Annotated in this window: 92 protein-coding genes, 1 tRNA gene and 2 pseudogenes (2 of these 95 only partly in view); 44 read left to right on the top strand and 51 right to left on the bottom strand. The window is 48.5% G+C overall.

Annotation, left to right across the window (positions count from 1 at the left end; genetic code table 11):
- From argH to RGU75_RS01980, 6 genes are all read left to right on the top strand, one after another.
- Positions 1 to 869, top strand: the 3' portion of a protein-coding gene (gene argH, locus RGU75_RS01955) for an argininosuccinate lyase (protein ID WP_322232569.1). The gene continues 526 nt to the left of window position 1, outside the view; the window shows 869 of its 1,395 coding nt (coding positions 527-1,395); the start codon falls outside the window, past its left edge; its stop codon occupies positions 867 to 869.
- 334 nt (positions 870 to 1,203) lie between these two features.
- Positions 1,204 to 2,361 carry an ABC transporter substrate-binding protein gene (locus RGU75_RS01960; protein ID WP_322232570.1) on the top strand — a complete coding sequence of 386 codons (1,158 nt, stop codon included), beginning with the start codon at positions 1,204 to 1,206 and terminating at the stop codon, positions 2,359 to 2,361.
- A 290-nt stretch (positions 2,362 to 2,651) separates the two neighbouring features.
- Entirely contained in the window at positions 2,652 to 3,533 is an 882-nt protein-coding gene (locus RGU75_RS01965) for a branched-chain amino acid ABC transporter permease (RefSeq protein WP_322232571.1), read from the top strand.
- Positions 3,534 to 3,536: 3 nt separating this feature from the next.
- Positions 3,537 to 4,427 carry a branched-chain amino acid ABC transporter permease gene (locus RGU75_RS01970; RefSeq protein ID WP_416186773.1) on the top strand — a complete coding sequence of 297 codons (891 nt, stop codon included), beginning with the start codon at positions 3,537 to 3,539 and terminating at the stop codon, positions 4,425 to 4,427.
- Positions 4,427 to 5,188 carry an ABC transporter ATP-binding protein gene (locus RGU75_RS01975; RefSeq protein ID WP_322232572.1) on the top strand — a complete coding sequence of 254 codons (762 nt, stop codon included), beginning with the start codon at positions 4,427 to 4,429 and terminating at the stop codon, positions 5,186 to 5,188. The genes RGU75_RS01970 and RGU75_RS01975 overlap by 1 nt, the downstream gene beginning before the upstream one ends.
- The gene (locus tag RGU75_RS01980) at positions 5,185 to 5,898 is read left to right on the top strand and encodes an ABC transporter ATP-binding protein (RefSeq protein WP_322232573.1); all 714 of its coding nucleotides are present in this window, start codon (positions 5,185 to 5,187) and stop codon (positions 5,896 to 5,898) included. The genes RGU75_RS01975 and RGU75_RS01980 overlap by 4 nt, the downstream gene beginning before the upstream one ends.
- Before the next feature lie 100 nt (positions 5,899 to 5,998).
- On the opposite strand, the gene lpdA is transcribed toward RGU75_RS01980, so the two are convergent.
- From lpdA to RGU75_RS02030, 10 genes are all read right to left on the bottom strand, one after another.
- A complete protein-coding gene (lpdA, locus tag RGU75_RS01985; RefSeq protein ID WP_322232574.1) occupies positions 5,999 to 7,810 on the bottom strand; it encodes a dihydrolipoyl dehydrogenase in 1,812 nt (603 codons plus the stop codon).
- A 257-nt stretch (positions 7,811 to 8,067) separates the two neighbouring features.
- Positions 8,068 to 8,637 carry an MFS transporter gene (locus RGU75_RS01990; RefSeq protein WP_322232575.1) on the bottom strand — a complete coding sequence of 190 codons (570 nt, stop codon included), beginning with the start codon at positions 8,635 to 8,637 and terminating at the stop codon, positions 8,068 to 8,070.
- A 198-nt stretch (positions 8,638 to 8,835) separates the two neighbouring features.
- The gene (gene aceF, locus RGU75_RS01995; protein WP_322232576.1) at positions 8,836 to 10,479 is read right to left on the bottom strand and encodes a dihydrolipoyllysine-residue acetyltransferase; all 1,644 of its coding nucleotides are present in this window, start codon (positions 10,477 to 10,479) and stop codon (positions 8,836 to 8,838) included.
- A gap of 203 nt (positions 10,480 to 10,682) precedes the next feature.
- Complete coding sequence (aceE, locus tag RGU75_RS02000; RefSeq protein WP_322232577.1) at positions 10,683 to 13,379, bottom strand: pyruvate dehydrogenase (acetyl-transferring), homodimeric type; 2,697 nt, start codon at positions 13,377 to 13,379, stop codon at positions 10,683 to 10,685.
- A gap of 409 nt (positions 13,380 to 13,788) precedes the next feature.
- Positions 13,789 to 14,415 carry a glycerol-3-phosphate 1-O-acyltransferase PlsY gene (gene plsY, locus RGU75_RS02005; protein ID WP_322232578.1) on the bottom strand — a complete coding sequence of 209 codons (627 nt, stop codon included), beginning with the start codon at positions 14,413 to 14,415 and terminating at the stop codon, positions 13,789 to 13,791.
- Between the two features lie 123 nt (positions 14,416 to 14,538).
- A complete protein-coding gene (locus tag RGU75_RS02010; RefSeq protein WP_322232579.1) occupies positions 14,539 to 15,078 on the bottom strand; it encodes an aminoacyl-tRNA deacylase in 540 nt (179 codons plus the stop codon).
- 337 nt (positions 15,079 to 15,415) lie between these two features.
- Positions 15,416 to 15,625: a hypothetical protein gene (locus tag RGU75_RS02015; protein ID WP_322232580.1), complete on the bottom strand. Its 210-nt coding sequence runs from the start codon at positions 15,623 to 15,625 to the stop codon at positions 15,416 to 15,418.
- A gap of 180 nt (positions 15,626 to 15,805) precedes the next feature.
- Entirely contained in the window at positions 15,806 to 16,732 is a 927-nt protein-coding gene (gene xerD, locus RGU75_RS02020; RefSeq protein WP_322240169.1) for a site-specific tyrosine recombinase XerD, read from the bottom strand.
- A gap of 5 nt (positions 16,733 to 16,737) precedes the next feature.
- A complete protein-coding gene (locus RGU75_RS02025) occupies positions 16,738 to 17,259 on the bottom strand; it encodes a methylated-DNA--[protein]-cysteine S-methyltransferase (RefSeq protein ID WP_322232581.1) in 522 nt (173 codons plus the stop codon).
- 758 nt (positions 17,260 to 18,017) lie between these two features.
- Positions 18,018 to 19,043, bottom strand: coding sequence for a TRAP transporter substrate-binding protein (locus RGU75_RS02030; protein WP_322232582.1), 1,026 nt, complete (start codon positions 19,041 to 19,043; stop codon positions 18,018 to 18,020).
- 226 nt (positions 19,044 to 19,269) lie between these two features.
- On the opposite strand from RGU75_RS02030, the gene RGU75_RS02035 reads away from it, so the two are divergent.
- The 4 genes from RGU75_RS02035 to RGU75_RS02050 all read left to right on the top strand — a co-directional run bounded on the left by RGU75_RS02035 (position 19,270) and on the right by RGU75_RS02050 (position 22,801).
- Positions 19,270 to 21,279 (top strand): PAS domain S-box protein, encoded by a 2,010-nt coding sequence (locus RGU75_RS02035; protein WP_322232583.1) that lies wholly within the window; start codon positions 19,270 to 19,272, stop codon positions 21,277 to 21,279.
- A gap of 169 nt (positions 21,280 to 21,448) precedes the next feature.
- Positions 21,449 to 21,727: a type II toxin-antitoxin system RelE/ParE family toxin gene (locus RGU75_RS02040; protein ID WP_322232584.1), complete on the top strand. Its 279-nt coding sequence runs from the start codon at positions 21,449 to 21,451 to the stop codon at positions 21,725 to 21,727.
- A gap of 17 nt (positions 21,728 to 21,744) precedes the next feature.
- Positions 21,745 to 22,020: a HigA family addiction module antitoxin gene (locus RGU75_RS02045; RefSeq protein ID WP_322232585.1), complete on the top strand. Its 276-nt coding sequence runs from the start codon at positions 21,745 to 21,747 to the stop codon at positions 22,018 to 22,020.
- Positions 22,021 to 22,129: 109 nt separating this feature from the next.
- Positions 22,130 to 22,801, top strand: a complete 672-nt coding sequence (locus RGU75_RS02050; RefSeq protein ID WP_322232586.1) for a response regulator transcription factor — start codon at positions 22,130 to 22,132, stop codon at positions 22,799 to 22,801.
- A gap of 62 nt (positions 22,802 to 22,863) precedes the next feature.
- On the opposite strand, the gene RGU75_RS02055 is transcribed toward RGU75_RS02050, so the two are convergent.
- The 5 genes from RGU75_RS02055 to RGU75_RS02075 all read right to left on the bottom strand — a co-directional run bounded on the left by RGU75_RS02055 (position 22,864) and on the right by RGU75_RS02075 (position 34,502).
- Entirely contained in the window at positions 22,864 to 26,682 is a 3,819-nt protein-coding gene (locus tag RGU75_RS02055; RefSeq protein WP_322232587.1) for a calcium-binding protein, read from the bottom strand.
- 525 nt (positions 26,683 to 27,207) lie between these two features.
- Positions 27,208 to 28,932 (bottom strand): hypothetical protein, encoded by a 1,725-nt coding sequence (locus tag RGU75_RS02060; RefSeq protein ID WP_322232588.1) that lies wholly within the window; start codon positions 28,930 to 28,932, stop codon positions 27,208 to 27,210.
- Positions 28,933 to 29,586: 654 nt separating this feature from the next.
- Positions 29,587 to 30,237, bottom strand: a complete 651-nt coding sequence (locus tag RGU75_RS02065; protein WP_322232589.1) for a hypothetical protein — start codon at positions 30,235 to 30,237, stop codon at positions 29,587 to 29,589.
- A 429-nt stretch (positions 30,238 to 30,666) separates the two neighbouring features.
- A complete protein-coding gene (locus RGU75_RS02070; protein ID WP_322232590.1) occupies positions 30,667 to 32,187 on the bottom strand; it encodes an HlyD family type I secretion periplasmic adaptor subunit in 1,521 nt (506 codons plus the stop codon).
- Positions 32,187 to 34,502, bottom strand: a complete 2,316-nt coding sequence (locus RGU75_RS02075) for a peptidase domain-containing ABC transporter (RefSeq protein WP_322232591.1) — start codon at positions 34,500 to 34,502, stop codon at positions 32,187 to 32,189. Before RGU75_RS02075 ends, RGU75_RS02070 begins: the two co-directional genes overlap by 1 nt.
- A 729-nt stretch (positions 34,503 to 35,231) precedes the next feature.
- On the opposite strand from RGU75_RS02075, the gene RGU75_RS02080 reads away from it, so the two are divergent.
- Entirely contained in the window at positions 35,232 to 36,128 is an 897-nt protein-coding gene (locus RGU75_RS02080) for an AEC family transporter (protein WP_322232592.1), read from the top strand.
- Positions 36,129 to 36,149: 21 nt separating this feature from the next.
- Here RGU75_RS02080 and queG read toward each other — a convergent pair whose 3' ends face one another.
- Positions 36,150 to 37,232 (bottom strand): tRNA epoxyqueuosine(34) reductase QueG, encoded by a 1,083-nt coding sequence (gene queG / locus RGU75_RS02085; protein ID WP_322240171.1) that lies wholly within the window; start codon positions 37,230 to 37,232, stop codon positions 36,150 to 36,152.
- A 170-nt stretch (positions 37,233 to 37,402) separates the two neighbouring features.
- Here queG and tsaE point away from each other — a divergent pair, with 170 nt between their 5' ends.
- Complete coding sequence (gene tsaE / locus RGU75_RS02090; RefSeq protein WP_322232593.1) at positions 37,403 to 37,888, top strand: tRNA (adenosine(37)-N6)-threonylcarbamoyltransferase complex ATPase subunit type 1 TsaE; 486 nt, start codon at positions 37,403 to 37,405, stop codon at positions 37,886 to 37,888.
- The gene (locus tag RGU75_RS02095) at positions 37,852 to 39,204 is read left to right on the top strand and encodes an N-acetylmuramoyl-L-alanine amidase (RefSeq protein ID WP_322232594.1); all 1,353 of its coding nucleotides are present in this window, start codon (positions 37,852 to 37,854) and stop codon (positions 39,202 to 39,204) included. The genes tsaE and RGU75_RS02095 overlap by 37 nt, the downstream gene beginning before the upstream one ends.
- Positions 39,205 to 39,381: 177 nt before the next feature.
- Here the strand turns inward: RGU75_RS02095 and RGU75_RS02100 are convergent, their stop codons facing one another.
- Entirely contained in the window at positions 39,382 to 40,032 is a 651-nt protein-coding gene (locus tag RGU75_RS02100; RefSeq protein ID WP_322232595.1) for a VTT domain-containing protein, read from the bottom strand.
- 331 nt (positions 40,033 to 40,363) lie between these two features.
- On the opposite strand from RGU75_RS02100, the gene mutL reads away from it, so the two are divergent.
- From mutL to RGU75_RS02115, 3 genes are all read left to right on the top strand, one after another.
- Positions 40,364 to 42,220 carry a DNA mismatch repair endonuclease MutL gene (mutL, locus tag RGU75_RS02105; RefSeq protein WP_322232596.1) on the top strand — a complete coding sequence of 619 codons (1,857 nt, stop codon included), beginning with the start codon at positions 40,364 to 40,366 and terminating at the stop codon, positions 42,218 to 42,220.
- Between the two features lie 281 nt (positions 42,221 to 42,501).
- Positions 42,502 to 43,473, top strand: coding sequence for a tRNA (adenosine(37)-N6)-dimethylallyltransferase MiaA (gene miaA, locus RGU75_RS02110; protein WP_322232597.1), 972 nt, complete (start codon positions 42,502 to 42,504; stop codon positions 43,471 to 43,473).
- 76 nt (positions 43,474 to 43,549) lie between these two features.
- Positions 43,550 to 43,626, top strand: a tRNA-Met gene (locus RGU75_RS02115).
- Between the two features lie 47 nt (positions 43,627 to 43,673).
- Here the strand turns inward: RGU75_RS02115 and RGU75_RS02120 are convergent.
- Positions 43,674 to 44,687 (bottom strand): site-specific integrase, encoded by a 1,014-nt coding sequence (locus RGU75_RS02120; RefSeq protein WP_322232598.1) that lies wholly within the window; start codon positions 44,685 to 44,687, stop codon positions 43,674 to 43,676.
- Positions 44,688 to 44,871: 184 nt separating this feature from the next.
- On the opposite strand from RGU75_RS02120, the gene RGU75_RS02125 reads away from it, so the two are divergent.
- Positions 44,872 to 45,135 carry a hypothetical protein gene (locus RGU75_RS02125; protein WP_322232599.1) on the top strand — a complete coding sequence of 88 codons (264 nt, stop codon included), beginning with the start codon at positions 44,872 to 44,874 and terminating at the stop codon, positions 45,133 to 45,135.
- Between the two features lie 226 nt (positions 45,136 to 45,361).
- Here the strand turns inward: RGU75_RS02125 and RGU75_RS02130 are convergent, their stop codons facing one another.
- The gene (locus RGU75_RS02130; RefSeq protein WP_322232600.1) at positions 45,362 to 46,285 is read right to left on the bottom strand and encodes a hypothetical protein; all 924 of its coding nucleotides are present in this window, start codon (positions 46,283 to 46,285) and stop codon (positions 45,362 to 45,364) included.
- Between the two features lie 153 nt (positions 46,286 to 46,438).
- Between RGU75_RS02130 and RGU75_RS02135 the strand changes: the two genes are divergently transcribed.
- From RGU75_RS02135 to RGU75_RS02145, 3 genes are all read left to right on the top strand, one after another.
- Positions 46,439 to 46,783 carry a helix-turn-helix transcriptional regulator gene (locus RGU75_RS02135; protein ID WP_322232601.1) on the top strand — a complete coding sequence of 115 codons (345 nt, stop codon included), beginning with the start codon at positions 46,439 to 46,441 and terminating at the stop codon, positions 46,781 to 46,783.
- An 11-nt stretch (positions 46,784 to 46,794) separates the two neighbouring features.
- Entirely contained in the window at positions 46,795 to 47,619 is an 825-nt protein-coding gene (locus RGU75_RS02140; protein ID WP_322232602.1) for an ImmA/IrrE family metallo-endopeptidase, read from the top strand.
- Between the two features lie 261 nt (positions 47,620 to 47,880).
- Positions 47,881 to 49,740 carry a hypothetical protein gene (locus RGU75_RS02145; protein ID WP_322232603.1) on the top strand — a complete coding sequence of 620 codons (1,860 nt, stop codon included), beginning with the start codon at positions 47,881 to 47,883 and terminating at the stop codon, positions 49,738 to 49,740.
- 200 nt (positions 49,741 to 49,940) lie between these two features.
- Here RGU75_RS02145 and istB (RGU75_RS02150) read toward each other — a convergent pair whose 3' ends face one another.
- The 3 genes from istB (RGU75_RS02150) to RGU75_RS02160 form a co-directional block, all read right to left on the bottom strand.
- Positions 49,941 to 50,729, bottom strand: coding sequence for an IS21-like element helper ATPase IstB (istB, locus tag RGU75_RS02150; protein ID WP_322232604.1), 789 nt, complete (start codon positions 50,727 to 50,729; stop codon positions 49,941 to 49,943).
- Complete coding sequence (gene istA / locus RGU75_RS02155; RefSeq protein ID WP_322232605.1) at positions 50,713 to 52,071, bottom strand: IS21 family transposase; 1,359 nt, start codon at positions 52,069 to 52,071, stop codon at positions 50,713 to 50,715. Before istA (RGU75_RS02155) ends, istB (RGU75_RS02150) begins: the two co-directional genes overlap by 17 nt.
- Positions 52,072 to 52,189: 118 nt before the next feature.
- On the bottom strand, positions 52,190 to 53,125 hold the full coding sequence (locus RGU75_RS02160) for a hypothetical protein (protein WP_322232606.1): 936 nt from the start codon (positions 53,123 to 53,125) through the stop codon (positions 52,190 to 52,192).
- 345 nt (positions 53,126 to 53,470) lie between these two features.
- On the opposite strand from RGU75_RS02160, the gene RGU75_RS02165 reads away from it, so the two are divergent.
- The 7 genes from RGU75_RS02165 to RGU75_RS02195 all read left to right on the top strand — a co-directional run bounded on the left by RGU75_RS02165 (position 53,471) and on the right by RGU75_RS02195 (position 59,676).
- Positions 53,471 to 54,313, top strand: a complete 843-nt coding sequence (locus tag RGU75_RS02165; protein WP_322232607.1) for a glycosyltransferase family 2 protein — start codon at positions 53,471 to 53,473, stop codon at positions 54,311 to 54,313.
- Positions 54,314 to 54,411: 98 nt separating this feature from the next.
- Positions 54,412 to 55,194 carry a lysylphosphatidylglycerol synthase domain-containing protein gene (locus RGU75_RS02170; RefSeq protein WP_322232608.1) on the top strand — a complete coding sequence of 261 codons (783 nt, stop codon included), beginning with the start codon at positions 54,412 to 54,414 and terminating at the stop codon, positions 55,192 to 55,194.
- 3 nt (positions 55,195 to 55,197) lie between these two features.
- Positions 55,198 to 56,676: a capsular biosynthesis protein gene (locus RGU75_RS02175; RefSeq protein WP_322232609.1), complete on the top strand. Its 1,479-nt coding sequence runs from the start codon at positions 55,198 to 55,200 to the stop codon at positions 56,674 to 56,676.
- A gap of 10 nt (positions 56,677 to 56,686) precedes the next feature.
- A complete protein-coding gene (locus RGU75_RS02180; RefSeq protein WP_322232610.1) occupies positions 56,687 to 57,085 on the top strand; it encodes a capsular biosynthesis protein in 399 nt (132 codons plus the stop codon).
- On the top strand, positions 57,086 to 57,850 hold the full coding sequence (locus RGU75_RS02185; protein WP_322232611.1) for a glycosyltransferase family 2 protein: 765 nt from the start codon (positions 57,086 to 57,088) through the stop codon (positions 57,848 to 57,850).
- A gap of 237 nt (positions 57,851 to 58,087) precedes the next feature.
- Positions 58,088 to 58,891 carry an ABC transporter permease gene (locus tag RGU75_RS02190; protein WP_322232612.1) on the top strand — a complete coding sequence of 268 codons (804 nt, stop codon included), beginning with the start codon at positions 58,088 to 58,090 and terminating at the stop codon, positions 58,889 to 58,891.
- A 23-nt stretch (positions 58,892 to 58,914) separates the two neighbouring features.
- Positions 58,915 to 59,676, top strand: a complete 762-nt coding sequence (locus tag RGU75_RS02195; protein WP_322232613.1) for an ABC transporter ATP-binding protein — start codon at positions 58,915 to 58,917, stop codon at positions 59,674 to 59,676.
- Positions 59,677 to 59,702: 26 nt separating this feature from the next.
- Here the strand turns inward: RGU75_RS02195 and RGU75_RS02200 are convergent, their stop codons facing one another.
- The 11 genes and pseudogenes from RGU75_RS02200 to RGU75_RS02245 form a co-directional block, all read right to left on the bottom strand.
- A complete protein-coding gene (locus RGU75_RS02200; RefSeq protein ID WP_322232614.1) occupies positions 59,703 to 61,319 on the bottom strand; it encodes a hypothetical protein in 1,617 nt (538 codons plus the stop codon).
- A 258-nt stretch (positions 61,320 to 61,577) separates the two neighbouring features.
- Complete coding sequence (locus RGU75_RS23915) at positions 61,578 to 62,024, bottom strand: GtrA family protein (RefSeq protein WP_416186774.1); 447 nt, start codon at positions 62,022 to 62,024, stop codon at positions 61,578 to 61,580.
- A gap of 190 nt (positions 62,025 to 62,214) precedes the next feature.
- A complete protein-coding gene (locus tag RGU75_RS02205) occupies positions 62,215 to 63,390 on the bottom strand; it encodes a class I SAM-dependent methyltransferase (protein WP_322232615.1) in 1,176 nt (391 codons plus the stop codon).
- Positions 63,387 to 65,492, bottom strand: a complete 2,106-nt coding sequence (locus RGU75_RS02210) for a glycosyltransferase (RefSeq protein ID WP_322232616.1) — start codon at positions 65,490 to 65,492, stop codon at positions 63,387 to 63,389. The genes RGU75_RS02205 and RGU75_RS02210 overlap by 4 nt, the downstream gene beginning before the upstream one ends.
- Before the next feature lie 254 nt (positions 65,493 to 65,746).
- Positions 65,747 to 69,154: a glycosyltransferase gene (locus RGU75_RS02215; protein ID WP_322232617.1), complete on the bottom strand. Its 3,408-nt coding sequence runs from the start codon at positions 69,152 to 69,154 to the stop codon at positions 65,747 to 65,749.
- A 47-nt stretch (positions 69,155 to 69,201) separates the two neighbouring features.
- Positions 69,202 to 70,212: a UDP-glucose 4-epimerase GalE gene (gene galE / locus RGU75_RS02220; protein ID WP_322232618.1), complete on the bottom strand. Its 1,011-nt coding sequence runs from the start codon at positions 70,210 to 70,212 to the stop codon at positions 69,202 to 69,204.
- Positions 70,209 to 70,754 (bottom strand): dTDP-4-dehydrorhamnose 3,5-epimerase, encoded by a 546-nt coding sequence (rfbC, locus tag RGU75_RS02225; protein WP_322232619.1) that lies wholly within the window; start codon positions 70,752 to 70,754, stop codon positions 70,209 to 70,211. Before rfbC ends, galE begins: the two co-directional genes overlap by 4 nt.
- Complete coding sequence (gene rfbA / locus RGU75_RS02230) at positions 70,745 to 71,638, bottom strand: glucose-1-phosphate thymidylyltransferase RfbA (RefSeq protein WP_322232620.1); 894 nt, start codon at positions 71,636 to 71,638, stop codon at positions 70,745 to 70,747. The genes rfbC and rfbA overlap by 10 nt, the downstream gene beginning before the upstream one ends.
- Complete coding sequence (gene rfbD / locus RGU75_RS02235) at positions 71,638 to 72,537, bottom strand: dTDP-4-dehydrorhamnose reductase (RefSeq protein WP_322232621.1); 900 nt, start codon at positions 72,535 to 72,537, stop codon at positions 71,638 to 71,640. The genes rfbA and rfbD overlap by 1 nt, the downstream gene beginning before the upstream one ends.
- A complete protein-coding gene (rfbB, locus tag RGU75_RS02240) occupies positions 72,534 to 73,601 on the bottom strand; it encodes a dTDP-glucose 4,6-dehydratase (RefSeq protein WP_322232622.1) in 1,068 nt (355 codons plus the stop codon). The genes rfbD and rfbB overlap by 4 nt, the downstream gene beginning before the upstream one ends.
- Before the next feature lie 569 nt (positions 73,602 to 74,170).
- A pseudogene (locus RGU75_RS02245) lies at positions 74,171 to 74,626 on the bottom strand (IS110 family transposase); the annotation flags it as partial.
- 364 nt (positions 74,627 to 74,990) lie between these two features.
- Here RGU75_RS02245 and RGU75_RS02250 point away from each other — a divergent pair.
- Positions 74,991 to 75,140 (top strand): annotated as a pseudogene (locus tag RGU75_RS02250) (EamA family transporter); the annotation flags it as partial.
- 53 nt (positions 75,141 to 75,193) lie between these two features.
- Here the strand turns inward: RGU75_RS02250 and RGU75_RS02255 are convergent.
- On the bottom strand, positions 75,194 to 75,535 hold the full coding sequence (locus RGU75_RS02255; RefSeq protein ID WP_416186775.1) for a hypothetical protein: 342 nt from the start codon (positions 75,533 to 75,535) through the stop codon (positions 75,194 to 75,196).
- Between the two features lie 1,201 nt (positions 75,536 to 76,736).
- Between RGU75_RS02255 and RGU75_RS02260 the strand changes: the two genes are divergently transcribed.
- The 3 genes from RGU75_RS02260 (at position 76,737) to istB (RGU75_RS02270) (ending at position 79,921) form a co-directional block, all read left to right on the top strand.
- Positions 76,737 to 77,672: a hypothetical protein gene (locus tag RGU75_RS02260; protein ID WP_322232606.1), complete on the top strand. Its 936-nt coding sequence runs from the start codon at positions 76,737 to 76,739 to the stop codon at positions 77,670 to 77,672.
- A gap of 118 nt (positions 77,673 to 77,790) precedes the next feature.
- Complete coding sequence (gene istA, locus RGU75_RS02265) at positions 77,791 to 79,149, top strand: IS21 family transposase (protein WP_322232605.1); 1,359 nt, start codon at positions 77,791 to 77,793, stop codon at positions 79,147 to 79,149.
- Positions 79,133 to 79,921, top strand: a complete 789-nt coding sequence (gene istB, locus RGU75_RS02270) for an IS21-like element helper ATPase IstB (RefSeq protein WP_322232604.1) — start codon at positions 79,133 to 79,135, stop codon at positions 79,919 to 79,921. Before istA (RGU75_RS02265) ends, istB (RGU75_RS02270) begins: the two co-directional genes overlap by 17 nt.
- 370 nt (positions 79,922 to 80,291) lie before the next feature.
- Here istB (RGU75_RS02270) and RGU75_RS02275 read toward each other — a convergent pair whose 3' ends face one another.
- From RGU75_RS02275 to RGU75_RS02285, 3 genes are all read right to left on the bottom strand, one after another.
- The gene (locus RGU75_RS02275; protein ID WP_322232623.1) at positions 80,292 to 80,531 is read right to left on the bottom strand and encodes a helix-turn-helix domain-containing protein; all 240 of its coding nucleotides are present in this window, start codon (positions 80,529 to 80,531) and stop codon (positions 80,292 to 80,294) included.
- Between the two features lie 51 nt (positions 80,532 to 80,582).
- Positions 80,583 to 80,909 (bottom strand): hypothetical protein, encoded by a 327-nt coding sequence (locus tag RGU75_RS02280; protein ID WP_322232624.1) that lies wholly within the window; start codon positions 80,907 to 80,909, stop codon positions 80,583 to 80,585.
- Positions 80,910 to 81,015: 106 nt separating this feature from the next.
- Positions 81,016 to 82,059, bottom strand: coding sequence for an AAA family ATPase (locus RGU75_RS02285; protein ID WP_322232625.1), 1,044 nt, complete (start codon positions 82,057 to 82,059; stop codon positions 81,016 to 81,018).
- A gap of 317 nt (positions 82,060 to 82,376) precedes the next feature.
- On the opposite strand from RGU75_RS02285, the gene istA (RGU75_RS02290) reads away from it, so the two are divergent.
- The gene (gene istA / locus RGU75_RS02290; RefSeq protein WP_322240175.1) at positions 82,377 to 83,900 is read left to right on the top strand and encodes an IS21 family transposase; all 1,524 of its coding nucleotides are present in this window, start codon (positions 82,377 to 82,379) and stop codon (positions 83,898 to 83,900) included.
- An 11-nt stretch (positions 83,901 to 83,911) separates the two neighbouring features.
- On the top strand, positions 83,912 to 84,682 hold the full coding sequence (istB, locus tag RGU75_RS02295; protein WP_322232626.1) for an IS21-like element helper ATPase IstB: 771 nt from the start codon (positions 83,912 to 83,914) through the stop codon (positions 84,680 to 84,682).
- Positions 84,683 to 84,730: 48 nt separating this feature from the next.
- Here istB (RGU75_RS02295) and RGU75_RS02300 read toward each other — a convergent pair whose 3' ends face one another.
- The 5 genes from RGU75_RS02300 to RGU75_RS02320 all read right to left on the bottom strand — a co-directional run bounded on the left by RGU75_RS02300 (position 84,731) and on the right by RGU75_RS02320 (position 89,327).
- Positions 84,731 to 85,249: a hypothetical protein gene (locus RGU75_RS02300; protein ID WP_322232627.1), complete on the bottom strand. Its 519-nt coding sequence runs from the start codon at positions 85,247 to 85,249 to the stop codon at positions 84,731 to 84,733.
- Between the two features lie 76 nt (positions 85,250 to 85,325).
- The gene (locus RGU75_RS02305) at positions 85,326 to 85,688 is read right to left on the bottom strand and encodes a PIN domain-containing protein (RefSeq protein ID WP_322232628.1); all 363 of its coding nucleotides are present in this window, start codon (positions 85,686 to 85,688) and stop codon (positions 85,326 to 85,328) included.
- The gene (locus RGU75_RS02310) at positions 85,682 to 85,894 is read right to left on the bottom strand and encodes a ribbon-helix-helix protein, CopG family (RefSeq protein WP_322232629.1); all 213 of its coding nucleotides are present in this window, start codon (positions 85,892 to 85,894) and stop codon (positions 85,682 to 85,684) included. The genes RGU75_RS02305 and RGU75_RS02310 overlap by 7 nt, the downstream gene beginning before the upstream one ends.
- A gap of 114 nt (positions 85,895 to 86,008) precedes the next feature.
- Entirely contained in the window at positions 86,009 to 88,972 is a 2,964-nt protein-coding gene (locus tag RGU75_RS02315; protein ID WP_322232630.1) for an LPD7 domain-containing protein, read from the bottom strand.
- Positions 88,962 to 89,327, bottom strand: coding sequence for a plasmid mobilization protein (locus RGU75_RS02320; RefSeq protein WP_322232631.1), 366 nt, complete (start codon positions 89,325 to 89,327; stop codon positions 88,962 to 88,964). The genes RGU75_RS02315 and RGU75_RS02320 overlap by 11 nt, the downstream gene beginning before the upstream one ends.
- 607 nt (positions 89,328 to 89,934) lie before the next feature.
- On the opposite strand from RGU75_RS02320, the gene RGU75_RS02325 reads away from it, so the two are divergent.
- The 6 genes from RGU75_RS02325 (at position 89,935) to RGU75_RS02345 (ending at position 93,589) form a co-directional block, all read left to right on the top strand.
- The gene (locus tag RGU75_RS02325) at positions 89,935 to 90,336 is read left to right on the top strand and encodes a hypothetical protein (RefSeq protein ID WP_322232632.1); all 402 of its coding nucleotides are present in this window, start codon (positions 89,935 to 89,937) and stop codon (positions 90,334 to 90,336) included.
- Positions 90,337 to 90,475: 139 nt separating this feature from the next.
- Positions 90,476 to 91,225 (top strand): hypothetical protein, encoded by a 750-nt coding sequence (locus RGU75_RS02330; RefSeq protein ID WP_322232633.1) that lies wholly within the window; start codon positions 90,476 to 90,478, stop codon positions 91,223 to 91,225.
- A complete protein-coding gene (locus RGU75_RS02335) occupies positions 91,212 to 91,970 on the top strand; it encodes a hypothetical protein (RefSeq protein WP_322232634.1) in 759 nt (252 codons plus the stop codon). Before RGU75_RS02330 ends, RGU75_RS02335 begins: the two co-directional genes overlap by 14 nt.
- Positions 91,971 to 92,015: 45 nt before the next feature.
- Positions 92,016 to 92,363 (top strand): hypothetical protein, encoded by a 348-nt coding sequence (locus RGU75_RS02340; RefSeq protein ID WP_322232635.1) that lies wholly within the window; start codon positions 92,016 to 92,018, stop codon positions 92,361 to 92,363.
- Between the two features lie 6 nt (positions 92,364 to 92,369).
- Positions 92,370 to 92,699: a helix-turn-helix domain-containing protein gene (locus RGU75_RS23920; RefSeq protein ID WP_416186776.1), complete on the top strand. Its 330-nt coding sequence runs from the start codon at positions 92,370 to 92,372 to the stop codon at positions 92,697 to 92,699.
- Positions 92,609 to 93,589 carry a tyrosine-type recombinase/integrase gene (locus RGU75_RS02345; protein WP_416186844.1) on the top strand — a complete coding sequence of 327 codons (981 nt, stop codon included), beginning with the start codon at positions 92,609 to 92,611 and terminating at the stop codon, positions 93,587 to 93,589. Before RGU75_RS23920 ends, RGU75_RS02345 begins: the two co-directional genes overlap by 91 nt.
- A gap of 66 nt (positions 93,590 to 93,655) precedes the next feature.
- Here the strand turns inward: RGU75_RS02345 and RGU75_RS02350 are convergent, their stop codons facing one another.
- Positions 93,656 to 94,141 (bottom strand): hypothetical protein, encoded by a 486-nt coding sequence (locus RGU75_RS02350; RefSeq protein ID WP_322232637.1) that lies wholly within the window; start codon positions 94,139 to 94,141, stop codon positions 93,656 to 93,658.
- A 336-nt stretch (positions 94,142 to 94,477) separates the two neighbouring features.
- Between RGU75_RS02350 and RGU75_RS02355 the strand changes: the two genes are divergently transcribed.
- The 5 genes from RGU75_RS02355 (at position 94,478) to RGU75_RS02370 (ending at position 99,213) form a co-directional block, all read left to right on the top strand.
- The gene (locus RGU75_RS02355; protein WP_322232638.1) at positions 94,478 to 95,296 is read left to right on the top strand and encodes a DUF2971 domain-containing protein; all 819 of its coding nucleotides are present in this window, start codon (positions 94,478 to 94,480) and stop codon (positions 95,294 to 95,296) included.
- A gap of 210 nt (positions 95,297 to 95,506) precedes the next feature.
- Positions 95,507 to 97,201, top strand: a complete 1,695-nt coding sequence (locus RGU75_RS02360) for a hypothetical protein (RefSeq protein WP_322232639.1) — start codon at positions 95,507 to 95,509, stop codon at positions 97,199 to 97,201.
- A gap of 829 nt (positions 97,202 to 98,030) precedes the next feature.
- Positions 98,031 to 98,144 carry a phage integrase central domain-containing protein gene (locus RGU75_RS23925; protein ID WP_416186845.1) on the top strand — a complete coding sequence of 38 codons (114 nt, stop codon included), beginning with the start codon at positions 98,031 to 98,033 and terminating at the stop codon, positions 98,142 to 98,144.
- A gap of 301 nt (positions 98,145 to 98,445) precedes the next feature.
- Complete coding sequence (locus RGU75_RS02365; protein ID WP_322232640.1) at positions 98,446 to 98,832, top strand: hypothetical protein; 387 nt, start codon at positions 98,446 to 98,448, stop codon at positions 98,830 to 98,832.
- Positions 98,833 to 99,090: 258 nt separating this feature from the next.
- Positions 99,091 to 99,213 (top strand): hypothetical protein, encoded by a 123-nt coding sequence (locus tag RGU75_RS02370; RefSeq protein ID WP_322232641.1) that lies wholly within the window; start codon positions 99,091 to 99,093, stop codon positions 99,211 to 99,213.
- A 13-nt stretch (positions 99,214 to 99,226) separates the two neighbouring features.
- Here the strand turns inward: RGU75_RS02370 and RGU75_RS02375 are convergent, their stop codons facing one another.
- The 8 genes from RGU75_RS02375 to RGU75_RS02410 form a co-directional block, all read right to left on the bottom strand.
- Complete coding sequence (locus tag RGU75_RS02375; protein ID WP_322232642.1) at positions 99,227 to 99,835, bottom strand: PEP-CTERM sorting domain-containing protein; 609 nt, start codon at positions 99,833 to 99,835, stop codon at positions 99,227 to 99,229.
- A gap of 800 nt (positions 99,836 to 100,635) precedes the next feature.
- Positions 100,636 to 101,766 carry an ATP-binding protein gene (locus tag RGU75_RS02380; RefSeq protein WP_322232643.1) on the bottom strand — a complete coding sequence of 377 codons (1,131 nt, stop codon included), beginning with the start codon at positions 101,764 to 101,766 and terminating at the stop codon, positions 100,636 to 100,638.
- Between the two features lie 488 nt (positions 101,767 to 102,254).
- The gene (locus tag RGU75_RS02385; RefSeq protein WP_322232644.1) at positions 102,255 to 103,217 is read right to left on the bottom strand and encodes an outer membrane lipoprotein-sorting protein; all 963 of its coding nucleotides are present in this window, start codon (positions 103,215 to 103,217) and stop codon (positions 102,255 to 102,257) included.
- Positions 103,218 to 103,322: 105 nt separating this feature from the next.
- Positions 103,323 to 104,192 (bottom strand): outer membrane lipoprotein-sorting protein, encoded by an 870-nt coding sequence (locus tag RGU75_RS02390; RefSeq protein ID WP_322232645.1) that lies wholly within the window; start codon positions 104,190 to 104,192, stop codon positions 103,323 to 103,325.
- A gap of 40 nt (positions 104,193 to 104,232) precedes the next feature.
- Positions 104,233 to 104,805, bottom strand: a complete 573-nt coding sequence (locus tag RGU75_RS02395) for a hypothetical protein (RefSeq protein ID WP_322232646.1) — start codon at positions 104,803 to 104,805, stop codon at positions 104,233 to 104,235.
- 50 nt (positions 104,806 to 104,855) lie between these two features.
- Entirely contained in the window at positions 104,856 to 113,336 is an 8,481-nt protein-coding gene (locus RGU75_RS02400) for a hypothetical protein (RefSeq protein WP_322232648.1), read from the bottom strand.
- 77 nt (positions 113,337 to 113,413) lie between these two features.
- Positions 113,414 to 115,009: a multicopper oxidase domain-containing protein gene (locus RGU75_RS02405; RefSeq protein ID WP_322232650.1), complete on the bottom strand. Its 1,596-nt coding sequence runs from the start codon at positions 115,007 to 115,009 to the stop codon at positions 113,414 to 113,416.
- A gap of 56 nt (positions 115,010 to 115,065) precedes the next feature.
- On the bottom strand, positions 115,066 to 115,343 hold the end of the coding sequence (locus RGU75_RS02410; protein WP_322232652.1) for a multicopper oxidase domain-containing protein. Its footprint extends 1,285 nt past the window's final position; 278 of the gene's 1,563 nt are visible here — the last part of the coding sequence; its start codon lies off the right edge, out of view — the gene reads right to left on this strand; the stop codon is at positions 115,066 to 115,068.

The following is a 115,343-nucleotide window of genomic DNA, read 5'->3' on the forward strand; positions in this document are numbered from 1 at the left end:
TTCTGGCTTATGTAGAAATGTTTGGTCGCGACACTGAGCGTATGCAAGACTGCCGCAAACGTGTTAATCGGTTACCGCTTGGCGCAGCGGCGCTCGCTGGCACTACTTTCCCGATTGACCGTCATCGTGTGGCCGCAACGCTAGGCTTTGACGACGTGTGCCGCAACTCTCTGGATGCGGTCTCGGACCGTGATTTCGCCATTGAATTTTGCGCTGCTGCTGCGCTGGTGATGACGCACATCTCGCGCATGTCAGAAGAATTGGTCATCTGGATGAGCCCAAGAGTCGGCTTTATCGATATTGCTGACCGATTTTGTACTGGTTCGTCGATCATGCCGCAAAAGAAAAATCCGGACGTTCCAGAACTGGCCCGCGGCAAAACCGGTCGCGTAAATGGACATCTGATCGCTCTATTGACTTTGATGAAAGGCCAGCCGCTGGCCTATAACAAGGATAATCAGGAAGATAAAGAACCATTGTTCGATACCGTCGATACCCTGACAGATACGCTGCGCATCTTCGCTGATATGGCCGGCGGCATCACCGTCAAGCCCGATGCGATGCGTGCCGCTGCGTTGCAAGGTTATGCCACAGCAACGGATTTGGCCGATTACCTGGTCAAAAAGGGCCTGCCGTTCCGCGATGCACACGAAGCGGTCGCCTTGACGGTACGCCATTGCGTCGATCAGGGATACGATTTGAGCGACATGTCATTAGAGCAACTACAAGCATTCTCCAGCTTGATTCAAGCGGACGTGTTTGATGTGTTGACGCTAGAAGGATCAGTCGCAGCACGGGATCATATCGGCGGCACAGCACCTCGCCAGGTACGTTTAGCAATTGCGCATTTGCGTGAGCAATTGGGCTAAAACCTGCCGTAAAGTCCTTTATACTTCTTGCACAGTTGATACGCCCAATTTACGCGTATCAACTTAACGAATGAGTAAAAATACAAAATGAGACGTTGGCTAAACAACATTAGATACACATTAAAAAAATACTAGCAATGCCAAACAACAATAATCGTGACTGAATGGCTAGACCGAATCACCAAAATCGCCAATTTGCTATTCTATTCCGTTAATTAAGCGCCAACTGAATGAATGCATGGCCAAACACGTGATTGGCGTCAAATACGTCCATAACAGCCATTACATTGTTTGCGTGTCATCGCTACAAAAATTAACCCCGGAGAGTTCACCTATGAAACTGAATACTTTTTTAAAAACACTGACCGTGCTGGTACTCGGCGCGACATTGGCACAATCTGCACTAGCCGCTGAAGTCAAACTTGGTTTGGCTGCTGCATTAACAGGTCCGGCAGCAAAATATGGCGTCGCCATCAGAAACGGTTTCACGCTGGCTACAGAAGAAGTCAATGCCAAGGGCGGCGTTAACGGCAATAAACTGCTATTGGTCATAGAAGATGAGCAAGGCAAAAAAGAAGACGCTATCAACGCGTTCAAAAAACTGATTTTCCAAGACAAGGCGTTGCTGGTATTCGGCCCAACTCTGTCCAACTCGGCTTTCGCTGCTGATCCGATCGCCAATGCTGCAAAGGTCGTCGCCTTCGGTACCAGCAATACCGCAGATGGCATCACGGCAATGGGCCCTTTCACATTTCGTAACTCAGTCATGGAAGCCGACGTATTGCCAGTGACAACACGCGCCGCGGTCAAGCATTTCGGCATCAAAAAAGTGGCAGTCATTTATGGCAACGACGACGCATTCACCAAAAGTGGTTACGACGTTTTCAAAGCAACCCTGGCCGAGCAAAAAATTCCTGTCACGACGACTGAATCGTATGCCAAAGGCGACGTTGACTTCAAAGCGCAATTAACCAAAATCAAAGCATCGAATCCCGACGCTATTGTTTGCTCTTGCCTGACTGAAGAAGCCGCCAATATCATCTTGCAAACCCGTACACTCGGCATGAAGCAACCGTTCATCGGCGGCAATGGGTTGAACTCTCCAAAGCTTTTTGAAATTGCCAAGGGTGCAGGCGACGGCACTATTATGGGTAGTCCGTGGTCGGCAGAAAATATGACGCCAGCCAACAAAGCATTCATGGCCGCGTACAAAGCTAAATTTGGTACTGAGCCGGATCAATTTGCGGCACAAGCTTACGATGCGCTGTATATCGTCGCGGCGGCACTAAAAAATGTCAAATTGACTGGCGCACTGCCAGCGGACCGCATCGCTTTGCGTGATGCGCTGCCAGCGGTCAAGATCGCAGGCGCAACCGGCAACTTTGCGTTCCGCAAAGCACCGGAAGCCGGTGGCAAAGCTGTCGGCTATGACGCGCAACAGGAAGCAATTGTGAATATTGCTGAAGGTGGAAAATTCGTCCTAATGAAGTGATCCGTTATTGCAGAACCGGTGTGGCAGCGATCAGATTGACATGAAGGTCTGATGAAGATTTATCCGGTTTTGCCATAGCAACAGGAAATAGAATTGGGTCTCAAAGAATCACCGCAATATCGAAGCAATACCAATCAATTGAATTAACGACAGGGCACACCGATAAAGCATCGGCGTGCCTTTCGCTTTAGATTTTAGATTTTAGATTTTAGATTTTAGATTTTAGATTTCCATTTTACTTTGCATTAATTTTGGTTTTTTGGCTGTCCGGTTTATAAAGAGTTTCCCCTATGCTTGAACAACAACTTATTAACGCCCTGTCACTCGGCAGTGTCTATGCGCTGTTTGCGCTCGGTTTCACGCTGGTCTTTGGCGTGCTCGGTGTCATCAATTTGTCGCATGGCGCGATTTTTATGTTGGGTAGCTATGTCGCGTTAATGCTGGTCGAACAGCTCGCGCTACCGCTATGGCTGGCAATGTTATTGGCGATGCTGGCTTCGGGCCTGATCGGCCTGATCGTCGACTATATCGTGCTGCGACCACTGCGCAAACGTAATGCACCCCATTTAGCGCCCATGATTGCGACGATTGGCGTCGCCATTATTCTGACCAATCTGGCGCAAGGCTTATTCGGCGCCGAAAATAAGCGCTTCCCAATGGGGATTATCCCCGAAGACAGTTTTACCTTCGGTAGCGTGCATGTCACTGCGGTGCAAATTGGTATCGTCGTTGTTTCGTTTGTGTTGATGCTGGTTTTACTGGGCGTCATGCGTCGCACTCAGTTGGGACGCGCATTGCGTGCGATTGCCGAATCGCCAAAGGCCGCCTATTTGCTCGGCATCAATGTCGAAGGTTTGTTCTATCTGACCTCATTCGCGGCAGCGGCGCTGGGTGGCGCGGCAGGCGTATTGGTCGGCTTATCGTTCAATGCGATTACACCATTCATGGGCCAACCGATGCTACACAAAGGCATCGCCGTCATCATTTTGGGTGGCATGGGTGATATTCGCGGCGCAATGATCGCTGGCCTGTTTCTCGGATTTGCAGAAGTGTTGACGGTAGCGTACTTATCAAGCGATTTCCGCGATGCAGTCGGATTTGGTTTACTGTTTTTGATCTTGCTCGTCAGGCCGTCAGGCATGTTTGGCAAAGTGTTGGAAAGAAAGGCGTAACAGATGGGATTCATGGAATGGTGGGACGGATTTTGGGCAACCTATAACACCGTCGTCTTCAGCATCGGCGTCAACGCGATGTTGGCCTTATCAATTTACGTCACGCTGTCATGCGGATTACTATCGCTGGCGAACGCCGCGTTCATGGGCATCGGCGCGTATTCTGCGGCCCTGATCAGCATGAACACCGGACTACCATTTCCGGTAGCGCTTGCCGTCGGCGGCGCATTACCAGCGTTGGTAGCACTCATTATTGGCATCCCGACTCTGCGCTTATCTGGCGTTTATCTGGCGATGGCGACTCTCGGCTTCGGCGAAGTGGTGCGAGTCGTCGTGTTAAATATGAATATCACCGGCGGTCCGATGGGGCTCAACGGCATTCCGCCAACCACTGAATGGTGGCATATCGTATTGCTGCTCGGGATTACTTTGTACGTGCTGGCGCGCATCAGACGCTCTAAGATCGGCCGAGCGTTTGAAGCGATTAAAGAAGATGAAATCGCAGCCCGTCTGATGGGCGTCAATGTGGCTGGATACAAGTTGCTTGCGTTTGTCATCGGCGCGACCATCGCCGGTGTGGCGGGTGCCCTGAACGCGCATTACACCTTTACGATCGGACCGGGAAATTATGCTTTTGAAAATGCCGTCGACATCCTCACAATGGCAGTTTTCGGTGGCACTAGCAGTCTGATCGGCCCGACTATCGGCGCAACATTATTGACCTTGTTGCCGGAAGTTCTGCGCCACTTTAAGGACTTCCGATTAGCGGCCAATGGCGTCATTCTAGTGTTGGTGATTTTGTATCTACCAAAAGGCATTTGGGATCCACGCCGGATGCGTCACTTATTCTCTAAACCGGATAAAAAAACCCAGCCGACAGGAAAGGTGAGCTGATGCTTCAACTCAACAATATCAGCAAAAACTTTGGCGGTTTGCAAGTTTTACAAGACGTTAATTTGAACGTTCCGCAAGGCGGCATTTTCGGTTTAATTGGCCCCAATGGCGCAGGAAAAACCACCGTTTTCAATTTAATCACCGGTCTATTGCGTGCTTCCGGTGGTGACATCGCATTTGATGGTCAGGATATCGGTAAAGTAGCACCGCATAAAATCACTGAACGGGGCATCGCCCGCACCTTTCAGAATATCCGCGTGTTCAAGGAAATGACGCTGCTGGAAAACGTCGTCGTCGGCATGCATGATCATATGGATTACGGCTTCGCCGGTTTGCTATTAAATCTGCCTGGCTATCGCAAAACTGAAGCAAAAGCACGTGAAAGAGCGCTGGAATTATTGTCTTGGGTGCGCCTCGATCACAAAGCGCAATTGCTGGCAGATAGCTTGTCATACGGCGAGCAACGCAAGCTGGAATTCGCCCGTGCGCTCGCCACCAAGCCAAAATTATTATTGCTTGATGAACCGGTCGCTGGCATGAATCCCTCCGAAAAAACGGAACTGATGCGAGAGATTCTGAACATCAAGGAACGCGGTTTCAGTATCTTCATGATCGAGCATGACATGCGTTTTGTGATGGGCTTGTGCGACCGAATAGCGGTTCTCAATTTCGGCCGCATCATCGCCGAAGGCACACCGGATCAGATCAAGAATAACCAGGAAGTCATTGAGGCTTATCTGGGCAAGGAAGAAGCAGAATGAAGCCAATCTTAAGTGTTCGGGACCTGGCGGTTTCTTACGGTCATATCGAAGCTGTAAAAGGGATTAATCTCACCCTCAATGAGGGTGAGATTACGGCCCTGGTCGGTGCAAACGGCGCTGGAAAAAGCACTGCCCTATTAGCGATATCGGGCTTGTTAAAACCAACGCGGGGACAGGTATTACTGGAAGACCGCGACCTTACTCGACTATCTCCTCACAAGATCGTCCAAAGTGGCGTGGTGCAAGTGGCAGAAGGCCGCGCCATTTTAACCACGCTCACCATCGCAGAAAACTTGGCTTTAGGTGCCTACACCCGCAACGACAAGACGCAGGTTGCGACAGATCTGGAATGGATTTATTCCCTATTCCCTGTCCTGCAAAAACGCAAAGAAGGTCTCGCTGGCAATCTCTCCGGCGGTGAACAGCAAATGCTGGCCATTGGCCGCGCATTGATGGCAAAGCCCCGCGTGCTGCTACTGGACGAACCATCGATGGGACTAGCACCGCTGATGATTCAAGAAATTTTCCGCATCGTTAAGGAAATCAACCGCACCGGCCTCACCATCCTGTTGGTGGAACAAAACGTGCGGCAAGCGCTACGCATTGCGCAACGTGGTTACGTGCTGGAAACCGGACAGATTGTATTGGCCGATAGCGGCGTCAACTTGCTGAACAACCCGAAGGTACTAGAAGCGTATTTAGGCGGCTGACCGTCAATGACCAAAACCGCTCGCCCAATGCAAAACGTGACACCTTATCCTTCGATAAGATGTCACGCCATGTTCAACCAAACTCAACCAAACCAGCTAATTACTTCTTCTTTGGCGGAATAAACAAATCCGTAATCGTACCCAGACCCATCTCAGCAGCAAACATCGGCGTCTCAGATAAAGTCGGATGCGCATGAATCGTCAGTGCCAGATCTTCCAGATCGGCTCCCATTTCCATTGCCAGCACCGTCTCGGCCAATAATTCACCAGCATTCACGCCAACAATCCCGGCGCCAATAATGCGTTTCGTTTTTGGGTCCCATAACAATTTAGTCATCCCATCATCACGCCCCATCGCCAATGCGCGGCCGCTTGCTGCCCATGGGAAATTGGCTTTTTCGAACGGAATGCCTTTGGCTTTGGCCTCTGTTTCCGTCAACCCCATCCATGCAATTTCTGGATCGGTGTAGGCGACCGATGGAATTGTCATAGCGTCAAATGCGACTTTATGGCCGCCAATGACTTCGGCCGCCACTTTCGCTTCGTTGGTCGCTTTATGTGCCAGCATAGGTTCGCCACACACATCGCCGATTGCAAAGATATGGGCAACGTTGGTACGTTGTTGCTTGTCTGCAGGAATATAACCACGGTCAGTGACAATAACGCCCGCTTTTTCGGCGGCAATTTCTCTGCCGTTAGGACGACGGCCGACTGCCACCAGCACCATGTCAAACAATTGTGGCTCAGGTGGCGCGCTGGCGTTGCCGTCAGCGCCTTCAAACGTAGCGCGTAAACCTTCTGGCAACGCTTCCAGTTTGGTGACTTTGGTTTTTAGGTAAATCGCTTCATAGCGTTTTTCGATACGCTTTTGCAACGGTTTCACGAGGTCGCGATCAGCGGCAGGAATCAAACCGTCAGCAAACTCAACGACCGTCACTTTGGAACCTAGCGCATCGTATACACAGGCCATTTCCAACCCGATAATACCGCCACCAATGACCAGCAATGTCTTCGGAATTTGACTTAGTTGAAGCGCACCGGTCGAGTCGATCAGTCGTGGATCATCGTAAGGAAAACCAGGAATTTTGGCAACCGATGATCCCGCTGCAATGATTGCACTTTTAAATGCGACAACTTTTGGACCTTCCGCCGTTTGCACAACGATGGTATTGGCTGAACTGAACTCGCCCTTACCCGTAACAACCTGGACTTTGCGTGCTTTGGACAAACCGCTAAGACCGCCCGTCAGTTTTTTAATGATACTTTCTTTCCAGCCGCGCAATGCATCGATATCGATCTCAGGAGCTGACATCTTGACGCCAAAATGCGCCATTTCTTCTGCTTCAGTAATCACCTTGGCAGCATGCAGCAAAGCCTTTGACGGAATACAACCGACGTTCAGGCAAACACCGCCAAGATCAGCATAGCGCTCAATCAGCACGACTTTTTGACCAAGATCGGCAGCGCGAAAAGCTGCTGTATAACCACCAGGCCCAGCACCCAACACCACGGTATCGCATGCAATATCAGCATTACCGGAGAAGCTAGCAGCCGCAGGCGCATTAGTAGGAGATGCTGTGGCAGCCGTTGCTGTGGCAGCCGTTGCTGCGGCAGCCGGCGCTGCGGCAGCCGGCGCTGCAGCAGATGCAGCCGAGGCTGGTTCAGCACCTGCGCCACTTGCTTCTACGCTCAAAATGACCGAACCTTCGGCAATTTTTTCGCCGACCTTAACTTTGATCTCCTTGACGACACCGGCGTGGCTCGATGGAATTTCCATACTGGCCTTGTCCGACTCAACCGTAATCAGCGACTGATCAACTTTAACGGTGTCGCCGACTTTGACCAATAATTCAATGATTTCGACTTCCTTGAAGTCGCCGATATCCGGGACCTTGACTTCGACCATACTCATAGGGTTTGCTCCGTTTTATCTTCCCACATAGGGATTGGGTGGTGTCGCTCCGCTGCTTTTATAGCCGAGCATGTTCGCTACTATTGGTCCGTTGCCATAACCCGCAACGTGACGCCTTATGCTATTTTCGTGACATCATCGGGCGGCCTCAGCGGATAACAAACATCATTTATCCGCCCATTTTTCTTGAGTCCCGCATATTGATCCAGCATCTTGCATTTTTTAAAAGACACGCCGTAGAAGCTTTTTCAAGACCGCTATGGCATCATCAAAAAACTATGAATTCTCAACGGAGCGGCTGAACTTTTATCGAACTCAACGCCAGCCTGTACGCCAATCTCGGCAATTTGGTGAGCGCTGAGATCCTGATCATAGACTGCATACATTCCGCCGAGCGCAAAATTTCGCCCGCTGCCGATACCCCAGAAACGTTCAAAACTAAACACTTCACGATACGAATAGATGCCGAAAATCCCATGAGGATTAGCGACCAGCGCGGTGATTTGCGATGACTCATACGGATCGTCGTCGTCTTCTTTGGTATTTAAAAAATACTGATCTTTAAGAATCGTATGGATGCTGGAAAACGTTTCAAAAATATCTTCTCTGGTATCCAGCTTGCATCCGTCGCCCATCCCTAGCATCAGCTTTCGCATCACTGGAAAATGGGCCGCAGTACCGGCCAAAGTGATAAAGGAACTGCCGACCTGAAAAATCTTATTGTTGGCTTCATAGGCATGTGACAAGCGGGTATCGCCGAAGGTAACGAGCGAATCCGACGCAATCGCGATCTGGTTATTTTTTTTAACCACAACACAGGTAGTCATGACTATTCTCCGACATATCAACGCGCAGGATGAACGTTTAGTAACAAATACCAGCCCGCACTATTAGACCGCAGGTGACCGGACGATGAGGAAACGTCTCCGCTCCTCACCCCGCTTTTACATCGTCCTAAAAAACCCCAATCCCAGCACAGTAAATGCCTGAAACATACCTTCAATGCGCCAAAATTCGACTGCACTTTACAGCAATGTTTTACGCATATCTGCCAACACTTCGCCTAGATACACGCTAAACCGTGCACCCATCGCACCGTCAACGACACGATGATCGTAAGACAGCGACATAGGCATCATCAGACGCGGCACAAATTGTTTACCATCCCAGACCGGCTTGATGGCCGCCTTGGATAGACCAAGAATCGCCACTTCAGGGGCGTTGATGATCGGCGTAAATGCTGTGCCGCCGATACCACCCAATGAAGAGATGGTGAAGCTGGCACCTTGCATATCGGGGCCTTTTAATTTGCCATCACGGGCCAGCGCCGACAGATCGCCCATTTCCTGCGCGATTTGTGCGATACCTTTTTGATCGGCATTTTTGATAACCGGCACAACCAGACCATTCGGCGTGTCAGCGGCAAAACCGATGTTGTAATATTGTTTCAGAATCAGATTTTCACCGGCGGCATCCAACGATGCATTGAAAGCTGGAAATTTCTTCAGAGCCGCGATGCTGGCCTTGATCACAAACGCCAACATGGTCAATTTAACGGTCGACTTCGATTTCGCGTAAGCCGCGTTAGCGTCTTTGCGGAACTCTTCCAAATCCGTCACATCGGCTTCGTCGAATTGTGTCACATGCGGAATCATGACCCAGTTGCGGTGCAGATTTGGACCACTGATTTTCTTGATACGCGACAACGGCAATAATTCGGTGGTGCCGAATTTGGCGAAGTCAAGCGATGGCCATGGCAACAAATCGAGTCCGACGCCCATGCCTTTGCCGGCTGCGCCTGATGCGCCGCCCGGATTGGCAACAGCGTTAGCAACAACGCCCTTGACGTAGTTCTGCACGTCTTCTTGCACAATACGTGCCTTCGGACCAGTACCATTCACGCGGCTCAAATCTACACCGAGTTCACGTGCAAATTTACGTACTGATGGAGATGCATGTGGCAATACGCCATTTGCCGCTACTGGAGCGGCAGCGACTGGGGTTGGCGCGGGCGCAAATGCGACTGTCGCCGCTGGTGCGGCCGTAGCGGCCGGTACACTCGCTGGCGCAGATACCGCAGGAGCCGTCCCGCCAGCGGTTTCCACCACCAGAATCAACGTGCCTTGGCTAACTTTGTCGCCGACCTTTATTTTGACTTCCTTAACGACGCCAGCCTGAGTCGAAGGAATCTCCATGCTTGCTTTGTCGGTTTCCAGCGTCGCCAAAGACTGATCGATCGTGATCGTATCGCCGACCTTAACCATTACTTCAATGACTTCAACGTCTTTCACATCGCCGATGTCCGGCACGTTGACCTCTACCAATCCGGCGGGCGCAGCGCTTGCGGCTGGAGCAGCGGCAGCCGGTGCTGCGGCAGCCGATGCTGCGGCAGCCGATGCGGGCGCGGCTGGAGCCGGTGCTGCGCCAGCACCTTCAGCTTCCAATATCAAAATCAGCGTGCCTTCACTGACCTTATCACCCACCTTGATTTTCAATTCTTTTACTACTCCCGCCTGCGTGGACGGAATTTCCATACTGGCTTTATCGGTTTCCAGAGTCGCAAGCGACTGGTCGACCTTGATTGTATCGCCGACCTTTACCATCACCTCAATGACCTCAACGTCTTTGACGTCGCCAATATCAGGGACTTTAATTTCCACCATACTCATCGCTTAGCTCCATTCGTTCTACTCGCTACGCATCGCATCGCCATTCACAAAGGGTGACGACTACGATGCATGCAAGGTGTTTTAGTTTGTCTGGTATTTCCAGAGCGCCTGCAAAAGACAACTCTTAGCAAGGTCAAGGGGGTTGCATGCGTGCCACCGGGACCTTGCTATGACGTTATCGCCCGCAGGCACAACGGAAGTGCTTATTGTGTGACCGGATTAAGCTTTTCTGGATTAATACCATACTTGGTAATGGCTTCAGCGACAACTGCTGGTTTAATCTTGCCTTCATCAGCCAACGCCTTCAAAGCAGAAATCACGACAAAATAGCGATTTACTTCGAAGAACTCACGCAACTTGGCGCGGGTGTCGGAACGACCAAAACCATCAGTACCCAAAACCTTGTAAGTACGACCGTTTGGAACAAACGCCCGCACTTGCTCAGCATAAGTGCGCATATAGTCTGTAGAAACAATGATCGGGCCGCTGGTATCTTGCAGGCACGCAGTGATGTGCGCTACACGTGGTGTATCAGTCGGATGCAACATATTCCAACGCTCAACATCCTGACCATCACGCGCCAACAGGGTGAACGACGGCGCTGACCAGACATCGGCATCAATGCCCCAGTCTTGTTGCAGCAAGGCAGCACCTTCGATGACTTCGCGCAGAATGGTGCCCGAACCCATCAATTGAACGCGCTGCTTGTTTTTCTTGCCGCCTTCCTGGAGCAGATACAAACCTTTGATGATGCCCTCTTCACTACCTGGCTTCAAACCAGGATGGCTATAGTTTTCATTCATCAACGTCAGGTAATAAAACACATCTTCCTGATTGGTGACCATGCGACGCAAACCGTCGTGCATGATGACCGCAACTTCATGCGAGAAAGTAGGATCGTAAGGCACGCAGTTTGGAATCGTCGAAGCAATCACATGACTATGTCCATCTTCATGTTGCAAGCCTTCGCCGTTCAAGGTGGTACGCCCAGCAGTACCGCCGATAAGGAAACCACGGGCACGCATATCGCCTGCCGCCCATGCCAGATCGCCGATACGCTGGAAACCAAACATCGAATAGTAGGTGTAGAACGGAATCATGACGCGATTGTTGGTCGAGTAAGAAGTCGCCGCTGCGATCCACGAACTCATACCGCCCGCTTCGTTAATGCCTTCTTGCAAAATCTGTCCGGCTTTATCTTCACGGTAGTACATCACCTGATCTTTATCGACCGGTTCATACAACTGACCAACCTGGCTGAAAATACCGATTTGGCGGAACAAACCTTCCATACCGAAGGTGCGGGATTCATCCACCATGATCGGGACGATCCGCTGACCCAAACTAGAATCGCGCAGCAGCGTTGTCAATATCCGCACATAAGCTTGTGTCGTCGAGATTTCACGGCCTTCTGCGGTCGGTTCTAATACGGCTTTGAACGTTTCCAGCGGCGGTACGATCAACTCTTCATCGGCTTTCATACGGCGCTGCGGCAGAAAGCCGCCGAGCGCTTTGCGGCGCTCATGCAGATAAATCATTTCCGGCGTGTCGTCGGCGGGCTTGAAGAATGGCACATCGGCCAACTGATCGTCGGCGATTGGCAATTGGAAACGGTCGCGCATCGCTTTGATGGCTTCGTCGTCCAGTTTCTTGGTGTTATGCGCCGTGTTGCGCGCTTCGCCAGATTTGCCGAAACCGTAACCCTTAATACTCTTGACCAGCAACACTGTCGGCTGACCTTTATGCTCTTGCGCAACTTTAAACGCAGCATAAATCTTGTGCGGATCGTGACCGCCACGGGTTAGATGCCAGATGTCGTCGTCGGACATTTTGCTGACAAGTTCCAGCAATTTCGGATGTTTACCGAAGAAATTTTTACGCACAAAGGCGCCGTCTTTGGCTTTGTAGTTCTGGTATTCGCCATCGACGGTATCCATCATGACTTGCTGCAAGATACCTTCTTTATCACGTGCCAGCAGATCATCCCAACCAGCACCCCAAATAACTTTGACGACGTTCCAGCCAGCACCGCGGAAATCGGATTCCAGTTCCTGGATGATCTTGCCGTTGCCACGTACCGGACCGTCCAGACGTTGCAGATTGCAGTTGACGACGATCACCAGATTGTCGAGCTTCTCACGACCGGCCATACCGATGGCACCCATCGATTCCGGCTCATCCATTTCACCATCGCCGCAGAATGCCCATACTTTGCGATTGGCGGTGTCTGCAATGCTGCGTGCGTGCAAATATTTTAAAAAGCGCGCTTGATAGATCGCCATCAGCGGACCAAGACCCATTGATACGGTCGGGAACTGCCAGAAATTCGGCATCAGTTTAGGATGCGGATAAGAGGACAAGCCCTTGCCATCGACTTCGCGACGGAAATGCAGCATTTGCTCTTCGGTCAGACGACCTTCAAGAAAAGCGCGAGCATACACACCAGGCGATGAATGGCCTTGGATGTAGAGCAAATCGCCGCCATGGCCTTCGGAAGGTGCGTGCCAAAAATGGTTAAAACCAATACCCAACATGTTTGCCAGCGACGCAAAACTCGACAAATGGCCACCCAGATCGCCGTCCAGACGATTGGCTTTGACCACCATCGCCATAGCGTTCCAACGCATCCATGAGCGCAAGCGCTCTTCAATTTCGAGATTCCCCGGACAATGTTCGCCGAGATGAGCCGGAATAGTATTGACGTAGGCAGTATTGCTGGAAAAAGGTATTTGCGCTCCGCGACGACGCGCCAGATCAAGCATGCGCTCCATCAGGTAGTGCGCGCGTTCAGGCCCTTCAGTTTCAATAACGGCTTCGAGTGCATCTAGCCATTCTTTGGTTTCAATGACATCGGGATCGTTGGTGGCTTGCGCCAAAACCTGGTCGAGCTGGGCTGACATACAGAGTCTCCTTAGTTATTTAAGCGCTTTGCACCGATATCTTTTGGCATCGGATGGAAGGGTGAGGCTTACATCAATACGGTAAAAAATCTCACCTATGAATTGTAAATATAGGCGATGCCGGAATTCTAACAGAGACTTTTTACACTTTCAAATGGTGATACACGTTTTCACAATGCGAAATTATGCGGCATGGCAGCATAATTAAGCTTGACAAATAAACATTCAATCACACCGTGAGATGGCCATCCTGCTAACTTAGGGTTCAACTTGGATAAAAAAGAGAAACAATTCAATGCGGCAATGCAGCAAACTCGCGCATTTCCACCATTTCAGACCAGAAACGCAGTTATAAAAAAACAATAAAAATAACAAATAACAACAACCGATAACAACACCGTATAAAAAACTAATTCATCTTTGGCTTACTATCGCTTTTCTTGGCCCCGATGCGACTTTCCTTCCCCGCCAACAAATTACCGATATTTTTGGCATGCCGATAAACCAGTAATGCGCTCATGACCACGATGGCTAACAAAATGACATCAGGACCTTTCATCAACGTATAAAAAAACGGTGCAAACAAACAGGTGACCAACGCTGCCAGCGACGAGTAACGAAACGCATACGCAATAATCGCCCATGTCACCAATGCACCCAGTCCCAGCAATGGATTGATCCCGATCAGGATACCAAACATGGTCGCTACGCCCTTGCCACCAACAAACCGAAAGAATATAGGCCACAAATGGCCCAAAAACACGGCCAGCGTGACCAATGCAATTCCCCCGTCGTCTATGCCATATTGTGGTCCAAATTTTTGTGTCAACCACACAGCGAGCCAACCTTTAAAACCGTCCCCGAGCAGGGTCACCACTGCCGCCGCTTTATTTCCACTACGCAATACGTTAGTAGCCCCGGGATTTTTTGATCCGTACGTACGCGGATCGCCCAATCCAAATAACTTACTCACCACAACTGCGAACGAAACCGAGCCAATCAAATAAGCGGCAACGACAAATAAAACTATATTCATGCTTTTTCTTTCTTGTGAATTCGTATAAAAGCCAAGCAAAAATGATGTTTACCGATATAGACAACAACCTAAAAACACTTGATTGCATCAGCATGGTTACTTCACCTTATTTGCGTAATCCTATTAACCCTTTAGTGCACACGTCACCGATTGCGCCTTCAGCACATCCACGATGATCTGCGGCGTAATACCAATCAAAAAACCGCGACGACCACCATTAATATAAATAACCGGCAAAGATAAAATACTCTGCTCAATGTAAATTGGCATGGCCTTACGCACTCCAAACGGCCAGGTACCGCCGATCATATAACCGGAATGGCGCTGAGCGACTTCCGGCTTACACGATACCACTGACTTGCAGCCGATCTGCCGTGCCAGATTTTTAGTTGAAACCTGACAATCCCCATGCATCAAGACAATCATTGGCCGCGCCGTTTCGTCCTGCATGACAAGCGTCTTCACCACTTGATGCTCTTCAACGCCTAAAGCGACGGACGACGTCGCGGTCCCGCCATGCTCTTCGTAGGAATAGGGATGCTCTGAAAAGGATAGACCGTGCTGACGCAAGAATTGCGTCGCCGGGGTCTCCGAAATATGCTCTTTTTTGCCATATAGGACTAAAAGCGCAAAAATGGCCCGAACCAGCAAGGCTCGGACCATCGTTTAAGAATAATCATTGATACGACTATGTCGACCATATTTTCCGCAATGCGAATCGTCTGAAAAGAGGTAGTAACAAAACCATCATCAGTCACCGCAAGGAACCGGAGTCCTTGCAAACAAACCGATTAACGTCATCGTTAGCTTATTACCTCGTTGCTTTTTTCACGTAATCATCGCGTACTTAAGTAACGCCTTAAGCGTCTGTAACCGCCTGAAAACTACATGTGAATGGGCGCTCAGCGTTACTTTACACTTAATCAGCATACAATCAACACTCAATCACTCCAGATGAAACAACGCAGTTGCGTCAACACGCCGGAGTCAAAGTATTTGTTTATGACGGTGTCGCTTCCGTAGATCCTGGTGTAGCGCCATTCGATGAATCGGTAGATGTTTCTGATTCGTCCGCATCATCCTCAATTACTTCACCTGTGACCTCATCGACAGAACCTTTTTCGGCTTTGCGTTTCAGCTTTTCTTCTTTTTTCTTTTTCTTTTCAAGCTCTTTTTGACGCTTTTCGTATTGAAAATTCGTTTTTGCCAATTTGGCCCCCTTAAGTAGATACTGTAAATGCTTTAAATAGACTTTGTATGATGAACACAGGATACAGTAGAAACAAATGCCTTTGAAGGAATTCGGCCCAGTCTTCATTTCACTCTCATTCTAGAGGCGCTATATAGAAGCGCAATCAACGCGGATTTCCTCGGCGCAACCAGCAAATCCCTAACGACCTCGAGGATGATGTTCTGCATGCAAAATTTTCAGCCGCTCGCGGGCAACATGCGTATAAATCTGCGTTGTTGAAATATCGGCATGCCCTAGTAAAAGCTGGACAACGCGCAAATCTGCACCGTGATTCAGCAAATGCGTGGCAAACGCATGACGTAAAGTATGCGGTGATAAAGGTGCATTGATCGCCCCCAAGCGCGCATTTTTCTTGATCAGCGTCCAAAACATTTGGCGCGTCATGGGACCGCCCCGCGCAGTGACAAACAACGCGTCATTCACTTGCCCCGATAAAATAACCGATCGCGCTTGCGCCAGATAGCGCACGATCCAACTACGCGCTTCCTCGCCAAACGGTACCAGTCGCGTCTTGTCGCCTTTGCCAGTAATCCGCAGCACGCCTTCATTCATGCCGACTTCTATCGATTTCAATAACACCAGTTCGGACACGCGCAAACCGCTGGCATACATCAGCTCGAGCATGGTGCGGTCACGCAAGCCTAAAGGCGTGTTGACGTCCGGTGTCGCCAGCAACGTTTCGACTTGTGACTCTGACAAACTATTCAGATTACGCGGTGGCGCTTTGGCAGACCGCAAATGCAAGCATGGATCGACAGCGATGCGATTCTGGCGCAACGCCAGCAAATAAAAGCGTTTAAGAACCGCCAGGCGTCGATTCGATGAGGTGGCCTTGCTGTCACATTTAAATTTAAGATAATCAACAAGGTCATTGGCCTCAATACCGAGCAATGGCTTTTTTCGCTCCGCTTGTAACCAATAGGCAAACAAGGTCATGTCGCGACGATAAGCCTCTAACGAATTTTTTGCCAAACCGTCCTCTAACCATAACGTATCGCAAAATTCATCGATAGCGGTTTGGTTATCAATGTTCAGTTGCGGCCTGGCATCGACCAAAACAGGCAAACTTTTCACAGATCGACAACTCCTTCGTGCGTCAGCAACCAGCGTTTTACTCCCACATGGAAACCATTGACCTCATCATCGTGCGAAAAACCGCCAAGACCGCCAGCGGCGGTAACACGATGGCATGGAATCACCAGCGGAAACCAATTGGCACCACAAGCTTGTCCTACGGCCCGTGGCGCTGACTGAACCAATCGGGCAACCTCTCCATAAGTTAGCACGTCACCACGTGGAATAGCCACGATTTGCGCCCATACCTTACGTTGAAATACAGTGCCGATGGCAGCCAATGGCAAATCGAAGCAAAAGTCGGGATTGTGCAAATAATGAATGATCTGTTGTGCAGCACGTTCGGTTAACGCATCCATCGGCGCTTTCTCCGCATACGACTTTGGCAAATATACCAACTCGCGCAGGACGCCGGAATCGGATCGAATTCCCACCGCACCAAATGGTGCCATAACGATGCCAGAAAAGAGTGCGGATGCGCCCGCATTGGTGAATTGCCGCTCAGAACTATTTTTCATGCGCTTATTTGGTCGCCAAAACAGGAATTTCTGAGTCAAATAAAGCCGGGGCCTCGATGCGAGAAGTAATCATTAAAATTCAATTAAGCATCAATTAAGCATCAATTAAGCATGAACTAAGCGTCAATTGAAACGCAATTTATAAGCATTAAAAATAAAAAAGGCGCATCTGACGATGCGCCCCAAATACTTCTCTATACGTTCCCGGCTGTTTAAACAGCTTCATTTGAAACGCACTGTCTCCTCAGTATCCCCGGTATCAATACCGTTTTTATGCACCACCACCTATAACCTAAAATTCTTACCCTTGATCCATCCTGTCACCACGATTTAGCAACTGTTGCCGCACAAAAAAAACACTGCTCGTGATTCAGAATGGGCCCCAAAAATAAAAGGGACCTTTTTCCGCTTCGCACCCTTTTGGGGCTAAAGCGCAAAATTCAATGGATGACGGACTCTAACAGGAGTTAACTAATTTTTACAAATAATTTTAATGAATCAATGTGGTTATTCTAGATAGTTTTAGCCTAATTCAAATTAAAAACTATGGTTTTATTCGAATTAATGTTAATGGAGAAATTATCTTAAAAACTGCTCGTCAGGAACTATCAGGACTTAATTGATGTTGTCAAAAAATAGATAGAATTGGCATCATTTACATGAATTTGATCAAAATTGACTGCAATTGCAAAAAAATCGCTGGTCGGCGGTGAGTAACTTTACTCAAACACCCACTTTACTAAAAATTCAATACTTCGTTACTTATTAACATCAGCCATCGCAGATTCTTTTCTCACTGCATCAATTAAATCTTTACCAATTCGACCAGCCATCTGCGTTTGAAGCGGTAATAAGGCCGCACGCCATTCCGCATTTTCTTTAACATTCAGATGATAAATCGCCGTTTTTCCGGTTTTTTGTATCGCCGCCAACGCAGCCGCATTTTCCTCCTGAGCCCTGGCATTGCCGTACTTGGTTGCCTCCGCCATTGCCTGCGTTAACGCGGTACGAATATCCCACGGTAAGCTGTCCCAAAACTTTTTATTGACGATAACTGCGTAGCCAAGATATCCATGATTTGAGACCGTGATATTTTTTTGTACCTCGTACATTTTTTGGGTGTACAAGTTTGAAGGAGGATTTTCAGTGCCATCAACAACACCACTCCTCAACGCTTGCACCACGTCTGAAAAAGCCAGCGTCTGAGGATTGGCCGCGAGTGCACGCATCTGGACGTCCAAAACCTTTGACGATTGAATACGCATTTTCAGCATGTTGAAGTCGGCCGGAACACGCAACGGCTTATTCGCCGACATCACTTTAAAACCATTATCCCAATAGGCCAGACCAATAATCCCTTTGGACTCCAGCTTGTTCAAGAGTTGCTTACCAATGGGGCCTTGCGTCACCCGATGCACGGCCTCCAAGTTTGGAAACATATACGGTAAATCAAATACTTCAAACTCCTTCATCCCCAGCGGACCAAACTTCGCCAATGAAGGTGCCAGCATTTGAACAGCACCAAGCTGCAACGCTTCAAGTTCCTCTTTATCTTTATAGAGTGTGCTATTCGAATATAGCGCAATCCTGACACGCCCTTTGGTCGCTTTTTCGGCCAACTCTTTAAACCGCTGCGCAGCTTCCCCTTTAGGCGCATCGCTGGCAACCACGTGACTGAACTTGATAACGATTGGTTCTTGTGCAGCAACCTGGCAACTGACTAATGTCGCAGCCAACAATATTGCCACACGCACTATTTCTGCCACCAACGATTTTTGTTTCATGCTTACCCCAAGTGATCAACGGATGGATTGTTACCGGATCTGGCCGCAGTGTGCACAAGCTGCGCCGCACTCACAAGTGTGGATAACCGCAAAAATCCACCAAAAAATGCGCCTATTACACCTCGTCAGCTACACTAGTAGCTCAATCGCTCTGTTTCTTCAGCGAAAACCAACACAACCACACCGCCAACCCCGCTAAAACGCGTTTAGCTGTCATTATTCCCTTATGCCACAAACAACATTTAAGCGATTACCCAACATAACTACCGCGGGACTGCAGCGCACCTGGCGGTGGCTGATTCCGATTTTTTTGGTACTGCTATTTTTGGCTGTTCTCATATGGTTACCGTGGCAATCCCGACAAATGGAAGCCAATGACCGGCAAGACCAGTTGATCGCCGATACGCTCTGGGTTGAGCAAGCCATCACTTTTCAGCTCAACCGCGATGACGAGAGTGTCCGTCTGATCGCCAGCGAGATCATTAAACATCACTTGACCGTTGCGCAATTTGCCGACCGTCTGAAGCCGCTATTAAAAAACAGCCGCGAGCTACGCGGAATCGCCTGGCTCAATGCCGAAGACCATATCATCGCAGGAACCGACGCCTTGCAAATCACGAATCCTGACTATATAACCCACGCAACTAAATCAGCAAAACTGGTACGCGATGCCAAGATTCCGCAATACACGCCGCCCTATAAGCTGATCGACACGGCCAACGCCATGTACATCGATTACAGCGTCCCATTATTTATAAACAATCAATATCTCGGCAGCCTTGTCAGCACGTATTCTGTCAGCGGCATTCTCAATGAATTGGTGCCATGGTGGTTTGCACAAGATAACGAAATTTCACTCACTGACGCAGACGAGGTCACCATCGCCAAGCGCGCCGCTGGTGGCCGTGGCCATGACGTCTACACGCATCGTCGACCAATCGACCTGCCAGGGTTATCTCTAATATTACGTACCAACAGCGTCAAGAGCGCACCGCAATTTTTACCCAATTTATTGGTCGGATCAGTCATCGCCTTATCGCTTGGCCTAGTATGGAGTTTACTGGCGCTGTGGCGCGATATTCACCGCCGGCTAGCTGCAGAAAATGCACTACGCCAAGAAGTTGCATTTCGTAGCGCCATGGAGAACTCACTCGTCACCGGATTGCGTGCGCGTGATCTCAAAGGTCGTGTCACCTATGTCAATCCGGCATTCTGTGCCATGGTCGGCCTCGACGCAGACCGATTGGTAGGCAAAGTCCCGCCAATGCCCTATTGGGCGCCTGAGGCACTGGAAGAATTCCAGGAACGCTTTACAAAAGTGTTAGAAGGCGAAGGAACGCCGCAATATGAAGCTATTTTTCTGCGGGCCAATGGCGAACGGTTTCCGGTCCTGATATTCGAATCAGCCTTGGTCGATGCGCAAGGCCAGCAAACAGGATGGATGGGATCGATACTAGATATTTCAGAACCACGCCGCGCCGAAGAATTAAATCGAAAACAGCAAGAAAAACTGGAATCCAGCGCCCGCCTCGCCAGCATGGGCGAGATCGCATCGACGCTGGCGCATGAACTGAACCAGCCGCTCGCCGCCATCTCCAGTTACACCACCGGCGCGATGAATATGCTGGAAAGTGGCAGCATCAATGCGCCCCAACTGAAACTGGCCCTAGGAAAAGTCAACACGCAAGCACAACGTGCCGGACAAATTATTCGTAGTGTGCACGAGTTCGTCAAAAATCGTGACCCCATCCGCGAGCCACTGGCAATCCGCACACTAGTCGACAACATCATGCCATTGGTCGAATTACAAGCGCAGACTTCTCAGGTCAATGTTCGGGTCGAGATTGCACCATCATTGCCATGGGTATCCGCAGACCGCATGATGCTGGAGCAAGTCCTTCTCAATCTGACCCGCAATGCCATTGAATCAATGTCAGAGAACAGTGCCACCCGTCGCATCTTGCGCATCAAAGCAGTAGCACTCGATCTCGACACAGAAACGCCACAAATCGTCATCTCTGTGATCGATCAGGGCCACGGCATTCCGGCTGACGTGGCAGCACGCTTGTTTTCACCGTTCTACTCAACTAAAGCCCACGGCATGGGCATGGGACTCAATATATGTCGCACCGCCATAGAATTTCATGGCGGCACACTGAACTACTCGGACAACGATGGCGGTGGGACAATTTTTCAGTTCTCGTTGCCGGCAAATTTTCCGCATAGTCAGCGATGACTACATTGAAGAGGGCGTAATGCGGTATTCTGTTTTCTCCCTCTCAATAGTTTAAATATCTTACTGGACGTGCCACCTTGAGAGATGTTTTCGGATGTACCGTGAGAAAGACGCTGTATTCGGGACCCAAAAACTTGAATTGTGTATCGATACACGATACAATAATTCTATGATAAAAAGCTTTCGACACAAGGAACTGCAACGCTTTTTTGAGCTGGGCAGCAAAGCAGGCATCCATGCTGGACACGCGACTAAATTGCGGCTTCAATTGGCTGCTCTGGATCAAGCGATAAAGCCGGAAGACTTATCAGCCCCTTCCTGGGGACTACACCCGTTGAAGGGGGATCTAAAAGGACATTGGGCGATCACGGTTAATGGGAACTGGCGAATGATTTTCGCTTTTGATGCTAGTGACGCGATTCTTGTAGATTATCGCGACTACCACTGATTTTTACGGAGGTTTATATGACGCGTATGCATAACCCGCCACATCCTGGTGAGGTATTAAGAGAGTATCTGGGCGACGTGACCGTGACGGACGCGGCCACCCGTCTTGGCGTTGGTCGCGTCACGCTTCAACGCATCGTTACCGGCGCTGCGGGAATTTCTCCTGACATGGCATATCGCCTGGGTTCGGCCTTCGGCACCAGTCCTGAACTGTGGGCAGGAATGCAATTGCAATATGATTTACACAAGGCAGGAAAGGTCAAACGACCAAAAATCGAGCGCATCGCAGCATAGCTAAAAGAAAATACGGCTATGGATAGGCATGCATAGACATACAGTTGACTGTGAGACACGACTGAACTAAGGCTATTTTGCGTAAATCCGACAATAACGAATAGATATTATGCTGCACATCATTGACGACGAAGAAGTAATCCGCGATGCCTTAAGCTGGCTTGCGCAATCACGCGCCATTCCCGCACTGAGTTATTCCAGCGCGCAACATTTTTTGGCATCACTCGACATCGCCACCAACGAAGCCGCCGCAATTGAAAAATTAACCAACGCTGCTGCCGCCATCGGCACGGCGAATTCCGGCTTACATAAAAGTGACGCACAGCCCCCCGAAGGCGATTGTCTGTTACTTGACGTTCGCATGCCTGGGATGAGCGGCCTGGCGTTGTTCGACGTATTGTCGGCCAGGAAACTCACGCAACGTTATCCAGTCATTTTTTTAACCGGCCACGGCGATGTTCCCATGGCAGTCGACACCCTCAAGCGCGGCGCTTTCGATTTTTTCGAAAAGCCCTTCAATGACAATAAATTGATGGACCGCGTACAAGAAGCTCTACAAACTTCACGCGCAGCAATCGCACGCAGCGTGATCGACAGCCGCCTCGCCAACCTATCCATCCGAGAGCGCGCAGTACTAGACTTAATCCTGATCGGCAAAATGAACAAAGTCATCGCCGACCAGCTTGGCATCAGCATGCGCACGGTAGAAGTCCACCGCGCCCATATTTTTGACAAAATGCATGTAAAGACAGCGGTGGAACTGGCGAGATTATTGAACTAGCTGGCTAACCTCATTACCAATTTCGAACTACCCACCACCGACCACCGACTCCTATAACAGCACTATCGCCGCCCGTGCAAATCAATCGCACCGAAATGCGGCGGTGCCAACATTGCCTGCGCCGAATTGACTGCACTACCGACGTCATGACCATTCTTTGCATACTGTCCAACCAGATCACAACCAAGACCCGCCGCATTACTCTTCTTGAGATGCAAATCCAGCAACGCGGCCGACTCCGCCCACAAATTGACCGCAGGAGGCCTGGCGCGCAGTTGTTCAAACTGCGCAACAACGGCATCAAAATTAAACTGCGGAATCTTCTGATTGGGCAGCGTATCAGTAGAACCGGCAGCATCAACGGTCGAATTGTCAGTCACCGTCTGCAAAGATAACGCGCGACGACCATCCACTTTCGTGAACCAATTATCAATAATTGCCTGCTGTTTCCGAGCCTTAGCCAACACCCGATCGCCCGCTTGTCCAAACAGCAAAGCAGCAGCGGCGATTCCCTCGCTAACATGCACAGCAACCACCTGCTTGCCTATGCTATCTGTTATCACTTTGTCGTCGTTATCTGCTTCGCTGCTAACGTCATCATTGTCAGCTTGACCGTTATCATCACTAACGTCAGCATGACTATACTGATCTGCATTCATAAAGCCCATGCTATCGGCAGCTTCGGGCAGGGCAATTGGATATGCTGAAAGTAATTCTGTCCCGGTCAATGTCTTGCCATCGGCAAACTGGAATTGATTGATTTGATAACTAGCGCCATTAAAATAATTAGCCACCGTGATGCTGTCACCGTTGCCGTAGTCGATAATCAGATCGTTCTTGACCCGTCGCAACCCGCTTAAAGCATCAGCACTGACGTCTGTGAATCGGATCACATCCGTGCGACCACCGCCCGAGTAATCAGTACCATAATCATAATTGTTGATCGTGTCGTGGCCGTCACCGCGACTTAACACATACGTATCATTGCCAGCGCCACCCTGCAGTTTGTCGTCGCCCTTGCCACCGGTCAGAATATCATTACCAGCGCCGCCGCTTAACGTATCCTTGCCAGCGCCGGTGGTCAGCGTATCGTTACCACTTCCACCGTCCAAGCGGTTATTACCTCCCCCCCCTTCCAGCACGTCATCGCCCGATTCGCCAATCAATGTATCGTTGCCGTCGCCTGCGAATAACCGGTCATTGCCGCTGCCACCATTCAGATAATTATTTCCAGTACCGCCATCGATGACGTCATCACCGCCAAAGCTATAAATCGTGTCATTACCGCCGCCTGCATAAATCGTCTCGCCACTATCAGAAAATCGCAGATTGTCATTATTGTCGGTCAGCATCACCGGATGCGTAGCCAGTATTTGTGCGCCGGTCCACACCTGACCATCAGCAAACCGGAACTGGTTGATTTGATAGTTCACGCCATCAAAATAGTTGCTGATCGTGAGACTGTCACCGCTTCCAAATTCGATGATCAGATCTGTATTGACAGTACGCAGACCGCGGATATCGCTGGCATTCATATCAGTAAAAATTACGACATCCGTGCGACCACCACCCGAGTAATCGGTACCATAATCATAGTTATCAATCGTGTCGTGTCCGTCACCGCGACTTAATATATAGGTGTCATTACCAAAACCACCCTTGAGCAAATCGTCACCCTTGCCACCGGTCAGAATGTCGTTACCAGCGCCGCCGCTTAACGTATCTTCGCCGCTACCGCTGGTCAGAATATCATTACCATCGCCACCGCTTAACGTATCCTTGCCAGCGCCGGTGGTCAGCGTATCGTTTCCACTTCCACCGTCTAATTGATTATTACCTTCGCCCCCTTCCAGCACGTCATCGCCCGATCCGCCAATCAATGTATCGTTGCCGTCGCCACCTAGCAAAGTGTCATTACCTTCGCCACCGTTGAGACGATCGTCACCAGCATTGCCACTAAGCGTGTCATCGCCATCGCCACCATTTAACGTATCGTCGCCCCCTCCTCCTAGCATCAAATCGTTACCTGCATAACCATATAAAGTATCATTCCTAAGGCCCCCAACAATTAGATCACTTTTCTTCGTACCATTCTTGTTCATAACGCTGCTCAGTTCAGCAAATAACTTTTGTATTTCAGGCGATGCATCCATTGTGGAGAGACCCAGCGCGATCATCTCCGCCCCGATCCAGATAAAATCCTGCATCGCACTTCCCGCTGCACGATTAAAGTCGATCAAATCGTACAACCCCTTTATGCCATCCGCCGCAATCGCTGCCTTGAAGTGTTTTTCCAGCGCACCATAATCCAAGTGCATCCCATCGGCATCCACCTTCAATGTAATCTGATCGATCAACGATTTAAAGCGTGTTTGCAACAATAACGAACCGTAGATCGATTCCTGCAATGCGTCATAAGCTAGATTGAGGCTGTTTACCTGTTCGGGATATAAACTAATCGTGATAGTCCCAGGCTGACCATTTTTGCCTTCCGCCATATTGAATCCGTTTAAACCATGACCAACAAAATTATGCATCGCAAAATAATATTGCCCGTTAAACGCTTCCAGAATATGCAGCTTCTTTTCCCACGCGGCAACGATGGCGCGACCGGCGGCGTCGTCAGTAATAACCTGACCGCCCAGCGATTGCCAGATCACCGTATAAGCACTGCCAGCGCGTTCTTGCAGGGTTTTGGTCATGCCGGATGTGTCGGCCCAATCGGACAGCAGTTGATCCAGCAAGCCGCGCTGTTCTTCTCGTGTGGTGGCGGCGCTGTAGTGTGCTAATACACTTTGTAGTGACGCGGACAAGCTGGCGGCTTCGCGCAGGTCGCGTACTTTGCCTGCGCCTTGCATATCGGGCAGGTCTTTGACGTTATCGGCAATCACGACTTCATCAGTAAACTCCCGATGGAAGGCGTCTTCCTCAAAATTTACGTCACCCATATTGCCGCTGCTGCCATCGGTTTTTGTGTACGTGCCTTGGTCGGCTAGCTGGTTGCCATTGGCGAGTGTTTGGTTGTGTGATTTTTTGTTGACGTTGAGGCTGGCGATGCCGAGTTGGTCCAGTGTGAATAATTCATTGGCTTGAGATATGCCATCCTGATTGAGATCACGCCAGACTTTGAGCTGGTTCCAGTTGGCGTCGTTTTTATCGATCTTGCCATCGTGGTTGGAATCCAGATCAGCCAGCGCACCGAAACCATCGCTGGCGGTGTGGCCGTTGTCGAGTTGGGTGGAATTGCCGAATAGTTCCGTGCCGTTATCGATCACGCCGTTGCCGTTGCGGTCCATGACGAGCAAGCCATCGTCAGCGCCGACCCAGCCTGTCGCGGTTTTAATACCGTCGTTGTTGTTGTCGAAGTAAATGTTGTTTTTGCTGCTGACGGTTTCGATGCCGTCTCCGTCTAGGTCGAGGACCAAGGGATCGCAGCGGTAGGTGCGGGAGTGGGTGAAACGGTCATTGATTTCTTGGCCTATTTTAGTGGCTGCATCGAATGCCTCTTCGTAATAATTGGAAGCTAAATACCCTCCAGCCACTCCAGCAATAACTCCTAGGGGTATTGCAAACGGTCCGATGAATGGCGCGCTTACGCCAGCGACAAAAACACCTACTGCTTCACCGAACGCATAACCAGCGCCCAGTGAGCCGACCATTTTTACCTGACTAGTAAGGTCACCACCAATAGAGTTTCTCAACGTATCTAAGAGAGTATCTGCAACCGTTTTTGCATCGTCACCAGTTTGTACAACTTTTCCTAAATGTTCCACTACGGGTACAGCATCCTTACCTATTCCTTTTGCAATGGCTTTGATTGCTGCTGGTGTAGCATCAATAACAACGATGCCGGATTTTGTAACAATGTAAGCAATACTCATTTTAGTTTCTCGCTAATTTTAATTCGATTGTTTATTGAGTTTTTTGACACACATGACAGCCGTGCAAAAACAGAAAAATAATAAAAATAATAAATTGCAAAATATATAAACAATTTCACTTTCTATTAATAATTGAAATCGAGATGTGCTGATATTTTTTGTTGTCGTCATCATCAAAATTAAACATAAGCACATCAACCATAATTTCTTCACCTTATCCAAATAGCTTTTCTCTTTGATGTTTTCCTTTAATTTTTTATAAAATTTACCGGTATTCAGAAAAATGTTTTCTCTTATAGAAAAACTCAAAAAAATTGCGCCAAAAAAAATAGAAATACAGAATAAATAATTTCTACAGGAAACCAATTGTGAGCAAACCTTAAGAAATGTCCCGTATAAAATACGTTGCAAAATCCCAGAAAAATGCACGTTCTTCCTATCAATAGAAGGGCTTTAGACATGATATTTTTTATGTCCATAAAACCGCCTCCCGATACTTTTCATTTACCTCATTACTAGGCCTAATCATGCCGCGACCTTGTTTATTTCGGCTCGTTGGTTTTGTCCACTTATTGCGGCGCTCAACAGGTGATCGTTAAATACTCCGCTTAACGCCGAAGCGCGTTGCGAGCTTTTTCCAAATTGATCTAGTCTGTTTCGAATAGCGTCAAAACTATCCAGATGCATTCCATCCACATCTATCTTTAATTCAATCTGATCAATCAACGACTTAAACCGTGTCTGCAATAACAGTGAACCGTAGATCGATTCCTGCAATGCGTCATAAGCTTGATTGAGGCTATTTACCTGTTCGGGATATAAACTAATCGTGATAGTCCCAGGCTGACCGTTTTTGCCTTCGACCATCTTGAAGCCGTTGTAACCCATGCCGGTCAGGTTATGCATCGCAAAATAATATTGCCCATTAAACGCTTCCAGAATATGCAGCTTCTTTTCCCACGCGGCAACGATGGCGCGACCGGCGGCGTCGTCGGTGATGACCTGACCGCCCAGCGATTTCCAGATCACGGTGTAAGCACTGCCAGCGCGTTCTTGCAGGGTTTTAGTCATGCCGGATGTGTCGGCCCAATCGGACAGCATTTGATCCAGCAAACCGCGTTGCTCTTCACGTGTGGTGGCCGCGCTGTAGTGTGCCAAAACGTCTTGCAGTGATGTCGACAAGCTGGCGGCTTCGCGCAGGTCGCGCACTTTGCCTGCGCCTTGCATATCGGGCAGGTCTTTCACGTTATCGGCAATCACGACCTCATCGGTGAATTCGCGATGGAAGGCGTCTTCTTCAAAATTAACGTCACCCATATTGCCGCTGCTGCCATCCGTTTTTGTATACGTGCCTTGGTCGGCTAACTGGTTGCCATTGGCGAGTGTTTGGTTATGTGATTTTTTGTTGACGTTGAGGCTGGCGATGCCGAGTTGGTCCAGTGTGAATAATTCATTGGCTTGAGAAATGCCATCCTGATTGAGATCACGCCAGACTTTGAGCTGGTTCCAGTTGGCGTCGTTTTTATCGATCTTGCCATCGTGGTTGGAATCCAGATCGGCCAGTGCGTCAAAACCATCGCTGGCGGTGTGGCCGTTGTCGAGGTGGGTGGAGTTGCCGAAGAGTTCCGTACCGTTGTCGATCACGCCGTTACCGTTGCGGTCCATGACGAGTAAGCCATCGTCAGCGCCGACCCAACCGGTCGCGGTTTTAATACCGTCGTTGTTGTTGTCGAAGTAAATGTTGTTTTTGCTGCCGACGGTTTCGATGCCGTCGCCGTCGAGGTCGAGGACTAAGGGATCGTAGCGGTAGGTGCGGGAGTGGGTGAAACGGTCATTGATTTCTTGGCCTAGTTTTGTCGATTCGTCGAATTGCCAATCATAAAGCTTTGATCCGATATATCCTCCAGCAACCCCTGCAACAACCCCCAGTGGTATTGCAAATGGCCCTATAAATGGCGCTGTCGCACCACCAACATAGACGCCTACCGCTTCACCGATTGCATAACCAGCACCTAATGAACCGACCATTTTTACCTGACTAGTAAAGTCTCCCCCAATAGAGTTTCTTAGCGTATCAAGAATGGTGTCCATCGCTGTTTTTGCATCATCACCTGTTTGTACTATTTTTCCTAAATGTTCTGCTACGGGCACAGCATCCTTCCCAATTCCTTTTGCAATGGCTTTGATGGCTGCGGGCGTAGCATCAATAACAACAATTCCGGATTTCGTGACAATGTAAGCAACACTCATTTAAGACCTTAGTTAATTTATTTAGACGAAATTTCAAATTTCTTGAAACAGATGGAGGTGATAGAAAGCCAGAACATTAATAGAAACAAAAAAGTGCTGAATAAATAGAAGGTGTAACTATTAGTGAACTGAAATCTAGATGTATGGCTGCCATCAATAGCCGTAGGAGCAACAAGTAAAAAAAACGAAATTAACCCCATTTTTTTTGCATTATCGAGATAGGTTTTATTTTCAACACTTTCTCTTAATTTTCTGTAAAACGTAGTTACATCTAAAGACTCGCGTTTACTCATTGAGAAGGTATCCAAGACCACGCCCACAAGAACGAAAATTACAGAAAAGAGAATCTCTACTGGGAACAAAGTATGAGAATTTCTTAGGAAATGCCCTATATAAAATACGTTACACAATCCAAGGAAAATGCATATTCTTCCTATTAATAAAAGTGCTCTGGACATGATATTTTTTATGTCCATAAAATCGCCTCCTGACACCCTATATTTGCTTCGTTACCATGCAGAGTCATGCAGCGACCTTGTTTTTCATTATTTCGGCTCTTTTATTTTTTCCACTTGTCGGGGCTTTTAACAGCCGGTCGTTAAACACTTTTCTTAAAGTCAGAACTGCATGGATGGGCATTGCAATAGACATAATTTATTCCTCGGACGATGACGCGATGGTGATGTTCTTTTTAATCAGGTCCGTGACGACTTGGTCTATTTTTATAAAGTCTTTTCCTATCGGTTTGGCTATCGTGTATTGCAAGTCGAAGTGATCATCGATTGTTCTGAGAGCTTTAAAACTAACGATAAATGGCAATGGATCTTTGATCGCGACGGGTTGTCCGTCTGCTGCCTGAAAGATGTAATACGTGCTGAGTGATTCCAACTCTTTCGGATTGCCTTGTTGATATCTGCGATAAATGCCGCGATTTTCTACGCGGTATTCGAGTCCTCGACGTGAGGGATCGAACTGATCGATCGCGTTTTTCTCCATATTTTCGGCGTCGTTAATTCGAGGAAAATCAGACACTGTTGTCCGGCTTAGATATATTTTTATCTCATCTTTTTTTGGTGCGCTTCCCTGTGTTATCGGCGCCATGTCTGGATAGTGGAAGGCAAAGGTAATCAGCTCTGTATTGGTGTTATTTGTTTCATATTTTTGAGGTAGTGTAAAAGTCGCTTTGCCGTCGCTTGAATGCAGTTGCCTCACTGTTTTATCCTCGCTGCAAGAGATAACTAAAGAAGCCGATACCGTCATTAGAAAAATGTGAAAGTAAGATCGTTTGCCTATCATCATGCTCACTACTCCTTGGTTGATTATGTCGATTACCCTGTTAACGTTTGATCATTTAAAACTTGCTTTGTGTCAAAGCGCATTGCACGCTTCAGTGGCGATGAATCGTGTTGCGAGCGGAACGCCATATACTCGTTGTTCACATTTTTATGGAACGTCGATTCCAATTGATTGCATCAAGATTGGATAGCGTGACTGCAATGGCAGAAAACGCTGTCATGAATTATTTTGGTGTCTATTTTATTTTTAATTATTTTCAATTCTACAAATGAAATTTCCAGATTGATACGAGACTATTCTCGAATTAACAGAGAAAATTCTACAAAATAAATTTATAAGGAAGATAACTCTCGGCGAAGATCGAGAATTCTCTTAGATGAATTTATTAGAATATTTATCGCTCTATTTATTGACATATTTTTTTATTTATTACGTGGTTTATCTCTCTCGCCCAGCCTCCTGAACGGCCTTCTGCACCGGCGATAACAGATATTCCAATACTGTCCGTTTGCCCTGCTGAATTTCTGCGACAACTTGCATGCCAGCGGTCATTTGTAATTGGTTGCCTTGCGGATCGACCAATATCTGATGCGCCAGTTTGATACGGGCTTTGTAGGTTGATCTGGCGTTGTTGCCGTCATCGCCGCTGGCATTGCCTGATGTACCAGTGGCGTTGGTGCTGCCCTTTTCGGGATCTGATGCGTCGGCGCTTAATCGTGTGACTGTGCCGGTCAACATGCCGTATTTTTGGAACGGGTAGGTAGCGAGTTTGATTTGCGCGGTTTGGCCGATTTGGACGAAGCCGACATCTTCGTTTTTGACAGATACATCGGCATACAATTGCTCGTCCTGCGGCACGAGCGTCATGATGACAGTGCCAGGTTGTACCACTGCGCCGACGGTTGTGGTGGCCAGATCGTTGATCACGCCATCTTGTGGAGCGCGCAGTTCCATCAATCCTTGTTTGTAAATGGATTTATCCAGGTTCGGTTGCAATTGTGCGAGTCGGGCGTGGATGTCGGCCAGTTCGGTTTGCAGGTCGGCGTGATAGGTGTCGTGTAACTGGGTGATCCTTTGCTGTTGGGCTGCGATGGTTGCGGCAAGCGAGGCGACGATTGACTGTTGCGCGTCTAGATCTCTGGCTTTTTCAATGGCGTCGCGCTGCTTCTCGTCGGCAGCCAGACCGCTGACAAAACCTTCTTTTTCTAGCTTGGCGTAGGCTTCTGCACTGCGTTGATACAGCGGTAATGTTTGTTTTAATTTAGCGGAAATCTGCACCGCACTGCGGTACTCGTGCGTGGCTTTGATGACCAGTGATTTCTCTTGATCCAGACTGCTTAGAAATGCTTGCCTGTGCGCCAAAAATTGACGCTGTACCTGCGCGTATAGCTGCGGATCGTCTCCTGCTTTGGATGCCATCGTTTGATCTGCCAGTTCGGCATTGATCCGACGAATCTGCATGCGCTGGATATCAATATCCTTGCTGACGCCGTTACGATCGGCGTTGGCCAGTGTGGTATCGAGTTGGGCTAATAGTTGACCGGCCTTGACGCTATGGCCTTCATTGACGAGTATTTTTTTGACGACGCCAGGTTCTGCCGGTTGCACGATCTTGACTAAGGTTTGCGGGACTAGCTTGCCTTCGGCGGTGGCAATAATGTCGAGTTTGCCGAACGCAGTCCAAATGATCAATATTAAAATAAGAATCGATACTGTCCATAGAACCAATCGCTTGATGTGGCTTGGCGCTTCGGCTTCGATCAAATGCAGAGGATCTTGCCAACGATTGGATGAAGGCAGCGCCATGATCGGGGCCATGTTTTGCGCGAGCTCCGACTGATCTGGTTTGCCCCACTTGTCTGATGATGTGGAATTATTTTTTGATGATGTCGAATTATTTTCTGATGCTGTATTGATGCTTGCATTCAGATTTGCATTGTCCGGTGGCGTGGATGGCATTAATTGCCTCCTTCTGTTGCTTGCAATATGGAATTACCAAGCACATTGCTTTCTGCGTCAGGGTTAACCAATTGCGCGCCGTTTGCGGTTAGGCTAAATACGGCGTCGACCTTCAGTCCCTGCGGTAAGCCATGTGTGATAAATAGCATCGTCACCTTGCCCTTGAGAGAGTTGATGGTCCGAGCAAATTGCTCTGCGGTAGGCGCATCGAGGGCGCTGGTGGCTTCGTCGAAGATGAGGATGGTTGGCTGCTTTAATAAGGCGCGGGCGATGGCAATACGTTGCTTTTGACCGCCGGAGAGGCCGGCGCCACGTTCGCCAATTTCGGTTTGATAGCCTTGCGGTAAGGCTTCGATGACGTGGTGAATTTCTGCCATTTTGCAGGCGGTGGTGATGGCCTCAAAATTAGCGTTGGGGCTGGCCATTTGTAGGTTCTCAAAGATAGTGCCGGAGAAGAGCGTGGTTTCCTGCGGCACGACGCCGAAGTAGCTACGCAGTTCGTTGGCCGCGAGATACCGGATATCGACGCCGTCAATCAGGATGCGACCAGCACTGGGTTGGTAGAAGCCTTGCAATAATTTTGCGAGCGTGCTTTTGCCGCAGCCTGATGGCCCCATAATGCCGATGGTTTGTCCTGGACGGATGGTCAGGGAGACGTTTTCATAGACGAGCGGAAGGTGATCGGCATAACGAAAAGCGATTTCGCCTATTTCGATTTCACCATGCCGTGCGGTGTCGCGTGCGGGGATGACTGAATAAGGTTCAATCGGCACGTTCATCAAATCGCCTAGCCGCGCTACCGATAGACTTGCTTGCTGAAATTGTTGCCACAGGCCGACCAGACGCAACATTGGTTGTGACAATTTGCCCGCAAACATCTGGAAGGCAACCAGCATCCCAATAGTGAATTCCTTTGAGTGCATGACGGTGTAGGCACCGATACCGAGGATCAACAGGCTAAGTAATTGCTCCAAAAAGTTGGCGGTGGTGTTGTAAGTATTGGCCAGTTGCTTGGTGGAGAAACCAGCTTGCAGATAACTGGCGAGATAACCGCTGTACTTGCTGTTGAGTTGCGGCTCTAGTTGTAATGATTTGACCGTTTCGAGGCCGGATACATATTCCGTCAGAAAGGCTTGATTGCGCGCCCCGAGTTGAAACTGTTGTTGCAGCCGTGTTTGAAACAACGGCGCTACAACAATACTTAGCCCGACGATTAACAATAAGACGGCCAACACAATCAGCGTCAAGGTAACGCTGTAGTGAAACATAATGGCGACAAAAATAAATAGAAATGGCAGATCCAGTATCAGCGTTACGGCTGCGCCAGAGATGAACTCGCGGATGGTTTCAATTCCGTGCAGACGCGCGGCAATGATGCCGGTCGGACGATGCTGAAAATACTGCGGCGGCAGTTTAAAAAGGCGTTCGAACACTGATGAACCCAATACCGCATCGACGCGGTTACCGGTATGTAATACCAGATATTGGCGCAACCACGATAAGACAGCCGAGAACAGCATAAAAATTGCCATGCCAATCGCAATCACGATCAGCGTGCTTTCTGTTCGGTGAACTACTACTTTATCGATGATGGTTTGCGTGAACAGCGGCGTTGCCAGTGCAATTAACTGGATCACCAGCGAGGCCAGCAATACTTCTTGCCACAATTTTTTGTGTTTGAGTAATTCAGGCACAAACCAGCTGAAGCCGAATGTGCGCGTTTGCCGCGCTTCGGTCTCGCTATCAATATCCGTACCGGGATCAGCTTGCACATTAATGCGGGTGAGAAAGCCGTGATACCGAAGTGAAAAATCTGCGGGCGACATCATGGTTGGTGATACCTCACCTTTTTCCAGTACCAAAAAACTGTCGGTATCGACTTCCAGGATGATGGCTGGTATCGCATCCGGCGCTTCTGGCGGTAGAACTGAAGTTGCGCTGTCTACGCTGTTTGGTGTGTTTGGCCTGCCTGCGATATCTGTCATCGCAATTGACACTTGGGTCATTGCCGATAGCAACGCAAGTTCGTTCGAATTGTTGCCCTCTGTTGGGGCGGCTTCGACTTGTAGAAAAGGGGATTTGGGTGTCAACCAAACGACGGTAGGTAGACATTCTTTGTCCACATCTGCGGTAACGCAGCGCGTTAGTTCCGCATCGAAGCCGTATAAAGCAATAGCCGCAACCATGGAATGAACGGTGTGTGGCGCGGCTAATTGTTGGATCGCTAATTCCATGGAAAAGGGCTTGCGATGAAGTACGCAGATTCCCTGTAAAGCCCAAAAAAATGCATTTGTATCGACCTTCTTATTACGCATAATGACGGCTTTTCTCTTTATGCCTATTTAAGGCATTATGTTGTTGGAAGTTGTGCTTTTATTACTTTTAGCAGTCGAGGCGTTGATAAACGCTTGCCGTCATTCAAATGGCATCAGACTCAACCTACGCTGGTGGCAAAATCAGCATTCCACGTGATCGCTCAGCGTGTTTCCGTGCGGGTTATTGAACCGGATCGGTAGAACTGAAGGTTTCAAGAATCGCATTAATGCTTTGGTTGTTAATTTAGACAGAGAGCCATTAATGAACGAAAAAAAAGACGCGAATAGCGGCCCATAACTGCTCAAAGCATTGCGTGATAGCGCGCAGTTACACTGCACGTAAGCCCGCACATCCGTCGCGCGGCTGTCCTTGTCCAGATTATTATTTTATTTTCATTAATCCTGTGCAATTCTACAAAGCGCGCTTGCGAATTGATATGAGACAATTCTTAAACTGAGATAAGAAATATCCAAAAATTCGGGCAGATTTTTATTGGCTATTTGAGCCAAGCCAAGAAGGTACAATTCGTACCATTGATATGGTTGGCATGCAGGTTTGATGGTGCTGGCTTTTGATATCGTTTGCTGCCTTTTTTTTGCTTTTTTTCTACCAATTTTTTGTCGTTGTACGCAATTTCATACTATTCATATTCATAATTTTTTGTGGCCAAGTGGGCTGACTCAAAATTTCATTTCACCGCACTTAACATCGAAATAACCATTTTTTCCATGTATATCATTAACCTGTTGCTCCCCGATTTCACCCTGATCCTGCTTGGCGTTATTTTGCGGCGGACGACCGATTGGGGCGATGCCTTCTGGACCGGTGCCGAGAAGTTGGTGTATTACCTGCTTTTTCCTGCTTTGCTGTTTTATTCCACCGCGCGTACCGTATTGCATTTCGATACCACCGGAAAAATGCTCATGGTGGGATTAACGGCGCTTGGTGTGGCGATCATCCTGACCTGGATCGGCAAGCCGTTTTTGAAAGCAACGCCGATGGATTATGAGTCGGGTATGCAAACCGGCTATCGCTTCAATTCCTATATGGCGTTGGCGCTGGCGTCACGTATGGCGGGGGAAGAAGGTACGGGATTGATGGCATTGTTGATCGGCTTTGGCGTGCCGCTGTGTAACCTGGCGGCGGTGCACTCGCTGGTGCATAAAAACGGCGGGTTGTTGAAGGAACTGGCAAGAAACCCTTTGTTGGTCGCCACGGCATGTGGCTTGTTATATAGCTTATCGGGTATGCCAATACCGGATGTCGCCGGTGCGGTCTTGTCGCGACTCGGCAATGCCGCGTTGGCAATTGGCTTATTGCTGGTCGGTGCAGGTTTGCGTCTTACTGGCGTGCGTCAGGCCAAGTTGATGACGGGATTTTTTCTTACAGTAAAATTACTGGCGCTACCGGCGGCAGCGTTGATACTTGGTCGCTGGGTGGGATTGGGGGCCTTGCAATTGCAAATAGTCGTGTTGTTCTGTGCATTGCCGACGGCATCAAGCGCTTATATTTTGGCAGCACGGCTTGGTGGCAACGGACCTTTGGTGGCGTTTTTGGTTTCTGCAGGAACGGTATTGTCGGCGCTGACTTTGCCGTTATGGCTGGGATTGCTGCACTATCGTTAATTACGCTGCATCTGCATCAGATTACAGTCCGTACTGCTGCAATGCCCATTCAACATGCTCGCGAATCAAGGCAGATGGATCGTCGGCACGGGTTTGTAAGGCAGCGATGATTTCTGATGCATTATGCGTTGTTATGGCCGTTGCGGCTGTATTACCCAATCCGATCGCAATATTACGCAACCATCGCTCGTGCCCTATCCTGCGAATCGGGCTGCCTTGTAAGCGCTCATTAAATTGGGCTTCGGTCCAGCTAAACAGCTCTACTAACGTGGCGTTATCGAGACCGTTACGTACATCAAAATCATTCAACGTGGACGGTTGAGCAAACTTATTCCACGGACAAAATAACTGACAATCATCACAGCCGTACACGCGGTTGCCGATCAAGGCTCGAAATTCCAGCGGAATGCTGCCTTTTAATTCTATTGTCAAATAGGAAATACAACGGCGTGCATCCAAAGTATAGGGCGCGATAATGGCCTTGGTCGGACACACGTCGATACAGGCGCTACATTGACCACAATGGGACGTGATCGGTGCATCCGTTGGGAGTGGCATATCCGTCAGCATCTCGCCTAGAAAAAATAACGAACCGGCTTCACGGTTCAACAGTAAGGTATGCTTTCCGCGCCAACCTAAACCCGCCTTTTGCGCTAGCGCGACCTCCATCACCGGTGCGGAGTCGGTAAATACACGATAACCAAAGGGACCAATTTCGGCGGTAATGCGATCTGCCAATTGCTGCAAGCGCGAACGTAACACCTTGTGATAGTCACGACCACGTGCATATAGCGATACCGTAGCCGACGTGGATGCACCGGGCTGAAGCCGATTTTTCTCACGCTGACGCCATGCGGCATCGCTATCTTGCGGCAAATAATCCATGCGCACGCTAATCGATCGAATGGTGCCCGGCACCAATTCTGCGGGTCGCGCACGCTTTAAACCGTGTGCTGCCATATAATCCATGTCACCGTGATATCCGAGCGCAAGCCAAGTCTCGAAGCCAGCTTCTTGTTGCGACAGATCGACATCCGTAATCCGCACGTCAGCAAAACCCAATTCGCGCCCCCACGCCTTGATGGTGGCGGCAAGCGCAACCATTGCGGTGGGGTTATGATCGCGTTTGATATCGTTATTGATATCGGTGCTGTTGTCGACGCTGTGATCGATGCCGTGATCGTTAAGATCAGCGCGATTCAAGGCGGTTTCAGTAAAATGCGGTAGAGACATCAGGACATCAACTCATCAATGACAGAGGACTATTTTACGAGATGCAAGACTTTACCTTTCATCTACATGACGAAGCAGGTACGTTTGCCCTTGGTGCTGCATTATCACGGGCGCTGGCACCGGGTCTGACGATTTATTTGCATGGGGACCTTGGGGCTGGCAAAACAGCACTGACCCGCGCCTTATTGCATGCTGCCGGTTATACCGGCCACGTCAAAAGCCCAACTTATACTTTGGTGGAACCTTATACCGTCAATATAAATCAACAAACGGTCGAAGTGATGCATTTTGACCTGTATCGCATGGGAAGTCCGGAAGAATTTCTAGAAGCCGGTTTCCGCGAGCATTTCAATGATTCCAATATTTGCATCGTTGAATGGCCCGAAAAAGCAGAAAATATTCTACCAACACCAGACATAAACGTCATTCTCAGCGTCTCAGGAGACGGGCGTGATGTAAAATTGTGCGGCGTAACCGATAAAGGTAATCAATGTCTCGCTCGACTGAAATTTGCACCAAACCTCTGAAGTCCAAAAGCCGCCGTACCATTCTCAAAGCAGGTGGAACGCTGCTTATTTCGGTTGTCGCGCCACTGACCTCGCAATCTGCACGGGCCGCACAAATTCTTGCGGTACGGGTCTGGCCTGCTGACGACTATACCCGCGTTACGCTGGAAAATGATGTCGAACTAAAAGCTACCCATTTTCTGGTGCAAAATCCTGCCCGAATGGTGGTCGATATCGAAGGGATTGAACTGAATCCGGCACTGAAAGAACTGGTCGCCAAAATTCAATCGAACGATCCTTATATTAAGCAGGTTCGGGTTGGTCAGAATCGACCAAATGTGGTCCGTCTGGTGTTTGACCTGAAAGATCAGGTCGTACCGCAGGTCTTTACGCTGGACCCAATCGGGAATTACAAATACCGTTTGGTGTTCGATTTGTATCCACTAGTGCCGCCCGATCCAATTGCCATGATGATCCAAAAAGGCGAATGGCCGACAGCGGAGCCGGGAGAGATCGTCCCGCCAGTAGCAGTCACCAAGCCAGTACCGGTGGTGCCACCGCCAGAACCGCCGGTGGCAAGGGTTGATCCCAAAGCGCAGAGAAAACTTGAGAAGTCGCCCACCATGACGCGGATGATCACCATTGCACTTGACCCCGGTCATGGCGGTGAAGATCCTGGCGCAACCGGTAGTCGCGGCAATCATGAAAAAGATATCGTGCTCGCCATCGCCAAGCGCCTTAAAGCCAAGATTGAACAGCAGCCTAATATGCGCGTAATGCTAACGCGTGACGCTGATTTCTTTGTGCCACTAGGTATGCGGGTGCAGAAGGCACGTAAAGTTCAGGCTGACTTATTTGTCTCGATCCATGCCGATGCTTTCGTGACACCCACTGCGCGTGGCTCGTCCGTTTTTGCATTGTCTGAAAAAGGTGCCACTTCGACCGCCGCCCGCTGGATGGCCAACCGAGAAAACGCCTCAGATTTGATTGGCGGGGTGAATATCAAAAGTCATGACAAGCAACTTGCGGGCGTTTTGCTCGATTTGTCTACCACTGCGCAAATCAATGACAGTATGAAACTTGCCAGCGCGGTCCTTGGTGAAATCGGCGGTATTAATAGGCTTCACAAAGGGTCGGTCGAACAAGCCGGTTTCGCAGTGCTTAAAGCGCCTGATATCCCAAGTATTCTGATTGAAACCGCCTTCATCTCAAACCCGGAAGAAGAAGCCAAACTGACCGACAACGCCTATCAGGACAAAATGGCCGACGCCATACTGACCGGCATTAAGAAGTATTTCTCGCACAATCCGCCACTGTCCAAGAACCAGATGACATAACTAGTATCTGCTCACCGCTTTTGGTGGCAATGTGCAGACATAAAAAAAGGGTATGGCGCAAACAAATGCGTCATACCTTTTTTTACATCTGATCCATCGCTCTGATGGCAGCAGATTACATCAGCATTAAAGCACCATAAATCTTAGGCTGTACAACAAGCTGCATTTTCAGCAGCCCTAAGCTTGCTGCCCTTTTAGCTTTTGATACAGTTTCCATATCGCACCCAAAACCACAGGGATCGCTGCTGCGCCGACGCCAAGCAATACAATCGTATTTAAATGATCACGAATGATTGGCATATTTCCAAAGAAATATCCCGCTGACACCAGACCGACGACCCATAACAAAGCGCCAGTGATGTTGAAAAACTGAAACTTTGAAAATGTCATCTTGGACACGCCAGCCACAAAGGGCGCGAAAGTGCGGACAATGGGGACGAAGCGCGACAAAATGATGGTTTTTCCGCCATGATGTTCATAAAACGCATGCGTCCTTTGTAAAGCCTTTTGGTCCAGCCATCGATAATCGTGGGAGTAGACTTTCTCCCCGATCTTGCTACCGATCCAATAATTCAGCGTATTACCAGTGGTCGCCGCGATGATCAGCAAACCCATCAATAGCCAAATATTCATTTCGCCCATCGCGCAAAATGCACCGCCGATAAACAGCAATGTATCGCCAGGCAAAAATGGGAATACAACCAATCCTGTTTCACAAAAGACAATTAAAAATAACACCATATAGATTAAGGTGCCGTATTCCTTAATCAAGAATCCTAAGGATTTGTCAACGTGCAGAATCACGTCGATGAATTGCATAAAGTCCATAACTCTCCTAATGGTTGCGCGAAATAATACACTACACGGTTAGCCGAAAAAGCCAATGTCACTAAAAAAAATCACACACGGATTACCAGTAGACGACCGTTCATGCGCGAAACGATCGTAAATCAACGAAAATCATAAAACGCTCTTGCCGGTCTGTGCCGGTCAAAAGTAGTGCTTATACAAAACTTCCCCACCAGTACCACCTGACGACGGCCTTAATAAGGTGGTCGTCAGGTGCGCCACCGCTTGAGCGGTCTTGCGTCCATCCTAAAAAATAGAGATACCTTACTCCAGACAAGAATCAAGCTTCAGGGTTCGGTATAATCTGTAAATGAATGCTCCATTGCCCTCCTTTCGTGCTATCCAGGCTCTTCCTGACAACCTTATTTCGCAGATTGCTGCCGGAGAGGTGGTGGAACGACCATCTGCGGTTGTTAAAGAACTACTAGAGAATGCGCTCGATGCTGGCGCAACCCAGATCACCGTCCGGCTCGAACAAGGTGGCATAAAACGCATTTCCATTACCGATAACGGCCGCGGCATCTCTCCAGAGCAGTTGCCGCTCGCGCTGGCACGCCACGCCACTTCAAAAATAACATCCCTACACGATCTTGAGAATGTAGCAACCCTGGGTTTTCGCGGCGAAGCACTGGCCTCCATCGCCTCGGTTTCGCAGATGACTTTCACTTCCCGCACTGCCGATGCCGCCCATGCTTGCGAAATCGACGGTAGTACGCTCGTCGTCACACCGTCGTCCGGCGGCCAAGGCAGCACGGTCAATGTCCAGGATTTGTATTTCAATACACCTGCACGCCGCAAATTTTTAAAATCCGACCAGACCGAATACGGCCATTGTGCTGAAGTGGTCCGCCGCATTGCGTTGTCACGGCCAGATGTTGCGTTTTCACTATCGCACAATGGTAAAACCGTCGATCACTGGCTAGCCACCGAAAGTGCCAAACGCAGCGCCAGCATACTTGGCACCGAATTTGCCGAAGCCAGATTGCCGCTAGACGAAAGCGCCGGCACCTTACGCTTATATGGCTTCGTCGGACTTCCGACCGCCTCCAAAGCGCGTGGCGATTCGCAGTATTTTTATGTTAATGGCCGCTTCGTGCGCGATAAAGTACTCATGCATGCGGTCCGTGCAGCTTATCAAGACGTACTGCATGGCGATCGCTTTCCAACGTATGTACTGGCATTGGATCTGGACCCGTCGCTGGTAGACGTCAATGTCCACCCATCCAAAATTGAGGTGCGCTTTCGCGATAGCCGGTCGATCCACCAATTCATTTATCACGCGGTCAATCGCGCGTTAGCGCTCACTTCTGCGACATCCTTTGGCACCACGCCAGCGCCGATACCCGCGCCCAGTGGCGCGATGCCGTGGATGCGTGGCTCCGCCGAACACTTACAAGCTATTTTGCAGCCACAACCGCATCAACAGACCACATTTGGTGGGCAATTTAGAGGAAATACTTATCCCGGCGTAGCACAGTCACCGACCCAATACGGCGCCTTGTTTAATCAAGCCACACCAACAAACCCCTCCGCGGCGCTGGGTGTTGGTATGCCTGATGCCCACCAGACCAACGCGAACGATGAATTCCCGCTCGGCTTCGCATTGGCCCAATTACACGGCATTTACATCCTCGCGCAAAATGCCAAAGGTTTAGTGTTAGTGGATATGCATGCCGCGCATGAGCGCATTTTGTACGAGCAACTCAAAGATGCATTGGACGAAAACGCCATGCAAGTTCAGCCGTTACTGATTCCTGTGACGTTTTTTGCAGATGACGTGGAAGTCGGCACGGTTGAAGAAAATCAGGAAATCCTGAAATCGCTAGGATTCGACATTGCCGCAATGTCGCCGACAACGCTGGCTGTGCGTGCCGTTCCCGCGCTATTAAAAAATGCCGATGCCCAAACGCTTGCGCGAGATGTGCTGCGGGATGTCCGCGAATTTGGCGGCTCAAGAGTATTGGTAGAACGCCGCAATGCATTGCTCGGCACTCTCGCTTGTCACACAGCGGTGCGTGCCAACCGACATTTGACCGTGCCAGAAATGAACGCCCTACTACGCCAAATGGAAGCCACCGACCGCGCCGACCAATGCAATCATGGTCGTCCGACATGGAGCCAACTGGCAATGTCCGACCTCGATAAACTCTTTTTGCGTGGGCAATAACTGCAATAAGCCGGAATAGTATCGATCAACGAGAAGCGCAATGTGTGTAATCCGCCCAAAAGTCATGGCCGCCAATGACCCTCGACTGAATACGATCAGTACCTAATATTCAAGTCAAGCTCAGGTCGACTTCACGTAAAATTCACGCAATCATCAATTTTGCTCCGACGCTTGCCACCATGCAAAGACCCGGACAAACAAATACCGGAGTGATGACGGAACGGTAGCGCTATGCGCGGCCTGAACCAGCACAATAACGTAAGCCAAAAACTGATAACCGCATGAATCAATCCGCACCAAAACGCCCGCTCGTAATCGCCATCATGGGCCCCACTGCCTCCGGCAAAACTGCAGCCGCGCTCGAGATCGCCCGTCACATTCCGTCCGAAATTATCTCGGTCGACTCCGCGCTGGTCTATCGCGGCATGGACATCGGCACCGCCAAACCAACCCCCGCCGAACGCGCCGCTGCGCCGCACCACCTCATTGATATCATTGACCCGACGCAATCGTATTCGGCCATGCAATTTTGCGACGACACGCTGGCTTTGATCGAACAAATACACGCCCGCGGCAAGCTCGCCCTCATGGTCGGCGGCACCATGCTCTACTTCAAAGCTCTGCGCGATGGCCTAGATACACTGCCGCAAGCCGATCCCGCACTACGCGCCCGCTTAGACGCCGAAGCCGCAATTATCGGCGTGCCAGGAATGCACGCCAAGTTAGCGCTACTCGACCCGCTCACCGCAGAGCGCCTCAAACCCAACGACAGCCAACGCATCCAACGCGCCCTTGAAATTATCGAACTCAGCGGTCATACCATGTCATCGCTACTGACCAACAAACCGCCCCCGCAACTTCCGTTCGATGTATTGCCGATCGCGCTGGAACCGTCCGACCGCAGCGTACTGCACAGCCGCATCACCCAACGCTTCGATATGATGCTTGACAGCAACGACGGCGGACTCGTCGCCGAAGTCGAATCCCTACGCGCCCGTGGCGACCTGCATCTAGGCTTGCCATCGATGCGCTGCGTCGGCTATCGCCAAACCTGGGAATATCTCGACGGCCAATACGATTTCAACGAAATGCGCGAAAAAGGCATCGTCGCCACCCGCCAACTAGCCAAACGTCAACTCACCTGGCTTCGCGCAATGCCCGACCGCATCATCATCGATTGCATCGGTAATAATGTTGCCAATACGGTATTGGATACCGTTATCCAGGCTCAGGATCAAAACCAGCCAAAATAAAGCGAAAATCATCAAAATCAGCCCCCAATTCGCTTGACAACAATTGGAGTGATAGATCATACTAGCGGGCTTCTTTGGTGATATAGCTCAGTTGGTTAGAGCACAGCACTCATAATGCTGGGGTCGGTGGTTCAAATCCACCTATCACCACCAAATTGTTCTAATAAATCAAAGGGTTAGCCTAATTCGCTGACCCTTATTTATTTCTGCTGTGACAAAATTGTGTCATTGAGCAGATTGTCCACCACCCGAGCGTGTGTCGCGAACTGTTCCGGTGCCAAGTGCGCATAGCGTCTCACCATCTCTGGTGATTCCCAGGCACCCATTTCCTGAATCACGTTCAACGGTACGCCTTGCTGCGTCAACCAGCTCGCCCAGGTATGCCGTAAATCGTGCCATCGGAAATTCTCGATTCCGGCACGTACTAGTGCAGCCCGCCACGCTTTCGTATTAACCTGTATGACTGGCTTACCTTTGTACGTAAAAACATACAAGTTGTGTTTGCCAATCTGTTTGGTCAATACTTTTAACGCTGTTTCATTGAGCGATATATGAATGGGCTTTCCACCTTTTGCCTGATCACCGTGAATCCAGGCTACTCGTCGGGCCAGGTCAACCTGCGACCATTCCATGCGAGTAACGTTAGATCTTCGTAATCCGGTTGCCAGTGAAAACTTGGTCATATCTGCTAAATGCTCGGGCAACTCACTTAAAAGCGCGTTTGCTTGGATCGGAGTCAGATAACGTATTCGGATCTTTTGAACCTGATACATTCTGATGACCGGTGGTTTATCAATCCACTCCCAATCAAACGCAGCACGCCGTAAAATTGCGCGAATTAAGGCCAGAAATCGATTAGCCGTTGCTGGACTGGTTTCAATACTTTTGAGTTCCGCGATCTGAGCAACCACATCCCGGGTTATCTCATCAAGCAAACGCCCCCTCAAATGTTGCTGAAACCATTTAATTCTGCACACGTCGTCGAGATGCGACTTTTTGTGCCGGGTTTCCATTAACCATTTGTAAGCAGCTTCGTCCCAAGTCCGTTTCGGCTTATCCCCTAACTTCAATACACGCCATCCTTCAGCTTTTAGCTTGTCGTGCAGCTCCTGCGCTTCAGCTTTGACTTCTGTTTCAGCAGAGCGTCTAACTCGCTCTCCTGAAGGTGTGGTGAAGCTGATCCACCACGTACTACCGCGTTTATAGAGCGACATAGTTCATCCTTTTTCTGTGTCACTTGCAACGCTTGCCGAGGTTGAGGATATAACGAGCGCACGTATTCAGCAAGATCTTGTCTTATATAGACCCAACATTTACCTACTTTGGTACAAGGAATTTGTTCTGCCGTCGAAATATTCGTCTACGTTCAATGCGCAGGGAACATTGGATTGACCATACTTGTGCGTCAATTTTTTGGCATTAAGTGCCTTAAACTGGAACAGAGATGGTGGCGAATATTCCGTGCCATTCCAGTGCGAGGCAGAAAATAATATAAAACTCATGCTGGGACATTGTCTCCTGCATCCGGCAAGTGAGAATGCTGGCTATCTCGATGTAGCAGGGATCATTGCAAAACGCGAATTCCCTTGGTATTTCGTCAGGAGCGAAAGGGTGGGAATTCAAAGGCAGAAAAATGGTTTGAAACTCTTGGCCATCATGTAATGTTCATTGCCGTTCAAGAGGCTAAATGGGAAAGTGGAATGTAGTTCGCATAAAACTTCTACTCTGAAAGGTCGATTCCTTATTTGGCGTGAGGGAGAAAGGCGGCCGTAAAAAAATCTCCCACCTCCATTGCCTGCTGTCGCTGTCGACTAAGGTGGAGGCATTGGGTGCTGCTTCGAGTACGACATAAAAATGTAGCGATGCGCCTTGCCTACCGAACTCTTAGTCAGGTTAAAGCTGTCAATGCGCCGATTGATGGCGGATCGCTTCGTTCGCGAATAAAGTCAATAATCTTTCGCGGAGGCTTGCGTATCCCTCCCGTCATTTCTAATGTAAAACGTATTGCTTCTCTCAATAGAGGTTGCCGACTATCTAGAGTCTTGCAACATTTTTTGTAAGGCAGCTGTGAATTTTCACACCCGCAATGTTCGTCGTCATTGAGTTCCAAAATCCGCTCGTACACATGAGGAATCGATTGTGCTCCTGGCCAACGCCCTATTGCTCTTAAATGAAGATGCCTGAACGCCCACAACGTATAGAGATCTAGCAGGACGACAAGTGGGTCACCAAGTACCCATGTTCGGTCTCTTGGATCATATGCACAAATAGAACCGTCAGGAAAATTTGTATGTCGAGGTCCAATCCACTCATAACCAATAACGTGGTTTCCTTGAAAACACCATCCGCGTACATGTCCACTAACAAAGTCTATTCCGACTACAAAATTAAATTTTGGAAAAACTCCCGGTAACAAGCCGCTTTCAGCAATTAACCAAATTCCAGCGTCACTCGCCCAAACTTGAGTCCCGGGATAAGCTACTTTAACTAAACTCATTTCTGTTCCGTATTGCTTACAAATGCCTGAGACGAAGACCGATGTGGTTTCACCTGTCGGCCGGGGTCCTCCAGGTGACCATGTGATGAATGATCCTTGTGTTGATGGTTGCCATGGTGATGTTCTTCCCCATGATGATGTTGCTGTAGATCTTCTTTCTTTTCGTGTTGCATGTTTATACTCCTTACCCGGATCCAAAGGGAAAATGGTGGATGTTCCGGGCACAACAATTCCGCCATTTTTTATTACTGGAAATGCGTTTGAATCAAGCTGGCAGCCAATATTAATTAGCATATTAATAATTTCAGCTTTCATATTTGTCCTTAGAAATGAAAACAACCGTTTTTTTAGCAATAATTTCAATGGCACATGGTGTCTTATGCTATATTGACTTGTCGATTCCGCATGTTAATGTTGATTCTACATGACTTGTCGATTATGTCAAGTCATATATGTCGAAAAGGTTATATGGAAAAATCAGAATTAAATTCGTTTGCACGACGTCTTCGCTATGCACGTGAGGAATTACGAAAACTCAAACAGTCTGAATTGGCTGAAAAGGCGAACATACCGGCAACTTCAATCTCGCACTTTGAAAACGAAGAAGGTAAACGGAAACCTTCATTTGACAATCTACAATCGCTTGCAAAGGCCTTAGACGTCACTACAGATTTCCTTTTAGGTAGAACGGACGACCCTTGCGGAAATACCGCCTTAGATGAACAGCTTTATCGCGACGTAAAGAATTTGAGTGAGGCAGATAAAGCAATGGCAGAGGCACTAATTAAGCAATTGGCAGAACGACGACAATAAAAAGGATCGGTATGGACGAGTTGAAGTTAAAAAGCGCCACACAGTTTGCGGAAAAATTGGTTAAGGATGCTGGGCTTCAATTCCCGATTGATATCCTTTCCATCGCGCAGGAGCGGAATATTCTTGTGGCTGCGAAGCCAGCAAGTTCGAAGGGGGTGTCTGGCATGTTAATTCGTTCTGGAAACGATTTTGCAATTGCGTACGCGACACACATAAAAAGCGAGGGATTCCAGCGTTTTAGCATAGCCCACGAATTGGGGCATTACTTTCTGGATGGTCATCCAGAGGAGGTTTTTAGAAATGGGGCAACAATGCACGAATCAAAGGCAGGGTTTGGTACTGTCGACCAAATTGAGCTTGAAGCTGACCACTTTGCTGCAGGACTTCATATGCCAAGCCATTTGTTCAATGCTGCTACTGCCAAATTTTCAGATGGTCTAGAAGCTGTTCAAGGGTTAGCGAAACTTTGCAACACATCTCTCACAGCCGCTGCAATTCGTTATGCCGAATTGGCTGAAGCTGCCGTCGCAATCGTCCTTAGCCATGGACAAACAGTTGATTACTGCTTCAGTTCAGAGTCAATGCGCAGAATCAAAGGTTACAGACATCTAAAAAAGGGAGTACTGCTCCCTAAAAACACTACAACATCAAACTTCAACAAACATCCAGAAAATATTGCTTCAGGATTGGAAATGTCTGATAGCACCGATCCAAGTATTTGGTTTCATATCGACGATGAAATCGACTCTTCCGAAGAGGTTATTGGACTAGGCGAATACGGCAGAACTCTTACGGTGATAACAGCGGAAATTCCAGATGAAGACGAAGAGAATTAATCTTGACTAGCCATTATCTGAACTATTCCGCTGTGTGGCCTGACTTGTGGACTATCAGTTCTCTGGACAAGATGTGATCGCTTGCTAAGAATTTAAAAAGGAACAGAGAAAATCCTTATTGTCGCTCTTGCAACTGGGTTGCCTCACTCAATAGTTGATACGTAGCTTTTAAGATTCGAACATAGGAAAATCCGACGGATTTAATTAGCTGCGCATTTCGAACGTTACAGTAAAAAGAGTCCAGATTCAGAGGTGAAAGAAATGTCTTCAATAAGCGCCACAATTAGGCTTCGGCCCATTCGATTTGCATTCCTAGTAAGGCCAAATGACAAGGTCAGCTTACTTAAAATATTTCAAATAAATACTTGTCTATGGGCTGGCTCATTTAACCCAATCATTCCAGTTTTTAGTACTGTACCAAAATGGTGGGATCGCCATGCGCACCATTTTGAAAAGGCATCACAAATCATAAATGGCTACCTCGATTACTTTGAGCCAGATTTTTTAGTCGAAGCAGAGGCTGGATTGGCAAGCACGCTAGAATTTGATAAAGACAGAATATTACAACTTTCAAGCTTATTGAAACCAGGAGGTGAAAAAGTTGGCGGTTTTGGCTTAGATGTATTTGATCTTTATCGTGATCTGTATCGTAAAGAATTCCAGTTCGTGCGTCGCTCGGAACAAAATATTTTTGATATAAGATGTAGACCAAAGGATAAGTCATTTAAACTTTTTTGTGCCTGTTCCTATGGAGCTTTTCCCACAGACGACGGGATGGAATATTTCGGCCATGGATTTTCCGAAATATTCAATCCTAAAAATATTTCACTATCGCCTGAAACGTTTTCTGAGATTCACACTTCAAATTTCACGACTTCATTGAAGATTGGCCACTCAAACATAAAAATCAATTACTTTGATCACAGTGATCCAGTTCTTTTCGTAATGAATGCCAACGACCCGCGAGATCTAATTGACTATTGGAATTTGCGCGCAACTAAACCCGATGTTTTGGCAATTCCACTTCAATGGATTGAAGCCTTATCACCATTCTGCAAAAACTTAATTAAGCGCAACCATCGACCATTGCCTGGCAATCCGAATGGCATCATGATTCGGCTCACAACTATGTTTGCAAGGTCAATTCCGACCGATGATATTTTAAATTTATATAACGCGTACTTAAAGGTAGATCAAGATGGTGCGAACGTTGTGCAGGATTGGTACCCTCCAATTTGGCGGCCGAGTCCCAGCTTTTCCGTACGTCGGACGAGACCAATCTTAACTGCTAAAGAAAAGCAATTTGATACTCAAATTAACGAGGAATTTCCCCAAATCCGCTTCAATTCTTTACATCCTGATTTTGCAGAAGAGTTTGGTGGTGCAGATTTCAGATGGGCCAACGTATTGAATTTACGTGATTGGACTGGGGAAGATCGAATCGCGACAGTTTTCCCATGCAACTACAAAAGTTCGACCTACCCGAAATTTCGTTCGCAACTTGGAAAATTATTGTCTACAACCGAAGGACTAACATTCTTTTCGAGGTTCAAGGATTCTTCGAATATTTGGAGACTTGATGACGGCACGACTGCTATTAAAACATGGTTGAAGACTTTGAATATTGAATCAAATTTGTCGGATGCAGGCCGAACGACTCAACAGATAATTTATACATTAGGCGGATTTTGGGGCGTTGACAAAATTGCGCACAAGGACATCATTAGTTTACTAAATAAAATTTCAAGACAGCCGATCTCTCCATCAATGCAAGCAGATGAATTCAAAAATAGAATTGATGCGTTCGTAAAGAATGATATTTGGCGGCATAAGAATTTCGAAACATTGGTTGAACGTGGCGCGGTTGAGCTGGGGCTGGAACTGAAATGCATTAAGTGTGGAAGTTGGGGGTGGCACCCAATAAATCGATTATCCAATGAAGTTGACTGTCGGCTCTGCTTAAAAAAATTCAAATTTCCTTTGGTCAGTCCGGGCTCAAAACACAACTCCAAATGGGCCTATCGTCTGGTTGGCCCATTTGTGCTTCCTGATTTTGCAAAGGGAGGGTATGTGCGCGGCAGCGTGAATATGCCTAGCTTTGGGCAACTTGAAAGTGCCTAGTGCAATTGGGTGATCTGATTTTATATTTCCGTATTTTCAGCTCAACATAATTCTCCCGAAGAGCGCGACTTCGTTATTCATCCTTATGTCATGACGAATCCGAGACCAATTGAATACTGTTGAGAGAGTGATGCAGGCAGATTGTCGGCGAGGTCAGGCATGGCACGCTGGCGCAGCCAGCATGCCATGCCTTCTTTTGATTAAGGCTTCAAATTTTCAATCTGATCCTTCATGCGGTAACTTTTCCCCTCAATGAGGATGGTTTCAGCATGGTGCAGAAGTCGATCAAGCAAGGCTGATGTCAGCGTACTGTCGTTGTTAAAGATTTCAGCCCAGTGTTTGAATGCCCGGTTAGAGGTCACGATAGTAGAGCTACGTTCATAACGCGCACTAATAATTTGGAACAGACAGTCAGCACCAAATTTATCGATCGGAAGGTATCCAAGCTCGTCAATAGCGAGCACAGATGGCTTCAGATATTTGTTCATTTCACGCTTGAATCCGCCAGCTGCTTGCGAAGCCGAGAGTGAGTTGATGATCTCGGCGGCCGAAGTAAATAACGCCGAATGACCCTGCAAGCAGGCAGTATGAACCAGTGCAGTTGCCAAGTGACTCTTTCCTAAACCAACACTGCCAACAAAGATAATATTCGCCTTATCCTTTAGAAAGCCAAGACGAAATAAATGCCGGACCTGTAATTGATTGATGTTGCTCGGCCAGCTCCAGTCAAACTGGTCAATCGTTTTTAATACCGGCAATCGTGCAGCTACAATGCGTCGTAATGTTGTGCGGTCGTTGCGCTGATTGCTTTCGCCATCGATCAATTCAGCCAGGTAATCTACATGCGGCGACTGATCTAAAGCCGCCTTCTGTCCTAACGATTCAAAGTGTTCATTCATATACGGCATGTGCATAGCCAGCAGTTGCTCATGTAATACGGCCATATCACATCCGAGGTCAGGTTTGGCGATGTCAGCTTTTGTTTTCATGATGGCTCAGTTCATATAGGGAGAGATCGGGCTCGGCAATCGTCATGTCGAGTAGGTCCTGCCGCCGTGTCAATTGCAAGGGACTTGCTTGTGGTAGTTCGCGGGCACGAGCTTCAAGCAAGTTGGTAATGTATTCGCCACTGAAGGCATCAAACACCAGCGCATCTTCAATGGCACGGCCTGTTTCAGCAACCCCGTAAATTTCTGCAAGGGCATTGATCTTGGCGACATGATTGCGCCAGTTAGCTCGGCGCACCATCAGTCCTTCGTGGTATTTTCCGGCTTGTGGGGTCAGAGACAGGAAGCGCAACAGCAGGCGCTGCGCCTGAGCATTTTTGCGCTGCTCAACAAGCACCTTCGGATGATCCGGGTTTTCAATATCTTGACCGCGCTCGTAACTGCGCAGATGCCAGGCGATGAGTTGATCGGCGTAGTAAATGCAAACGCGCTCCGGATAAGCTTTGAGGATCACGATGATGCCTACGTAGTGCACCGGTACGGAGTAACGATTAGCATCAAAGGCCACACGAAATTGCTTGGACACCCGTGCCGTGCTGATGCGGCCAATATCATAGGGGGCCGGATTGCAGGGCTGCAGATGTGCCCGTTCTTGTTCAAACATGTCGATCGGACGCTGATGCGTTTTGGCGTGAATGCGGACATTGGCAACCGTGTCCAACCACAATTGTGCGGCTGGATTGACTGCATTGAAATCGCCCAATTCCAGACCGTTGAGGAAGTTCTTTTTGACATAGCCGACACCATTTTCAACTCGGCCTTTTTCCCACCCTGAAGCTACATTACAGGCCGTAATCGTGAAGCCACAGTGACGGGCGTAATCCAGATAGCGTTGATTAAATATCGGCGCACAACCCGCTAAATGACTGAGTACGCCAGTTTTTAAATTGTCGATCATGATCCGACTCGGTACCGCATTGAAAGCTGCAAAGGCATGTTCATGCGCTACCAGGAAATGCTCCATCGTCTGCGCGACAAAGAACTCCAAATACATGCGCCGGCTATGGCACAACACCATGACGAAGAAGCTCAGTTGCCGACGTGTTTGACCCACGCCAATCGTGCCCCAACTGCCCCAGTCAACCTGCGCCGCTTCGCCCGGTGCGAACACCAACGTGAGGAACGCAGATCGATGTTTGGGCCGTATGAGACGGACATATTTTTTAACCGTGCTGTAGCCACCGGCGTAGTTGTTTTCACGCAGCCGCTGGAAGATCTGCTGGGCACTGAACGGGTGTGTATCGAGCAGCCGAGTGACTTCTCCTTTGAAGGGGTCCAATACGCTCGGCCGGGGTACTTTTTTTCTGGGTTCGTAATGCAGCATATATCAACCCAGCTCGCTACCGTGCGGTGGTGTAAATGAAGTGCTGCGGCGATCTGGCTCAAACTCATATGCTGCCGATCACGGCAATCTCGAATCTGGCACCAGAGTTCATAGGTAATCATGGGCGCTTACCGAGTGCATCATGAAGTGCCTTCAGATGCGCTTGCACTGTCGTACTCGCCGATATGTCAGTGGTTGTCAGCGTGGATGTCGGTGCTGGCACCATCGTGGGGTGTGGTGCGGCTTTAGGTGGGAGCGGCTTGTCTAACGCAAGGATCTGGTAGACCGGTGGGACGTATGCCAGTAGCTGTGCCTGAATCAAGCCTGTGCGGCTGCGGTGCAAACGCTCAGTATCCATTGATAAAATCCGTGCGATTGCTCCATCCCCATACCAGCTTAGTCCCTGAGCATCGGCCACCGTGACCAGGAACAGATAGAGCGCCATCGCATAGGCATCCAATTGATCGAGGTAGTGCTCACGCACCAGGCGCTGATCGATCCAACTGAACTGTACTGGCACCTCGCGCCGGCGCTGTGAACAAATCAACTGTTTTGATGACGTCATCTGGCAATCCTCTGTGGTAATATCGGCGCCTAATTGTTGCAGTTTCCGAGTGGTGGACGCTATGTCATCTTGTAACGTTAAATTGAAGAAATGGGCCAGAAAGCCAATAAACACCAGCGATTGCGGGCCGATGACATCTTGTAACGCAGGTTCAGCCATCTTTGCTGGATTTTTATCGGCCTCATTTTTCTGTTTGATATCAATAGGTTGCGCATGGCAGTGATCTTGTAACGCAGTGGCCCGTTTAACTTTTTGCTGCTCACGGTATTCAGGGTGATCCTTTTGCCAAGAACATACCCGGTCCACCGCTTCAGGTCCGCTGAAATAATCTCGGTTCTCTGGCTTATTGGTCCATGCGCGTTGACTCGCCGCTTTTGATGCTTTTCGGCACGCGGGTGCATTGCAATATTGTTGGTGGCGGGTGTTGCGGTGGTCGGCATCGAACGAATGCTTACAGCACCGGCAGAGGCGACGTTTTGTGGGTCTCATGAGGAATCCTCCATGACCCTATGATGCGCCGCATAAAATGGTTAAAAACCAATAAATCGAAGGCAGAACAAGACTAAGTGCGAAGAAAAGACAGTTTGGAGTGAAAAATCAGGAAGAAAATACAGAATAAAATAATGGTGGATGTGGCAACTATTAGGCACTTTCAAGTTGCCGGAAGCTAGGCACTTTCGGGTCGCCGATCACAAATGAATGCATACCGTCCTTTGCTGGCTGTAAATCCAGTTCATCTTTCTCAATAAAATGTCGTCTCAAACCGTAAAAACTAGCAGCCTCATTACTTAAATTGGCACTTTGCTCCGTTACTGTGAACTGGATTGGAATTCGATGAACAGCGTGATAAGTCAGCCAAATAGAACAGAAGTTGAACGCATTTTGGTATTCATCCCTGCTTACAACTGCAACAAACAAATCACCCGAGTGCTGGATCAATTCAAAGGTGTGGAGAGTTACTTTACTGAGATTCTGGTTGTCGATAACCAAAGTCCGGACAATACGCTTGAAGCAGTATGCCAATCAGCAAAGCTGTCCAAACTGCCAATGACTATTATTCGTAACGATGGCAACTACGGGCTCGGAGGATCACACAAGGTAGCGTTTGGCTATGCGACGGAGAATAACTTCGACTACTGTATCGTGCTACATGGTGACGACCAAGGCAATATTCACGATTTAATTCCCCAATTAGAAGCCGGAGCTCACAGGAGTGTAGATTGCCTGCTGGGTGCGAGGTTCGCACCAAATGCAAAACTGGAAGGCTACTCGCTTTTTCGCCGGTTCGGAAATCAAGTATTCAATGTACTATTCTCGATCGTTGCAGGAAAGCGGCTCTATGACCTTGGTTCAGGACTTAATCTTTATAGGGTAAGCAGCATTGCACGTGAACAGTATAACGGCTTTGCAAACAACCTTACCTTCAACTATTTCATGATCCTAGCGTCTGTACATTGGGGCTGGAATATTTGTTTTTTCCCAATCACGTGGCGCGAAGATGATCAGATATCGAATGTCAAGCTTGCACGACAGTCAATGCAAGTGCTAAGCATTTTGGCGCGCTATATTTTCCAACGAAGTACTCTACTTTCCCAGAATTTCTCAGGGCGCAATAGCGATGACTATAAATATACTGTCATTGCGCGACATAATCCGTGCTCCAGCCTTCAAGACTGATGGGGCCTACTCGCGACCGCTCGCTATCTACAAAACTGTTTTGGCTATCGGTATTATTCTTCGTGGCATATGCTGGTCTGCGAACCATTCAAGGAAACATGCCAGCCGCGCTCAGCGTTTTTATGCCGTCTATTTTAATCTATGGACTGGGTCACCTTCTACGGGCCATTCGATTGGGAGTACTGCTCGGCGCCGGACAAGCACGGAGTTTACTTGCAATGTATTTCTACACCGCAGCATGCTCTGCTATCATCCCGTTCAAATTAGGCGAGCTTGTCAGGATAAATGAGATCGCGTGGTGGAGCGGTGGCTACTGGCGCGGACTACTTATAGTCTGGATCGAGCGCGTCTTTGACGTCATAGCGTTGGGAACCATGGTCGTGCTCATCATTGGCACCGGCGCGGAAGAGCCCAAAGATATTGGACTGCTGCTATGGGCAATCAGTAGCTTCGTATTTTTATCTGTATTGTTCTTCTTCATCCTACCAGAACAGCTATGCAGCCTAAATCTGCATGTGATACGCAGCTATCGGGGGAAAAAAGCACTGCGCATTTTGCGTATGATCGAATCGTGCTATGAACTCTTCGATCAAGTTCGCCCGCTGCTGGCCGGGAAACTGATCACACTATCGCTGCTGACGTTCTTCATCTGGGTTGCCGAACTACTTGCATTAAAGGCCCTTTTCGATTCAACTCAAAGCCTAGGCGCTGTGATCAGGTTGGTGCGACAGGTCGCGATGATCCTTGGCGACAGCGACCGTGCCTGGCGACTGGAGGCCAGTTTCGAAGACGTCAAGATCTTCTCACTCGTCGGACTAGGCGTGGTCGCCTTAGTATTTTATATAAAAATTCGTATTCAAACAAAAAGAGGAAGCAACTGAACCATGATAAAAGTGCTCCTGTACGATAACTCATCCTTCGTTTCGCAGGATATTGGCAACCTTCTCGGTGTAAGCCGCTTCTCCGATATATATTATCGTAAGCGTTCTCTGGATCGTTGGGTAGCCGATATCTGTCGCGCAGCGGGCATCCAGTTCATCGAAATTGGGGGCGACAGTAGTGGGCGCGAGGCTGTCAGACAACTCGGGATATTAGGCACAAGGAATCTGGTCGTCCTATATCTGCCGGCATTTGTAGCCTTCGGCTGCGTCGAAGAAGACGCATCAATTTTTCTCAAAAAACTGAGTCTAACCCGCTCATCGCTCGCTGTTTTCTCAAATGAAGCTGAAACATCGATGGGCCAGATGAGGGCAGCTGCCACCGTTGGCGAGCTTGCCCGCTCGTTATTACAAGCCGCAGCAACAGGCGAGAACATTAACGATCTAATCAGCGCTGCACTCGATCAGATGCACCCGATTAAAGGCGATGTGGATATGATCGACATGCGTGATCCACTGCACTTCACTGACTACCTAACCAGCAACTTCGATGCAAGATTCTTCAACTCTGTGCAGACTGTAGACGACTTTGTGTTGATCAAGCGCTCGTCCGAAGTTGAAAAGCTGCGCCGCGAATTTAAGTATTACAGCCTTTTATCGCCAGTATTGCAGATGTTTTTCATTCAGCCATACGATTTCAAACTGGAAAATGGAAGCGCCAGCTACAAAATGGAACGCCTGTTTGTGCCGGATATGGCGCTTCAGTGGATTCACGGGTCGCTGGACGAACTAAGCATGAAGCGATTTCTCGATAAGGTATTCTATTACCTGTCACTACGCCCGAACCGACAGGTTGGCGCAGACGAGGCACAGACAGTGCATGAGGAAACCTATCGCGGCAAGGTTCAAACGCGTCTGAGACAACTCAAAGAACAACCAGAATATCAAAAGTTAAAGCCCTATTTAGACGCAAATTTTGGCGGTGTCGATATTTTGCTTGAACGATATCTTAGACTACTTACCAAGGTTGGCGGGCGTGCGTTGGGTCGCGATCTATGCATTGGACATGGTGACCTTTGTTTTTCCAACATCCTTTACAGTAAGACTACTGGCCTAATGCGCTTCATCGACCCCCGTGGAGCAGACGGGGATGCGGATCTGTATGTAAGTCCATTCTACGATCTGGCAAAGCTCTCCCACTCAATTGCTGGCAGCTATGACTTCATCAACTATGGGCTCTATCGAATGGAGATCAATGCCGATTTACAGATCGATCTACAAATCGATCCGGGGCCACCAGCCTGGGCACGCGAGATGTTTGACGCGCGATTGCTGGATGCAGGCTTCAACCCAGCAATGGTCCGCGTTTTTGAGGTGTCACTATTCCTCAGCATGGTTCCGCTACATATTGATGCACCTAAAAAAGTGCTGGCATTCCTGGTGAATGCCAACACGATTCTGACAGAGCTAGAATTAATCATCTAAGGACTACGCAATGATTTCCAAAGAACGCAGCCTGGTAATGGATGTAGACGGCACGTTATGCCCGATACGTCAGCCAGGTGAAAGTTATGCCGACCTGCAACCCTTTCCAGAAATGATTGAGCAGCTGCGTGAATATCGAAAAAAAGGGTTTTATGTCATCCTGTTTTCATCTCGCAATATGAATACCTTCGATGGCAATGTCGGAAAAATTGCAGCAATAACCGGCAAACAAATGATGGAGTGGCTTGATCTGCACAGCATTCCCTACGATGAACTTCACCTTGGCAAACCTTGGCCAGGTCGTGGCGGCTTTTATGTTGACGACAAGGCTATTCGTCCAGACGAGTTCCTGAAGTTGAGCTATGAGGAGATCCTGGGTCTGGTGGGCGATGAATCTGGAGGATGGTAAATGACAAACGTAGTAATTACCATGGCAGGCTTAGGTAAACGGTTTCGCGATGCTGGCTATGATTGCCCTAAATATGAGATTAATGTCCACGGTCGAACGTTGTTCGAATGGTCAATGTTGAGTCTGCGAAGCTTCATCCAAGCCGGTGCCAGATTTATCTTTGTAGTACGGCGCGAAGACCACGCTGAGGCCTTTATTCGCCAGGAATGTAAAGTCGTTGGTATCACTTCAGTAAAGATCGTAGAGATCGCAGAATTGACCGATGGCCAAGCAACGTCGGCAATACTCGGTGGCGATGTACTGGATAGCCCAGAAGAACCCTTCCTGGTTTACAACATCGACACGTTCGTGCATCCTGACGCATTGCCAGCCGATGAAGTACGCGGCGACGGCTGGGTGCCTTGTTTTCCAGGAAAGGGCGATGGCTGGAGTTTTGCTGCCGCTGAAGTTGATGGAAGCATCACGGATATGCGTGAAAAAATGCGGATTTCGCCGCATGCGACGATCGGGCTGTACTGGTTTTCATCCTATCTGCTATACAAACAAGTCTACGCTGAGTACTACAGCGATCCTGCAAGGATGGAGAAAGGTGAGAAATACATTGCGCCGATGTACCGGCAGATGATTCAAGATGGGTGTCAGGTTTACTTGCAGGAAGTGGGCTTCGATGCGGTCATTCCGCTGGGGACACCGGCTGAAGTTGAGGCTTTCGAGCTACGGGCGCCGCCAATAGTGAATTTACCCAAGCACCCCGATGGCCTGTGAGCCTAACAAGCGTCACTCGTCGTGATAGCATCTTGGAGAACTCAGATATTACAGAACAACCGAATAGAATTCTATCAAAAGACTTTGCTACCAACGAATCGAGCAGTAGCCTAACTTTAAAGCTCCCACACCAGCCCACGATCCCAGCTGATATATAACCAAGATCCTTTCCAGCTCGAATTATTCAATGAATTCAACTACAATATACAGCTATTTAATTCAAGTGACGATCCAAAAATGTTAAGAAATAGATTTTTTAACGGCCTCACAGATGTCCGCGCATCTTTCGCACTCCGATCTTTAGTTGGCACTTTGGGCTGGCAAGACGTGAGGCAAAGGTACAGGCGATCGGCCGTTGGTCCGTTCTGGTTGACAATTAGCATGGCCATTATGATCGCCAGTATAGGAATAATCTTTGGGACGATTTTTAAGTCTCCCATTGCGGAATTTTTTCCATTCATCGCATTAGGCCTAATCCTGTGGGGCTTTATTTCGACGGTAATGATGGATGCTTGCGTAAGCTTTACCTCGGCAGAGGCGATCATTAAACAACTGGCGATCCCCCTCCCTGTGCACATTATGCGCATGCTATGGAGGAATATATTAATATTTGGACACAATCTGGTTATTTTTCCTATCGTATTACTGATTTTTCAGAAAAGTCTGGGATTTGAAGCTTTGTATGCGGTCCTTGGTTTTGGCCTACTCTTGATCAATCTATTTTGGATCAGTATGTTGCTGGGAATATTTTGCACACGGTACCGCGACATTCCACAGATAGTCAACAGCGTAATTCTTGTTCTTTTCTACCTAACACCGGTGATGTGGTTACCAAGCAGCTTTACGAACAAAACGCTCGCAGTATACTTATTTGGATTAAATCCCCTCTATCATTTTATTGAAATCATTCGATCACCGCTAATCGGCTCACCTACAGCCGAAATAAATTGGATTGTCTCTGGTGCATGTGCTGTTATAGGTTGGTTAGCTACTTTGCTAATCTATGGAAAATATAGAGCCCGTATTGCCTATTGGCTGTAACACTGAATAGAAATTAAAAAATTATGGCTAATATAGTATTTGACAACGTTACCACAGAATTCCCTATTTACAACGCGAGCGCGCGCTCTCTAAAAAAAAGATTGATTCAAATCGCCACGGGTGGACAAATCAATGCCGACTCAAAGGGTAGAGTAGCCGTTCGGTCGCTGGAAAATGTGTCGTTCGTTTTAAAAGATGGCGATAGAGTTGGCTTGCTAGGCCACAATGGAGCTGGAAAAAGTACATTATTACGTGTACTCGGTAAAGTTTATGTACCCTCCAGCGGCACAGCGCTGATTGAGGGAAAACTTGGTTCGCTCATTGATATTTCTTTCGGAACTGATCATGAAGCCACGGGTAGGGAGAACATCTATCTCCGGGGCGCGCTTCTTGGTCTTTCAAGAGCCGCAATCACCGCACAAATAGACGAAATTATCGAATTTTCAGAACTAGGTGATTTCGTCGATATGCCATTGCGCACTTACTCATCGGGCATGCACCTCAGGCTGGCATTTTCGGTATCAACGATCATCAGGCCAGAAATACTATTGATGGATGAATGGTTATCAGTGGGTGACGAAGGTTTCCGGATTAAAGCAGAAAAACGGCTTGCGAATTTAGTACAGTCTACAAACATTTTGGTGATTGCAAGCCATTCTAAAGAGCTGATCAGCAGAATCTGCAACCGAGTCCTTTGGTTAGAACATGGTCACATAAAAATCGACGGCCCAGTTGAAAAAGTATCCGATGCGTACTTCAATCAATTCTCAGAACCATCCCTGTGAACCAGCTACGTCTTTAACTTCAAAAATTATTCCACGCCATCTGGATATTCAATAGAGGTCTTTTTTTTGTTGCTACTGAATTTCAGCAGTAAAACGATACCAACACAAAGCAAAAAAGGGCCACATAAACTTATTGAAAAATAATATTTAAACTGTGAGGCAGGAGCTGCCAAAAAAATTAATGGCACTCTAACCACGAGTACGATGCAAGCAAGTGATACTGCTGGAATATACGGATAAAGCAGGATTAAACTTAATATTAGGCCGAGCCAAGGAATAAAATTCCAAAAAATCGCTGATCCGGACAAATCCAACGCGTTATATTTGGTCGACTTAATCAACAACCCGTTAAAGTAGTCAAATGTTCGAGGGAAAGGCCGGTACGAATTTAAATTCATGTTCACTATCCACCTAGGAGGAGCCCATCCAGATTGCCGGTCAATTCGAACTTTCTCATCGGAATACCTAAATCCAATCTGATTAAATCCAGATGCGGCTAAAAATGTTTCCATCCTACCTGCAAAATAAATCCCCAAATTCTCACCAAGGAGAGTGCCGACTGCAGACCCATACGCCTGCCTCTGCAGTTCAGTTGCCTCCTCTTTCATCACTCCTCCACTCCAAAATGCTGGGGTTTCAAAAGGAGTCTGCTCTCGAGTTATTTTCTCAACATCCAATACTTTACTTATCAAAGTAAGGCTGCCTTTGGTGTCTGTAAAGTTTTTGTTCATAAGAACATAACCAACGGGATTAATGGTGTTCACAACCAAATACGAAAAATCACTTCTATGGTCGCCATTAAGAGAGGGCAGAACGAAACCGAAAAGCGCGATAACAGTAGATGCAAATAGGCCGAAGATTAAAACCGTCAAGATTTTCCTAGACACAAAAATAATAACCAAAAATAGAGGCAGGAAAACTAACCAGCCATCACCTCGGATGACAACAATCAGCCCAGAAATGAATCCTGCTACGCAATATTGATTGATGCTAATTTTTCTAAATTTATGTAGGTTAATTATAAAGGCACAAACCCAGAGGATAAGAAGACTAAAAATAGTATCCCGTGAAAGAAGAAGCAGATTAAAAATTATCGCTGGTGAAAATATGACGAATAAACTAAATACACATACAGGCATCTTTTTAGGCGATAAGTTACTCAACGTCTGCGTGCAGTAAGTAAAAATGATCGCAGCCAGTATCAACTGAAAAAAAACCATTGCCGCAACATGGGGCACGAGTTGAAGAACCGTAAGATTTAAAAAAGGAATGAAATAACCAAACCAAAGATGCGTCGGATAAATAAAACAAAAATTGAGTGCAGCATTTGAATCTGTCATTAAAAATCCTGGCCAGGAAATTAACAGAAGTGCGCTAAGAAATAAAAGCCAAAATCCAAAAACAAGCTGACACCCACGCTCTAGTGTCCTTATCCAAAATGTCGTTGAGGTTAGAAAAAGGGACAAAAAGATTGCCCCTAATATCCTGACCATTAAAAGAATGCCCCAAGGCCAAGAATCATTAGTTTTCAGGTCCCACCAATCCCCTAAACAGTACACAGACAAAATAATTAAAAATAAAGCCAATGCGCCATAAACCCATCGCGAGCCTATTCCATTACCCCCCATTACATTACCGCTCATATGATTAAACACACTTTAAAAAAACCAATCGGCTATTCAGAAAATTGCACCATTAAAAAACATTTAAGTCAGACCGCACATACCTCCTTGAAATCGTTCTAACTTCCAAGAATCAACTCAATTCGCCATGTAGAAGCCGAAACTTGGACAGACTGTCATTGGGCCGGGAATCCGAACACTCCACTCGCGCGTGAGTATAAGGGTTCTATTGCCCTCATTGCGACTAATACCGGTATCAATCAGCAGTCAAATACTTACTTAGGCATTTTTTAGAAATCGAATAAAAAGTTTCATGAATAAGAAATTAGTAACCAAATTGAATGGCGTGACGACTAACTTCGCACAGATCACTGGCTGAGACATAAAAAGAAAGTGTGAACTAAAAAGCACTCGTATCCCAACCAGCTCGTTAATCAACTGGGAATATGACAATATTGAAACCAACTGATATATCCAATAAATAAACAAAAAATGGACGGGTGTAGCATCTATCTTGCCAAATACGGATCTCAACGAAGTGAACCACACGAAAGTCACTCCAACGTAGGACGAGATTATGTTTGCCCAGAAGCCAGGCACTCCCAAACATTTTACCAAAACCGTAAATGTAGTGAAGTCACAAAGCCACCCTAAACCTGACAACAATACAAAGCGATAAAACTGTCTGATTTGTTGCCCAATAACTGTATCATTGGTACTCAACACTTGTGAATCTCCACGTTAAGTAATCCAGCATCCAGCTGCTAATATATAAAGTTCCCATTATCACAGCCCTCCAAAATGGCGAAGCCTGGCGACAAGTTAAAGGAAAAAATGAAATGATCTCAACCTTACATTCCCCAATTTTCAATATTCACAGAATATTAAATTTCTAAACAGGCTGACGTATGCTGTGTCATCTACTTAAAAATTGGCGCAGAGATGCTCGAACACTATCGAACTCGCCTCGAGCTAACCTACCAAAAACTCGTACAGGCTTAGTCCACTTCCAAGACTTTGAGTTATAGATGACAGAAAGCTGACTATCACGATACACCGCGAGTGCTTCAAGAGCCAAGGCTTGATTTTTATATCCAGTAGCGATGAGATCGAAGGAATGCCGTTCCGCCTGTAACGAATCAAGTTGGATAGAAAGTTCCATCGTTCTATGCCTAGCTTCCGCTACGCTCAGCTCTGCTTGAACACAGAGTTTGCGACAGTCTTCCTCGAGCTTTAAAATTTGTCTAGCGTCTTCGGTCTTCAGCTCAGAAGCGTTAGCCAATTGTTCTTTGAACCAATTGATAGTTTCCCAAGGTCCAATAAATGCAGGATAAGATTGAGCAGAGACAGTAACCGCAGGCACTAGGTCTTTTACACCCCAAATACCCAGGTAACAAAGTACGTTCGTTTTATCTGGCGAAACGTTCCATTGACTCGGCAAAATTTGTGTAGTGCCACCGGCTTTTGCGTTCACGATACTCTGCCAATTTTGCATTGGACAGCTGATCAGTGAATCACCATCAGGAATAAATGCATAGCCTTGTACGTTGGCGCCAAGTAGCCATTGGTCGCCATTTCCCAGAACCATTTCTGCCAAACCCTTGAATTCTTCAAAGGTATATTTACGAAGATGGAAAGGATTAGCCTTATCCACCGGCATCGCAATATAGTCATTCGGGCAGCTGATAAAAATTCCTGCATTTGTCGCCGCTAGTGTACGCAACCCATGCAAAAACGTGACCGGGTCAGCTACATGCTCCACCGTTTCAAAGCTAACGATAATGTCAAAACTGGCGTGGTCCAAAAACTCCGGTGCCTTGCAGGCATCGCCAACCAGATAACGAACACCAGTGCGACCAAAATTTTTCTGCGCTGAGGTGATGGCACTCTCGGAAATATCTACGCCCACCACTTCCGCGGCACCCCACTCTTTCAAAAACCACGAGCCATACCCTTCCCCACAGGCGATATCCAGCACCCTTTTGCCTTTGACAAATGGTGCCAGAACTGCATATCTTGACAAATGTTCGGCCGCATACATCGCGTTAGGCGCATCAATGTCTTCGTCAAAATGCAATCGTTCTTCAGTCATGGTCTTTCCTTATCAATAAACAATTGGCGAACTATTTTTCGATGCGCACCTACATTGTGCCTGCTGTTGATCAGCTCTTTTGCAGTATTCGCTATCGCTCTGGTTCGATCCGGATCTGCATATAACCGCAAGATTGCATCGACATACGCCTTGACCAATTGGTCTTCATCGCCGTAATTCTTGACAAGGAATCCTGTCTCGCCATCTTGGATCGCTTCTGCTATCCCGCCTACATCTGGCGCAATAACTGGCAATTCGCAACTCATTGCTTCCAAAATAATATTGGGCAGACCATCAAACGCTGAAGTATAAAGCAGTGCATCATATTCATGTGGATTCACATCTTCAAACTGATTAAATGGACCTGAATACGACAGGCCATTTGCGTCAAACAGCCTTTCGTAACTGACGACATTTTCTATTGAACCAAACACGCAAATATGCAAGTCGGGTATTCTTTCACGGGCCGCAGCTATTATTTTAGGTAATAACTCTGGCCGTTTTTGCGGACATAAACGTGACGCCCAAAGTAATTTGCGACCCGAGAGGACTACTCTAAAAGCACTTGCTTCACTGGGAGTAACAGCAGCATAGATACATTGCCATTTATCAGAAAAAACACCAATCTTCTCAATGTCATGATCAACTATTTTTTGGTGATCTGTAATAACCAACGACAACTTTTCGATTTCATCTGAAAGGAAACCAAAACCTTGGCCCAGAGTCACTGGTACTTTGTTTAGCCAAATCACCTCATCACAAAAACGATAATAAATAGGCGACAGTGGGCGTATACAGGTAGAAAATCTACTAAGCCAACGTAATGCGAATGGACTACTTTTTAAATGCAATCGCCCAGACTGAACGCTTGTTGCCAACACAAGACGAAGCACCAGCTGATCACGCTCATCATCATCAAGTGCCGGAAATAAATTGACCACATCGATGAATACAGCACCAGCTGGGAGCCGATCAAGCCACTCATGCTGTGCAGCAAATTCACCCGATATAACCAAACATCTGAAATCCTCGGTCTCTGCTGCGAGAGAATGCAGGACGTCTAAAACGAATCGTTCGCCGCCCCCCGCATTGAGCCATGGCAATAACACAATGTCAGTAAAGGCGCCTTCCCCAACTACTGAACATGCAGTGACATAGTCATGTCCCCAATGTTGGTCAGGAAAGATATTTGACCAACTTCCACTATTTATTATCTTCCATAAATTGATACCGGGGTCTATTTGGATTGCTGCATAAACCATTTCCATGCAAGTGATGTCAGCCAAGAGCTGTTCTTTTGAGTTCCCTCGTCGCGCACTTTCCTTGCTATTCAGTGGTCCCGAATCGCCAAGTTTGTGCAACTTTTCTGCGGTGACAAGCCGTGTCAACTTTATTGGATCGAATAATGACGCATTAGGAATTTGGCGAGCCGAAACAGCGTTGGCCTCTTTTAATAAGCTACCTTTTCGTTGCCGATAGAAAAATACTGTTTTCGGCGCCACCAGAAAATTGAATCCCCGTGCTCTCAGCTCACAATTTAAATGCCAATCTTCAAAAGCAAATCCTTGAGTCAATCTCAAATCGTCAAATTGCAAATCAGCAAAAATGTCTCGGCGCAAGAATATTCTGGAAATATAGGGGTGGCCATAAACAAAATCAGCGGTCTCAACGACAGAGTCATTAAAATATTTCGCAACCCAATATGCGTCTCCAAATGCCACCAAGTATTCGGGGAACACAACAGAATTTGGATTAGTTTCTGCCATTTTGTGCATTGCGGAGATGCAGTTATAAGAAACCAAATCATCCGCGTCTGCCAACCAAACGTACACCCCTTTGGCTGCGGCAATGCCGGTATTACGGGCGGGACCAAGTGAACCATGGTCCGCTTCAACATAACGGACTGCTTCGAATCCTGAGAAGTTCGCCCCCTTTGCCATCGTACGCACCAAATCGTCTGAACGATCAAAAACGACAACTAATTCACTATGAATACCTTCGTATTTCGCAAAAGCAGCGGCCTCATTGAGCGACTTAATTGTCCTAAGTATGAAACTCGATTCGCGATGAATATTCAGTACGACAGAAATATCTAGTTCCATAGATTCAATCAGGTTCAGTTATTAAAAAAATTAAAGAGTAAATATCACTTAAGAATTCTGCAGTTACGAGAGCAGATGAAATAAAAATTTGGTTTGAGCTTGCTCAAATTTTGGACTTAAATTTTTTTAGCATGCAAAAAAAGAAATGCCGTGTGGGTTAATGATTAGGAAAACCTGCTGGCATTCAACAAAATTGGATAGTCTCGAACAAAAATCCAGGGCGCCACTTAGAGCTGCAGCGACCATTTAATTAATTAAATTTCATGATGAACACTTGACGACAATTTTAGTATGCCCAAATCCCAAACATACCCATAAAGAGCTGCTGGCAAAGTCGGATCATCCCATTTAATATAGTCAAAGTATGAGTTATATTCCCGCAGAAAATTTGTCTGCCCGATACTTGGTTCGCCACCAACAACTGCTACACATCGCCAACCCTCTTGTATGCTCTGCTTAAGCTGAGCCAAGTCAACAGGGAACTGCTCCGTTTCAAAGTATTTTATCTTTGAGGAATCATACGCAACTGATTTTTGCTTTAACCAACTTTCTGAGAACAACCTTCTTACAATATTAGTTTTTCTGAATTGCGCAACTGTGTCGCTAGCAGTAACTGAATGGCTGTGAACCCGATGACGATAAAGCGCCTGCGGCACATATTGCATTCGCCCATGCTCTGCAATTTTTAATGCCAGATCCCAGTCTTGTACTCCTGAAAATTTGGCGTTGCAACCGCCAACAGCTATATATTTCTCTTTTTTGATGATCTTGAGGTGTGATGCCACCATCCCATCCAACAAATCTGCTCTTATCTCTTGTTGGGATGTAAAGTGGATATTCTCATACCCGCCGTATGCTGCTACACGGACTGTCGCACCGCTCTCATCAATATCTTTACGATCTGTGAAAAAATAGTCCACCTCAGGATACGACTGAATTTGTTCATTAATGACTGAAAATGCGCCGGGTTCAAGTTCATCATCGCAATCAAGAAAGGCGATATATTTCCCTTTTGCTAGAGAAACCGCTTTGTTCTGGCAATTGCTGATACCCATATTCACTTCATTGACAATAATTGTTAGGCGATCCAATTTATTTTCCAACAAATTCATTAACTTGGTTACCTGCGGATCTATCGATGCGTCGTCAATGCAAATTACCTCAATCGAAATATTTCCCTGATTTGCGATTGATGCCAAACATTTTTCAAGGTAATCAAAATGGCCATAAATCGGCACCACTACTGAAATAACGGGCACAGCACTTCCTGTCAGGCACGAACTCAAACGACCAATGAGCGATTCGGAAATGACAAATGGCGCATCAATCAAAAGAGAAATGGAAGTTGCGACCATTGGCTCCGTATTGTCCTTAGGTACTTTTGATTCCGCCATCGTCTCTGGGCGCTGAAGGCTTGCAATTTCGCTCCGGTATTGTGGACTACTGCGGTAGCACTGTTCGAACCACGAAACCACAGATTCAAAAAAGAGGGGTGAGCGCCCGTCTAATTTCGAATTTATTTTTAATCCGGCCTCTAACCAAGACTTACCCATATTCATATATGAGCGCCGCATGCTGTGGCTATGCTGCCGATAAACAGCCATGTGGCAATTAAGATAGGCAAAACAAACCCCCTCCAGCGCAAGTCCCGTCCAAAACATCCAGTCCTCTTTTGCACGTGCTCCTGTGTCGAATAAATGCCCCTTAATCAGGCTGCGTCGAAATAACCCGCAATGAATTGGGATGGCAAATCCGCGCTCCCACGTAAATAAGAAATCATCCAAGGTCAGATCGAATTTAGCGATTGCTTCCTCAGATTTTGTGAATTCATTGCGATTTTCATCGCACAGGACAAAATTACAAACCGAGACGTCAATTTTCGGATTGCAGCGGAACTGATTGATTTGCCGGTCGATTTTTTCTGGCGTCAGAATATCGTCAGCATCTAGAAACTGGATGAACGCCCCCTTTGCCAATGCAACTCCAGTGTTTCGTGCGCCTGACAGTCCGGCATTTGTTTGTCTGTGCAGTACAATTAAGTCAGGTGCAAGGCTCTTAGCCTCACTCAGATATTGCCCGGTTTTTTTATCCGTGCTACCGTCATCCACTATGATTATTTCTAAACTTTCAGTACAGGCCGCCAAGACAGATTGAACGCATTCATATAAAAACCTCCCTTGATTGTAGCAAGGGATGACCACGGTAATGGTTGGGGAATCATTCGAAACGAGAGACATTCTTTGGCCAGGATCCGTTTCATTGTCATCGTTCAAATACCCTGACACTTCAGCCACAGTCGCGACAAACGAACGCCAGCCATGCCGCTGGTTGATGAGATTATAGAGTGCGCGCGCTCTTCTTCTGGCTTCATTAGTATCGGAGAAAATACTGTTGAGGGCGTCAGCATAGTCTTTATCTGAAGGATCTACAGACAACGGGTATCCGGTTTCATTGGTAATTAACTCGATGACCCCTCCAACCACGGGCGCTATGATCGGAATACCTAACGCTCCAACCTCGAGCAAAATATTGGGCATTCCTTCCCACTTTGAGGTAAACAGGAATGCGTCAAAATGGTGCTGCTCAACCCACTGAAACGGTGAAGAAAAGCCCCCTTCATAAAACAGATTGGGCAATGAAGGTAAACCAACGCCGTCGTTGAGTACGACGTGTCCAAAGACATGGAAGTCGGCCTGATCATAAACTTCAACTATCCGCAAAAATAGATCCACTCTTTTTTCTGCATCCAGCCTGCCGGCCCACAGAACTTTAGGCCGTATATTTTTAGGATGACTGTCGTCGAAATCTGGAACGAACATTATTTTCCCAGCATCCTCGGCATCAAGGAGGCGACATGGCTGATATACGGCCAGCATCCTGTTTCTTGTGGCCTCGTCGAATGCATATTCAAGAGTGGCATCCTGTATGAAACGATTGTTATCTGACAGCAGTGCTGTCAGATGGGGCATTCCTTTTTTGAGAAAGTAGGCCGCATAGCCAACTTTTTGTTTCCCATCCGCCGCGAACTGAAATGCAAAAATGCTCGCGTATATGTTCACAAGTTTTTTGAGTCGATCACCTTCTTCAAGTATCAAGTTCCAAGCAACTTCACTATTTATGTTATGAAAACTATGAGGTTTTAACGCCAGTAATAAATCACGAAGTAGGTTTTGTTTTCGAACATAACTGGTATGTGGCCGCAAATAATCATCAAAGGAAATCACCGTAACGCCGTCGGGGATCGCGACTTGGTCACTGACCAAGGACCGATCTGTTACCAAGAGCACGACCGATTGATGAGATTTGAGATCGCGAATAGCTTTGGCGAAGTTTATTGCAACGAGTTCGGCACCGCCAGTTGAAAGAAATGGCAACGCTAACCAGTTGCTGGCGGGTCCAAATTTCGTGGACTGCTCTGCGATGATCCTGATTATTTTAGAAAGCGCAAGCTCACATTCATAGTCCCGCTTTAGTGACGGCGTGTTCGCACCATCAATGACATATTTGCCTACCGCCTTGACTAATGCTGATGCATTTGCGGAACCTTGAAAAATTAAAAATAATGGTTGTAACTTCTGGCGAAGATACCATTTCGTACGTTGAGACAGTGGGAGACCATGATAGATCCTGCGCACAATTGCACGAAATTTTATGTGATTCATGTTTTGACATGACCCTAACTGACGTTATGATTAATAGTTTAAATTGATTAGTCAAAACCATTCGGATTTTGTTCCTGCCATCGCCAGTGATCGATACACATCGTTTCCATAGTTCGCTGCGCTTGCCAGCCCAGTAAATTAGCGGCAAGAGTTGGATCTGCGAAACACGAGGAAATATCACCCTCCCTGCGGCTCGCGAAATTCACGGGAACAGATTTACCACTCGCCGATTCAAATGCCTTAACAACTTCTAATACGCTGGTGCCATTTCCTGTACCCAAATTTAAAGTCAGACACTGAGGAAATTCAAGCCGCTCCAATGCTTTCAGGTGACCGGCCGCCAAGTCAACGACATGAATATAGTCTCGGACGCCGGTGCCGTCTGGTGTTGGGTAGTCATTACCCCAAACATTCAATTGATTCAGTTTGCCTGATGCGACCTGTGCAACAAATGGCATCAAATTATTAGGGATACCACGCGGATCCTCACCAATCAAGCCACTTTCATGAGCACCAACCGGATTGAAATAGCGCAATATTCCGATATTCCAGTCTGGTGAAACTTTGAAATGGTCGCGCAGGATTTCTTCGCAGATTAATTTTGACCGTCCATAAGGATTGGTGACTGACAGCGGATGATCTTCGGTCAGCGGTAAAAAAATAGGATCTCCATAGACTGTCGCGGATGAGCTGAAGACCAAGGTTTTTACACCGATATTTTTCATGGCCGCAATTAACCGTAAAGTACCCACAACGTTGTTATCATAGTATTCCAACGGTTTTTCAACCGACTCACCTACTGCTTTTAGTCCGGCAAAATGAATCACCGCAGTACATTCGTGCTTCTTCAAGGCTGCTTCAAGTTCAGCTTGATCTCTCACATCGGCATTAATCAGAATCGGTCTTTTACCCGTAATTTTTTCAATTCGGTTAATTGATTCAGGCTTGCTGTTTGAAAAATTATCAAATGCGACAACTCGATATCCGGCTTCCAGTAATGCCACACATGTGTGAGAGCCAATGTATCCAGCTCCCCCAGTGACTAAAATACTTTTCATAAAAAAACCTCTGCATCTTGCAATTTTTTAGCGGCCAAATCTTTGTTGGATATTGTTGGGGCCGATTCAATAGGCCATTCAATCGCCAAAGTCGGATCATTCCACGCTAAGCTACGTTCAAATTCTGGGGCCCAGTAATCCGTGGTTTTATATAGGAACTCTGCGGTTTCTGAGACCACCAAAAAACCATGTGCAAATCCTTCCGGCACCCAGAACATGCGCTTATTTTCGGCAGACAGTTCAACTGAAACATGCTGTCCGAATGTTGGCGAACTCATACGAAGATCAACCGCAACATCGAATACCGTGCCATGAACAACCCGGACTAATTTTCCCTGCGGTTTTTTGATCTGATAATGCAAACCGCGCAATACCCCTTTGACCGATCTGCTGTGGTTATCTTGAACGAACCCCACATCTGTACCAATTAATTCGTTAAATTTTTGCTGATTGAAGCTTTCAAAAAAAAAGCCTCGCTCATCACCAAATACTTCAGGCTGAATAATTTTCAATTCAGGTATCGACGTCGCTATTATTTCCATGGATACATCTTTTCGTCCAATAATCGCAGTAAATACTGGCCATATCCGTTCTTTGCCAACGGCATCGCTAATTTCATCAACTGCTCCCGACCTATAAATCCCTTACGAAAGGCAATCTCTTCTGGGCACGCGACCTTCAACCCCTGCCGGTGTTCAATGGTCTGAATAAAATTGCTCGCTTCCATCAGACTTTCATGGGTGCCGGTATCGAGCCATGCGTAGCCGCGGCCCATTATTTCTACGTTCAGCTTTTCCTGCTCCATGTAGAGCCGGTTGAGATCGGTGATTTCGAGTTCGCCGCGTGCCGACGGCTTCAGACTGGCGGCAAGCTCAGCCACAGTTGAGTCATAAAAATACAATCCGGTCACCGCATAATTACTTTTAGGCTGCTCTGGCTTTTCTTCCATGCTGGTCGCCCTGCCCTTTTCATCAAATACCACAACACCATAACGTTCAGGATCTTTGACATGGTAGGCAAATACTGTCGCGCCGCTTTCACGGCTCATAGCGGTGGTCAGCTGCGACTCAAGATTATGACCATAAAAAATATTATCGCCAAGTACTAAAGCAGTCGGCGCATCTCCGATAAAATCCTTACCAATAATAAACGCCTGCGCCAGGCCATCTGGACTGGGCTGCACCGCATATTCAAAATTCAGTCCCCACTCCTTACCATCGCCAAGCAACTGCTCAAAGCGTGGCGTATCCTGAGGCGTCGAAATAATTAAAATATCCCGAATCCCGGCCAGCATCAAGGTGCTCAGCGGATAGTAGATCATCGGCTTGTCGTACACCGGCAGCAGCTGCTTTGATACGGCCTGGGTTACCGGATAAAGACGGGTGCCGGAGCCGCCCGCCAAAATTATTCCCTTGCGAGGCTTCATTATTTTTTCTCGCTCAGTTCAGTCAACATTCTTGTTATCCCATGCTGCCAGTCAGGCAGTACCAGCCCAAAGGTCTGTTGTAATTTCTCAGTATTTAGTCGCGAATTAAATGGGCGTGGTGCCGGCAGGGGATAAGCGCTGGCCGGTATTGGTTTGATTGCCTCAGGGGCCACCTTGATCGGCATGCCGGAGGCGCGCGCCGTTTCAATGACAAACCGGGCATAGTCGTACCAGCTGGTTACATTGCCCGCAGCCAGATGATAAAGGCCGCTGACTTGCGGATGCAACAGGGCATGTCGAAGGCTATGCGCGGTCAGGTCAGCAATTAGCTCGGCACCGGTAGGCGCGCCAAACTGGTCGTTGATTACATTTAATTGTTCACGCTCAGAAGCCAGCCGCAACATGGTCTTGGCAAAATTTGCTCCACGGGCGGCATAGACCCAGCTGGTTCTGAAGATCAGATGCTGACATCCGGCAGCGGCCACCGCCTGTTCACCTTCGAGCTTGGTTTTTCCGTAGACGCTTAGTGCGCCGGTGGCATCGCTTTCCTGCCAAAAGTGTTCGCCACTGCCATCAAAGACATAGTCGGTGGAGTAATGAATCAGCCAGGCACCAAGTTTTTTTGCTTCCGCTGCCAGCACACCTGGTGCCAGCGCATTGACGATACGTGCCTGCTCGACGTCAGTTTCGGCCTTGTCGACGGCGGTGTAGGCTGCGGCATTGACGATCATATCCGGGGCGAGCTTGCGCACGGTTTGCGCCAGTCCTTCCAGATTGGCCAGATCGCCGCAATAGTCGCTCGAGGCCGAACTTAGCGCGATCACTTCACCCAACGGTGCCAGGCTGCGTTGCAGCTCCCAGCCCAGCTGGCCGTTTTTACCTAGCAGGAGTATCTTCAAACGGCACGCTCACTGTAATTTTTGTCGAGCCAGGTCCGGTAGGCGCCTGACTGCACATTGGCGACCCAGTCCTGGTGCTCAAGATACCAGGCCACGGTTTTGCGGATACCGGTGTCAAACGTTTCGGCCGGCTTCCAGCCCAGTTCGCGCTCGATCTTGCTCGCGTCGATGGCGTAGCGCCGGTCGTGGCCGGGGCGGTCGGTTACCGATACAATTTGTTTGCGGTAGCTGGTGCTGTCGCTGCGCGGACGGGCTTCGTCGAGCAGATCACAGACGATATGGACAATGTCAAGATTCGGTTTTTCGTTCCAGCCGCCTACGTTGTAGACCTCGCCAACCTGGCCTGCTGCCAGTACCCGGCGTATGGCGCTGCAGTGATCTTTTACATATAGCCAGTCGCGAATCTGCTGGCCGTCACCATAGACTGGCAATGGTTTGCCGGCCAGCGCATTGACAATCATCAGGGGGATCAGCTTTTCCGGGAAATGGTAGGGGCCGTAGTTGTTGGAACAGTTGGTGGTCAGTACCGGCAGGCCGTAGGTGTGGTGGTAGGAGCGCACCAAGTGATCGCTGGCGGCTTTGCTGGCAGAGTATGGGCTGTTCGGTTCGTAGCGATGCTGTTCGGTAAAGGCGGGCGCGTCTTTGGTCAGTGAGCCGTAGACTTCGTCGGTGGACACGTGCAGAAAGCGGAAATGCTGTTTTGCTTCGTCGGCCAGCTGGTTCCAGTAGGCGCGCACCGCTTCGAGCAGGTGGAAGGTGCCAACGATATTGGTTTGAACAAAATCTTCGGGGCCGTGGATGGAGCGGTCAACATGGCTCTCGGCGGCAAAGTTGAGCACGGCGCGTGGCTGGTGCCGTGCTAACAGGGCGTCTAGCAGAGCACGGTCGCCAATATCGCCCTGCACAAAAATATGGCGGGGGTTGCCTTGCAAAGAATTCAGATTCTCCAGATTGCCGGCATAGGTCAGCTTATCGAGATTGATGACGGGTTCATCCGACTGGGCCAGCCAGTCCAGCACAAAATTTGAACCGATAAAACCGGCTCCACCTGTTACTAGTATCATTTTTTTTACCTGCGATTAATGCGCTTCTTATTTTTTTTAAGCCTCAAGAAAACTGGCCTGCACCGCTCATGGGCAGTGGCTACCTGATACAACCTTTGCATTTTAAAATCTTGTTATTGTATTACACTGCAACTACTTTGCTGCTCAATTTGAGCAAATTGCATCAATGTTGGGCGCTCTGGTGGTGCGCTGGCTTTCCGTGGATAATTTGGAATTGTTCGGCGCCACAGTATACAGGGTGCGAGTCGTTCGCAGGTTAAATGGGGGACTTTATTTGTTGAAACAGTTGGTAACGCGACATATTGGGGCAGTTGCGCACCAGGCAGGATTGGGCTTGGGGTGGTTGACATCGGCCTGGGGGTTGTGAAATCGATATGGTGTACGTAATACGTGGGGCGTATTCGCCGAAAAATTTAAATATTACTGAATCAGGATGCTGCGGGTATGAACCCGAATTTTGTCAGCGCCCTGATCCAGCGCGTGGGCATTACGTTGTACTGAGGGAGTACCCGGACATAATGTACGGGTATCCCTTCAGTACAAGTGTTTCATAATCAGTGGCCGAATTCGCGCTCTTTGTCGGCGGGTAGGTAACTGACCAGGTTCTGCCGTTCCCGCGAAATTAAACGTAATTCGCGCATCTATGCTGGCGGGCCAAATGATCCGCGCAGTAACCCGACACGTCCCAGTGTGGCAAGCCATTCTGCATCGCCGACGTCCGTCTTACGCCCTGGTACGTGCTTAAAACGGCGAGCATTGACCGCCACCAAGGCCCGAATACCGACAGCCTCCAGCGCTGCATAGAGACTTTTCCAGTAGATGGCGGTGCTTTCCATGACGACTTGATCGGGGCGCAATGCTGCAGCCCATTTAGCCAGCTCACGTCGATCTCGTTTGAACGCACCAAACTGCCGCTGTTCAATGCGACTTGTGCCATCTGCCTCTTCGATGAGTGCACACGCCGTGATCTGTGCCTGATGGATATCGAGCCCGATGACGCGCTTATATAGAGTAGCAAGTTCCATATTTCCTCCATTCGAGTTAAAATTTTGAACGGAAGTTGACGGGTGCCAGAACTGGAATTGCCTGGAGGCGAAATCGCCAACGGCCTGATTAACGTGCGCTCTCTAACGAGGCAATCCGGGGTACGAGTCAGTTATGCGAGCCACGTTAGCGTCGGGGTGTTACCACCACAATACGTTGCGACTTCTTTCCGTCATCTTCCACCCCATATTTTAGTTCTTTCATCGTCAGGGGTGGCGATAATCGCCATGACCGTTAGCGTAATACGCCGCTGGTGGTTACGGTGAGCGGACTCTAACCAGATTGTTTGTTGTTTTACGGGTGGCGGCGGATTACGCTAACGCTAATCCGCCCTACTTGCTACTTGCGTCCAAGGTCGCGCCGGTCGATAAACTGAGGCTGCTGCTGGTGGCATTGTTTGCTGTGGTCTTTTTGAACGAGCGACCGAGTCTGCGAGAATATTGCGGTATGGCGCTGGTGGGATTGGGTGTGCTTGTTCTGGGCTTCAAAAAGTAACAGCCCGGCTGTTTTGGAGGCAGCCGGGGTTTTTTATCAGTTTGCTGCGGCAATTACTTGCCGATTGCCTGACTATTTTGATTCAACTGCTGATTCAGTGCGCGCTGGTCGGTCTTGGTGATATGGCCTTTATCCTGCGAGGCCATGGCTTTTTCTTCACCGCGGATAGTCTTGTCATTGGCGCGCAGGGTTTTGGCCTGGGTTTTGCTGATTTCGCCTTCCTTGACTTCCTTGGTGATGCGCTTGTTCTGGTTTTGCACCCGGTCGTTGACTTCGGTGCGACGTGGGTGGTCTTTCTGCCACTGGGTTTCCTGGGCCGATGCTGGTGCCGAGAAGAGTGCGCCGAGTGTGGCGAAAGCGGCTAATGTCATCGTGATGCGTGTGGTGGTGTTCATGTTGGTTTCCTTTGTTGGCAGATGATCAGAATGTTGTTTTAAGTATGCCGCTTCGTTCAGCATGATCCCTTAACGGCGGGGTGAAATGGTGGGCTGACAGGCATTACAAATTGTTGCAACTAAAAGAACTGGTCGCTGTTGTAGGGCGTATTAGCCTTGGCGTAATACGCCGTCACCGGTGGAACAACAAACAAGCTGCATGGAGTCCGGGTGGCGCAACCACCTGCGGCGTATTACGCTATTCGCTAATACGCCCTACGCGGTGGCTGTTTGGCGGATGCGTGTTTGTGTAGGGCGTATTAGCCTTGGCGTAATACGCCGTCACCGGTGGAACAACACACAAGCTGCATGGAGTCCGGGTGGCGCAACTACCTGCGGCGTATTACGCTATTCGCTAATACGCCCTACGCGGTGGCTGTTTGGCGGATGCGTGTTTGTGTAGGGCGTATTAGCCTTGGCGTAATACGCCGTCACCGGCAATACAACAAACAATCTGTATAGAGATCGAGTCGGTGCAACCACCGCTGGTGTATTACGTCGTTACTGGTCGCACACTACGTAATTTGTGTAGAGATCGGTTTGCTTAACCACCTGCGGCGTATTACGCTTAGGCTAATACGCCCTACTTTTTCGGTTCGGTGGTCAGGTGAAGAAATAGCCCCTTTTGCGAGGGGCTATTTTTGAAACGGACGTTCGATGGCAGGGCATTATTGGCACGGTATGACGATCAACCGATGGCGGCTTGTCACCTTAAAATTAATGCGTTGTTCTCGCTTTAGCCACCGAAACAGATCCAATTTCAGCACTCACCAGCGACTATTATTGTAAACGCACACCACGGGTATGTTAGTTCCATCAGCATAAGGCAGGGATTCCCATATGAAATACGCATCATGGAAGCCATTTCCATCTGGACTTGAGGACCACAGCCGATCGCTCCAAGAATACCCCCATCCGGCACCGGCAGTCGCATTGGAACCTGTAAATGACGTCAATTGTGATCGGCGACCCGAAAGTGCCTAGCTTCCGGCAACTTGAAAGTGCCTAATAGTTGCCACATCCACCATTATTTTATTCTGTATTTTCTTCCTGATTTTTCACTCCAAACTGTCTTTTCTTCGCACTTAGTCTTGTTCTGCCTTCGATTTATTGGTTTTTAACCATTTTATGCGGCGCATCATAGGGTCATGGAGGATTCCTCATGAGACCCACAAAACGTCGCCTCTGCCGGTGCTGTAAGCATTCGTTCGATGCCGACCACCGCAACACCCGCCACCAACAATATTGCAATGCACCCGCGTGCCGAAAAGCATCAAAAGCGGCGAGTCAACGCGCATGGACCAATAAGCCAGAGAACCGAGATTATTTCAGCGGACCTGAAGCGGTGGACCGGGTATGTTCTTGGCAAAAGGATCACCCTGAATACCGTGAGCAGCAAAAAGTTAAACGGGCCACTGCGTTACAAGATCACTGCCATGCGCAACCTATTGATATCAAACAGAAAAATGAGGCCGATAAAAATCCAGCAAAGATGGCTGAACCTGCGTTACAAGATGTCATCGGCCCGCAATCGCTGGTGTTTATTGGCTTTCTGGCCCATTTCTTCAATTTAACGTTACAAGATGACATAGCGTCCACCACTCGGAAACTGCAACAATTAGGCGCCGATATTACCACAGAGGATTGCCAGATGACGTCATCAAAACAGTTGATTTGTTCACAGCGCCGGCGCGAGGTGCCAGTACAGTTCAGTTGGATCGATCAGCGCCTGGTGCGTGAGCACTACCTCGATCAATTGGATGCCTATGCGATGGCGCTCTATCTGTTCCTGGTCACGGTGGCCGATGCTCAGGGACTAAGCTGGTATGGGGATGGAGCAATCGCACGGATTTTATCAATGGATACTGAGCGTTTGCACCGCAGCCGCACAGGCTTGATTCAGGCACAGCTACTGGCATACGTCCCACCGGTCTACCAGATCCTTGCGTTAGACAAGCCGCTCCCACCTAAAGCCGCACCACACCCCACGATGGTGCCAGCACCGACATCCACGCTGACAACCACTGACATATCGGCGAGTACGACAGTGCAAGCGCATCTGAAGGCACTTCATGATGCACTCGGTAAGCGCCCATGATTACCTATGAACTCTGGTGCCAGATTCGAGATTGCCGTGATCGGCAGCATATGAGTTTGAGCCAGATCGCCGCAGCACTTCATTTACACCACCGCACGGTAGCGAGCTGGGTTGATATATGCTGCATTACGAACCCAGAAAAAAAGTACCCCGGCCGAGCGTATTGGACCCCTTCAAAGGAGAAGTCACTCGGCTGCTCGATACACACCCGTTCAGTGCCCAGCAGATCTTCCAGCGGCTGCGTGAAAACAACTACGCCGGTGGCTACAGCACGGTTAAAAAATATGTCCGTCTCATACGGCCCAAACATCGATCTGCGTTCCTCACGTTGGTGTTCGCACCGGGCGAAGCGGCGCAGGTTGACTGGGGCAGTTGGGGCACGATTGGCGTGGGTCAAACACGTCGGCAACTGAGCTTCTTCGTCATGGTGTTGTGCCATAGCCGGCGCATGTATTTGGAGTTCTTTGTCGCGCAGACGATGGAGCATTTCCTGGTAGCGCATGAACATGCCTTTGCAGCTTTCAATGCGGTACCGAGTCGGATCATGATCGACAATTTAAAAACTGGCGTACTCAGTCATTTAGCGGGTTGTGCGCCGATATTTAATCAACGCTATCTGGATTACGCCCGTCACTGTGGCTTCACGATTACGGCCTGTAATGTAGCTTCAGGGTGGGAAAAAGGCCGAGTTGAAAATGGTGTCGGCTATGTCAAAAAGAACTTCCTCAACGGTCTGGAATTGGGCGATTTCAATGCAGTCAATCCAGCCGCACAATTGTGGTTGGACACGGTTGCCAATGTCCGCATTCACGCCAAAACGCATCAGCGTCCGATCGACATGTTTGAACAAGAACGGGCACATCTGCAGCCCTGCAATCCGGCCCCCTATGATATTGGCCGCATCAGCACGGCACGGGTGTCCAAGCAATTTCGTGTGGCCTTTGATGCTAATCGTTACTCCGTACCGGTGCACTACGTAGGCATCATCGTGATCCTCAAAGCTTATCCGGAGCGCGTTTGCATTTACTACGCCGATCAACTCATCGCCTGGCATCTGCGCAGTTACGAGCGCGGTCAAGATATTGAAAACCCGGATCATCCGAAGGTGCTTGTTGAGCAGCGCAAAAATGCTCAGGCGCAGCGCCTGCTGTTGCGCTTCCTGTCTCTGACCCCACAAGCCGGAAAATACCACGAAGGACTGATGGTGCGCCGAGCTAACTGGCGCAATCATGTCGCCAAGATCAATGCCCTTGCAGAAATTTACGGGGTTGCTGAAACAGGCCGTGCCATTGAAGATGCGCTGGTGTTTGATGCCTTCAGTGGCGAATACATTACCAACTTGCTTGAAGCTCGTGCCCGCGAACTACCACAAGCAAGTCCCTTGCAATTGACACGGCGGCAGGACCTACTCGACATGACGATTGCCGAGCCCGATCTCTCCCTATATGAACTGAGCCATCATGAAAACAAAAGCTGACATCGCCAAACCTGACCTCGGATGTGATATGGCCGTATTACATGAGCAACTGCTGGCTATGCACATGCCGTATATGAATGAACACTTTGAATCGTTAGGACAGAAGGCGGCTTTAGATCAGTCGCCGCATGTAGATTACCTGGCTGAATTGATCGATGGCGAAAGCAATCAGCGCAACGACCGCACAACATTACGACGCATTGTAGCTGCACGATTGCCGGTATTAAAAACGATTGACCAGTTTGACTGGAGCTGGCCGAGCAACATCAATCAATTACAGGTCCGGCATTTATTTCGTCTTGGCTTTCTAAAGGATAAGGCGAATATTATCTTTGTTGGCAGTGTTGGTTTAGGAAAGAGTCACTTGGCAACTGCACTGGTTCATACTGCCTGCTTGCAGGGTCATTCGGCGTTATTTACTTCGGCCGCCGAGATCATCAACTCACTCTCGGCTTCGCAAGCAGCTGGCGGATTCAAGCGTGAAATGAACAAATATCTGAAGCCATCTGTGCTCGCTATTGACGAGCTTGGATACCTTCCGATCGATAAATTTGGTGCTGACTGTCTGTTCCAAATTATTAGTGCGCGTTATGAACGTAGCTCTACTATCGTGACCTCTAACCGGGCATTCAAACACTGGGCTGAAATCTTTAACAACGACAGTACGCTGACATCAGCCTTGCTTGATCGACTTCTGCACCATGCTGAAACCATCCTCATTGAGGGGAAAAGTTACCGCATGAAGGATCAGATTGAAAATTTGAAGCCTTAATCAAAAGAAGGCATGGCATGCTGGCTGCGCCAGCGTGCCATGCCTGACCTCGCCGACAATCTGCCTGCATCACTCTCTCAACAGTATTCAATTGGTCTCGGATTCGTCATGACATAAGGATGAATAACGAAGTCGCGCTCTTCGGGAGAATTATGTTGAGCTGAAAATACGGAAATATAAAATCAGATCACCCAATTGCACTAGGCACTTTCAAGTTGCCCAAAGCTAGGCATATTCACGCTGCCGCGCACAGAAATCAGGGCTCCGAACAAATTCCGAGCCCTGATTTTTTCACCACCAATTCATAAACATTAAGCACAAATATTCGTCAAAAAATTAAAGATACGGCCGCAATTTTTTAGACTGGCACTTATTTATATAGTTCTTCCTGAAACTTCCGCACGTCAGCTGTTTTAAAGTAATACAGCCTGCCTATTTTCTTGTGCTTAATCGGAAAACCATCCTCCGAATTAATCTGATTGCGGATAGTTTGTTCTGGAATTCCTAGCCGATAAGCTACCGTTCCTAAGTTGACATTCCATATTTCTTCGGTTTCCTTCGGAAATGGCTTAACTTTCTTCTTCCTTGATCTTGACATGATTTCTCCCATTGCCTCCGTTCCTTTGGTCAGGAGGCTAAAAAAAATGCATCATTTCTGATGCTACCTTTTTTGAGGAAATAGTCGCGGAGGACGTTCTTCTAGCGGGACAAAGACACTTTTGAATGGCTCATTTTTTGGAATTCTAATTTCATATAGAGGTTTGACCCATGGAACTCGGCAACCTTCTTTTGCAAGCTTCAGTGCCTTTATTCGCGCCGACGCAATCGGTGTCAAGGAAAGTACTGCCGCCATAAACCACACCAAGGACATAACTTGACCAAAGTCAAAAACAAATAACCCAGATGCTGTGGCGATGAAACTAAAAAATATAGCTCCAAAGTACCCACATTTCAAATGCGCATCAACGATTTGCTTCTTTTCGTTCATTTGTCAGTTTTCACTCAATTTGCTTAAATTTTTTAATATCAAACCTAAAGCAGGTTTAACGTCCAGTTAAATTTTCCGTTGACATATTTTTTCAACACAGCCCAGTTCAGTGGAAGCCAATACTGCGCTTTTCCGAAAACTTGGGGAGCGAAAGAGACGCTACTCCCTCGCCTAAACGCATTGATTTAGTGAACGCCTCGTTAACCAATCTAGTAACTCGTCGCAGATCAATATCGATCCGCTGTGACAATGTCTCGCAGCTACTTTCGTCTAATTCAATAGTTCGTCTTGTAGCCAAACATAAATTCCTAACAATTTCTCGAATGATGCGCAGCCTTTGAGCTGGTTTGGGCGGAGGAACATCGAACACCTCTACGCGTGACAGCAGTGCGGGAGGAACATCCACAATACTGTTCGCAGTCATAATAAAAATTATGCGGCTAGCATCAAATTCCAACTCAAAAAATTCATCCTTGAACTTTGTTCCGCTGCCCGCATCAAGCAAATCAAGCAGCACCGGTAAAACCGGATAGGTGGCATCTTTAATTTTTTCGACTTCATCGATTACTAGAACCGGTGCTGCTGAATCACCTTCAGCGAGCAAAGTAAATATCATGCCCGGTCGTGCACCTGCCCACCCGGTATGTGATCCCGTCATTTGAAATCCACCTTGAGACCCGCCCGCACTTATTTTCTCCGTACAAACACCCAAGGCCTTGGCGAGTTGCGTTGCCAAATAAGTTTTGCCGATGCCAGGTTCACCGAGTAAGAGGATCGGGCTAAGTCGAAATTTATTTGGCTTCATTGCTGCGGAAAGCGTGAGATCTATTTGCAGACGCTGTATGGGTTCAACAAGGTTTTCGAAGTTAGACTTTGCTGCCTCCAACTTAGAATAAGCTGCTTTGCAATTCGGTAAAGAACGTTCACCGTTGTTCTTTTGCGCACTCTGCAATATTCGCGCTCCGGCAGCCCGTCGGTCGTCCTTTAATTCATTGAACCGAAATGCGGTTCGTTCCAACGAATTCGGATCAAAGACTTGAACGCTAGCCTGCCGCTTAATTTTCTTCGAAACTTTGCCTGTAGCTTGCACAACATTTGTCCAGTGCAAGTATGACGCAGCGACCATTGCCTCCATTTCCTCAGTCGTCATCGACGAAACCTTCTTACTAAAGCGCCCCACCCATTCCGCAGCGGCGTTCTGTCGAAACGCATTGTGACCGGGCCGAAATGATAAATGGGTATTCTGGCCGATCGTGACCACCGATTCTGGTCTATCGTGACCGACCATTCTGGCGCATCGTGACCGCTCATTCCGGTCTATCGTGACCGATTTCAAGCCCGACCAGAATCGGCGGTCACGATAGCAGAATCATCGGTCACGATACCGGAATGGTGTCGTACAGCACCGTGATGATGTTACGCATAGAGCAACCGAACGGGTACGCTTCCAGTTTGTCTGGAGACAACGTGCCCGTACAAAGGATCACTATGCGTAAGATAAAAGACGTATTACGTTTAAAACTGGATGCCAAACTATCGCACCAGCAGATTGCCGCAGCACTGGGGATTTCAAAAGGAGTCGTCACCAAGTATGTCGGCCTGGCCGCCGTTGCCGGTTTGGACTGGTCGGCGGTGCAAGATGTAGACGACACCGAGTTGGCGCACCGGCTTTTGGTCACGCCAGAACGGACCCGAGACCATGTCCAGCCAGATTACGCCAGGCTGCATCACGAACTGCGGCGCAAGGGGATGACGCTGATGTTGCTATGGGAAGAGTATCGTGCCGATTATGCCCAGCACCAGACCTATGCCTACTCACAGTTCTGCGTGAATTACCGGCAGTTTGCCAAACAGCTCAAACGCTCTATGCGCCAGATTCACCGGGCTGGCGAGAAACTGTTCATTGATTATGCTGGTCCGACTATCGGTCTCACTGATGGTAGCCGTGCCCACATCTTCGTCGCTGCTCTGGGCGCATCGAGCTACACCTATGCCTGTGCTACGCCGCGTGAGACGATGGCCGACTGGCTCACTTCGACAGCGCGTGCGCTGCGCTTCTTCGGCGGGGTACCGCAGTTGATTGTTCCCGATAATCCGAAGGCTATGATCGCCGACGCCAATCGCTACGAACCACGCAGTAACGACACCGTACGCGATTTTGCGCGCCACTACGGCACCTCCATCTTGCCAGCCCGTCCGCGTCATCCTCAGGATAAAGCGAAGGCCGAATCAGCAGTGCAGATCGTCGAGCGCTGGATCATGGCGCGTCTGCGACATCAGCAATTTAGCAGCGTCCACGAGGTCGATGTCGCCATCGCACCGCTGCTGAGCGTACTTAACGATAAGCCGTTTCAGAAGCTACCCGGTAGTCGCGCCAGTGCGTTTGCCCAACTCGATGTCCCGGCGCTACGGCCTTTGCCATTGCAATGTTATGAGATGGCGCATTTCAAGACTGTCAGGGTGCATAACGATTACCACGTTGAGATCGGCCGCCATCACTACAGTGTGCCGCAAGCCCTGGTCGGTCAGGTGCTGGAAGCCCGGATGACAGCGACGACAGTGGAAATCCTGCATCGCGGTCAACGTGTCGCCAGTCATCCGCGCAACAGTGGCGAAGGCGGGTTCACCACCGACACCCTGCATATGCCGGTGGCGCATCGTGCGCAATTGGAATGGACGCCACAGCGACTGATTCACTGGGGACAGACCATCGGTACGGCGACAGCGGAGGCGGTGACGCGTCTGATGGCCGAGAACAGACATCCCGAGCACGGCTACCGTGCCTGTCTTGGTCTGCTGTCATTGGCCAAGCGCTACGGCAAGCCACGTCTTGAAGCAGGATGCATGCTGGCCTTACAGCTCGGTGCCTGCCAATACCGCCACGTCCGTGACATTCTCAAAAATAACCGTGATCGCACACCGTGTGCCCCAGTTGGCGATTGGGTCAGTCCTGACCATGCCCATGTGCGTGGCCCTGATTACTATCAATGAGGATGTCAACGATGATGATGCATACCACTCTGGCCCAATTGCGGACCTTAAAACTCGATGGCTTAGCGACCGGACTGGAGGAACAATTGACGCAGGCCAGTATGGCGGCGATGAGTTTCGAGGAACGTCTGGCACTCTTGGTTGATCGCGAAGTCCATTGCCGCAATGACCGCAAGCTCCTGCGCCTGCTTAAGAACGCCCACCTGAAATACGCACAAGCGGCGATTGAAGACATTGATGCCCGCTCGGGGCGTGGCATCGACCGCCGTGAAGTGATGAGTCTGGCGCTGGGAGATTGGGTCAGTGCTGGCCACAGCATTCTCATTACCGGACCGACCGGTGCTGGCAAATCGTGGCTGGCCTGCGCACTGGCACAGTACGCCTGTCGGCGCGGATACTCTGCTGTTTATCAACGCGTACCCCGTCTACAGGAAGAACTACGCATCCGGCACGGCAGCGGCAGCTTTGGGAAATGGCTGCTCCAACTCGCCAAGATCGATGTCTTGGTACTTGATGACTGGGGCATGGGCGCGATCGACAGCACGACCCGTTCCGACTTGCTGGAGATGATTGACGACCGGGCGGCAAACAGAGCGACGATTATTACCAGTCAACTTCCTGTTGACCATTGGCATGCCTGGATTGGCGACGCCACTATTGCCGACGCCATCCTGGACCGCATTCTGCAGCGCAATCATCGGCTGACACTGACCGGCGATTCACTGCGTGGCGCAGAACGACCTAAAACCAGCAAAAAGGAGAAAACTATCGACCCATCGTGACCGCAGACATTACAATTTAACCGCGTAACAACATCGCAGGCGCAGCGGTCACGATCGGCCAGAATGAGCGGTCACGTTGACCAGAATACGCAATAAAACCAGTTGACCACTGCTATCCCACAAAGGGTCGCGCAGATAGTCCAGCACATCGATAATATTACCTCCCGCCTGTATATAGGCAAGATCCAAGGTGATTGCCAGTAACAAGTCATTGGAAAGAGGCTGCCTGAGGCAATTCTGTGGCGCTGCTACTTTAGCTAAAAAGCCTGTGGTTAAAGTCGTCGCATCGGACAAGTCATTGTCCGAGTCTGTGCGAATACCTTCAATATTGAAATCAATACTTTTCAATAGCGACATATTCCGGTGTGGTGCAAGCCGTCCTATTGATATTGCAACTTCGGCTGCCTTGCTAGACACCAATGCCTTTTTTTCAGTCAATACTTTTTGCGCTGCGATCTCATCCTGTAGTTCAAGTGTGTTGGCTAAATAGGCAGGCAATAGTAAGCGCGTCTTGCGTTGGTTACCATACAAGGTGAAACCTGCAATGGTACAATTCTCATCAACCATGATCTCTCCTTGACGGATTTCTTTGTGGCTAGGGCGTTAACGGGGTCGCACCCCCGTTCACGCCCGACTCTATTACTTAAAATTTGTACGGAATTCGTATGCCTGGTTCAGAGTCGGCAAAATTCGTGTCCCGCGTCACTAATATTCTGCTATACGCTTGGGCGGTCGCCCAAACGATGGCATCCTGAAACGTGATTTTGTGAACCTTACGAAGCTTCAAAGCGATTGCAACAACCTTTTCGTCCATCGGCAGACTAGTAAATCCACCTAAAAAGGCTTTAACTACAACCTCAGTTGTGGGATTTGCCGCATCCATCACTTCTAGCCAAGTTACAAAGCTAATAGCCTTGTCTGTCTGCAATTCAAGTTCTACCCGGGCCTCGTCAACCCCATTGAGGTAGTCAATCAAAATATTGGTATCAAATAACAGCTTCACCATTCTGAACGCACCCCTTCTTGATACGATAAGCCCTCAATACCCCGACCTTTCCAAATCCCAAATGCACTCACCATCGAAGGTTTGTTTTGTTCGACGTAGGAATTTAACGCTTCGCGAATAGCTTCGGCACGAGATATTCCCCTGAGGCTTGCGATCATTGTCATATCATCAATTAAACGATCAGGTATATCAACTAAGGTTCTCATGAGCAGTTTTTCTAAATATCAGATATACATAACATATATCACCAAAAATCCCATGTCAATACAAATTAAAATAATTTTTGCTAAAATGGTAATTTAACAATTCATTACCAAGTCCTAGCGCTGATAACTATTACCTTTCAATTTGACAAGATTTCGCTGTTGTTCGTTTGCAAATACTGGGCTGACCTGTTTGAACTTATCAACAACTACTTTCTCCCCGATCTGTAGATCAATCGCGTTTGGCATTGAATAAATAGCGACTGTTCGGCCCTGATGCAAAACAACCTCATTGTTAGTTTTATATAAAACAACAAACGGAATAATGCCGCTCCCCGGGATGGCATCGATTATTACCATATTGTTTTCCGTTACCCACTTTTCTAGCCAGCTCCTCGCCGACTCCGGCTCAATGAACTCGGGTAAATCCGACTCAACTTCTACTCGTACTGCCACTTTATCCACAAGCTCATCAGAATTCGGTAACGTGACGTTTTCCGGATTTGGATGTGTTGAGGATGTAGCTGATATTGGGTGATGAGTAGCGCGCGTAGAAAGTACACTGGTTAGATCTACTGGAACAATGGCATGCGCTTGTTTTTGTTCAATCAACTTTTGGCGCAAATTCTGGAGAATTGGATCGGCAAAAATTATTGCAACACCTCGCTCAACAGAACAAGTAACTGCGCGAAGCTTAAAGTCATCTGATCCAGTTAGAAAAATTTGCCCAAATTTTTCGCGTCCAAGTAAAAGCCCAGCCAGAATGGCGTCCTCATTATATTGATCCAATATTGTGATTTGGCGTCCCTCATCTCGCAGGACTGCGCAACCTTTATGCAGGTAAGTCACATCTCCATTTAACCCAATCGAAAATGTTAGGCCCTTCAAAATTGTTGCGTGAAAAATTTGATTGATCCTAAGATGGTATGTTTCACCTTTATTCTTCTCATGCGCTTTTGAACCGAAAATCTTAAGCGTGTCTGACGTTCCACCGCGTTCGCTGTTGTCAATCTCTTGCAAAATTTGCAGTGCTTCAACATTTCCACCTTGCACACGCCCTAAGAGAAATTGGGGCCAACACATACTTTCGTCGGAATTTTTATTTTTGCGGAGCTCCAAACGTTTTTCATTAACATCTAGTTGAAATTCGGCTTTCGCTGTCGCTATTCGAAAGTTCTGAATCGCCAGGGCCGTTTTACGTTCGGCTCCGTATAGGTCAAGGAGAGCCAAATTCTTTTCAGTTCTAAGTTTTGCCACCAATTCGGCGCGGCGATTTCGAACTTCCACGTTTAGAGCACGTATCTGCTTAGCTGCCTCGGTTTGATGACGTTTTTGCTCATCCTTAAATTCTTTCCATAACAATCCAAACCGAATTTCGCCTCTCGCTCTACTCGTCTGGTTTTCAAGCTGAATCTGATAGGTTTGACGAAGAATTGGCGCCGCCTCTTTCCACATTAAGCCGAGTTCTTTGGTCAAAAAATCGCTGGGAGATAATGAACGGGACCCACATCGAATTCTAGGCGTGGAATCTTTGCCCTCAGTTACCTGATAATGCTCCATCCTTAATCCATGCAAATGAGTAAGTCGTTTCAATAGCAAATTGCAATCAATATGTTTTATGATTTCGGCGTAACGATATTCTCCTTTTGCCTTGGCCGCACCTTGGGCTAACTCTAACTTAGCTTTGAGTAAAACGCTGGATGGCTGCAGCACAGCTCGATCACCGCCAGGCAAACTTGGAATCAATGTGTGCAGATCACTGGGGCCATCACGTAGTATCGCTCCGCCATCGATTTGCTTAACTAAATTAAGAGTACCGCTTAGTTGTTTTATCCAATTACCGTTTTTGAGAAAACCGGGGTCATCAATGCTCATCTTATGCGGAAGAATTTGGTTCTCGCCGATTCCACACGCTGACGCTTGCATTCCATCTAAAGAAAATGCGGTATTGTTGGGAAAAGAATTTTGCGGAATTTCCTTCATTTTCAATCTATCAGTGTTAGTAAAATGTTCCCCATTATTTTTCAGCTCTAGCTCATCCAAAATTTTAAGCTTGGTTTCAGGGTCGGCGGGCAAATAGACATTTTTATAAAACCGACTACTCTTATGAAGATAGCGAATCTCTCGGGCTGCGACTTTGTGCCAATGCAATAAGGTTTCCGTTAAATATGCAGCTTCCTTTTTGGGCTGCATCTGTTCACGATATTTTTGTTGAGCCTGTTCCATGATGAGCGCCATTTTTTCGTGCGTGGCTTTTTCAATAAATGACTTTGAAAAAAAAATTCCAGTAAGTCTCATTGCCTTACTGGCACCAGGAAGCTTTACGCGGTAGATTTCATTGAACCTACCCGCATTAACTTTTGAAACCGTTCCGTATTCATTTAATAGCTTGCCAAATGCAGACCAGCTACAAACATTCTTTTCAATAATTTGCTTTTGCAAATCAAGTTCCAAATCCGATTTATTTCCATTAAACGATTGCAACTGGTCTGGTACGTGTCCAGAGTAGCGCGCGAGTATATCAATGGCATTTTGTGGTGTAATCCTGGGATGGTCTTTGGGACTTCCAAAGCCGTTTAGCGTATTGAACGACTCTTGGAAACAGTCGATAAATTTCAAATTATCCGACCCCGATCCAAGAAAGCCTAACAAATCTAAATATTTTCCTGTTAACAGATCTTGTTTCCCAATCCCCATGTGCAAATGAATATAACGCTGAACTCGCTCACCTGTAGCTTCATTTAAATAACTGAGTACTTTTGGACGATGCGCCTCCGCATAGAATGCGATTCGATGCCTCTCACTCTCTGGCCATGCGGAAAAAATGTGATTTCGAAATGCACTCACTGCGGCATGTAGCATCTCGTCTGACACATAATTTTCATTAAAACTAAAAGTAAGATGGTCATAGCGTTTGCCTTTTGTCTTATATGAAGTGGTGACATGCTCGAATACGTTGAGGTCGCCAAACAAAGGTATGCGCTGATCCAATTGATCACGATGCATTGTGCGACCAGCCTTCCCACCCGTGACCAAGTATGCTTTGAAACCACCGACTGAGCCGCCGACTTCAATGATCATTTTCCCTCCCAACAGCAATGTGGTAAGCAAAGCGATTTAGTATTTCAAGCTGAGTCACGAGTTGTTGGAAGGTGTTGGCATTGATCTTGCCAACCTGATATTCGCTCTGAAGGTGGTGTGCAATCTGATTCAATCTATTTGATGTAATCGACAAAAGCAAAATCGCGGCTCGCCCAGAGTCATTTGACTTGGCAGTACTTGACGCAACGGTCAGAATGTGACGCCGAAAAAACTCAGATTGAGTTAAACCGGACTGATTAAATTTTTCCTGATACATTTTGAAATCTAGTTCCCCCAATCTGAAAGCTACTGTCTTTGTCAGCTTTTCGTCTTGCCTTTTATTTGGTCGCGCCATAACAGCTTTCATAAATAGTGGGCTAGCCCACGTCCAGCCGAAGGCTGGGCCATTGCGCCAACTGCCAAAGGGCCGTTGGTTCGGGGGATTCAGGGGGCCTCCCCTGGACCTTCGTCAATTTTTCACAAACCATTCAGCGCCAGCGAATGGTTTATGCAAACATTGACCGTCGTGCCTTAACGCATTTATTGCATTTTCCTGACTGAATGAATTCGCTATCAGTTAACAATCACTACCTAATCAATAAACTAATTCTTTCAGAATAATCCGAATCAGAAACAGATCAGTTTCAGAGGTTTGCCAATCAGAAGCAGATCGCTGTCACCTCAAAAGCACATCAAAAAATCAAAAGTCCCGAAAGCCAATTTCTCAGAATACAAAAATAACTGAGGCATATTGAAATCGCATTTTCGTGATTTCGAACCTGCGGGAAATATCTGGCGGCGCATTTCAAAATTACCAGAAATTAAAAATAAAAAGCCTCTTTCTTTCCCACGGCACCCTTTGCAACTTCTGCAATTTCAGAAACAACACTTTGGTATTGACTGACTTACACACAGAACACAAACTCAAGACACGTAATAACACACGCTTAAAAGGTGAATAGATGGAAGACAATTTAAAAAATGCGTTACTTGAATTATCAAAGAATGCTAGCAGGAGCAAAGCTAATCAATTGCGCGCGCTATTCCCTGAAATAATGAATCTCAAAATGCAAGGAATTAAACACGATCAAATTATCGAAGCTCTGAAAAAGAACGGCTTGGAATTTAACTTGAAGACTTTTGAACTAACTTTTTACCGCATAAAAAGGGAATTTGAAAATGAAAAACACAAACGGATAGAAAAGACAGGAACAACGTACGTCGATTCAGCTAGAGCAGAAAAAGTGATTCAAGAATTCAAAGAGGAAAGCAAGACTCGATCACATAAAACTGGATTTCATCGCATCCTTGATGAACTATCTGCCGAAAACAGCGAAAAGGATCCTCGGCGAAACGAAGTCTAGGTTTCAACGAAATGAGGCGCAGGAAAATTAGCCGCCATTCCCCAAGATATTAAATTGAGAGACACCACATCGCAGATCAATTAATTGAAGATTTTTTAAATTTCGAATCGCCGTAACCTACTAGAAAAGAGGAATTAAAATGAATTTAGACTTTACAACACATATTTTTTTGAATAACAAAGGTGGTATTGGAAAAACTTTGTCCGCATCAATGTTTATCCAGTACTTCATTGCGGCGGGCTTTCTCATTGAGGGAGTCGACAGCGATCAACAAGCGCCAAAATTATCTAGGATAAAGGCGCTTAACGTTCCGCTAATTCCGCTTTTTGAAAACGGTGAAATTCAACAAAGTTCATTTGACCCAGTATTCACTCATATTCTGCAAAGCAAAAACGCCACATTGATCGATGTAGGGTCTAGCGCGTTTCTGCCAATACTCAAATACATGCAGGACAATCGTTTATATGATTTACTGAATCAAGTTAACAAGCAGCTTTTTTATCACATCATCGTAACAAGCGGCGCCGAAAAGTATGAAACCATGCAGGGTGCTGAGCAGATTCTAGACCGGATAAAAGGTACGAAAGTAAAAGCAATTGTTTGGCAAAACGAAAAGGATGGAATTCCAACATTCGGCGGGCAGCAGCTTCAAGAGACCGATTGGTATATTGAAAATCAAGATCACATCAGCGGAATCGTAAAGATTTTGGACTACAACAACACCGCCTTCAGGGCAGATTTTTTGGCACTGATGACAGAGGAGTTGACCTACCAAGAAATTATGGACGGCAAATCCAAGCATTTCGATTTTATGAGGCAGAACCGCATTAACCGGATTTTCAGGGATGTGTTTGCTGACTTGGATGCTATTTTCAATGCGCGAATTTAACGAGGATACCGCTGTGAATTCGCTAAATCAGAAACATCAATTCATATCGATCGACGAACTGAAATCAATTGTGTACAGGGAGTCCGGGTTCAAATTGCAAATCAGCGAAGATGATCCTTTACTGACGACGGTCTATATAAATTTGGCGGTTCTTGGATCCTCAATTGAGGCAGCCGGTGAATTGCACAGGGAGATGGTTGAGCAAATCAATCGTTTGCCAGCTGCAGCAGACCAGCAGCTGAAGAGAGCAAGTCATGACGCGTTAGAGTCCATGTCAATTGAAGTTGCGAACCTGGCAAACCGAATTGCTGGTGATGCTGCCAGTGCAGAACGGGCAAATGCTTTTTCCCGCGCAATCGTATCGGTGCTTGGAGGTTTGCTTGTGAGTTCTGGTTTATTTTTTATTACTGGATTTTATCTAAGCCGCAGCGTGGATTCGCAACAGCTAAATAAAATGAAAAGTGAGGTGAATTTAGTAAAAGGCGATGCCGAAGAGCGAGTGCGCGCAGCCCATATCGAAACTGAAGCAGAACTTGACGGAATGCGGAGGAGTATTGGTTGGACTGCGACACCGGATGGAAAAATTGCAAAAATATTTTTTGAAAGCGGTGCTGGAATGGTTGCCGCAAAGTGCGTTAGCCCTGTTTGGGACATAGTGCAGACTACTGGTGGTAAATATTGCGTTCCGAAACGAAGGGACCTATTTGGTGGTGACGAAGAAAAATATGGATGGAAAATCCCGTAAAAAACTAGTGGCTAAATTTAACCGAATTGAGATCAGGGGCTAGGTATGCATGAATCCGAAAATGAACTTTTGAAAAATGAGATAAGCAGGTTAAATAAAATTATTGACTTATTGAGTCCTTCGATTGAAACGCAAGCGATTAAATTCGGACTGAAACTGGAGGAGCCGAACCGGGAGCGTGGATCCTATGTCGGAATGGTTTTCGGCATAGACCGCTTGAGATTCCTCCTAAAATATCGAGAGGCGGGTGCCGTCGCTATTGCTAACGCAGAATTGCCTGAAATCACACAGAGCCTTGGAATGGGCGACACGATGCGAATCAAGTATATAAACGGAGTAATCAGTTGCGCGAGTTACATCAAAAGCCGCAAACATAAAGATAATTTTAATTAGCCACGTATGGACACACTCAATCTCATCGAGGCAGCGCACTTTCTGAGAATGCATGCAGAGGAGTTGCGACGCCGCACGAAATTGGGACAAATTCCTGGTGCCAAAGTAGGTAAATGTTGGGTCTATATAAGACAAGATCTCGCTGAATACGTGCGCTCGTTATATCCTCAACCTCGGCAAGCGTTGCAAGTGACACAGAAAAAGGATGAACTATGTCGCTCTATAAACGCGGTAGTACGTGGTGGATCAGCTTCACCACACCTTCAGGAGAGCGAGTTAGACGCTCTGCTGAAACAGAAGTCAAAGCTGAAGCGCAGGAGCTGCACGACAAGCTAAAAGCTGAAGGATGGCGTGTATTGAAGTTAGGGGATAAGCCGAAACGGACTTGGGACGAGGCTGCTTACAAATGGTTAATGGAAACCCGGCACAAAAAGTCGCATCTCGACGACGTGTGCAGAATTAAATGGTTTCAGCAACATTTGAGGGGGCGTTTGCTTGATGAGATAACGCGGGATGTGGTTGCTAACATCGCGGAACTCAAGAGTATTGAAACCAGTCCAGCAACGGCAAATCGATTTCTGGCCTTAATTCGCGCAATTTTACGCCGTGCGGCATTTGATTGGGAGTGGATTGACAAACCACCGGTCATCAGAATGTATCAGGTTCAAAAGATCCGAATACGTTATCTGACTCCGATCCAAGCAAACGCGCTTTTAAGTGAGTTGCCCGAGCATTTAGCAGATATGACTAGGTTTTCACTGGCAACCGGATTACGAAGATCTAACGTTACTCGCATGGAATGGTCGCAGGTTGACCTGGCCCGACGAGTAGCCTGGATTCACGGTGATCAGGCAAAAGGTGGAAAGCCCATTCATATATCGCTCAATGAAACAGCGTTAAAAGTATTGACCAAACAGATTGGCAAACACAACTTGTATGTTTTTACGTACAAAGGTAAGCCAGTCATACAGGTGAATACGAAAGCGTGGCGGCTTGCGCTAGTGCGTGCGGGAATTGAGAATTTTCGGTGGCACGATTTACGGCATACCTGGGCGAGCTGGTTGACGCAGCAAGGCGTACCGTTGAACGTGATTCAGGAAATGGGTGCCTGGGAATCACCAGAGATGGTGAGACGCTATGCGCATTTGGCACCGGAACAGTTCGCGACACACGCTCGGGTGGTGGACAATCTGCTGAATGACACAATTTTGTCACAGCAGAAATAAGTAGACCGTCGGCCCAAGATGCGAACCATTTATCTCCTTTTGTGTAGCGAACGTACTTAGCGACGACTAATTGGTTTTTTGATCGATAGGTTTGGGATCGAGCACTTGAGAACTTGGGGTGGTCTCTTCAGTTTTTTCAAGTTTTGTCTGGTAGGAAAGAATTAGCATCAGAATTGATGCACCTAAGTACAGGCATTTTGTCTCTAGATTTTTCTCAGCGAAGATGCAAATAAAAAGTAAAGATCCACTGTTACAAAGGACAGATGATATTTCGTCTAAAACCAATTTCGCGGATGAGAGTGAATTCTTGCTTTCGATCTTATTTTGATTCTCTTCGGCGGCTAAATGAATGAACATTAGGTAACCGAAGGCTATTGCACCTGCAGCCAGTATCATATATATCGACTGACTATCGACCAGCTCAGGCAAATTCCTTACATGACTGTTATGTAAGTTCAAAACAAACGTTAGAAATCCAAATATCGACCAGATAAGGAGATTGATGCCAATCTGATTGAGTGCCCGAGGCTTTCTGATGAATTTTGTACCCATGTCATTTTATTGAATTTATATAAAACCATAGTTTCACAAAAAAATTCGCTCTTGACAATAAGTTACGTAAAGAGTGTCGTTTATAATCTTATAATAGGAATTCGCCATCTTTTGATAATCCTTTAAGATGGTTAAGCAATGAGCGGAGTTTGAAGAAGAGCGCCTTATTCGTTAAGAATATTTTCGCATAAGAAATTCATAAGACTGTTCCAGTTTAAGGCTATTTTGACGCAATCCAATAGTCGGAACAGATTTCTAATATATGTAAAACTAGGCTAGCCCGCTCAAACTTGTAATGTCACGACGCTTTGTAACGTAATTTATAGAGGAAATTTGATGATACTGTACAAGTACATGCCGACGGATCGGTTTTTTAATAACTTTAAATTGCGATTTACACCAGCTAACGATTTAAACGACCCTAGAGAACTTGTGCCAGAAATTCGGTTAAGAAATGCCCATGACTATATGAGCGACATCACAAATCGAAATTTTACTAGCGCTTATTTTAAACTATTGTTTGAGCATCCTGAATTTTCGGTTGAAGAGGCATTCGCAAGGTGTGTCGCGGCAGCGAAGCAAATTGAAGGCAATTTCGATCCAGTCGCTAAGGCACAAGAAATCTTTGATAGGTTTATGCGGGTGACAAACACTCATGTCGGCGTATTGTCTTTGACGGAATCTCCCGATAACGAGTTAATGTGGGCACACTATGCTGCAAGTAATTCTGGTTTCGCTATCGGCTTTGATTCTGAAAATCCATTTTTTCAACCACAACCTGGGGAGCCAAAAACGTGTGGCGAGTTAATGAATGTGATCTATTCTGATACAAGACCTGTCGTGTTTGTTGATCCAGGAAAGCTTGAAATACCGAAGGAAATTTTTTTTACTAAAACCACAAAGTGGAGTTATGAGCGCGAATGGAGAATGATTAAATACCTAGATCCTGCGCACGAAGTGGCGTTGCCTGAAGGTAAAATAATTCATCTTTTTGAAGTCCCGACCAATGCGCTAGTAGAGGTTATTTTCGGTACGAAAGCAACCTTAGACACCATTACCGAAATTAGAAAAAAACTTCTTTTATTGCAACCTAATGTCAGCTTTAAGCGAATGAAATTTGAATACTCAAAAGGTGTCGTAATTGAGGACATTTGATCTGTCTCATCCTAAATATGTGTGGCTTTATCCGCAAGCATTGCTTGCCGCATTTATCCATTCGCCATATTTTACAGAATAGAAAAAATGATATTAAATTGCCGCAATCAGATTAATCAGTGCAATTCCTGGAAATGCATTTGCCATTTTTAAATAAGGTCACAAAGCAAATTATTATCGGCTGCTATTTTAGAAACCAGAGGCAATTGAATGATTAAGACAGCAGTAGAGCTGCACAAGTTTCTTGTGCAGAATGAGAGCTTTGATTTTAGACCGGAAGGTCGGGATCTGGGTCTTTATAACGCGATCAAACTGGAACTTGCCCTTCCTCCTGGCGAATTCCTTAAGGCGATGGACGAGAATAACGTTAGTGCCGAGCGATATCTCCACGCATTGCTTGACGCAGCTAAACCATTGTCACAAATGTATTTAGAGATTTTGGCTTACTGCGAAAAGGCTAATTTTTTGCAATCGAAAAATGGCGCGAAAGTTGAATGGTCAATAAAATCTAATGGGGATGATATTGATTTCATGATCGAAAAATTCCGCTGTTATAGTGGTGTTGTAAATACGATTTCCAAGTTTGAGGCGGCCATGGGAGATACTAAAAATGAAGTGATGAACTGGCTTGCCCATGATGTTTTCGCTCCATTCAATTCTGGGTTAACAAATACGAGCCTGAATTGGCAAAACGTCGAAATGTTTAAAATTCTTGAAGAGGCAAGGGTGAGCTATCAGGGGTGTTTTCCAAATCTTTGGCAAGGGCTGAATAGACTCTATCTCGGAGGAGAACGTATTTCAAGCGACCGAGCGATGGAGAGAATGGTCACAGATCATTTGGGTTACCACGCGATGTTGAAAAAGGTTAAAACCGTATTTGACAGCAGACGAATTGAAAATTTGGCTCGCGATTTTGTTCAACTCCCGTTCTGGAAATTTCGATGGCAGGTCTACGAAATCTGGGGAGTTACCAAAACGCTCGTGGAATTTGAAAAATGTGGATTCAAACTCGTATCCAGCTCCAATGGTCATGCATTGGCTGAGTTGGGCCAGACGGTGATACTTGCCACGAATCTAAGTTCGGAATATGCGTTGGTCTATCAACCCCGTTATACAAATAGGACTGGCATGTCAGTCCATCCGGACCTTGTAGTGGCTGAAAATGTGAAAGTTGAACCTGCCGGTGCAGCGCCTGAAAACGTGATCATTGAGCCTGTCGATGTAGCGCTGATAGTTGAAAGCAAGCAACGCGTTGGGTTGACCGATAAACACGTCAGCGAAGTTTTTGATAAATATTCAAGTGGCGTAGAAGAAGATGGTGGACAGGTCGTTATCATCAATTATGACAATGTGTCGGCTTGCACAGCTATTGATGAAAGTAAAAAGAAGTTGATCCAGGACGTTCATCCAACTGGTGTTGGTGAAAGTAAATTTGTGAGCTGCCTTCACAATTCAAATATATTTCAGAAACTTGTAAATGAAATTTGGTATGTCGACATATCGATGAGTATGAACGAGCTGATTGGAAATAAACTCCGTGGATTTTTGGAATTACGCCGAGCAAAATTTGAACAATTTGGGCGGTTTAACCTTTTTGGTTTTGCGGAAAAAGTCGATCAAAAATTGCCTTCGAACCTTATTGGAAATGTCGAGATGTCGAACGACCCTGAAGAAGAAAACTGGGAAGGTAAAGGCATAAGGGAATTGTTCAAACATATAAAGAGTGAATTGAGCAATAACCCTAGAGCCAAAATTCGTGTTATTTCTGACATCGCTAGTGGCACCTTTGAGTCTTTGGGGGCCGGTTTCAACTTTTTTAGTGAAATTGAATTTGTTAATCCAACAGGGACTGTACCAAGCGACATGCATGAAATTTGGCCTTTAAAAAGTCAGGTAGACTCATAGCATTCTCCTGAGCTAAAGTGGCGCTGTACGCTTTCAATCCATGTGTCAGATTTGTGCCAACACACAATTTGACTAATAATTACCGCCCTTTGATGACATTGGTTTTAACACTTGGCAAGCGTTGTAAGTGATTGATTGATATAAATAAAGTTAATTCCAGTACTGACTCATAATGCTGGGGTCGGTGGTTCAAATCCACCTATCCCACCATGAACATGTTCTAGATAGTACAGGAACGTACAGAAACCCGCACTTCTCACTATGAGGATGCGGGTTTTTTGTTTGATATCGTCCGATGTTATCCATTTATATCTAAGGTTTTTACATCCCTACTTTCATCAATGGATGCATGCCAACCTCCCTGAATGAAAAATGCCTAAACTTGCCACCCCGCTGAACGGTATCCAGCTCAAACGTGCCAGACCAAAGGGTAATACTTATACATTGGCTGATGGTGGGAGGGATGTATCTTGAGGTCGCTCCGACCGGTTCAAAAATATGGTGAATGCGTTACCGTTAACCCGACGGTAAAAACACACGTTTGCCGTTCGGTGCCTACCCGGAAGTATCGCTTTCCGGATGGACGTAAGAAGCGCATGGATGCAAAAAAACAAAAACGGATGGAACCGAGCCTGCGCAAGCGAAACGAATTGAAAGAAATAACAAGTACTGCCAACCCGAATACATTCGAAGCGGTAGCGCGTGAGTGGCATGCTAATAAGATGGACACGTGGGGGAAACTAACTGCAGACATGTTCTGAGCCGTTTATAGAAAGACATTTTTCAGTTAATCGGAAGGATGCCGATTACTGACGTCAAAGCGCCAATCATGCTCGATGTATTGCGGCAAATCGAAAAACGTGGCGCCTTAGATATGGCGAGGCGCCAGGGCCTGGTCTGTGGCCAAATATTCCGCTACGCCATTGCAGTCGATAGAAACTGAAGTAGACCCTATCCCCAGCCTGCGAGGTGCGCTCAAGCCAGGTGCAAAAGGTCACCAGCCATCACGGCGGACGGTCTACCCGAGTTTATCCGTGCATACGAGCAGATCGACGGCCGAATGTACCCACCGACCAGAATTATGTTCCGGCCAATGATGTTGATCTTCGTGCGCACCAGCGAATTGACGATAACGGAATGGAAAGAAATCGACCTCGAAAAGGAAGATTGGCTAATTCCGTGGCAACGCATAACGATGGAAAAAAAGAAGCTGAGCCCACGCAAAGTAGACGATCACGTATTTTTTGCCAATTCAAGGTTGTATTTTATTAAGAGAACTCCACCAATACACAGGCAATAACAAGTATCTCTTTTACAACCTGCGCGATCCTCAGAAGCGTGCAACTAATTTCGGTATATTGGCAGCTATCAAGCGCATGGGATACAGCGGCGCAATGACCGGACACGGCTTCAGATTGCTTGCCATGGGCGTGATTAAGGGGCGCTTGGGCTATCGTCACGAGGCCGTTGACCGTCAGCTATCACATGCTTCAGGAGATACCTACGGCGAGGCCTATGACCGTGCAATGTTTCTTGATAAGCGCAAGGTGATGATGCAGAAGTATGTGGATTCTCCTGAGACTGTGGCAGGCGGGAAGGTCATTGCTCGAAAGTTTGGGCGGGTGGGCTGATGCGTTAGTGCATGCGTTGTTTCGTCATAGCAAAACGGCAGGGCAAGGCATTATATTAAAACCAAACCTCGGAATAGTATCAACGAATGTACACAGTCTTTACCAGAATACAGATAAAAAAACCCTTATATTTAATGTGACCCGTACCGCTTATCCAGACCGCAACCACTATAAAGATTCGATTGCGAGTTAATGCGCTTGGCTGCAACTAGTCAAAATAACGTGCTTTACCAATAACCTTGCATCACGGTTTCGGACATGACATCAGGAAGACTTTTTGCGTGGCTGCTGGATTTTGACGGTGTGCCCGACAATCTGGCCGCTATCGTTGATGCTCCAGGTTCCGATGCAAAAAGCCTGCTCCGGGCAGGCTCGGACTGAACGTAAAAAACGTTTATGCGTTGTTAATGCCTGATTTGCGACGTGCCACTGCGAAACCAAAAATTCCCAAAGCCAGCAATGCAATAGATCCCGGTTCAGGTACATTGGCTGTGGCATTACCTGGCGTGAACGTGAAATTTTGAAAAGTCACAAAACCAAGCGATTCGTCAAGGCGTGTCAGGTTCGTGAAGCCCGTTAAGGAAAATGTTTCGATACCAACACTATAGCCTGGCACTGTGAAACTCTTGCTGATGGTAGAGCCGTCAATCTTTGTGCCGAGAAAGGTCACGACTGACGCAGGATCAGCGTTGTTGAACATTGAAAATTGTTCCGACGTGAAGTCAAAGCTATTAAAGCCGGAGCCAGCGGTGTTCTTGACGGTAAGCGTTGACGGATAACCATATGGACCAGCAAAATTATTTTGAACAATATTCGGTCCAACAAATCCGAGAGAATCGGTAAAAGTCATCCCATCCTGCGTATACGTTTTAACCGTCCCAAATGTGCTTCCAAGACCTGCGAAATCGATCACATTTGCATTTGCATTTGCAAGTGCAGCCAGTAGACCTACGGCCGAAAATGCTACAGCAGCAGCGGAAGACCAAGAATTAAGAATTTTCATTTTTTTCCCAAGGAATGATTAAAGAATAATTCTAAATAAGCAACAATCATGCCCAAAAAAAACTTCTTTAATATCAATGACTTAAAAAAATATAATTTTTACGCCTCGTAATATGTAAAATTTGCTGACAACTGATATCGGTGTCGGTAGCCGGCGGCGACCTCCCCGGCACTGGCACTCGTAGCGCAAAAAATGGGCGAGAAATCTCATCCTGTAAGCAAAATTGCTGAGAATGTATCATCGCTGTAATTCGGTCGATGGCGCAGCGCAATTGTCGTTGCATTTTTGCAGCAGTGTAGTCAATTAAGGGCTAGCCTCCATTCCGGATCGATAAGCGTAGTACCTCAAAAAAATAGTTACACTACGCGTATTAATATGTGATTGTTATTCCGTCTGTTCGCGCTAACGCGATTTTGAACCAGGCTGCCGGAATTCATTGCCGCAGCTGCTCGCATGGAAAATAGTTTCCCCACTGCTGGATTTTGATGGTTGAAGATGGGTCAGTGAAGGTCGGCAGCCTGGGTCAAAATCGCGTCAGTGCCAACACTATAGAATATACAAAGTCCCGCTTAAGCGAGAGTGGACAGCGGGCAGCGGACAGTGAAAGAAATACCGCTGCAGAAGAATCCACGCGAGCTGCCGGTGAATCTCAATCGAGGAGGTAACTCACTTCCTCGATTGCGTCGGCAGCCAGAAGCACCGCTGCATTTTGATGTTATGCGTATCGGGGCAACGGGTGGCCAAACAGGGTATTGAGTCACCGTTCCGCGCCTGCAAAGCCCGCCAGACATAATCGCTTGTTATACTAATATCCCGGATACGACCGCCTGCAACGACCAGCGCGCTTCTACCCTGGTTCCACTATTCAGACCCGATTGAATCCAAAAATTACCAGCAGACGACTCTACCCGTTCACGCATGCTTTTTAATCCCAATCCCCCCTGATTCGCAGTGGAAAAATCGAGTGGATTGGAATCAAAACCTTTACCGTTATCACGGATGATCAAACGCATATTGGCGTGCTCCACGTGCAGAGAGACGGTTACCTCGGATGCCTGTGCATGCTTGGCGACATTATTTAATGCCTCCTGAATAATGCGGAAAATGTCCAATTTCAGCACTTCCGGGACTTCCGCTTCAATCACATCCAGATCAAGATTCAGGCGCACGTCGTGATATGCTTTTTTGTAAATGCGGCAATGCCATTGAATCGTCGGAATCAGGCCCAAATCGTCTAGGCTACTAGGACGCAATTCAATCGAGATACGCCTGACTTCATTCATTGCTTCTCGCAACCGTACCACCGTCTCATCAAGAATTTTCGCGCCCTCGTCCGGCTTTCCGCTTTTTACCTGTCGCGCGGCATCTTCGATCATAAACTTTATCATTGCCAACACTTGTCCAATGCCGTCATGCAATTCGGAAGAGACACGTTTCAGCTCGAGTTCGTGGGCTGCAATTAAACGATTCGAAAATTGTTGAAGTTTTGGTTCTGATCGATCCAAAGTTTGCAGTAAAGCGTTGCGATTGTTTTTTTCAGTGAGCACCAGCAACATAGAACGCGTGATGCCATCAGAATGTTCAATCGACTGGGGCACGATAGTGAGTGTACTTTTGCGACCGCTACGGCCTTTAAAAAGGATCTCAAACGATTCGAGCTTGCCAGACTTCAGCGGAAAGGTCAGTACTTGATCAAGCCCCCCTTGACCATTTTCTACTAAATGCGTCAGCAAGGTATCCTGTAGTTCTTCTACCTTAAATCCCAGCATTGCCGCCGCTATCTCGTTGATGCTCAGTATCTTGCTTTGGCTATCCACAATCAGCGAGGCTATCCCGATCAGCTCAGTTAGCTCACCAAACTGTGACTTCGACAACTCCAGCTCGCTACACATCCTGCGCATGGTCATCATCACTTGCTGCAGCTTTAACATTATTGTCTCCTTGCGAGCCTAGGAACCTACTTCGTGAACCGTATTCATTGCGAATAATAAGATTTCCGACTATCAACATACGGACGCGGTTACGTAGCTTTTTTTCCATCATACATTGCGCATCATAGTCGTTACCGCGATCCTGCATTCCTGGTCAGTCGCGGCCATTTATTTCTTCAGCGGCAGCAAAGCGCTATTCAGCGTTTGGCACCGCAGGCAATGCGTTAGGATTTGTAGTTCCCTTTGGTTGTCTTGGCGGAGTAAGGAATGGTGAAGTCGCTTTGCTCGTCGCCGTTCTTTTCGACGGGGCTTGCCCGACCGTACCGGCCGGTGCGGCCTCGCTTCCGCTATCTGCGCTGCATGCACTCACAGCAAGCATAATAAGCAAAACCAAGGGGAATAATAATGGATCCACTTTGCACCGTACAATCGCCACAATCAATCTCCATTTCCATGTTCCTACCTAAGCCTAAAGCTGACACGTTAGGTTAAGGGCCAGACGTCACAGCGGGCGCAGAAAAAAGGGCATCGCTCAATACAGGATTGAGCATGACATGGTCAATCACTATGCGCTCAGTGGTACGCGTCCCGCCGATCGCGGTGTCCAGCACATGGGGGATCTGAAGCCCGTGTACTTTCTTGTAACCGGAAAAATAGGTCTCTACCGGCCAAACTGATCCCCCTACCATCCGGGTGCCGTCAATTTTGGTATCGAGAAAGGTGTCGGCATCAATCCAGAGATGCCGCACCTGACCGTCGCGCAATGTTAAGGCGAGGCGATAGTTATTACGTCCGTCCACCAATTCGAGGCCTTCGAGGAGCACTTTAGTCCCTTTTGCCGCGCTATCCATCAGCGGACCATCCAGATCCTGTTGCGTCGCCGCCGCGTGCGCAGTCTGCGGTGCGTATTTCACCGCTACAGCCCCGCTAGATGTAGGCATCACCGTCCATCCTTGCATCCCATCGAAAACCTGAATCGCTGTCGACCCATGGTATTGAATTTCCAAATACATCTTATGCGGGCGCTGCATATGCAGGGTGAAGGGCACACTCCGGTCGCGCGCCCCGCCGCCAATGGTTGAATGGGCACCCGAACGCGGTTTGTGGATTCCATTGATGGTGCTAAGCTGGACCTGCTCCATCCGGCCGACCTCACTTAAACCTGTAACCGCATGCCATGCGTCAATGCCGCCGCGCGCGGCACCATTGCGGGCGATGATTTGGGCGACAGTGAGTGTCTGTACTTGCGGATTTTCAGCAGAGGATCCTTGTTGAACCGGAGCGATCGCATGGGCTGTGAGGGCGATTGTCAGCATCGCCATCCCCGTAATAAGCATGGTCAGCAGCAATCCGGTGTGCAAGATGGACAAACCGAAGATACGGGCGGCCCCGCGATCGCGCATCCCCTCCTCGTCGGAGCATATTGACATTAAGCGCCCTGAGTTTTTCATATCTTCTCCTCTGCCGTTGCGGCGATTCGGTGTTTTGAAGGCCTGTACTGAGAACGTCAAATGACACTGATTTGAACATTCTTACCTTTTTCTGTTGAGACAGTTTTACGGTTTTGCGAACCGTGTATCCGGAAGATCCGCGTTGATCACTACTTTCTCCACGACTATTCGTTCAGCATCCTTCAGCCCGACACCATGGGTTTCCATCTTGAAGGGAATCATCACGCCGTCGATGCGGCGGTAATCGCTAAGTAGCGTCGTCATCGCACGCGAACGACCACCGACATCCCTGATACCATCGACCTTGACATCCAGGAACGTCGCAGCATCCACCCATACCCGACGCACATCTCCATCGCGTAACGCCACCCTGAGTTTATAAGCGCGTACCCCATTTACGCTATCCATACCTTCCATGCGGATTTGACTGCCCTTGGCGGCGGCATTAATCAGCAGACCGTCTAGCTCCTGTTGGGAAGCGGCAATTTTTATCTCCGCAGGGGTGAACGATTCGACCGTCGTGCGTCCCATGAAAGGCCGAACCTTCCATCCTGCGCTACCGTCGTAGACCTGAATCGCGGTATCGCCAGCGAAGTCAAGCTCCAGCCGACTTTTACGCGGTCGCTTCAACTCCAGCCGAAACGGCAAAGCAATCACCTCCTCTGGCTTTACGGGCGTTTCAGCGATCATCATGCGGCGCTGACCAGGGCGCAGATTCGACGGACCCGTTGAGTAGCTATCAACCGTGCCGGGAGGAGTGGGATGGGTCCGCCCAGCATCGATCTTACCTACAAAGGAAATCGAACGAATAGCACCCCAAGCGGTTGCTCCACCCCGCGCCACGACATTCTTATCGACAACTTGTGCTGCACCCAACGGTGGGGTTTCTGCCCGCGCAGCCGAGGTCAGGAAAACTATCACGCCCAAACACACGCATAATTTTGAGGGAATGGAAAGACGATAGTGGTTGTTCATAATGTGCTTTTCCTTTTCATCCAATATTATTCCGACCCAGCTATTCGACCACCAGGTCGTCCGCATGGAACGCGCCAACCGCAATATTTACCCGGTTACCGCGCCGCACCACTTGACTGGCATTTCCAAAAATAATGAAATAATCCCGCCCAGCCACCAACGACGACACTTGTCGCAGCTCACCGACATTTTCCATTGCCGGAACCGCCAGCATCGCGCCGCTCGGTTTGTCGGTCAAATACGGTTTGGCTTGATGATCGAGCAGCAACCTCGCCTTTTCCGGGTCCGTAACCTGGTATTTAAATTGCAGCATCCAATTGGAAGAAACCAGCCGCACGCCCGTTACGTTAATACCCCACATTCGCTCCATTTGCGGGTTGTGGTTGATGCGCCAGGCGTGCGCGGCATTGCGCGGATCTTCCTGGCTATCAGCGTAAGCTCCGTTGCAGAACCCAAGGATGGCTAGCAAGATGAAGGGACCGACAATGCTACGAACGGCATAGTGCCGGCTGTCCGTTATAAGGGACGCGCCACTTTCCCCACGCACCCTACCAGCAACGCGCGACCAGCCTGAAACCTCCCTGTGCAGCGCTGTATATTTTTGCTCATTCATGCGATCCCCTTGGCTGCTTATTGCCTGCTTATTGCCTGCTTATTGCCCACTTATTGCGTCGTACCCTTGAGGGTAGCGACCTGCGTGCTACCAGCCACACCCCCGCTATTGTCGCGCACCAATAATGATGCGGTGACCGCTCCCCCCAACGCCAGCGGATGATAAGTCACCGTGATCCCGCAGGTAGCGCCGCTAGCCAATGTGGCACCACAGTTACTCACTATCGCGAACTGGGCCGGATTACTCGATGTAATACCGGCTATCGTCAGCAATGACTTTCCGCTATTCGAAAGCTGCACCGTACCGGTCCCGCAGGCCGCCTGTCCAGGCGTACCGCAGTTGAGCGCAGAGGGTATCGATGCTGGCGTTAATGCACTCAACTGCGCAACCGGTTGGGTCGTCACGTTCACTGCCGCTGCCAGTGCAGTCAATGGGTTAGCGGTCGCCACCAATGCATTTGTACTGGCGATCAGTGACGCTGTACGCAGCAGTATATTTGCTCCCCCGACAATCCCGTTATTGACCTGCGTCGCGCCGATGTCAAACCCCGGTAAGCGACCAGTTGTAGGCCGTGGCGCACCCAGATAATCGATGCTTGTTGCTCTGATCAGACTGTCTGGATCCGCGCCTATGCCGTTGTTATATGCGGCACCGCTATTTGTAATGCTGTAGTTACCGTAGGGTACTGCACCTGGTTGAAGCGGATCAGTCAATGACAGCGGACCATATTTCAGATCGACAAAGTTTCCGGCCTCATCCAGCGTGACACCGGCAACCATGCTGAACGGCGGCAGGAAGGGCTGACCTGGCTCGAACTTCATCCCAGGATTGGCGCGCGGGCCGTTACAGTAGCTCTTGGTCAGCCCAGGATCACTCACGCTGATACCTCGGCCAGGATTGCTGCCATAGATAGAACCTGCTGGCGAAAGGACCGAGTTGTACATATCCGTTACGGTGAATCTGGATGCTGCCGCCGAAACATCGCCGACCGTACCAATATCCCAATACGCTGGCGTACCGGTGCAGTCGCTGGCATTTACCGACGGTGGCAGCACGTTGCAGGTCCGATCGTTGGTATTGTTGCTCGAGCAAACGTTGGATGCACCCGCACCTCCCGTTGCGTCGACAAAGAACGACCTGTTATGCCAAATGATGTCATTAAATATATCGGGGTTGGAATAAGTATTACGCGCCTTGGTCGCAGAGACCGGCACCCGCGCCGAAGCAGTTGTCGGCAACACTGCAAGCAGTGCCGGCGAAGTCATTTCAGTGCTGATACCAGCCGGGCTTGCATACGATGTGGTAGGACCACGGCCATTGATGCCAAACAATGCGCCGACGATGGCGGCACTATCGTTGTTAGCGATCGTATTTTCATGAATCACCGCCTTCAGCGTATCCACCAGCGAGATACCACCACCCGACCAGCCCGCCACGTTATTCGTGATGATATTGTTGGTGATGGTTGCCCGATACCATTTTTCCGGATTGGTTGGGTTGCTGATAACGTCGTTGCCGTTCACCTGTTGCAACCGAATTCCACCGCCATGACCGGACTGCGCAAAATTACCAACGATCAGATTCGAATCAATCGTGATATTGCCAGTACCGTTGGAAAACGTGGTGTTGGTAGTCAGATCGCCTTCAATATCGATCCCGCCGCCATGCACGGTCGTCGTCTGTTGCGCACTCTGATTAAACAATATTTTATTATGGGCGATCACACCGTTCATATTGACACCGATGGCACCGATACCGCCGCCGCCGCCGTTGCTATAGTTGCCGCAAATGAAGTTGTAATTCACCGCATAATTATCGGTACCGGTGCAGATGGATACGCCTGCTCCAGCGCCTGTTACGTTGGCCCCGCCAGCTCCCGGTGTCGCTTCGACGGTGCCGTTATTGGTGATGGCGTTGTGATGAATATTCACGCCGACGTCATAGCCATAACCATTTACAGGAGGGGTTTCTTCCTCAAATGGGGAGCCGATCCGTAAGCCGCCATGCATAGAGCTGGAATTGCTATAGATGCGGTTATTCGAAATTTCAAGTCCATGGGTCCAACCGTTGGCGTAGATGCCGCCGCCCGCATCGCTGCCAGTGATACTTAGGCCATCTATCCGCGATTTAGCACAGAGGAAGTTCGAATCGCCCATATTCCAGCCGGTCGGTTGTATGGCGACCTTGCTAGGCACGCCCAGATTTTTCGCGATCACCGCAAAATAATTGCTCGGTCCATTGTCTCCAGAAGTCGTACTGGCGCAATCGCTTTGCGGTAGATTTTTGGCCAGAACGGCTATTCCAGGCCCTTCTTCTGTCGCCAGTATGGTTGGTTCGAGCAGCACGACGCCACCGGTGATGGGAGTTTGGGTCGGAAGCGGATCGATTTGCGGTTTATCGCTCAGATTACCGGTGGTGACATCCACCCCGAACAGCTTGTTAATTCTGGGTCTCCAGTCTTCCAGCTTTTGGGTCGGATATTTCGCAGCATTGATCACTACCGAGGCAGCGCCTACGCCTTGTAATTGCACCGGTTTCCACATGATCAACAGTTCAGGATAGGTTCCCGCATCCACAATGATCAGATCGCCAGGCCGGGCGCTATCGATCGCGTCTTGAATCGGATGCGGAAAGCCAGCACCCGATGCCGTGGCTGGGCTCGGATTAAAAAAGGCGGGTTTCACCACTACGGGTACCGCACCCCCGACAGTCAGCGTGACCGAATCCACACTAGACAATCCCGCTGCATTGGTGATCAGCAACTCACCGGTCGCCATACCGCTTGGGACCGTTGCAGTAATGTTGGCGTCGGACCATGACACATTGGTCAGGGCCACACCATTGATACTAATCGTGCCCGCAGTCGGACCGAACCCATAGTGCCGTTTGACCGTGCGCTGGTTGAATGGCGCGCTAGTCGCACTAGGTCCCTGATATGCCGGATTTGGCACATCCACGTCGCCCAGCGCGGTGATCTTCACAATATGCGTACCGTCAGCCGCAGCCACCCAGGGTCCTACGTTGTCGCCGTCAACACGTTTAATGGAAGGCGTGCTGTCGGGATAATTGCAATCGGCCGGATTGTAACCATCGGCAAACGCAGCCACTGGCAACACAGGCGTATCAAGATAGACAGTTGCACCCGGCATGTACGGGTTGGTATAGCAAAAATGGCTGAATGAGGGATTGAACAATGGGTCCGAAATCAATTGTCCCAAGGTTGAAGAACCGGGGCGCATATCGACGATTGGACCGGAATCATTCATACAAGCGATCAGCATATTCGGAGAATATCCAGACGGATTCGGTACGTTGACTTGCCAGGTCGATGGTGCCATACCGTTATAGGTACCCCATTGATCGGAATACACCCGTGAAATTTCCACGCCATGCATATCGCGGATCGATACCGGCGCATGGGCGATGGCGAATTTTTCACCGAAATCGGGCGAGACGGCATTGATTTCAGTCGCAGCATCGTCAAGTATCAAGCCAGTGAAATGCGCAGCAACCGGCGTATTACTGTAGATGAAGAAACTTGCTTTGCCGGTCGCCTGATCGGCAAGCTGTACTTCCTTACGATCGCAGAGCGGTTTGATCGCACCCGCGAACGGTGCTACCTGACCGGAGCCGGGAAACAGACTCATGAAATCAGGCACCGTACGCAATGTCCCGACGCAGGTTGGAAACTGGACTTTAGCGCCCTGGAACCCAAGGCTGGTGGTGGCATTATTCGGATTCTTCGGATTGTAATATGCACCCACCTGGGCTTGATCAGGCATGATGAAAATATTGGCCAGCGCACTGAATTGCTGGGCTGCCGGTGCTACCCACGCGTCGCCGATCAAGATGTTCTTATCTTCTTCCTTAACAATCTCATATCCGGCCGGAGAAATAATTTCGACCACATATCTCCCCGGTGCCAGAGGCAAGCCCGCAGCATCGGTCGTAAAGGCATAGGCACCATCGTAGACCGCAGGTTGCACCTGGTTCCATAGATGGAAGCCGTCATAGCACTTGAACTGGTTAGATGCGCCAAGTGTGTAAGTCAGGAAAGGATCTTGACCGTCTTGTCCCGGACACACCATATTCGGTGACCCATCGGCCTTGGTCCCGGTCGCGTAATCGTCCCAGCTGGTGGTCTTAGTGGTGTTCACAAGGGTGAGCGCTGTCGTGCCGTCCGCATTCAGCAACTTTTTATACAAATTAACGATGACGCGGGGGACGCCCGGCTCCCATTTAAACTGCACCTCAAGGCTCGGATCATCAAAGCCACGGGTCGAGGCATACACCACCATGCCTTGAATCCCCCCGTTTTCGCCGACATTGAAAGGCCGCTTGCCCCAATCCAAAATTTGACTCTGGTTGATGAAACCTTGCAAGCCTTCGTACAGCACGCTACCACTGTCCTTACGGTTGGTGCCGTTACTCAATCCCGGTGGGACAGCACCAAAACTCTTACCCGTAATCGGGTCATTCCAGACATACGAAGAGTTGAGAATGCCGCCAGTTTTTGAACACGGCATGGCACTATTCTGGTTAGCTGCGCCAACCGTGCCCTGCCCGGTAACCGGTTGATAGGTCACGCAGTCGGGCAAGCCACCAGCGTCGACCGTGACGTTGACGCCGGTACCCGTAAAGCGGGTACGGTCTGATTCGACCACATACCAGTTAAATAGAGGGAAAAGCTCGTAAAACACCGCATTGCCATCGGAATCGGTCGGTAATACGTTGGAGACGGAACCATCGCGGAACCGAATTGTGACGGGTACCTGCGCGATACCGGGCTCGCCAGCATCCCGCGTGCCATTGCCGTTTTGATCAATATAGGTACTCGTCACCACACGCGTGAACCAACTAAATACCGGGATATTGCCCAATGCCACCGCACCCGACGGCACCGGATTACCATTTTTATCCGGCGTGTTGCTGGCCAATACCTGGACCGACTTGAAGGCGATGATCTGGTCCAGCCAATGGTCCCAGATGACTAGCATGTAAGAACCCACAGGAATATTAGTGAGCGTGAAATTACCATCATCGTCGCAAGCAGCGTAGCCAATATTCAGGCCCAGCTCACCTTCCTGATTGAGACCTACCATGCAAGACGTTGCAGCCAGCGGCCCACGCGCACCGGAATCCCATAAGGTTTCCTTGACCGGACGTGACATATGCAGGCTAGTAATCCGTCCCGATACCGTCGTCGTGGCAAGCGCAACCGGTCCGGTGACAGGAGGTCCTTCGTTATCGGCACTTGGTGCAGGTGGAATCCCACTTACAGGAACATGCGTCGCAATAATATTTTGTTGAGCGATATGGGCGGGATTCACGAAACCAATAAATGTGTGGAAGCCTGGAGGTCCAAATTCCTGGAAGTAAGCAGGCTCACCTGATTTGACAAAAGCATCCTGCGCCGGCGTGCCTTCCAGAGTAGATACCTGATGCCATATTTCTCCTGCACCACGTCGCACCGCACCGGGATGTGCCATCACGTCAAAGCGGCCAGGCATCAGGTTTTTAACCAGCGCCTGCCCTTGCAAAACGTAATCCGCGCTAGGATTAGCTGGATCGATAGGGTCATTAGGGCAAGTCAGAATTACGCCGGTCAGGTCCTTCCCCGCGTAATTAGGACTGGTAGAACTTGTGCCAGAATTGGTGGGGCTATAAACATTTGGGCAACCGGGTGATCCCAGCAACGCATTCGTCAATGGCATGTTGAAGGCATCGTAAGTTATCTGACCGATCGCATCGCCGGAGCGACCGGCGGTATCCCAGATACGGATTTCAAATCCTCCCAGCCCGTTTTCGGTCGCATCGGGATCGCCATTGGTTGGGCTGCCGTCTTCAAAAATATACACCGACAGTTGTGCTGGGCGCAAAGGATTCGGCTCCACTTTAATAGTGGTCGGTGGATATCCAGCCCCGGCTAACGGTGCAATCTGGCCGCCACTGATCGTATGTCCGCATTTGGCGTCATTGGCACCGGCAGCGCTAGGGGTTAAGCAATCCGGGGTGAGCAGAGGATCACCCGCGAAGGCACCTACAAACGGATTAGCAGCATCACCCGGCAAGATGGAGATGTAATACCACTTGTTCGGATCAAGCGCGACATCGGACGGCAGCGAACGCGGTTTCGGCACAACGACGGTACCGCCGACGCTCTGTGCATCCATACAACTTAATGTTCCGGTACAGCCGGAAGCCACGACCGGCATGTAGCTACGGAAAAAACTAGTGGCTAAACTAGGCGTCGGTTTCCCGTTGATGATCGGTGGTGTCACACCGACATTCGCATTGTGCCAGGTCTGATCCTCTTCTATGATCCAGCTGTAATCGTTGAGCAATACCGTCCCGCTCTGGGCATCGACCAGCGTTATCGGCAAGCCGCTTCCCGCCGGAAACACCACTGTCGCGGTTTGGGCGGGACTGGCGGTACCCTGACTATTCACTGATGCGAACTGGAACGTACAGGTAGCGGGGGCAGCCGCACAAGGTGTCGCGGTAAAGGAGCCGTCGCTACCCAGCGCTACCCAGCTCGGCGCAACACCAGCGAACTTAGCAGTCAGCGGATAGCCGTTGGGGTCAGTTGCACCTTGCAGCAGACCAGCGCCGCGCGGCACTTTAAGCAGCGATGCGACATTGCTTGGATAGGCGGTCGTCGCAGTATTGTTATAAATTCGTCCCACGGCAGTCGGTGCAGCACCGGTTGCCTCGAAGGTGATCGATACCAACGCACACACGGTGGCCGAATCATTGCCGCAATAGGTAAAACTATCAATCGTAGCCGTACTGGTACTGGCCGGAGCAGTGGTCACCGTATAGCTAAATTTGCCATTAGTGTTAAGCGTCACGTTGCCGTGCGCCAACACAGCGGTGGACGTGGTGGCGCCATTGGTCAACGCCTGCCCCTGAATGACAGCGCGGACCACCCCAATGTCATTGGTCAGTACGTTGTCGTTCAAGGCGGTCGCGTTCGGTGAGAGCGTGTAATAGTCAGGGTTGGCCGTCGCCGTCACCGCTGGTTTGGCACTGGTACCGATGTTTGTGTTGAGGGCACGCACCAACGCAGCACCGGTCAGCGTGGCGGTTCTCGCTGGCGCGACGACCAAGTATCCCTGCATTCCTCCCCTAGTCTCGTTGCCTGATGTCAGCCCAAGCCCCCGATCAAAAAATGGATACACCGCATCGGTGTATCTTCTTTGCGTCCCGGTCGCTGCGCTAGCCCGGGGAAGCACCAATGCATCAATCGTTTTACCCGGGGGCATGTTGACTTCATTCTGCACCTTGGTGTTACCCGGTGCCACGTTGCCATCCTCGCCGATCAGCGTAAACGGTAGTCCGACGACGGCGGGAGTATGGGTGCGTAAGCCTGCATTTACCATCCGCACCATGATGTTGCCCGTGACGGCGTCGCTGCCGGCCAAATCGGGCAATACCGTAGATGAGTCTGCGGGGCTGGTTTGATTGTAGGGTTTGCCATTCACCATAAAGTAAGTCGGTGCATAGTTGACTGCCGCCGGATAACACGGCACCTGCGCTACGCCGATGGCGACGGGCTTTTGCGATTGGGTGCAACGCGCATCATTCCAACGGATCGATTCGCTGGTTCCGGCTACCGCTGCTGCATCCACCGCCGTATTCTGGTTCACATCAATCTCAGAAAATAGCAAGGTTGCATCCATGTCGTAAGGCACGCCTACCAATCTGGCAAGTGGCGATGGTGTGCCAGCGTAATTAGCATACGCGCCAGGAAAAGCATGGCCGGGAGACTCCAGCGTTTGCGATGCCTCGGCACTCCCTGGCTCCTCGATTTCATACGTTGGCCTGCGCGTTACAATCAGCACGCCATACAAACCCATCGGTGCCTGCAAAGACGGATGACTTCCGGTTTCATATAAGTAAGTACCCGGCTTGAGGTACTGAGGATTCCTGGCTGCTGGCGCAATATTCGTATTCCATGTGTAGGCGATCGTGCCGTTGAAGGCGGCCTCCTGACCAAAGGCGCGGGCGCGCATGCCCTGTTGCGGTGGGGTAAAACCAGCCGCCGCTTGAGCTGGCCAGGTAGTTGCAGTTTGCGGTGGATGGTCAACCGGCGTGACGTCCCGCGTAGGGCTCCCCGCGCTACCGCCAATCTGCCCAAGGATCACGAGCGAAGTGGAAGTGCCCGCCGCCAGATTATTTTTTACACTGATATTGAGTTGATTTCCAATCGGCACAACAATCGTCGGCCCGGGCGCCCAGACCGTATTGGCTATCGTCTTGGTTGTTCCAGCCACCGCAGTGCTGCATGGGTTGACGTTAAGTAGCACACCGCCGCTTAACGCCGGACTTTGCGCACGGTCATCTGAACAGTAGCCCCACATCGGAACGATGGTGCCGTCAGGCAGCGTTTTACTCATGCGCTGCGCGCTCAGATGCACCGTCGTGAGCGCACCAGACTGTGCCATTGCTGAGGTTGCCGTCAGGGCCATCGCGGTTGCAACAATGGCGAATTTAAGCGGTAACCGTTTGAATATAATTGTCATTTTCATTTTTATCCTCACCTGTCACAAGGCGACTATCCATCGACAATCATCGATCTCAGTCGATCCCGGTAGCTCAAATCCACTTACAACCTCTCGTCGATTGCTGCCCCCGGAGGATCAATGATCATCATCATCATCATCCCTCCCGGAAACACATCGTTTGTCGTAATCTCTCGCTCATCGTGCGAATGCCACATGAAGGCGTAGCCTGCGCTAGGATTTTGCGAGGTGGCCGTGGGCGGCAACGGTCGTGTGATCGGCTGTACCCCACCGCTGTCTACGGCCTGGAGACCAAGGTAAGGCGTTCCGCCGTACCAGAAGCCATTGGTAACAACCTGGGGGTCTGGCGGCGTAACCGGCATCGGCTTGTTATGATCGGCACACCACTCGCCATAGTTGGGCGTCACCCCGGGTATGGCAGGCGGATTGCTGGCATCGGTATAAAACCCCGCAGTATCCGGATGACATGGAACGGGATCCACCGCACCGGGACCGCCTGCAAATTTATGACCGTAGACGTCCCAGTTCAAGCCCTTGCCGGTCCAGGTAAATAGCGCGTCCACCGATTGCCCTGACACCGAAGGAAAAGTAAAAATCAGCGGCCCGGCGAGACTGGTCTGATCAACCGTTGATAGCAACAGATTGCCATCCCTTGCCAACACCCGCGCATGATTGCCGTGGATGTGTAGCGGATGTTGGATTCGCCCTTGACCGATCTCCCGTACCAGCATCGTTTCACCCGGATGCACATGCGGATTGCCGTTATAAGGCTGCGCCGGATAAGCCGGAGAGAAAGAGCTGTCCATGTCATCCGGCATAGAACGCCCGTTGATCAGGAAATAATTCGGATGAAACGGTTCGGTTTTGACGACGATGGGCGCGCATATCTTGGCACCGCCAAGCAATGCACTATCACAAGCCTGAACCTGATCCAGGGCCGCTGAGTGTATAGTAGAGTCCATCTCTGACAGTTGAAACAAATACTCGCGGTCATAACATGTTTGCGGGTGCCCGTAGGCAGAGGTGGCAAGCCTGAAATCGGCTTGACTACCGAGCGCGGACTTATTGCAGCGCGCCGGGGCCGTTTTTGGTAACACGATGATCGCGCCGTATAAACCCATTTCAATTTGCAGCTCTGCCTGTGTGCCGCTGTGGTAGCCATAGGTACCAGGTTTGGTCGCTTCAAACGAATAGCGCACTGTCTGCCCGCGTGCCGCCTCACGGGTGAGGATGCCCGCCGTACCGTTGGTGGTGGAGGGATGGCAAATCCCACCGCTGATGGGACCGAAACAAACCTGGAATCCGGGAAATACGATCGAGGTATTTCCCGCAGCTACCGGTAACGCATTAGCGAGTTCAAGAGTGACCATATCACCTTCGGTCACGATCAACGTCGGCCCCGGCAATTGCATGACACCACAATAGCTTGTACTGGTCATCGCTGCCGGTGCGAAACCTGCGGGCGACGCTGGCACTACCACGCCAGGCGCAGAACCCGTTTTGCCGCAACCATATCCCCAGGAATAGATTAACGCGCCGTCCGGCTGCGATGAATAGCCAGCGCTTGCCACGAGCGAGAACACCGGCGTAGTAGCGCCGCCCGTAATGCCGGGCACGGCCGCTTGCGCGGGAACGCTCCAGCAACCGCACACTGCGATCACCGCTATATTCAACGTCATGATCGCCTTAGCGAACGCCCCGATACCTCTGTGTAGTAGGTTCTCCACAGCCCCTCCTATAGAACGTGAATTTCAGTCATCATGCCGCCGAAATTTTCAGCATCATTTGACAAATGGTCAAGTTGGGTCGTGTAAAGAAAATAGGTCCCCACCGGAACCGTACTGACATCGAGGATCACATCGGCTGACTCTCCTCCTCCGATGGTCACCGAGTTGGTGGTGTAGTACAGATTTTCACCAGCGGTATCGCGCAGCAGCCGGGCATGGAAACCGATCACCAGCATCGGCACGCCGACGGTCGCCAACGTGTGATATTCAGTCACGCTCAAATTCG

This window comes from Glaciimonas sp. CA11.2, from assembly GCF_034314045.1.
Classification (GTDB): Bacteria; Pseudomonadota; Gammaproteobacteria; order Burkholderiales; family Burkholderiaceae_D; genus Glaciimonas.

Bases quoted from the DNA above. Each gene is read 5' to 3' on its own strand.
- RGU75_RS02300 (WP_322232627.1), bottom strand. From the start codon at position 85,249: ATGGTTGATGAGAATTGTACCATTGCAGGTTTCACCTTGTATGGTAAC.
- queG (WP_322240171.1), bottom strand. From the start codon at position 37,232: ATGGTTGCGCTTGCCGCCACCATCAAGGCGTGGGGGCGCGAATTGGGT.
- RGU75_RS02320 (WP_322232631.1), bottom strand. From the start codon at position 89,327: ATGGCGCGACCAAATAAAAGGCAAGACGAAAAGCTGACAAAGACAGTA.
- plsY (WP_322232578.1), bottom strand. From the start codon at position 14,415: ATGAATATAGTTTTATTTGTCGTTGCCGCTTATTTGATTGGCTCGGTT.
- mutL (WP_322232596.1), top strand. From the start codon at position 40,364: ATGAATGCTCCATTGCCCTCCTTTCGTGCTATCCAGGCTCTTCCTGAC.
- RGU75_RS02405 (WP_322232650.1), bottom strand. From the start codon at position 115,009: ATGACGTTGAATATAGCGGTGATCGCAGTGTGCGGTTGCTGGAGCGTT.
- istA (WP_322232605.1), bottom strand. From the start codon at position 52,071: ATGCTGCATTACGAACCCAGAAAAAAAGTACCCCGGCCGAGCGTATTG.
- istB (WP_322232604.1), top strand. From the start codon at position 79,133: ATGAAAACAAAAGCTGACATCGCCAAACCTGACCTCGGATGTGATATG.
- RGU75_RS01965 (WP_322232571.1), top strand. From the start codon at position 2,652: ATGCTTGAACAACAACTTATTAACGCCCTGTCACTCGGCAGTGTCTAT.
- RGU75_RS01975 (WP_322232572.1), top strand. From the start codon at position 4,427: ATGCTTCAACTCAACAATATCAGCAAAAACTTTGGCGGTTTGCAAGTT.
- RGU75_RS02100 (WP_322232595.1), bottom strand. From the start codon at position 40,032: ATGGACTTTATGCAATTCATCGACGTGATTCTGCACGTTGACAAATCC.
- RGU75_RS02180 (WP_322232610.1), top strand. From the start codon at position 56,687: ATGATTTCCAAAGAACGCAGCCTGGTAATGGATGTAGACGGCACGTTA.
- RGU75_RS02370 (WP_322232641.1), top strand. From the start codon at position 99,091: ATGACATCAGGAAGACTTTTTGCGTGGCTGCTGGATTTTGACGGTGTG.
- RGU75_RS02200 (WP_322232614.1), bottom strand. From the start codon at position 61,319: ATGAGCGGTAATGTAATGGGGGGTAATGGAATAGGCTCGCGATGGGTT.
- galE (WP_322232618.1), bottom strand. From the start codon at position 70,212: ATGAAAAGTATTTTAGTCACTGGGGGAGCTGGATACATTGGCTCTCAC.
- RGU75_RS02170 (WP_322232608.1), top strand. From the start codon at position 54,412: ATGCCAGCCGCGCTCAGCGTTTTTATGCCGTCTATTTTAATCTATGGA.
- tsaE (WP_322232593.1), top strand. From the start codon at position 37,403: ATGCAAGACTTTACCTTTCATCTACATGACGAAGCAGGTACGTTTGCC.
- RGU75_RS01960 (WP_322232570.1), top strand. From the start codon at position 1,204: ATGAAACTGAATACTTTTTTAAAAACACTGACCGTGCTGGTACTCGGC.
- miaA (WP_322232597.1), top strand. From the start codon at position 42,502: ATGAATCAATCCGCACCAAAACGCCCGCTCGTAATCGCCATCATGGGC.
- RGU75_RS01980 (WP_322232573.1), top strand. From the start codon at position 5,185: ATGAAGCCAATCTTAAGTGTTCGGGACCTGGCGGTTTCTTACGGTCAT.
- istA (WP_322232605.1), top strand. From the start codon at position 77,791: ATGCTGCATTACGAACCCAGAAAAAAAGTACCCCGGCCGAGCGTATTG.
- RGU75_RS02040 (WP_322232584.1), top strand. From the start codon at position 21,449: ATGATAAAAAGCTTTCGACACAAGGAACTGCAACGCTTTTTTGAGCTG.
- istB (WP_322232604.1), bottom strand. From the start codon at position 50,729: ATGAAAACAAAAGCTGACATCGCCAAACCTGACCTCGGATGTGATATG.
- RGU75_RS02355 (WP_322232638.1), top strand. From the start codon at position 94,478: ATGATACTGTACAAGTACATGCCGACGGATCGGTTTTTTAATAACTTT.
- RGU75_RS02190 (WP_322232612.1), top strand. From the start codon at position 58,088: ATGTTAAGAAATAGATTTTTTAACGGCCTCACAGATGTCCGCGCATCT.
- RGU75_RS02340 (WP_322232635.1), top strand. From the start codon at position 92,016: ATGCATGAATCCGAAAATGAACTTTTGAAAAATGAGATAAGCAGGTTA.
- rfbC (WP_322232619.1), bottom strand. From the start codon at position 70,754: ATGGAAATAATAGCGACGTCGATACCTGAATTGAAAATTATTCAGCCT.
- RGU75_RS02080 (WP_322232592.1), top strand. From the start codon at position 35,232: ATGTATATCATTAACCTGTTGCTCCCCGATTTCACCCTGATCCTGCTT.
- RGU75_RS02390 (WP_322232645.1), bottom strand. From the start codon at position 104,192: ATGAACAACCACTATCGTCTTTCCATTCCCTCAAAATTATGCGTGTGT.
- RGU75_RS02310 (WP_322232629.1), bottom strand. From the start codon at position 85,894: ATGAGAACCTTAGTTGATATACCTGATCGTTTAATTGATGATATGACA.
- RGU75_RS02175 (WP_322232609.1), top strand. From the start codon at position 55,198: ATGATAAAAGTGCTCCTGTACGATAACTCATCCTTCGTTTCGCAGGAT.
- RGU75_RS02395 (WP_322232646.1), bottom strand. From the start codon at position 104,805: ATGAATGAGCAAAAATATACAGCGCTGCACAGGGAGGTTTCAGGCTGG.
- RGU75_RS02160 (WP_322232606.1), bottom strand. From the start codon at position 53,125: ATGAGACCCACAAAACGTCGCCTCTGCCGGTGCTGTAAGCATTCGTTC.
- lpdA (WP_322232574.1), bottom strand. From the start codon at position 7,810: ATGAGTATGGTCGAAGTCAAGGTCCCGGATATCGGCGACTTCAAGGAA.
- RGU75_RS02050 (WP_322232586.1), top strand. From the start codon at position 22,130: ATGCTGCACATCATTGACGACGAAGAAGTAATCCGCGATGCCTTAAGC.
- RGU75_RS02215 (WP_322232617.1), bottom strand. From the start codon at position 69,154: ATGAATCACATAAAATTTCGTGCAATTGTGCGCAGGATCTATCATGGT.
- RGU75_RS01970 (WP_416186773.1), top strand. From the start codon at position 3,537: ATGGGATTCATGGAATGGTGGGACGGATTTTGGGCAACCTATAACACC.
- RGU75_RS02055 (WP_322232587.1), bottom strand. From the start codon at position 26,682: ATGAGTATTGCTTACATTGTTACAAAATCCGGCATCGTTGTTATTGAT.
- RGU75_RS02025 (WP_322232581.1), bottom strand. From the start codon at position 17,259: ATGAAAAATAGTTCTGAGCGGCAATTCACCAATGCGGGCGCATCCGCA.
- RGU75_RS02380 (WP_322232643.1), bottom strand. From the start codon at position 101,766: ATGTTAAAGCTGCAGCAAGTGATGATGACCATGCGCAGGATGTGTAGC.
- RGU75_RS02275 (WP_322232623.1), bottom strand. From the start codon at position 80,531: ATGGGAGAAATCATGTCAAGATCAAGGAAGAAGAAAGTTAAGCCATTT.
- RGU75_RS02070 (WP_322232590.1), bottom strand. From the start codon at position 32,187: ATGCCATCCACGCCACCGGACAATGCAAATCTGAATGCAAGCATCAAT.
- RGU75_RS02375 (WP_322232642.1), bottom strand. From the start codon at position 99,835: ATGAAAATTCTTAATTCTTGGTCTTCCGCTGCTGCTGTAGCATTTTCG.
- RGU75_RS02165 (WP_322232607.1), top strand. From the start codon at position 53,471: ATGAACAGCGTGATAAGTCAGCCAAATAGAACAGAAGTTGAACGCATT.
- RGU75_RS02360 (WP_322232639.1), top strand. From the start codon at position 95,507: ATGATTAAGACAGCAGTAGAGCTGCACAAGTTTCTTGTGCAGAATGAG.
- RGU75_RS02335 (WP_322232634.1), top strand. From the start codon at position 91,212: ATGCGCGAATTTAACGAGGATACCGCTGTGAATTCGCTAAATCAGAAA.
- RGU75_RS02060 (WP_322232588.1), bottom strand. From the start codon at position 28,932: ATGAGTGTTGCTTACATTGTCACGAAATCCGGAATTGTTGTTATTGAT.
- RGU75_RS01990 (WP_322232575.1), bottom strand. From the start codon at position 8,637: ATGACTACCTGTGTTGTGGTTAAAAAAAATAACCAGATCGCGATTGCG.
- istB (WP_322232626.1), top strand. From the start codon at position 83,912: ATGATGATGCATACCACTCTGGCCCAATTGCGGACCTTAAAACTCGAT.
- RGU75_RS02350 (WP_322232637.1), bottom strand. From the start codon at position 94,141: ATGGGTACAAAATTCATCAGAAAGCCTCGGGCACTCAATCAGATTGGC.
- RGU75_RS02210 (WP_322232616.1), bottom strand. From the start codon at position 65,492: ATGGAACTAGATATTTCTGTCGTACTGAATATTCATCGCGAATCGAGT.
- RGU75_RS02075 (WP_322232591.1), bottom strand. From the start codon at position 34,502: ATGCGTAATAAGAAGGTCGATACAAATGCATTTTTTTGGGCTTTACAG.
- RGU75_RS02045 (WP_322232585.1), top strand. From the start codon at position 21,745: ATGACGCGTATGCATAACCCGCCACATCCTGGTGAGGTATTAAGAGAG.
- RGU75_RS02385 (WP_322232644.1), bottom strand. From the start codon at position 103,217: ATGAAAAACTCAGGGCGCTTAATGTCAATATGCTCCGACGAGGAGGGG.
- rfbB (WP_322232622.1), bottom strand. From the start codon at position 73,601: ATGATACTAGTAACAGGTGGAGCCGGTTTTATCGGTTCAAATTTTGTG.
- RGU75_RS02185 (WP_322232611.1), top strand. From the start codon at position 57,086: ATGACAAACGTAGTAATTACCATGGCAGGCTTAGGTAAACGGTTTCGC.
- aceE (WP_322232577.1), bottom strand. From the start codon at position 13,379: ATGTCAGCCCAGCTCGACCAGGTTTTGGCGCAAGCCACCAACGATCCC.
- RGU75_RS02095 (WP_322232594.1), top strand. From the start codon at position 37,852: ATGTCTCGCTCGACTGAAATTTGCACCAAACCTCTGAAGTCCAAAAGC.
- RGU75_RS02285 (WP_322232625.1), bottom strand. From the start codon at position 82,059: ATGACGACTGAGGAAATGGAGGCAATGGTCGCTGCGTCATACTTGCAC.
- RGU75_RS02030 (WP_322232582.1), bottom strand. From the start codon at position 19,043: ATGAAACAAAAATCGTTGGTGGCAGAAATAGTGCGTGTGGCAATATTG.
- RGU75_RS02120 (WP_322232598.1), bottom strand. From the start codon at position 44,687: ATGTCGCTCTATAAACGCGGTAGTACGTGGTGGATCAGCTTCACCACA.
- RGU75_RS02305 (WP_322232628.1), bottom strand. From the start codon at position 85,688: ATGGTGAAGCTGTTATTTGATACCAATATTTTGATTGACTACCTCAAT.
- RGU75_RS02135 (WP_322232601.1), top strand. From the start codon at position 46,439: ATGGAAAAATCAGAATTAAATTCGTTTGCACGACGTCTTCGCTATGCA.
- RGU75_RS02035 (WP_322232583.1), top strand. From the start codon at position 19,270: ATGCCACAAACAACATTTAAGCGATTACCCAACATAACTACCGCGGGA.
- aceF (WP_322232576.1), bottom strand. From the start codon at position 10,479: ATGAGTATGGTGGAAATTAAAGTCCCTGATATTGGCGACGTCAAAGAC.
- RGU75_RS02140 (WP_322232602.1), top strand. From the start codon at position 46,795: ATGGACGAGTTGAAGTTAAAAAGCGCCACACAGTTTGCGGAAAAATTG.
- RGU75_RS02205 (WP_322232615.1), bottom strand. From the start codon at position 63,390: ATGACTGAAGAACGATTGCATTTTGACGAAGACATTGATGCGCCTAAC.
- RGU75_RS02315 (WP_322232630.1), bottom strand. From the start codon at position 88,972: ATGATCATTGAAGTCGGCGGCTCAGTCGGTGGTTTCAAAGCATACTTG.
- RGU75_RS02325 (WP_322232632.1), top strand. From the start codon at position 89,935: ATGGAAGACAATTTAAAAAATGCGTTACTTGAATTATCAAAGAATGCT.
- rfbA (WP_322232620.1), bottom strand. From the start codon at position 71,638: ATGAAGCCTCGCAAGGGAATAATTTTGGCGGGCGGCTCCGGCACCCGT.
- RGU75_RS02255 (WP_416186775.1), bottom strand. From the start codon at position 75,535: ATGAACACCACCACACGCATCACGATGACATTAGCCGCTTTCGCCACA.
- RGU75_RS02400 (WP_322232648.1), bottom strand. From the start codon at position 113,336: ATGAAAATGACAATTATATTCAAACGGTTACCGCTTAAATTCGCCATT.
- RGU75_RS02010 (WP_322232579.1), bottom strand. From the start codon at position 15,078: ATGGTCCGAGCCTTGCTGGTTCGGGCCATTTTTGCGCTTTTAGTCCTA.
- RGU75_RS23920 (WP_416186776.1), top strand. From the start codon at position 92,370: ATGGACACACTCAATCTCATCGAGGCAGCGCACTTTCTGAGAATGCAT.
- RGU75_RS23925 (WP_416186845.1), top strand. From the start codon at position 98,031: ATGCTCGATGTATTGCGGCAAATCGAAAAACGTGGCGCCTTAGATATG.
- RGU75_RS02260 (WP_322232606.1), top strand. From the start codon at position 76,737: ATGAGACCCACAAAACGTCGCCTCTGCCGGTGCTGTAAGCATTCGTTC.
- RGU75_RS02130 (WP_322232600.1), bottom strand. From the start codon at position 46,285: ATGAAAGCTGAAATTATTAATATGCTAATTAATATTGGCTGCCAGCTT.
- RGU75_RS02145 (WP_322232603.1), top strand. From the start codon at position 47,881: ATGTCTTCAATAAGCGCCACAATTAGGCTTCGGCCCATTCGATTTGCA.
- RGU75_RS02330 (WP_322232633.1), top strand. From the start codon at position 90,476: ATGAATTTAGACTTTACAACACATATTTTTTTGAATAACAAAGGTGGT.
- RGU75_RS02195 (WP_322232613.1), top strand. From the start codon at position 58,915: ATGGCTAATATAGTATTTGACAACGTTACCACAGAATTCCCTATTTAC.
- RGU75_RS02280 (WP_322232624.1), bottom strand. From the start codon at position 80,909: ATGAACGAAAAGAAGCAAATCGTTGATGCGCATTTGAAATGTGGGTAC.